The 115,343-nt window shown below is 26.8% G+C and carries 96 protein-coding genes, 3 tRNA genes, 1 rRNA gene, 1 other RNA gene and 5 pseudogenes (1 of these 106 running past the window's edge); 41 read left to right on the top strand and 65 right to left on the bottom strand.

Annotated elements, in window-relative coordinates:
- Positions 1–51, bottom strand: the 5' portion of a protein-coding gene (locus tag MBIO_RS01390) for a gamma-glutamylcyclotransferase family protein (protein WP_013526740.1). It extends 375 nt beyond the left edge of the window; only the first 51 of its 426 coding nucleotides appear in the window; it begins with the start codon at positions 49–51; its stop codon lies off the left edge, out of view.
- Positions 52–291: 240 nt separating this feature from the next.
- On the opposite strand from MBIO_RS01390, the gene MBIO_RS01385 reads away from it, so the two are divergent.
- From MBIO_RS01385 to MBIO_RS01365, 5 genes are all read left to right on the top strand, one after another.
- Positions 292–1,131: a PQ-loop domain-containing transporter gene (locus MBIO_RS01385; protein ID WP_013526739.1), complete on the top strand. Its 840-nt coding sequence runs from the start codon at positions 292–294 to the stop codon at positions 1,129–1,131.
- Positions 1,118–2,098 (top strand): aspartate--ammonia ligase, encoded by a 981-nt coding sequence (locus MBIO_RS01380; protein ID WP_013526738.1) that lies wholly within the window; start codon positions 1,118–1,120, stop codon positions 2,096–2,098. The genes MBIO_RS01385 and MBIO_RS01380 overlap by 14 nt, the downstream gene beginning before the upstream one ends.
- Before the next feature lie 131 nt (positions 2,099–2,229).
- A complete protein-coding gene (locus MBIO_RS01375; RefSeq protein ID WP_013526736.1) occupies positions 2,230–2,574 on the top strand; it encodes an MG284/MPN403 family protein in 345 nt (114 codons plus the stop codon).
- Between the two features lie 25 nt (positions 2,575–2,599).
- Positions 2,600–3,937 (top strand): MHO_1580 family protein, encoded by a 1,338-nt coding sequence (locus MBIO_RS01370; protein ID WP_232048440.1) that lies wholly within the window; start codon positions 2,600–2,602, stop codon positions 3,935–3,937.
- Complete coding sequence (locus tag MBIO_RS01365) at positions 3,930–4,334, top strand: MHO_1590 family protein (RefSeq protein WP_013354444.1); 405 nt, start codon at positions 3,930–3,932, stop codon at positions 4,332–4,334. The genes MBIO_RS01370 and MBIO_RS01365 overlap by 8 nt, the downstream gene beginning before the upstream one ends.
- Before the next feature lie 726 nt (positions 4,335–5,060).
- On the opposite strand, the pseudogene MBIO_RS01360 reads toward MBIO_RS01365, so the two are convergent.
- The 12 genes and pseudogenes from MBIO_RS01360 to ssrA form a co-directional block, all read right to left on the bottom strand.
- Positions 5,061–6,359 (bottom strand): annotated as a pseudogene (locus MBIO_RS01360) (ABC transporter ATP-binding protein); the annotation flags it as partial.
- Positions 6,352–7,851, bottom strand: a complete 1,500-nt coding sequence (locus tag MBIO_RS01355; protein ID WP_015510810.1) for an ABC transporter ATP-binding protein — start codon at positions 7,849–7,851, stop codon at positions 6,352–6,354. The pseudogene MBIO_RS01360 and the gene MBIO_RS01355, both read right to left, overlap by 8 nt.
- A gap of 1 nt (position 7,852) precedes the next feature.
- Complete coding sequence (locus MBIO_RS01350) at positions 7,853–8,851, bottom strand: ABC transporter permease (RefSeq protein ID WP_013354441.1); 999 nt, start codon at positions 8,849–8,851, stop codon at positions 7,853–7,855.
- A 12-nt stretch (positions 8,852–8,863) separates the two neighbouring features.
- Positions 8,864–9,931, bottom strand: a complete 1,068-nt coding sequence (locus MBIO_RS01345) for an ABC transporter permease (protein WP_013526732.1) — start codon at positions 9,929–9,931, stop codon at positions 8,864–8,866.
- Positions 9,932–9,943: 12 nt separating this feature from the next.
- Positions 9,944–12,751: an ABC transporter substrate-binding protein gene (locus MBIO_RS01340; RefSeq protein ID WP_013526731.1), complete on the bottom strand. Its 2,808-nt coding sequence runs from the start codon at positions 12,749–12,751 to the stop codon at positions 9,944–9,946.
- A 32-nt stretch (positions 12,752–12,783) separates the two neighbouring features.
- Entirely contained in the window at positions 12,784–19,785 is a 7,002-nt protein-coding gene (locus MBIO_RS01335) for a rhoptry family protein (protein WP_013526730.1), read from the bottom strand.
- 63 nt (positions 19,786–19,848) lie between these two features.
- On the bottom strand, positions 19,849–21,627 hold the full coding sequence (locus MBIO_RS01330) for a hypothetical protein (RefSeq protein ID WP_041594196.1): 1,779 nt from the start codon (positions 21,625–21,627) through the stop codon (positions 19,849–19,851).
- Between the two features lie 43 nt (positions 21,628–21,670).
- Positions 21,671–22,711: a PDxFFG protein gene (locus MBIO_RS01325; RefSeq protein ID WP_041594195.1), complete on the bottom strand. Its 1,041-nt coding sequence runs from the start codon at positions 22,709–22,711 to the stop codon at positions 21,671–21,673.
- A gap of 343 nt (positions 22,712–23,054) precedes the next feature.
- A complete protein-coding gene (locus tag MBIO_RS01320; protein WP_041594194.1) occupies positions 23,055–26,282 on the bottom strand; it encodes a DEAD/DEAH box helicase in 3,228 nt (1,075 codons plus the stop codon).
- Positions 26,283–26,456: 174 nt separating this feature from the next.
- Entirely contained in the window at positions 26,457–26,645 is a 189-nt protein-coding gene (gene xseB / locus MBIO_RS01315; RefSeq protein WP_013354436.1) for an exodeoxyribonuclease VII small subunit, read from the bottom strand.
- Positions 26,646–26,654: 9 nt separating this feature from the next.
- Positions 26,655–27,755: pseudogene (gene xseA / locus MBIO_RS01310) on the bottom strand (exodeoxyribonuclease VII large subunit).
- 404 nt (positions 27,756–28,159) lie between these two features.
- Positions 28,160–28,537, bottom strand: a transfer-messenger RNA (tmRNA) gene (gene ssrA / locus MBIO_RS04590).
- Positions 28,538–28,603: 66 nt separating this feature from the next.
- On the opposite strand from ssrA, the gene MBIO_RS01305 reads away from it, so the two are divergent.
- The 3 genes from MBIO_RS01305 to MBIO_RS01300 all read left to right on the top strand — a co-directional run bounded on the left by MBIO_RS01305 (position 28,604) and on the right by MBIO_RS01300 (position 32,008).
- On the top strand, positions 28,604–31,081 hold the full coding sequence (locus MBIO_RS01305) for an MAG1360 family OppF-related protein (RefSeq protein ID WP_013526724.1): 2,478 nt from the start codon (positions 28,604–28,606) through the stop codon (positions 31,079–31,081).
- A 126-nt stretch (positions 31,082–31,207) separates the two neighbouring features.
- Positions 31,208–31,369 (top strand): hypothetical protein, encoded by a 162-nt coding sequence (locus tag MBIO_RS04870; RefSeq protein ID WP_013526723.1) that lies wholly within the window; start codon positions 31,208–31,210, stop codon positions 31,367–31,369.
- A complete protein-coding gene (locus tag MBIO_RS01300; protein WP_015510801.1) occupies positions 31,370–32,008 on the top strand; it encodes a TMEM164 family acyltransferase in 639 nt (212 codons plus the stop codon). It abuts the gene before it with no gap.
- A 26-nt stretch (positions 32,009–32,034) separates the two neighbouring features.
- Here MBIO_RS01300 and MBIO_RS01295 read toward each other — a convergent pair whose 3' ends face one another.
- A complete protein-coding gene (locus MBIO_RS01295; RefSeq protein ID WP_013526721.1) occupies positions 32,035–33,015 on the bottom strand; it encodes a hypothetical protein in 981 nt (326 codons plus the stop codon).
- Positions 33,016–33,131: 116 nt separating this feature from the next.
- Here MBIO_RS01295 and MBIO_RS01290 point away from each other — a divergent pair, with 116 nt between their 5' ends.
- The 3 genes from MBIO_RS01290 (at position 33,132) to MBIO_RS01280 (ending at position 37,678) form a co-directional block, all read left to right on the top strand.
- Positions 33,132–34,010, top strand: a complete 879-nt coding sequence (locus MBIO_RS01290; protein WP_049764040.1) for a YwaF family protein — start codon at positions 33,132–33,134, stop codon at positions 34,008–34,010.
- 324 nt (positions 34,011–34,334) lie between these two features.
- Positions 34,335–36,833 (top strand): valine--tRNA ligase, encoded by a 2,499-nt coding sequence (locus MBIO_RS01285; protein WP_013526719.1) that lies wholly within the window; start codon positions 34,335–34,337, stop codon positions 36,831–36,833.
- Entirely contained in the window at positions 36,821–37,678 is an 858-nt protein-coding gene (locus tag MBIO_RS01280; RefSeq protein ID WP_013354429.1) for a bifunctional 5,10-methylenetetrahydrofolate dehydrogenase/5,10-methenyltetrahydrofolate cyclohydrolase, read from the top strand. Before MBIO_RS01285 ends, MBIO_RS01280 begins: the two co-directional genes overlap by 13 nt.
- A gap of 573 nt (positions 37,679–38,251) precedes the next feature.
- Here MBIO_RS01280 and MBIO_RS04980 read toward each other — a convergent pair.
- Together MBIO_RS04980 and MBIO_RS04975 are read right to left on the bottom strand one after the other, a co-directional pair.
- Positions 38,252–38,401, bottom strand: coding sequence for a hypothetical protein (locus tag MBIO_RS04980; protein WP_183140835.1), 150 nt, complete (start codon positions 38,399–38,401; stop codon positions 38,252–38,254).
- Positions 38,402–38,409: 8 nt separating this feature from the next.
- Positions 38,410–38,664, bottom strand: a complete 255-nt coding sequence (locus tag MBIO_RS04975) for a hypothetical protein (protein WP_013526716.1) — start codon at positions 38,662–38,664, stop codon at positions 38,410–38,412.
- A gap of 460 nt (positions 38,665–39,124) precedes the next feature.
- On the opposite strand from MBIO_RS04975, the gene MBIO_RS01265 reads away from it, so the two are divergent.
- The 6 genes from MBIO_RS01265 to pyk all read left to right on the top strand — a co-directional run bounded on the left by MBIO_RS01265 (position 39,125) and on the right by pyk (position 45,457).
- Positions 39,125–40,078: a phosphotransacetylase gene (locus MBIO_RS01265; protein WP_013526713.1), complete on the top strand. Its 954-nt coding sequence runs from the start codon at positions 39,125–39,127 to the stop codon at positions 40,076–40,078.
- 9 nt (positions 40,079–40,087) lie between these two features.
- Entirely contained in the window at positions 40,088–41,281 is a 1,194-nt protein-coding gene (locus MBIO_RS01260; protein ID WP_013526712.1) for an acetate/propionate family kinase, read from the top strand.
- Between the two features lie 2 nt (positions 41,282–41,283).
- On the top strand, positions 41,284–41,712 hold the full coding sequence (gene coaD / locus MBIO_RS01255; protein WP_013526711.1) for a pantetheine-phosphate adenylyltransferase: 429 nt from the start codon (positions 41,284–41,286) through the stop codon (positions 41,710–41,712).
- Entirely contained in the window at positions 41,712–42,296 is a 585-nt protein-coding gene (yihA, locus tag MBIO_RS01250; protein WP_041594193.1) for a ribosome biogenesis GTP-binding protein YihA/YsxC, read from the top strand. Before coaD ends, yihA begins: the two co-directional genes overlap by 1 nt.
- Before the next feature lie 62 nt (positions 42,297–42,358).
- Entirely contained in the window at positions 42,359–43,840 is a 1,482-nt protein-coding gene (locus MBIO_RS01245; protein WP_015510791.1) for an MAG1430 family protein, read from the top strand.
- Positions 43,841–44,023: 183 nt separating this feature from the next.
- Positions 44,024–45,457, top strand: coding sequence for a pyruvate kinase (gene pyk, locus MBIO_RS01240; protein ID WP_013354422.1), 1,434 nt, complete (start codon positions 44,024–44,026; stop codon positions 45,455–45,457).
- A gap of 36 nt (positions 45,458–45,493) precedes the next feature.
- Here pyk and MBIO_RS01235 read toward each other — a convergent pair whose 3' ends face one another.
- From MBIO_RS01235 to MBIO_RS01215, 5 genes and pseudogenes are all read right to left on the bottom strand, one after another.
- The gene (locus MBIO_RS01235) at positions 45,494–46,075 is read right to left on the bottom strand and encodes a thermonuclease family protein (RefSeq protein WP_013354421.1); all 582 of its coding nucleotides are present in this window, start codon (positions 46,073–46,075) and stop codon (positions 45,494–45,496) included.
- 82 nt (positions 46,076–46,157) lie between these two features.
- Positions 46,158–47,021, bottom strand: a complete 864-nt coding sequence (fba, locus tag MBIO_RS01230; RefSeq protein ID WP_013354420.1) for a class II fructose-1,6-bisphosphate aldolase — start codon at positions 47,019–47,021, stop codon at positions 46,158–46,160.
- Positions 47,022–47,044: 23 nt separating this feature from the next.
- Entirely contained in the window at positions 47,045–47,314 is a 270-nt protein-coding gene (gene rpoE / locus MBIO_RS01225; RefSeq protein ID WP_013354419.1) for a DNA-directed RNA polymerase subunit delta, read from the bottom strand.
- A gap of 214 nt (positions 47,315–47,528) precedes the next feature.
- Positions 47,529–48,402 (bottom strand): annotated as a pseudogene (locus tag MBIO_RS05310) (IS3 family transposase); the annotation flags it as partial.
- 71 nt (positions 48,403–48,473) lie between these two features.
- Positions 48,474–49,502: an ECF transporter S component gene (locus tag MBIO_RS01215; protein WP_013354418.1), complete on the bottom strand. Its 1,029-nt coding sequence runs from the start codon at positions 49,500–49,502 to the stop codon at positions 48,474–48,476.
- Positions 49,503–49,655: 153 nt separating this feature from the next.
- On the opposite strand from MBIO_RS01215, the gene rrf reads away from it, so the two are divergent.
- Positions 49,656–49,762, top strand: a 5S ribosomal RNA gene (gene rrf, locus MBIO_RS01210).
- A gap of 73 nt (positions 49,763–49,835) precedes the next feature.
- Positions 49,836–49,919, top strand: a tRNA-Leu gene (locus tag MBIO_RS01205).
- Positions 49,920–49,978: 59 nt separating this feature from the next.
- Here the strand turns inward: MBIO_RS01205 and mf1 (MBIO_RS01200) are convergent.
- The 4 genes from mf1 (MBIO_RS01200) to rplM all read right to left on the bottom strand — a co-directional run bounded on the left by mf1 (MBIO_RS01200) (position 49,979) and on the right by rplM (position 51,949).
- Complete coding sequence (gene mf1, locus MBIO_RS01200; RefSeq protein ID WP_232048439.1) at positions 49,979–50,809, bottom strand: diacylglycerol cholinephosphotransferase Mf1; 831 nt, start codon at positions 50,807–50,809, stop codon at positions 49,979–49,981.
- Positions 50,810–50,960: 151 nt separating this feature from the next.
- Positions 50,961–51,037 (bottom strand) — tRNA-Ile (locus tag MBIO_RS01195).
- Positions 51,038–51,093: 56 nt separating this feature from the next.
- Complete coding sequence (gene rpsI, locus MBIO_RS01190; protein WP_013354416.1) at positions 51,094–51,513, bottom strand: 30S ribosomal protein S9; 420 nt, start codon at positions 51,511–51,513, stop codon at positions 51,094–51,096.
- 1 nt (position 51,514) lies between these two features.
- Positions 51,515–51,949, bottom strand: coding sequence for a 50S ribosomal protein L13 (rplM, locus tag MBIO_RS01185; protein ID WP_013354415.1), 435 nt, complete (start codon positions 51,947–51,949; stop codon positions 51,515–51,517).
- A gap of 193 nt (positions 51,950–52,142) precedes the next feature.
- Between rplM and MBIO_RS01180 the strand changes: the two genes are divergently transcribed.
- From MBIO_RS01180 to MBIO_RS01110, 15 genes are all read left to right on the top strand, one after another.
- Complete coding sequence (locus MBIO_RS01180; protein ID WP_013526706.1) at positions 52,143–53,762, top strand: phosphotransferase; 1,620 nt, start codon at positions 52,143–52,145, stop codon at positions 53,760–53,762.
- Positions 53,752–54,837: a DMT family transporter gene (locus MBIO_RS01175; protein WP_013526705.1), complete on the top strand. Its 1,086-nt coding sequence runs from the start codon at positions 53,752–53,754 to the stop codon at positions 54,835–54,837. The genes MBIO_RS01180 and MBIO_RS01175 overlap by 11 nt, the downstream gene beginning before the upstream one ends.
- Positions 54,838–55,041: 204 nt before the next feature.
- A complete protein-coding gene (locus MBIO_RS01170; RefSeq protein WP_015510782.1) occupies positions 55,042–56,310 on the top strand; it encodes an AEC family transporter in 1,269 nt (422 codons plus the stop codon).
- A gap of 8 nt (positions 56,311–56,318) precedes the next feature.
- Entirely contained in the window at positions 56,319–57,308 is a 990-nt protein-coding gene (locus MBIO_RS01165; protein ID WP_041594192.1) for a 2-hydroxyacid dehydrogenase, read from the top strand.
- Between the two features lie 76 nt (positions 57,309–57,384).
- Positions 57,385–58,149 carry a diacylglycerol cholinephosphotransferase Mf1 gene (mf1, locus tag MBIO_RS01160; RefSeq protein WP_013526702.1) on the top strand — a complete coding sequence of 255 codons (765 nt, stop codon included), beginning with the start codon at positions 57,385–57,387 and terminating at the stop codon, positions 58,147–58,149.
- On the top strand, positions 58,139–59,317 hold the full coding sequence (locus MBIO_RS01155) for a glycosyltransferase (protein ID WP_013354409.1): 1,179 nt from the start codon (positions 58,139–58,141) through the stop codon (positions 59,315–59,317). Before mf1 (MBIO_RS01160) ends, MBIO_RS01155 begins: the two co-directional genes overlap by 11 nt.
- Positions 59,318–59,484: 167 nt before the next feature.
- Positions 59,485–60,645: an aminotransferase class V-fold PLP-dependent enzyme gene (locus MBIO_RS01150; RefSeq protein ID WP_013526701.1), complete on the top strand. Its 1,161-nt coding sequence runs from the start codon at positions 59,485–59,487 to the stop codon at positions 60,643–60,645.
- Entirely contained in the window at positions 60,626–61,063 is a 438-nt protein-coding gene (gene sufU, locus MBIO_RS01145; RefSeq protein WP_015510778.1) for a Fe-S cluster assembly sulfur transfer protein SufU, read from the top strand. Before MBIO_RS01150 ends, sufU begins: the two co-directional genes overlap by 20 nt.
- Complete coding sequence (locus MBIO_RS01140) at positions 61,053–62,303, top strand: Y-family DNA polymerase (protein WP_013526699.1); 1,251 nt, start codon at positions 61,053–61,055, stop codon at positions 62,301–62,303. The genes sufU and MBIO_RS01140 overlap by 11 nt, the downstream gene beginning before the upstream one ends.
- Before the next feature lie 25 nt (positions 62,304–62,328).
- Positions 62,329–63,423, top strand: coding sequence for a nicotinate-nucleotide adenylyltransferase (locus MBIO_RS01135; RefSeq protein WP_041594191.1), 1,095 nt, complete (start codon positions 62,329–62,331; stop codon positions 63,421–63,423).
- Positions 63,411–64,187, top strand: a complete 777-nt coding sequence (locus MBIO_RS01130; protein WP_013354404.1) for a pseudouridine synthase — start codon at positions 63,411–63,413, stop codon at positions 64,185–64,187. The genes MBIO_RS01135 and MBIO_RS01130 overlap by 13 nt, the downstream gene beginning before the upstream one ends.
- Positions 64,166–65,287 (top strand): MAG0770 family lipoprotein, encoded by a 1,122-nt coding sequence (locus tag MBIO_RS01125; RefSeq protein ID WP_013526697.1) that lies wholly within the window; start codon positions 64,166–64,168, stop codon positions 65,285–65,287. Before MBIO_RS01130 ends, MBIO_RS01125 begins: the two co-directional genes overlap by 22 nt.
- 88 nt (positions 65,288–65,375) lie before the next feature.
- The gene (gene cmk, locus MBIO_RS01120) at positions 65,376–66,062 is read left to right on the top strand and encodes a (d)CMP kinase (protein WP_013354402.1); all 687 of its coding nucleotides are present in this window, start codon (positions 65,376–65,378) and stop codon (positions 66,060–66,062) included.
- A gap of 3 nt (positions 66,063–66,065) precedes the next feature.
- The gene (gene der / locus MBIO_RS01115; RefSeq protein WP_013354401.1) at positions 66,066–67,373 is read left to right on the top strand and encodes a ribosome biogenesis GTPase Der; all 1,308 of its coding nucleotides are present in this window, start codon (positions 66,066–66,068) and stop codon (positions 67,371–67,373) included.
- Positions 67,374–67,422: 49 nt separating this feature from the next.
- On the top strand, positions 67,423–68,472 hold the full coding sequence (locus MBIO_RS01110) for a YihY/virulence factor BrkB family protein (RefSeq protein ID WP_013526696.1): 1,050 nt from the start codon (positions 67,423–67,425) through the stop codon (positions 68,470–68,472).
- 45 nt (positions 68,473–68,517) lie between these two features.
- Here MBIO_RS01110 and MBIO_RS01105 read toward each other — a convergent pair whose 3' ends face one another.
- From MBIO_RS01105 to MBIO_RS01095, 3 genes are all read right to left on the bottom strand, one after another.
- A complete protein-coding gene (locus tag MBIO_RS01105; protein WP_013526695.1) occupies positions 68,518–68,868 on the bottom strand; it encodes a hypothetical protein in 351 nt (116 codons plus the stop codon).
- A gap of 345 nt (positions 68,869–69,213) precedes the next feature.
- On the bottom strand, positions 69,214–69,723 hold the full coding sequence (gene tpx, locus MBIO_RS01100) for a thiol peroxidase (protein WP_013354398.1): 510 nt from the start codon (positions 69,721–69,723) through the stop codon (positions 69,214–69,216).
- Positions 69,724–69,733: 10 nt separating this feature from the next.
- Entirely contained in the window at positions 69,734–70,441 is a 708-nt protein-coding gene (locus tag MBIO_RS01095; protein ID WP_013526694.1) for a purine-nucleoside phosphorylase, read from the bottom strand.
- Between the two features lie 249 nt (positions 70,442–70,690).
- On the opposite strand from MBIO_RS01095, the gene MBIO_RS01090 reads away from it, so the two are divergent.
- Positions 70,691–70,957 (top strand): hypothetical protein, encoded by a 267-nt coding sequence (locus tag MBIO_RS01090; RefSeq protein WP_013354396.1) that lies wholly within the window; start codon positions 70,691–70,693, stop codon positions 70,955–70,957.
- 92 nt (positions 70,958–71,049) lie between these two features.
- Here the strand turns inward: MBIO_RS01090 and MBIO_RS01085 are convergent, their stop codons facing one another.
- From MBIO_RS01085 to pepF, 11 genes are all read right to left on the bottom strand, one after another.
- Entirely contained in the window at positions 71,050–72,696 is a 1,647-nt protein-coding gene (locus MBIO_RS01085; RefSeq protein ID WP_013526692.1) for an ABC transporter permease, read from the bottom strand.
- Between the two features lie 8 nt (positions 72,697–72,704).
- Complete coding sequence (locus tag MBIO_RS01080) at positions 72,705–73,310, bottom strand: ATP-binding cassette domain-containing protein (RefSeq protein ID WP_258408943.1); 606 nt, start codon at positions 73,308–73,310, stop codon at positions 72,705–72,707.
- 12 nt (positions 73,311–73,322) lie between these two features.
- Positions 73,323–73,556 (bottom strand): hypothetical protein, encoded by a 234-nt coding sequence (locus MBIO_RS04970; RefSeq protein ID WP_232048437.1) that lies wholly within the window; start codon positions 73,554–73,556, stop codon positions 73,323–73,325.
- Between the two features lie 125 nt (positions 73,557–73,681).
- Complete coding sequence (locus tag MBIO_RS01075; protein ID WP_013526689.1) at positions 73,682–74,113, bottom strand: hypothetical protein; 432 nt, start codon at positions 74,111–74,113, stop codon at positions 73,682–73,684.
- A gap of 9 nt (positions 74,114–74,122) precedes the next feature.
- Positions 74,123–74,977, bottom strand: coding sequence for a ribosome biogenesis GTPase YlqF (ylqF, locus tag MBIO_RS01070; protein ID WP_013354392.1), 855 nt, complete (start codon positions 74,975–74,977; stop codon positions 74,123–74,125).
- Positions 74,970–75,230, bottom strand: a complete 261-nt coding sequence (locus MBIO_RS01065; RefSeq protein WP_013354391.1) for an MAG0865 family DivIVA-related protein — start codon at positions 75,228–75,230, stop codon at positions 74,970–74,972. Before MBIO_RS01065 ends, ylqF begins: the two co-directional genes overlap by 8 nt.
- A gap of 11 nt (positions 75,231–75,241) precedes the next feature.
- The gene (locus tag MBIO_RS01060) at positions 75,242–75,955 is read right to left on the bottom strand and encodes a TrmH family RNA methyltransferase (protein WP_013354390.1); all 714 of its coding nucleotides are present in this window, start codon (positions 75,953–75,955) and stop codon (positions 75,242–75,244) included.
- Positions 75,940–76,473 (bottom strand): tRNA (cytidine(34)-2'-O)-methyltransferase, encoded by a 534-nt coding sequence (locus tag MBIO_RS01055; RefSeq protein ID WP_013354389.1) that lies wholly within the window; start codon positions 76,471–76,473, stop codon positions 75,940–75,942. The genes MBIO_RS01060 and MBIO_RS01055 overlap by 16 nt, the downstream gene beginning before the upstream one ends.
- Positions 76,474–76,599: 126 nt before the next feature.
- Positions 76,600–78,123 carry a trigger factor gene (gene tig / locus MBIO_RS01050; RefSeq protein WP_041594190.1) on the bottom strand — a complete coding sequence of 508 codons (1,524 nt, stop codon included), beginning with the start codon at positions 78,121–78,123 and terminating at the stop codon, positions 76,600–76,602.
- A 153-nt stretch (positions 78,124–78,276) separates the two neighbouring features.
- A complete protein-coding gene (locus MBIO_RS01045) occupies positions 78,277–78,948 on the bottom strand; it encodes a hypothetical protein (protein ID WP_041594189.1) in 672 nt (223 codons plus the stop codon).
- Between the two features lie 306 nt (positions 78,949–79,254).
- Positions 79,255–81,081, bottom strand: a complete 1,827-nt coding sequence (pepF, locus tag MBIO_RS01040) for an oligoendopeptidase F (RefSeq protein WP_013526687.1) — start codon at positions 81,079–81,081, stop codon at positions 79,255–79,257.
- A gap of 148 nt (positions 81,082–81,229) precedes the next feature.
- Here pepF and MBIO_RS01035 point away from each other — a divergent pair, with 148 nt between their 5' ends.
- The 3 genes from MBIO_RS01035 to MBIO_RS01025 all read left to right on the top strand — a co-directional run bounded on the left by MBIO_RS01035 (position 81,230) and on the right by MBIO_RS01025 (position 84,541).
- Positions 81,230–82,561 (top strand): RNA-binding domain-containing protein, encoded by a 1,332-nt coding sequence (locus tag MBIO_RS01035; RefSeq protein WP_232048436.1) that lies wholly within the window; start codon positions 81,230–81,232, stop codon positions 82,559–82,561.
- A 71-nt stretch (positions 82,562–82,632) separates the two neighbouring features.
- Complete coding sequence (locus tag MBIO_RS01030) at positions 82,633–83,682, top strand: Dam family site-specific DNA-(adenine-N6)-methyltransferase (protein WP_041594275.1); 1,050 nt, start codon at positions 82,633–82,635, stop codon at positions 83,680–83,682.
- Between the two features lies 1 nt (position 83,683).
- Positions 83,684–84,541, top strand: coding sequence for a type II restriction endonuclease (locus MBIO_RS01025; RefSeq protein WP_041594188.1), 858 nt, complete (start codon positions 83,684–83,686; stop codon positions 84,539–84,541).
- 114 nt (positions 84,542–84,655) lie between these two features.
- Here the strand turns inward: MBIO_RS01025 and MBIO_RS05265 are convergent.
- The 12 genes and pseudogenes from MBIO_RS05265 to MBIO_RS00960 all read right to left on the bottom strand — a co-directional run bounded on the left by MBIO_RS05265 (position 84,656) and on the right by MBIO_RS00960 (position 94,288).
- A pseudogene (locus MBIO_RS05265) lies at positions 84,656–85,474 on the bottom strand (nucleotidyl transferase AbiEii/AbiGii toxin family protein).
- Between the two features lie 22 nt (positions 85,475–85,496).
- A complete protein-coding gene (locus tag MBIO_RS01010) occupies positions 85,497–86,084 on the bottom strand; it encodes a type IV toxin-antitoxin system AbiEi family antitoxin domain-containing protein (protein WP_013354381.1) in 588 nt (195 codons plus the stop codon).
- A 129-nt stretch (positions 86,085–86,213) separates the two neighbouring features.
- Positions 86,214–87,635 carry an Asp-tRNA(Asn)/Glu-tRNA(Gln) amidotransferase subunit GatB gene (gene gatB / locus MBIO_RS01005; RefSeq protein WP_013526683.1) on the bottom strand — a complete coding sequence of 474 codons (1,422 nt, stop codon included), beginning with the start codon at positions 87,633–87,635 and terminating at the stop codon, positions 86,214–86,216.
- A complete protein-coding gene (locus tag MBIO_RS01000) occupies positions 87,628–88,950 on the bottom strand; it encodes an amidase family protein (protein WP_015510759.1) in 1,323 nt (440 codons plus the stop codon). Before MBIO_RS01000 ends, gatB begins: the two co-directional genes overlap by 8 nt.
- Complete coding sequence (locus MBIO_RS00995) at positions 88,950–89,252, bottom strand: Asp-tRNA(Asn)/Glu-tRNA(Gln) amidotransferase subunit GatC (protein ID WP_013526681.1); 303 nt, start codon at positions 89,250–89,252, stop codon at positions 88,950–88,952. The genes MBIO_RS01000 and MBIO_RS00995 overlap by 1 nt, the downstream gene beginning before the upstream one ends.
- An 8-nt stretch (positions 89,253–89,260) precedes the next feature.
- Entirely contained in the window at positions 89,261–90,103 is an 843-nt protein-coding gene (locus tag MBIO_RS00990) for an RluA family pseudouridine synthase (RefSeq protein ID WP_013526680.1), read from the bottom strand.
- 53 nt (positions 90,104–90,156) lie between these two features.
- Entirely contained in the window at positions 90,157–90,741 is a 585-nt protein-coding gene (gene scpB / locus MBIO_RS00985) for an SMC-Scp complex subunit ScpB (protein ID WP_013526679.1), read from the bottom strand.
- On the bottom strand, positions 90,731–91,489 hold the full coding sequence (locus MBIO_RS00980; RefSeq protein ID WP_013354376.1) for a segregation/condensation protein A: 759 nt from the start codon (positions 91,487–91,489) through the stop codon (positions 90,731–90,733). The genes scpB and MBIO_RS00980 overlap by 11 nt, the downstream gene beginning before the upstream one ends.
- Positions 91,479–92,225 carry a lysophospholipid acyltransferase family protein gene (locus MBIO_RS00975; protein WP_013354375.1) on the bottom strand — a complete coding sequence of 249 codons (747 nt, stop codon included), beginning with the start codon at positions 92,223–92,225 and terminating at the stop codon, positions 91,479–91,481. The genes MBIO_RS00980 and MBIO_RS00975 overlap by 11 nt, the downstream gene beginning before the upstream one ends.
- A gap of 1 nt (position 92,226) precedes the next feature.
- The gene (locus tag MBIO_RS00970; protein ID WP_013354374.1) at positions 92,227–92,535 is read right to left on the bottom strand and encodes a holo-ACP synthase; all 309 of its coding nucleotides are present in this window, start codon (positions 92,533–92,535) and stop codon (positions 92,227–92,229) included.
- A gap of 118 nt (positions 92,536–92,653) precedes the next feature.
- On the bottom strand, positions 92,654–93,130 hold the full coding sequence (locus tag MBIO_RS00965) for a hypothetical protein (RefSeq protein WP_013354373.1): 477 nt from the start codon (positions 93,128–93,130) through the stop codon (positions 92,654–92,656).
- Between the two features lie 36 nt (positions 93,131–93,166).
- Complete coding sequence (locus MBIO_RS00960) at positions 93,167–94,288, bottom strand: DnaJ C-terminal domain-containing protein (protein WP_013526678.1); 1,122 nt, start codon at positions 94,286–94,288, stop codon at positions 93,167–93,169.
- A gap of 249 nt (positions 94,289–94,537) precedes the next feature.
- Between MBIO_RS00960 and MBIO_RS00955 the strand changes: the two genes are divergently transcribed.
- Both MBIO_RS00955 and MBIO_RS00950 read left to right on the top strand, forming a co-directional pair.
- Positions 94,538–94,613, top strand: a tRNA-Thr gene (locus MBIO_RS00955).
- Positions 94,614–94,711: 98 nt separating this feature from the next.
- Positions 94,712–96,502, top strand: coding sequence for an MATE family efflux transporter (locus tag MBIO_RS00950; RefSeq protein ID WP_041594185.1), 1,791 nt, complete (start codon positions 94,712–94,714; stop codon positions 96,500–96,502).
- A gap of 55 nt (positions 96,503–96,557) precedes the next feature.
- Here the strand turns inward: MBIO_RS00950 and glyA are convergent, their stop codons facing one another.
- The 13 genes and pseudogenes from glyA to def all read right to left on the bottom strand — a co-directional run bounded on the left by glyA (position 96,558) and on the right by def (position 114,124).
- Positions 96,558–97,820 (bottom strand): serine hydroxymethyltransferase, encoded by a 1,263-nt coding sequence (gene glyA, locus MBIO_RS00945; RefSeq protein ID WP_013354370.1) that lies wholly within the window; start codon positions 97,818–97,820, stop codon positions 96,558–96,560.
- Positions 97,821–97,828: 8 nt separating this feature from the next.
- Complete coding sequence (locus MBIO_RS00940) at positions 97,829–100,015, bottom strand: phenylalanine--tRNA ligase subunit beta (protein WP_013526676.1); 2,187 nt, start codon at positions 100,013–100,015, stop codon at positions 97,829–97,831.
- A 1-nt stretch (position 100,016) separates the two neighbouring features.
- Positions 100,017–100,688, bottom strand: a complete 672-nt coding sequence (locus tag MBIO_RS00935) for a uracil-DNA glycosylase (protein WP_041594184.1) — start codon at positions 100,686–100,688, stop codon at positions 100,017–100,019.
- Positions 100,678–101,640 carry a phenylalanine--tRNA ligase subunit alpha gene (gene pheS, locus MBIO_RS00930; protein ID WP_013526674.1) on the bottom strand — a complete coding sequence of 321 codons (963 nt, stop codon included), beginning with the start codon at positions 101,638–101,640 and terminating at the stop codon, positions 100,678–100,680. The genes MBIO_RS00935 and pheS overlap by 11 nt, the downstream gene beginning before the upstream one ends.
- A gap of 1 nt (position 101,641) precedes the next feature.
- A pseudogene (locus MBIO_RS05260) lies at positions 101,642–102,856 on the bottom strand (replication-associated recombination protein A).
- A gap of 188 nt (positions 102,857–103,044) precedes the next feature.
- Positions 103,045–104,799: a molecular chaperone DnaK gene (gene dnaK, locus MBIO_RS00920; protein ID WP_041594183.1), complete on the bottom strand. Its 1,755-nt coding sequence runs from the start codon at positions 104,797–104,799 to the stop codon at positions 103,045–103,047.
- Positions 104,800–105,068: 269 nt separating this feature from the next.
- Complete coding sequence (locus tag MBIO_RS00915) at positions 105,069–105,818, bottom strand: ribonuclease HIII (protein WP_013526672.1); 750 nt, start codon at positions 105,816–105,818, stop codon at positions 105,069–105,071.
- A gap of 2 nt (positions 105,819–105,820) precedes the next feature.
- Complete coding sequence (locus MBIO_RS00910) at positions 105,821–106,753, bottom strand: Cof-type HAD-IIB family hydrolase (protein ID WP_013354363.1); 933 nt, start codon at positions 106,751–106,753, stop codon at positions 105,821–105,823.
- A gap of 71 nt (positions 106,754–106,824) precedes the next feature.
- A complete protein-coding gene (locus MBIO_RS00905) occupies positions 106,825–107,349 on the bottom strand; it encodes a metallophosphoesterase family protein (protein WP_013354362.1) in 525 nt (174 codons plus the stop codon).
- Between the two features lie 98 nt (positions 107,350–107,447).
- Positions 107,448–110,018, bottom strand: a complete 2,571-nt coding sequence (locus MBIO_RS00900) for a DNA topoisomerase IV subunit A (RefSeq protein ID WP_041594182.1) — start codon at positions 110,016–110,018, stop codon at positions 107,448–107,450.
- Between the two features lie 12 nt (positions 110,019–110,030).
- On the bottom strand, positions 110,031–111,944 hold the full coding sequence (gene parE, locus MBIO_RS00895; protein ID WP_013526670.1) for a DNA topoisomerase IV subunit B: 1,914 nt from the start codon (positions 111,942–111,944) through the stop codon (positions 110,031–110,033).
- Between the two features lie 150 nt (positions 111,945–112,094).
- A complete protein-coding gene (locus MBIO_RS00890; RefSeq protein WP_041594181.1) occupies positions 112,095–113,540 on the bottom strand; it encodes a hypothetical protein in 1,446 nt (481 codons plus the stop codon).
- Between the two features lie 14 nt (positions 113,541–113,554).
- Positions 113,555–114,124 (bottom strand): peptide deformylase, encoded by a 570-nt coding sequence (gene def / locus MBIO_RS00885; protein WP_013526668.1) that lies wholly within the window; start codon positions 114,122–114,124, stop codon positions 113,555–113,557.
- Between the two features lie 70 nt (positions 114,125–114,194).
- Here def and rsmD point away from each other — a divergent pair, with 70 nt between their 5' ends.
- On the top strand, positions 114,195–114,743 hold the full coding sequence (rsmD, locus tag MBIO_RS00880; protein ID WP_013526667.1) for a 16S rRNA (guanine(966)-N(2))-methyltransferase RsmD: 549 nt from the start codon (positions 114,195–114,197) through the stop codon (positions 114,741–114,743).
- Between the two features lie 190 nt (positions 114,744–114,933).
- On the opposite strand, the gene MBIO_RS00875 is transcribed toward rsmD, so the two are convergent.
- Positions 114,934–115,343: IS30 family transposase (locus MBIO_RS00875; protein ID WP_041594180.1), on the bottom strand; the 410-nt coding region annotated here is incomplete at its 5' end.

The raw sequence follows: 115,343 nt of genomic DNA, 5'->3' as shown, positions 1-115,343 counted from the left end.
CATATGTCCCGAATTTAAATTAGATCCATAGGCAATGTAATATTTTTTCATAGTTTAATTTTAAAATAAAAGTAGATAAAACTGAAAATTATGCGATTTAATTACCAAATAAATTTATGATTATTTTTTAGAAAAATAATAAAAACTTAAAAAATAAAATAAAGTATTATTGTAAAAAATAGTGTTAATTCCAAAATAGAGACCCTTGGTTTTAGAGATCTCACTTTTGGAATTAACATTTTTAATATTTCAATTATTATTTTATAAAGATTATTAATATATAATTAAAACATGGATTTTATACGTAGTTCTTTTGCTATAAATAAAGATGTTAATGATGGCATAGCAGCGTTTGTAGCAATAGTAGGAATGATAGCATGTATTGCAACAATAAGTGTATCAATTCCTCAATTAGTTTATTTATTAAAAAGAAAGAAAACTGGGGAGGTTAAATTCTATTCATTCTGAATATTTTTTGCTGCATTATGTAGCTGAATAATATTTGGATCATTCACAGGGGAAGAAGCTAAAATGGCGGCTGTAGTTTATGCCAATATTTTGTGTGCTTATGTCTATTGTGTACTTTTATTCTTTATGTACAAATATGATGAAAAAGTAAAAAGAAACAAAAGAAAATTTGTAGTTTTAGGAATAACATTAACTTTAACTACAATTTGTGCAATTGTTGGTTTTGTCGGTTTATATCACAAAAACAGTGAAGGCAATGGTCTTAATTTTGATCCTAATACAACTGCTATTTTGTCTCAAATTATTCCAGTTATATCAACTTTTGCATTCTTACCACAAGTATTAAAAACATTTGAAAAGAGAGATATTGAAGGCTTATCAGTTGGTTTAATTTTAATGTTTGTATTAACAAATATTTTTTGAATTGCATACTGAGTATCACTCATTATTGCAGAAGGAAAATTAACTCCAGCCTTAACTTCAACACTATTATGACAAACATTGTCATTGTTAATTTACATATCACAATTATCAATGATGTTACACATCTTGAAAACAACAAAAAAAGCTATGCAAGAAGCTAAAAATAATCAAGAAAATTCAATTCCACAAAATGACCAAAACAACTATAAAACAGAGGCTAACGAAAATGTACAAGAGTAAATTAAACATTAAAGAAACTCAATTAGCAATTCAAGATTTGAAGTTTGCATTTACTAAAAAATTAAACAAGGAATTACATTTAACTAGAGTTTCAGCCCCTTTATTTGTTGCTAGAAATACCAAAATAAATGATGGCTTAAATGGGGAAGAACCTGTATCTTTTGTTCCTAAAAATTTTGATGAAACTGTTGAAATAGTTCACTCTCTTGCTAAGTGAAAAAGATATGCATTAAAGAAATACAACTTCAGTACTTATGAAGGCATTTGAACTGATATGAATGCAATTAGAAAAGAAGAAGACTTAGATTACCTACACTCTTTTTATGTTGATCAATGAGACTGAGAATTAATTATTAAAAAAGAAGACTGTAATCTTGAATTTTTGAAAAAAATAGTCAACACAATTTTTAAATGTATTCGTCATGTTGAATACAAACTTTTAGTTGAATTTCCACAACTAAGTCAAAAATTACCTGAAAATGTAACTTTTATTAGTAGTAGTGAGCTTTACAACTTATATCCAAAATTAAGCCCTGAAGAAAGAGAAACAAAATTTGCTAAAAAACACAAGGCTATATTTATTTATGAAATTGGTTATCCTTTAGCAGATAATAAGCCTCAATCAAAACGTGCTTTTGACTACGATGACTGAAAACTAAATGGTGACTTAATTGTTTATGATGCAGTTAATAAAAGAGCTTTAGAAATCTCATCAATGGGAATTAGAGTTGATAAAGATTCCTTATTAAAACAAGCTGAATTTAGTCATGTTTCTCAAGATGAATTTAAAGACTATCATAAAAATATTATTAATAATACTTTCCCTTTAACTATTGGCGGTGGTATAGGGCAAAGTAGACTTTCAATGTTCTTGTTAGAGAAGAAACACATTGGTGAAGTTCAAGTAGGTATTTGACCTAAAAAATTAATTGATGATTTAGCTAAAGAAGGCGTACAACTTCTTTAAATTGTGTACAAAATTATTAAATAAATTAAAAAATAGGAAAAATTTATGAAAAATCATGCTTTTTTCCTATTTTTTTCCGCTTTTGACTCTTCTTTATTTATATTGAAAAGATATAAATTGAAAGGAGGAAAATGAATCTAACTTTTAATGATTATTTTATGGGCTTAATTTCACATAAAGATCAAAATAGTGTTTTACACAATATCTTTAAAATGGAAAAAGTCAATGAGCAAGCTTACAAAAAGACAATTGGAGGAGGCAACAAATCAAACATACTTAAAAACATCTTTAAACCAAAAAATAAAAGTCAGCATATTTTATCTATTATGAAACCTGAACTTGCGCAAATTATCAAAGAGGATTTCTTAAAAAGTCAATCTAAAAATTGATTCAAAGATTATTATTCCAAAAATACTTATTATAAGTATAAAAAACAAGCAGTAGAGGAGTTTTTGTACCATTATTTTAACGAATAATCCACCTCAACCACCACAACAATTGGTGCATGATATTTCGCAAGAACGTTATGTATACAAATCAGAATATTTAGATGCTCCATCTTATTTAACTAAAGATCACTATGATGTAAATTTTAAAGATGCATGCAATATTGTAAATGGTAATATTGAAATAAAAAGATATTTTACAGAAGATAGATTTGCAATTAAAATATTTTTTATTCAACCCAAAAATTTACATAAAAAATTCTTTGAAGGTTTTGATATTGAAATAAATGGAAAAAGAATTGATGGAAACATAATTAGAAGCTGCACAAAATTGGAAACAATGGATAGCAGTTTACTAAATGAAAGACTTAGTTTTAAAAAATGGTATTCGAAATTTACTGAAGAAACAAGTGCATATGGATTAACAATCCTTTCACCTAAAATTATAAATTTACCTTACGAAAAATTCCGTATTTTAAGAGTTTACTTTAGAAGTAAAGAAAAAACAGAAAAACAATATTGAGAAATCAAGAAAATCAATGATGAAAGAAGAGAATATACTTTCAATGCTAAAGACAATAAGGTATATTTCAAAATACCTCAACTATATGAATTTAATTTCAATGGTTACAATAGTCACATAGAAAAAGATGAACTTAAAATTCATTATTTAAACTCAATAGTTAAACTTAATGAATTTGATAGATATGAAAGAAAAAATGAATTAGCAACTATTGAGACTGAAGAAGCAAAAGAAAGTAGTTTATCAGATCACTGACCTTATGGTTATACTGCACCTTGACATGGAATTACATGAGAAGAATATTATGAACAATTCCCAAGGTTATTAAATCTTTTAAAGATTAGCAAAAGTTTTTATGCTTCTCAAAATTTAACTAATTATGGCTTCAAGAATATTGCAAATGAATTATTTACAAAAGTTAAGAATGAAATCTACACTAAAACCACAACAAGTAGTGACGATTCAACTAAGTGAAAAGACTATAAAACAGGCACATACGAAAATTTCATAGATTATGATTATGACAATGGTTATTTAGTAAATTCAACAAAAAGTCAAAAAGCAGGTCTATTTATTCCATATAATTACAAAGGTAACTTAAAAACAAATTATGTTCTTTATTTCAATGATAAAGCATATTCAAATACTTCTTCACCTATTATTTTAAATATCAACAATCACCAATTATTTAAGAGAAAAATATTAGATCATGTTGAAGGAACAATTCAATTAAAATACGAAGAAAATAATGATATTTTTGATTCAAATTCAACATATGAATTTAAAGGAGAAGATATTGAAGAATATTTAAAATTAAAAGACTTTTCTTCAATTTATTCTTTAGACAGATATAAGGTAAAAAATGGATAAGGCTAAGAAAAAGAAAATTTTAATTCCACTCTTAAGTACTGTTGGTGTTTTAGCTGTTGTTACTCCAATTGTTGTTGTATCTGCAGCTAAAAGTAAACATAAGGAAATTGAAAAACAAGAAACAATAAATTCTTTTGAAGAATTTCCTAAATTAGAATATAACAACTATTACAAGTACATTAGAATAGGTGAAAAAGGCGAAGAATATATTGATGAAAATGTTGTGCCTTTAATAGTGAAAGATGTTTTTCAAAAACTAAACGCAGATTATCAAAGTAAAATTTCTTTTGATTATCAATTTGTAAGCAAAAATCATTTAGAACTTAAATTTAAATATGTTTCAGAAGACAAAACACTTTTCAAAACTTATGTTTTAAAAACTAAAAATATGGTTTAAATTTAGGTTTAAAAAATCGCAGTTGCTTGCGATTTTTTATTCATTTTCTTTAGCAAGTTTTTCTACTATTTTTTTGTTTGCAGATTTTTCTTTTCTTGCTTGTGCTCTTAATTCAGCTTTTGTAACACCTTTGTTAGGTTTGATTTTCTTTGATAAGTCAACAGTAATTGTAGATGTTTTTGTTTGTTTTTTGGTTGTTGATTTTTTAGTAGGTTTTTTCAATGTTGCACTCACCTTTCTAGTTTTTCTAACTTTTTTTGGTTTTTCTTCTACTGTAATTTTATCATTTTCAGGAATTAATTCTACAGTTGAATCTTTGTGAACATTTGAAATAATTGTAATTTTTTCAACTTTTTTAGTTGAAGATTTCTCGGTTTTTTTAATTTCATCATCTTCAATAACTTTAGCCACTTCTATATAAGAAGGAGTTACTTTGACTTCAGGTAAGTCATCTTCTTTAATTAATTTAGTAGTTTCTTTTAGTGAATCATAAGTTGAAACTTCTTCTTGAATAACAGTAGCAGTTTTAACATAAGAAGGAGTAATTTTTACTTCTGACCCTTCATTATAGTTATTTAAGTCAATTTGAGCTTCTTTAATTTTAGTTACAAGATCATATTTTTCTTGTTCATTAATAACATTTTCTTCAATGATAAAGTCATCAAGTGTAATCTTTTCATTTCTTTCTCTTTTAGCTTCAATTTCATTAAGTCTAGTTCTATCTCTTTTGTATTTAGCTAATTCTTCATCGGTAGCTAACACAAAGTGATTATTTCCTAAATCTTGTCAAACTGGTTGATTATTTTCATCATATTTATGCATACTTGGATCATAAATATAACCTAATAATGAGCCTTTTTCACTTTCAATAGAAGGAACGGCATCTAATAAACTTCTTGTGTAAGGATGATGAGCATTATGAATAATTTCATCAGTTGGACCTACTTCAAGTAAGACACCTTTATTAATAACAGCTATTCTATCTGAAATATATTCAACCATCCGAAGGTCATGGGCAATAAAGAGAATTGTTAAGTTATATTTTTCTTTAAGCTCATTAAAAATGTTAATAACTTGAGCTTGAATAGAAACGTCAAGAGCTGAAATAGGCTCATCTGCGATTAATAATTTAGGTTGTAAAACCACTGAACGACAAATTCCTAAACGTTGTTGTTGACCACCTGAGAATTCAAGCGGGAAACGACCAAGTACAGTTTCATCTAAACCTACTTGTTTAAGAATGTCAATGATTAAACGTTTTTTACATTCTTTTTCACTTAAATTATCTAATGAATCTCTTTCAACTTTTTGAGACTCTAAGTATTCTAAAGCATCTTTGTAATTTGCATTAGTTGTATATCTTCTATTAATTTCATCAATTAATTCTTTAAAAACAAAGTTATAAGATTTTTCAATTGAAACTTCTATTTCACGACATTTTTCTAATAAATTAGAAATCAAAGAATTAGTTGAATCAATTTTATTTATCAATCTATTTACTTCTTTTAAAACTATTTGATCAAAGCGTGTTAAGAAAATATATTTTGAGTTCTTTAAGTTTGTTAAACCTTCACCAACAACTGTTTCAACATTTTTGTAAGGGTTAAGTGAATTAGTTGGATCTTGGAAAATCATTTGTACTTTATTAACCATAAAGTTAATTATTTCTTTATATTTTTTACCTCACTTGAAACCTTTATCCAAGTTTTTTGGAATGATTCTATCAAGGATTTTTATATATCCATAAGTGTGTGGTGTTAGACCAATAATTGCTCTACCAGTGGTACTTTTACCACTGCCACTTTCACCAACAAGTCCTAAAACTTCGCCATCATAAATATTCAAATTTAAATCTTTTATAGCACTAAATTTTTTAGCTCCAAAACCATAATCAATATCTAAATTTCTTATTTCTACTAAAGCTTTTTTATTTGGATATGCATTAAGCATTTCATCTGTACCTTGTCTAATTTCTCTAGCAAGTGGTTTGCCAAATTTTCTTTTTTCGTAGTAATATTTAGGCATTATTTGCTCCTGATTTTGTTTGGTTATTTTCTTCTCTCGAAGCTAATTCAGCATCTCTTTTAGTATTTAAAATTTTTACCAATTCATTATTTTCATAGGCTTTTTGGACAAAATTATCATATATTTTTTGATCAACGTATTTGTCAGTACCATAAATAGATTCTAATTTTGAATTGTATTTATTTCAAAGGTTTTGAATAATTTTTGGAGGTTCATATTTTGGGGCTTGTCCATTAAGCAAATTACTTTTAACAAAGTGTGTAGGAGAGATTTGATAGAAAGGTGATTCTTCTTCGAAATCTATTCCTAAAGCATAGTCATTTCTAACTGCAAAAGCATCACCATCAATATTATTTAAGTTTGAAGGAACAGCACCTCTAATAACTTGAAGTTTTGTACCTTTATTAAAGTCAGGCATTGAAACAATTAAGCCTCAAGTATAAGGGTGTTGTGGATTTTGTAATATTTCTTCTTTTGTTCCACTTTCAATAATTTGACCAGCATACATGATGTTGATAAAATCAGAAATTGAAGCAACAACACCTAAGTCGTGAGTAATGAATGCTATAGCAATATGGAATCTTTCTTGAAGTTCCCTAATAATATCTAAAACTAAAGCTTGGACTGTTGGGTCTAAAGCTGTTGTGGGCTCATCCATGACTAAAATTTTAGGTTTCAATGAAACAATAGCTGCAATTGCAATTCTTTGGATCATACCACCCGAAAGTTCATGAGGATATAAATCCATAACTTTTTGTGGGTTATTAATTTTAGTCATTTCCAAATATTTAATAGCTTCTGCTTTGGCTTCTTTTTTAGTTTTAACTATTTTATTAATTAGCATTCCTTCTATAATTTGTTTTCCAACTTTCATAGTTGGGTCCAAAATTGACATAGGGTTTTGGAATACTGCACTAACAACACGGCCTCTAAGTTTAGATTTTTCCCAATTGTACATTGTGTAATCTTGAACTTCTAAGCCATAAAGTTTAATTTTTCCAGATTCAATAATGGCATTTGAACCTGTAAGTCCATATAGAAGTGAAGTAATAACACTTTTACCACTACCACTTTCACCAATGATGGCGTGAACTTTTCCTTCATAAATTTTTAAAGAAGGTCCTCTTAAAACAAGATTCTTTTCTTTAGGATCTGCTGGATTTCTAAATGTTAAGTAAACATCTTCAATTTCAGCAGCCACTTTTGTAGGTGTTCCGAATACATCTTCAACTTGTGCGTTCTCAATGTATTGATTAAAATCTAATTTATTTTTTTCTTGCTTTTTAACAACATGTAATCATTCGCCAATTTTTTTTGTACCTTTAGCTATATTTCTTCCGAAGTTAATTCAAGCATCTTTAAAACTTCTTCAAAATTTGTTTTTAGGATTGCCTTTTACTTCAAACAAGTCAAGCGGCGCTGGTTTGTTTTGATAAACTATAGGCTTTCTAAATATTTTTGAATACCCTCTGTTCTTTTCTTTTGTTTCCATATTATCTTTGTCTTAGTAAGCTGTCTTGAATTGCAGCTGACATTAATTGAATACTTGTTGTTACAATGATTAACATTGTTGAAGGAATTAAAACATAACGAGGGAAAGTAGTAAAGATTTTTGAACCATCATTGATTAAGTTGCCTAATGTTGGAATATCTGTTATTGATAAACCAATGAAGGCTAAAGAAGTTTCTGAAAGAATAACACCTGGAATATGGAACACTATTTCAGTAACAAGAAGTGGTACAACTACTGGTAAGTAGTTAAGTAAAATTTTGTAGGTTGGAGTTCCAAGAATTCTTGAAGCACTAACTCATTCAAAGTTTTTAGCACGCATAACTTGTGAACGCATTTGGTTAGCAATTCCAGTTCAGGAAGTAAATGTTAAAGCAAAGACAATAACTCAAAATGTAGGTTTAAGAATAATAGTAATAACAATAAGAATAATAATAGAAGGCACATTTGAAATAATTTTAATAATGAAAGTCATTATTTTATCAAAGACTCTAAAATGTCCCATCATTATACCAATAGCTAAGCCGACAAACACTTGGATAAATGTTGCTACAAAAGCTAAAGCTAATGAATATCTTAAACCTCATCACAGTCTTGCTCAAATATCGCGGCCTAAAGCATCAGTTCCAAAAATGTGTCCATCTGTAAAGAAGATTAAATATCTTTTTTCAGTATTAACAGTATTAGGATCTTTGGTTGTAAAAGGCAAGAATATTGCGAGAATAATTAATAAAGCAAGAGCCACAAAACCAAATACTCCAGCAGTTGAACGACTGAAACGATAGAAGAATTCTAAAAATGGTTTCTTTTGTTTATGCATTGAAGAGGTTTCATGGAATTCAAGTAGGTTACCGATAATTTCTCATTTTTTATAGTTTAATGGTTGTAAGAAAGGATTTGGAGCTAAGTCCTTACCATGAATATTGTTTGGACTTTCTTGTCGACGTTTTTTCTTTTCAACTCAAGTTTTAAATCAATTCATAGTTTTTCCTTTCTATCTTCTTCTCACACGAGGATCAATGATTTGGTAAAGAGCATCACGACATGCGTATGAAAGAATTGTAATTAATGAGAATAATGTAACCATAAAGAGAATAATGTTGTAGTCTTTTGAAGTAATAGCTTGGATTAATAATCCACCACTACCTGTAATAAAGAAGATTTGCTCAACAAACATTGATCCAATAAAGCTACCAAAGATGACAACAGGGAAGAATGTAGCAATAGGGAATAATGAAGGTTTAAGAGCATGAGTTCAAACAAAACGACGTTTGCTTAAACCTTTTAAGTAGCAGAATTTAGCATGTTGAGAATTTAATTCTCGATTTAATTCTGTACGAATATATTTAATATAAACAATAATTGAACCTAAACTTAAGGCTAATCCTGGTAATACATATGTAGCAATATCAAGCTCATTAAACAAGTAAGGCATATTTAAGCTTCGGCCTATTAATAAGAGCAATAGGGCAAAAACTAATGATGGAATTGATGAGAATACTGAAACAATTAATGTTGCAATATGGTCTGGTAATTTATCAGGATTCATACCAACATAAACACCAACAGGAATTCCTATAATTAATGTTAAGAATACTGAGAAAATACCTATCATGAAACTTTTAAGGAATCTAACTCAGACAAATGAATTAATTTTTTCACCAGGGAAAACTGAGAGTGAAACTCCAAAGTCTCCATGAAGTAAGTTTCCTAAATAAATTCAATATCTTTGATAAAGCGGCAAGTTAAGTCCATATTGAGCTTCAGCTGCTTGCCGAGCTGCATCATCTAGTCCAGCTGAAATAGTAGTTGAACCAGGCACAGAGTTAATTAAGAAGAATGTAATTGTTATAACTACTCAAGCAATTAGTAAGAACTCTAAAATCATTCATGAAATTTTGAATAACACTTTTAGAGCAGGAGATTGAATGTTAAAAATTCTTGATCATCATCTATTATCTTTTTTAGCTTTACCGCTAAAATCAACTTCACGGTTATAAAGATTATATTGATCTTTATTTACTGTGCCAGTGAAATAATTTTGATCATTTCTTTTTTGCATTTTGTCTCATTTCTAAGATTTTATGACTGTAGGCAAGGTTGCTCTTGGAGGTTTTGCCACGTCATAAGCAAATTGTAATGAGTAGGTGAATAAGCTTTCTGTTCCATTAACTCTTGAAATTTCTCAGTAAGTATCAACTTCCATTAATGGTACAACCGGAGCTGCATCACGAATAATTTTTTCTAAAGCAGTAATAATACCAAAAGCACTTTGTTCAGTTCAACCTTCTGCTTTTTCTTGTTCATTGAATTGGTTTGAAAAGAATCTTAAATATCTTTCAGTAAATTTAGTAATTGTTTCATGTTTAGCATCTTTTTGATCAACATAAGTTTTTCTGAATGCTAAATCAAGAATTTTGTTTCATTGTTTTGTTTCCATATTTAGTCTTTTAATTGTTTCATCAACTAAAGCTGCATTATTTGAAATTAATTTTTGAGTTTTATCATCTCAAACATAACCTAAGCTTTCAAAGTAGTTTTGGTAAGTTCAACTACCAGAAGGGTTGTTTCTAAAACCAGTGGTTTTTTGATTCTTTCTATCAATTTCATCTGGTTTGAAGAAGACTTTAACATAACTATAACTATCTGAGCCAAAAGTATCAAAGTTTCTATAAATAAGATCATATTTACCTGTAGTTCTAAAGTCTTCATAAACGTTTTCAGGTAAACCTTGAACATCAATAATTAAGTAGTCACCAAAAGCTTTTTTGATAAAGTCTTTAAGTGCAATACCTGCATTTTGTTGTTCATCAGTTGAGTTAGAAATATATTTAAGAGTTACTTGTTTTACATCTGGATGTTTATCTTTGAATCTTTGCATGTAAGCTCTAGCTATTTCTAAGTTATAACCTAAATCAGTTCTATCAACATGTTCATTATTGTATTGTTTTGCTAAGTGGTCAACGTGATTATAGTTTTGAATTGGAATTTTTTTGTCAGAAACTTTTGTTTTCATAAAGTCATGATCAAAACCAATTTCAACAGCATCACCAAAGCTTGATGATCCTTGACCAAAAGCAGTTCAAGTAATAACTGGGAATGATGAGTTTCAACCAACTATGTTTAGCATTTCGTTCCGATTAATTCCAAAATATAGGGCATTACGTAAATCAACATCATTAATTAAAGAATTTTTATTGGTTTCTTGATCCAAATTAAAGGCAAGGGCTATAGTACCAAAACCTGAAGATTTTTTCATAAATGGACGATAACTTTTGTTGGTTCAATAATTAATTTGTTGAACAGCTGGAATTTTAGTTGCAGCTATATAACCATCATCATACATAGCTGAATTAATATTTGCATCTGAGCTAAAGTAGATTTTAATTGAATCACTAATTGTTTTAGTAGATGAATAATAAGTATTATTTTTAACTAATTCCATATAACCTTGAGGACCTAAAACTATATTTTTAATATAGAAAGGGCCATTAGTTAAAAATTTAGATTTATCTAAACCGAATTCTCTAATGCCACCAATACTTTCAACAAATTTTCTATTAACTGGAATTAATGTTGATTGAATATCGCTGTAGGCATTTGAAAGAGAAGTAGGTTCATTGCTATCATATTCAACTCTTAGTGAAAATTCATCGAGAGCAAGTACCCTATTTTCCATAAATTCTCTTGAGTCAATTGAGTTATTATTTAAAGTATTTTCTTTGCCATAAAGTTTGTTAACTTCTTGGTTGTATTCATTAATATCTTTTTCAAAAGATACATTTTTGTTCATTCTGCTTTTAAGCTTTTTAGCTTTTTTAACTAAAGGCTTAAATTTTGTTTCAGAATAACTTTGACGAGGATCAAAATAAAGATATTTTCTAATTTTTGTTGCAATTCTTTGAGGAATTAATTTTAATTCTTCAGCTGTGTGACGACTTAATGAATATTCTGGATTAGGTAACATCACCGTTGTAATTTCATCATTTTCGTTAAAGTCTGGTGAATAAGGAATGGCTGCTAAGATTGTTTGATTATCATAATTTCAATACATACGTCCCGAATAAAGGCCTAATTTTAGAGCTTCTTCTTTAATTTTTTCAACTTCAGCTTTATCAGCCTCATTTTCTAATTGACAAGCTCATGGTTTGTAATTAGGATTTAAAACATCATAAATTCATTGTCCATTTTCTTTAATTAATTTTGGATAAGCAAATGGATTTGAATAAGCCTTTTTGTGTTTTTTAATGTACTCTTGTTGAGCATCAATAAGGCTACTGCTTGATCTAAATTTTCTTTGCAAAATGTTTGTTTGTTTTTGACTACCAGTATTAATATCAAGAATGTAATGCATTGCATCAATGTAATCATCAGCAGTTACTATATCATTATTACTTCATCTACTTTCGCCTCTATTTAAAGTTATATGAAGTGAAAGGATTTTATTATTTTTAGTCATAACAACACTAACAGGTTGATACTCAGAACGGTCAGTGTTAATTGTTCCTGGCGCAGAACCAAATTGATCTAGAGGATAAAAACGACCAGATGCTTCTTTTGGAGCACGATTATTTGCTATGTAATCATCCATAGAATTACTTTTGTCATCATTACCATAAACTCCCATAGGAATTTCTGGCAAACTTAAAATTCTTTTAAGAGCTTCATTAGGACCTGTTTTTAATGGACTTTCTACAATAGAAGGTAAAACTTTTGAAACTGAGTTAAATTTCAAGTAATTTAATGAGTTAATAGGTTCAGTTACTAGACCAAGATCATAGTTTGTTTTATATGCTTTATTACCACATGAAACAGCTACTATGCTGGCAGTACTAATAGTACTTAAACTAGCTAAAGATAATATTAATTTATTTCTTTTCATTTTCTAAACCTCCTGTTTTATAGTTATTTTGGTTAAATAACCCCATTAAATTGATCTTGCACTCTAAGTCTAAAGTTACCATCAGCATCTCTATAAATTGATATAGGTGCTTGTGAGAAAGTTTTGCCATTTTCTGAGATTGAATCTCAGGTTCCTAAGTCTGCTTCTAAGGCTTTATTTCCTTGTTCATCTGAAGCAAAATATACATAATATTCTTCATTTGTATCAAGTAATCTATTTCTATATCTAGACATAATTGCATAATCTGAAACTCAAGCAACAAATCCAGTACCTTTTTGATGACCATTTTTATCTGTAAAATCAAATGGTTCATCAATTAAGTAGTGACGTACTTTTTCCCCATTTTGGTGACGAATTTCATTATTAACTTGTTGTTCTTTGTAATAGAACATATTGCTTGCATTTTGTTTTGTAATGCGAAGCGTTTTTACTTCGCCTGTTCTAACATTTTTGAATGCTAAATAATTTGCTTTATCAGCTATTGCAGTTGATAAGTAACCAAACATTGCAACTGCATCTTTATCTGAATCTCTTCAAATGCTGGTGATATTTCTTCTTCCAACACCTTGAGATTGAATGTAATATTGTCAGTAAGCTCTGGCTCTTGTTTTAACTACTGTTCCAGTTAAATCTTTAATTCTGATAGTATCATCTTTGATGTCTTTACCTTGATCATCATAAAGTTTAAAGTCTAAGAAATCACGATATCAACGGTCTTTGAATCAACCATTATTAATAGTTTTAAATTGTCCAAAGTAATTATTTTTATAATTTTGGCCATATTGCATATTGTCTTGATTTGCAAATACTCTTTCAATAAATCTAGTATTAAGAATTTGAGATCTTCTTCTTGCTTCTTCATTTAGCATTTTTTCAAAGTTTAAAATTGTATCTCTAACACCAGAACCATTTTTGTCACCTCTAAAATTAATTAATAAGTCTAATCATCTAGAAGTTGCAGCCCCATCAACAACATATTCAAGACCAGTATTTGATTCACTTAAATTACTTAAATATGAAGGCATGTTACCAAAGTTTGAATTTGATGGACTATAAGTAATTTGTAAGTTGTCACGGTTAATAACCTCTGCAAAGTTATATGTATAGTCTGTAAAAAATTCATTAAATTTACGTTCAGTTTTTGAACCGTAGTAATCAAGAACATCTTGAGAAGGTTTTGCTTTTTTGAATATACCTTTACCAAGTGTTAATAAAAGACCATAAACTGAGTTTTTACTTTCTAACATATTTCCAACTGTTTGAGAAGTATAACATGATGTTTTGCCATCAAAAATTAAGGCATCAAATAAGTTAAATTGATTTAATTGAGCACTTCATTCTTGAGCTTTTGCTTCATATGTTTTAATGTATTGTTCAAGTGATATTTCAAATTTATTAATGTCAGGGTTAATTGTGTTGAGTGTTGAAACACTTAAATCTCCATAACCGTTGTTTTGATCAAATATTCAACCATAATCATTATTATCTTTTAGATCTTGAATAGTTATATTTGACATTAACATACCTAAATTAGAATGCGAGAATCTAAACATAATTTCATTTGCAATTTCTTGCTCATTATTATTATGAATAAGTTTTGTATAGGCCTCTTTTTCTTTTGCTTCAAGGGTTTGATCTTCATCTATCGCAAGCCTTAAACCAGCAATAAATTTACTGAAGTCAACTTTGCCTTTTACATAATCAATATTTCAATTTACTACTTTAGTGTTTTTGTCCAATTTGGCTTGTTTTAAGTCTACTGAGACAAATTCAAGGAATTTTTTGTAATCAGTAAATGCAACATCTTTACCAAATAATTTTTGACTACCTTCAATTGAATAAAAGGCATTAAATAAGCTTAAGACAGGATCTTTTTCAATAATTTTTTCATTAATTGACATTTTTGAAACTTCATGAATTTCACCTAAAGCTGGTAATTTTTTTAATGTTTCACCATTTTTGTCTTTTGCAAATCATAAATGTTTGTTTTTATTATTTCCAATAAACTCAGGTGTAAATTTAGAATATCATTTCATTATTTTTTTAAGTTGTAATACGTCCGCCATATCAGCAACATAATTGTATAAAAAGTTATTTTCAAATGTTTGAGCTAAATTAATATTTGGTAAATATTGATGGTCTTTATCTACATAAAGAATGTGACCTTCACCACTATTAACTACATTATTAAATGAATCACCTGCTGTATTCATTGCAAACATTAAACTTGTTAAATCTTCGGGACGCTTAATTCCTAATGCATATTTTTTAATATTCGCATAAATTGAAGCTTGAGGTATTTTTTTATTTGATGGATAAATTAGCTTACCACTATTATCAAAATAAGGTAGTGGTTTTGAATCATCAATCAATTCACCTGTGTTGTTATTTCTATTATTAACAAAAGCTTTATAAGTTAAATTATTGACTAATTCAACTCAGTCATCATTTTTGCCAAGTAAAGTACTTAAATATAAATTAGAAAGTATAAACTTAGGTTCAAGACTTAAATCAGTAGCTGTTGTATCCCAACCATTAATGCTGTATTTTTCAACAATTAAACTTTTAATTGTTTCAATAATAGCTTTAATTTTACTATTTACATATTTAATAGCATTTGCATCATAATAAGGTGAGCTTTTGTCATTAAAGTCAACATGCAATGGAACATTAATAACTGGTGTACCATCTTCATTAAACATTAAAACTTTGTTTATTATTACATAATTACCTTTAGCATCTCTAACGCCTTCAACAACTTTAGGTAATAATTCACCATTAACTTCTTCAAACTCAACAATATTGCCTTTGCCATCTTTTAAAATACCTTTAAGTATTTCTAAACTTCCTGGTTTAAAGACATATCTTTGTTCAGTTTTATCTCAAACCATATATTTAGCTGTGCCGCCTCTTAATGATGGATTAATTGTACCTGAATGATGGTCAAGTGAGTTCATTAACCAAAGATCAAAAGCAGTTAGATATTTTTCATAATCGTCATCTAAACCATTTGCTTGACGACGAGCAATAACCGCTTCAAGAAGTCCTTTGAAGTTTTGCAAGAAACGACGTTTATTGTTTTTAAGTGTTGCAATAATATCGTCTTTATTTAATTTAGTACCTCAAATGTTTTCTTCATTTTCATTTTTATAAATTAAGTTTGGTTTACCATTAACTATTTCAATTTTTGGAATACCGAAAGTAATATATTCACCATAGTCAATTACAACGTTGTTTTCTTTTAACAAACGAGTTGTATTTAATTCTAAGTGTGTTCTAGCTTTAAGATAAAGTTCAAGAGCATCTTTTGAATAGTAGTTGTCAATATGAGGCGTAGCACCTGGAGTTAAAGCTGAAACATAAATAGGATTATTGCCTTTGTTTCCTAAATCATGAGCTCCATTTAAAGTAATATGGTGACCATATTCATGGGCTCCAACAAATTTTAAGAAGTCCGTTGAAATACCTTTGAAGTTAGGGTCAGTCATTTTTAAAATAGCTCATAAACTAACACGACTATCTTTTGTGAAACCTAAATATCTACCATTTTCAACTGTATATTCAATTTCACCTTTTTCATTTAATTTGCTTACTAAATGTTCACCTTCAAGTCATTCTCCAGCATAAGGAACTTCATGTAAGAGTTTTTCAGTCATGTCTTGGTAAGCATCAACAAAGACACTGTAACCTTTAACACTTTTGCCATTTTCATCACGGATGTTTCCTTCTTCTCTAATAAGAGTTGGAGTAACTTGTTTTTTGTAGTTTGCGGCTGTAAATAAGGCGTTTAGGGTACTTAGACGTTTGTCATTTACACTGGCATCAATGTTAAATTTGATGTATTTGTCACTGTAGCCATTTGCAAACATTTCTTTTTCATCTGTTAATATATTTCTTAATGTAACAACAAGTTTTGTACCATCTTTTTTAAGATGACTTAATCTTACAAAGTAAATATCTTTGTTGATTTTTTCAACACTATCATTAGCATTAACAAGTTTTTTCTTGCTTAAAATATCAATTAATTCGCTTCTACTTTTAGCAACAATAATACTGTCAGCATCTTTGTATTCAAATCCATTGTTTTTTGAATCATATAATGGAAATTCGCGACCTGAAATTAAGATTTCTCTAATTCTTGCATTAATTAACTCGCCAATCGCTGTTTTAATTGAAGCAATTTTAGAATTAGCTATTTTTTCAAAAGCAACAATATTTGGATTTAATAAGGTTAAGTATTCTCTATTAAATTCATTGAAGAAATTTGAAATTGGAGCTTGATATTTTAAAATTTTTTCAGTTTGTTTCATATGATCATCAACAGCTTTATTAAACAATTCTCATCTCATTCTTTGAACTTTGTTTAATGCTTTAGTGATATCAAAATGTAAGTCTGCTCCAACAAAAAGTTCAGAAGGTCCAAAAGTTGTTTTAGCTTTATTAAAGGCATCAAATAAATTAGCTTTAAGTCTATTGTTTAAATACGTATTGTGAGCTGATATTTCATTTCTTTTTTTTCTGATTCTATCTCTTTCAAGAGCAAAAGGTCCTCTTTCTTTATTAAGACGTTTTTTCTCATTTAAATCTGTTGTTGCTTTAATTTTTTGATCATATTCTTTAATAATTTTATCTAATTCTATTTCTCTTTTGTTAATAGAATTAATTTCAGCATTATTTTGTGAAATTAAATTATTAATTTGATTTGCATCTTGATTATCTAAATGATCTTTAGTAACTTTTACTGCTGTGAAGTAGCAAAATTTAGCTCAATCATATGTTCTTGTTTCAATAAAATCTTTTGAAATAGCCATACGCTCAAAAGCATTATCAAAAAGATTTATTGTTTTTAGATTTTCATCAATGTTATAAAGTTTATCAATAGTTTTTTGAAAACCTTCATTAATAATTGCTTCATATTTAACAAGTTTTTCATCTTGATTTAATTTAGGCATACTTTTTTCAATTGCTTCAATTCTACTTTTATCAATAATTTCCAAATGAGCTTTAATCACTGGATCATTAATATATTTAGGTGAAATTAAACCTGATGATTTAATAACAAATTGATTGAATAATGAATTGATTTTATCAATGCAATTTACAACATCTTTGTGGCCAAGAATATCTTCTGTTTTTTTAATTAAATCAATTGTTAAGGTTTTAATTTTCTTAAGTTGATTTGCAATTTCTTCTAATTTTGCCTTTTTATCTAATTCTAATTGGTAATGAATTCCTTTTACATTTTTTATTATTCAAGTAACAGCATCTTTTGTATCAGCAAGTCTTGCCTCATTATTTGTATTTTTAACATAAGATTCAATATCGATACTTTCATTTTTAATATAATTAGATAAAATTTTGACTTTAATAGTATCATTTAACAATTTAATAAATGAATCAGTCATCTTTCCATATTTACTTTTTTCAGACTCAATATTATCCAATTGATCTTTCAATCCTGCTGTTTTATAGGCATTTTGGGCTTTTTCTTTAAATTTATTGATTTCACTATTTGGATCATCTAAGTCTTTTAAAACATTGTTTAATTTTTTAATTAAAGGATCATTAGCACAACTTTTTTCCACTTCGATATTTAAACCGAGAATCATATTACCAATTTCTGAATTTTTAGCTAAACCATTAATAATTTTTGAATAATCTGGCATCAAATTAGAGAAAAATTCAATTTGGTTTTTAATGCTATTTTCGCTTGCTTTATATGCAAGTGTTGATTCTATTTCTTTATTAATTGCTTCTTTATATAGTGAAGTTTCAATTTTATTAGCAACATCCAAAACTGCTTTTTTAGTATCAAAACGTTCTTTAATAGGCGCTAATTCATTTTCTGCCTTTTTAATTTTTCCTTTGAGTTCATCTAATTTTTCAGCTTTTTTTGCTATATTTAATTTTTGTTCTATTTCCTTTTTAAATCAATCAGTACGTTCTCTAATAGCTCTTCTCAATTGACCATTGATAAGTGTTTTAACTCATTTATCAATATTTCAAATTGGTTTACTATTAATTTCATTAATTCAACTCAATAAATTAGAATCTAAATCATAAGCATCCAAATATGTGTGCGTACCATTTGTAATGCCTTGTTTAATTTCTAATAAATTGCTAATTGCTAATTTAATTTCTCTTAAAACATCATTTATATGATAAATAGCTGTTTTGGTATTGTCATAAAGTTTAGCTATTTGTTTTAGTAATTCAATTATTTCAACTTTTCTTTCAGCAGTTATTTTAGGATCTTTATATTCAACTTGTAATTGATTTATTTTTGCATTTATATTGTCAAGTACAGTTTGATGAGTGCTAATTCTGTTTGTTAAATGTGTTGCAACTTGATTCAACTCATCTTCTTCTTGTGCATAAGAATCGAACATTCTTTCTTTTGCTTTTTTAGTAACAGAAATTTTTTTGTTGTTATTGTCCTCAATTTCATAAGTCATATCAACTTCAAAAGCATCATTGTAAGGCTTAATTAAAGGTGTGTATTCTGCTTTTAGATCTTCTCAAAACTTTTTGTTAAGATTATATAAATTTTCATCAGAATTAACTTCAACTTGAATTTTAGCAACTAATTCAGCTTGAGATAATAACACTTTATTTTTAAAGTCTTTAAAGTATCGATTTGTTTTTTCAATTTCCGAAATGAAAATTGATACTTGATTATAAGTTGTAGGATTTTTAAGTATTTCTAATACTTGTTTTCCTTTTAAATCTGCTGCTTTGAATTGTTCATCAACAACTTTTGCAATATAAGTCGGCATGTGAGTATTAATATTTTCTTCAAATTTATGAAGAATTCTATTGTATTGTTCAATAACAACAGGATCGGCAAAATTTGCTGTTTGAGTCATATAAAGGATTTTGAAGTTTTCTAACTCAATTTTTCTTTCAATTGTTTCTAATTCAAGTCTTTTTTGTTTGTATTCATTAATTAAACTTTGATGAAGTTCGGCTATTTTTTTCGCAGTTTGAAGATTTAAATCGAGTTTACATAACAAAATAAGTTGATTTGTACTTATATATCAAGATTTGTTTGCTACTTTATTGTAAGTTTCTTCTCATTATTTTTTCAATTGGTCAAATTGATAAGTGATTGATAGCAATTGAGCTTGCAATAAAGTTTTGTCTTCTTTAGGATCATTTTGCTTTTCTATAATCTCAAAACGTTTAACTTGCAATGCTTTAAGTTGTGAATAAAGATTAAAAGCTGTAGCATCTCCAGCTTTAATTTTTTCTTCAATTCTAGTGTAATATTTTTTGTAGCCTTCTTTATGATGAGGATTGGTTGCTGTTGATAATCCATTGTAAACAATATCAATGTATTCAAGTATATTTTTTGAATCATATTGATCAAATTTTTCTATGATGTTAAATTTAGTAAGAGGGTAATCACCATGATTTCCTAAAATTAAATAGTTTTCTGGAAGAGTTTCATTTTTAGTTATAAATGGTGTAAATAAACCTTTAATTCTTTTTGAAATCAATTCAGTAAATTCAGTATTTCAAGCCATTAATTGTTTTTGTTTGTTTTGTAATTCTTTTCTATTTTTAATAGTTTTTGAATATTCTATTTTGTATTTTAAATCTGGGTTATTTTTGTTGAAATCTTCTTCAAGTGATGAAACATTTTTTGTATAAACATAAAAGCCATCATTGTTACTAATTTCATCAATATTTTTGCTGCGAATGTAACCATCTAAGTTATAAAAGTTTCTTCAATTAATTTGTTGAAGACGTGAAATATCAACTAATGAGTCAATAGCTATTAGTTGGTTTGGTAAGTATGCAATATCAGTTGTGTAATATGAGTAAGGAACAAATTTTACTGTTTCATAGGCTTTTCCATCAAAATAAGGAGTTGTAATTTTTTTGATTTTTTCATTATATTCAAAATGAATTAGGTCAAATTTATTTGCTAATTCTTTTTTGTATGTATAAATATTTTTGCCTGCTGGAGCAACTAAATCTTCTGTGCTTTCATCTAATTGTTTATGTAATTTAACATCTTTTTCTTCATAAAAATCATGAATTAATTGTGCTAAACTTCTTAAAGCGTTTAAGGCTTCAGGTGTTTGATTCTTTTCAATTTTTGAATCTTTTTCTATTTCTTCAGTAGTTGATTTAACCTTAGCATCAATAGTTTCTTTTGTTTCTTTAAGTTTGTCTTCTTTAGCTTTTTGAGTTATAAATTTTCAAAGCTTGTTTTTTACATTTTGTAATTGTTTTTTTGTTGCATTAATATTGTTTTTAAAGTTATTAATTTCTTTAAATAATTCATTTCTTTCTTTAACAAGTTTTTCTTGTTGTTCTTTAGTTTTTGCTAGTTTATCTTTTAAGTCTTGATTTGAAGGATCACTTTTTAGTTGTTCTTCTAAATCTTTAATTTCATTATTCTTTTGATTTATTTTTTGTTTAACTTCACTAAGCTTAGTTTCTTTTTGAACTACTTTATTTTGTTTATCAGTAATTTCTTCTTCAAATTTTGCAACTTGAGCTTTAAAGTTTTCTTGTTCTTGAAATTCTTCATCTAATTGAGCTTTAGTTTCATTTAATTTAGTAATTTCTTGAATAGTTGGTTGAATTGCAATAACCGCTTTAACATAATTATTAATTTCTTCTTCGCTAACATTTTTGTTTGCAATTTTTCTAATATTGTTTATAAATTCTTCTTTTAATAAGTTAATTCTTTCAAGTGATTCATTGTAACCACGAGCAATATTTACAACTTTATCATTTTTAACTCATTCATTTTTAGGATTTTTATGAGTAATATCTTCAAAATTATTAAAAACATCAAAACTTGTTCCATCTTCAAAAGTAATATTTAAGTAACTATCCATAATATTTGCATTTTTAGCAATAGGGTTGGAACCTTTATGAATATTAGTAATAGTTTTTGACTAATTTAACATTTTGAGCAATGTTTTTAATAATGTTAAATTCATCTGTATTTTTGTATTTTTCTAAAGCAATTAGTAAATTCTTTCTAGCAGTTTCTTCATCTTTTCCTTGAATTAAAGTTAAATATGGATTAGCTCACATTAATCTGCTTAATTCAATATTATCTAAGGTGTATTGTTTTAATTGTTCTTTTCAATTACCTTCAATAACTCAAACTTTTTGATTAATTAATGTTCTATAATCAAGAAGATTTCTAAAACCATAATTGTCTAAAGTTGTTTTTGAATAATTACTAATTGCATTGTAATTTGAAATGTTAGCCAAAAAATCTTTTAACTGTTCTGATGTTAAAAGTTTTTGGTTTACTTTATAAACTAAAGAATCTTGAGCATTACCAGCTCCACTTAATTCTGAGTAAATTGGTAGTGTTCCAAAGAAAGCATCTGGGTAGAATTTAATAGTAGTTAACTCTTTATTTTTACTTGAGTGAGCACCTAAAGTAATGCTATTTCCATGCATTTCAACACCCTTAACAATTGAGAATGATTTAAGAGTAATAATTTCTGGGCCTCAAGAAACATTGGTCATAAATCAGTTAGTAAATTTTTGAAATTCTAATGGACTAACTGCTTCAATATATTCATTGTAAAAATTAAATGAACCATATTTAATGTTTAAAAATGGTAGATTATGATGTTCACGATAATATTGATCTAAAAATTCGTCAACACTAATAGCTTGACCATTTTCTTTAATAACTTGATTTTTAGCAAAGTCAAATTTTGCAACTTTTTTACTTTTGTCTGTTGTCACAAAATTACTTTCAGCTTTATCAACACTAACAAAATAATTCTTAAAGTCTTTAGGATTACCCGTATGTGCCTTGCCAAGTTTTTCATCTGAATTTTTCGCACATCCATAAAGTGAACCTAATGTAATTGCAGTTGCTGCAGCAAGCACACCTGCAGAAATTACATATTTAGGTCAAACATGAGTACGAAAATTGAATTTTGGTTTTTTCATATTTTCCTTTCGTTGATATTGCATTGTTATTTAGAAAGCAAACAAAAATGTGCCTTTTTTGAGCACATTTAAGCATTAATTACTTTTGATAAATGAACTCGACATATTTGTTACTAAAAGCAGGATTTGATGATAATCCTCCTCAATTGTTTAATACAAAATTAGCAACAAATTTTTTCATTTTCTGTCCCTTATTATTATAACAATAATAAAAGTATATATTAAAAAGGTAATAAGACAAGCAAAAAATATACATAAAGATATTTTTTAAGGCCTAAATTTCACTTTTTAAAATTGCAAATTAAAAAAACTAGAGCACTATAAAACTCTAGTAATTTAATAATTAAGCTTTACTAATTAAAGTGTTTAAAAAGCGATAAATTGAAGGCTGATTTTCTGCAAATCTAAAGTTAGAAACACGATAAATTGGGTATCCTTTAACTGACATAAAATCAGTTTTTATTCTTTTTTCAATGAAATCATCAATTTCAATGTCATCACTTGAACTATCTACATTTAAGCCAACTACAAATTGGCTTTTATTATCCAAAATTGCTAAATCAATGTTATAAGAACCTACACAGTAATCTTGGACAACTTTGATTTCATTTGAAAAGTTTTGTTCTTTAATTCATTTTTCTAACTCATACATAAATTGGCTTTTATCATTAAAAATTAAGCCTGCTACTACATTTGCGTATTCTTTTTGTCTGTTTTCATTTAATTGAATGTAGTTTAATCAACGTTTAAATGTCATCAAGTTTTCACTCTTAGCATCAACTTCACTAGTTTTGATACTTTTAATAATTATCATTTTATCTTTAGCTCTAGTAATAGCAACATTTAAAGCATTTCGACCTTTTTTAGAACCAATGTAAGTTGAATGTAAAGCAGTTTTACCAGTATAACCTACTGAAGCAATAACTAATTCTGCTTCATCGCCTTGGATGTTTTCAATGTTTCTTAAGATAACTTTGTCTTCTAATTCAGCAAAGATTTTTGGACTATTTAAGGCAATTTGTTCACGAATGTAATCTTGTTGTTTTCTATTGAATGCTAGAAGAATAATTGAGTTGTATTTTTTGATATTCTTTTCACAAACTTGGATCATTTTTTCACATTCAACTTCATTTTTATTGTCAACTCATTGACCATCAACATCAATAACTTCAACACTAGTTTTTTCTTTTCTTGGATAGTTATCCAAACCTTTAAGGCCTGATTCATAGAATTCTTTTGAAGAAAATAAAACAAGCTCACTAGCATTTGAACGGTAATTCATTTCAAGTAAATATTTAGGCAAGTGATTATGAATTGCTCAATCTAATAATGAGGTAATTTCTTCTTCACTATATTCATCTTCATTTTCATCACGAGTATTAAATCAGTTACTTGGCTGCATTTGTTGATTATCGCCAGCAACAATAACTTTGTCAGCTATTGAAATAAAAGGAATGGCTTTTTCAATGTAAATCTGACTAGCCTCATCGAAGATTACATAATCATAATGGTCATTTTCAAAATCAATAAAGTTACCTAAAATTTCAGGTGTACCAACATAAATGTTGTATACATTTTTAATGATATCTTTAAACAATGAACTAATAATATAAGGAGGTGTAATTTTACGTTCTAAACGTCCAAAAAATTTGTTTAATTTTTGACGTTGTGCTTCACTTTTTTGACGATAGTCATCTAAACGTTTTTTAGCTTCAAAAGCATTATTTTCATAAATCATTTCTAATAGTTCAGGTGTGGTATTATCTGACTTTTTAGTTTCTAAAAATTTGTTGTAATCCTTTTCATTTTTATCAAATTCAATAAATGAATTAAGTCTAATAAAGTTTGACATTTGTACAAGATCATTGATGTCATATCTACTTAAATTTTTATTGTAGAATTTAATGATTTTTTTCGATACATTTCATAGTCTTTTAAACTCTGCTGGTAATTTAGTAAAAATAGTTGCATATTTTTTCAAATAACCTGTTTTATAGGCTATTTCGCGTTTTGAAAGTGTTTTATAATTGTTGAATATTTTTAAAAATTTATTCTTAGAAAATAGTTCATTATATAACTTATAAAATTGAATAAATTTTGGTATATTTTGTTCAATTTTTCCCTTATTTTTTAGGTTAAAATAACAGTTTAAGTCTTTTGAAAATATTTCACCAATTTCACTTTTTGCATCTAAATATTTGAACTCTCCTTTAGAGAAAAAGCTTGAATTATATTTAGAAATATCATGGTTTTCTTGGACTTCATTAATTTCTTTAAAATACTCAATAATTGGTTTATAAAAGTATTCTTTTTCACTTTGATTTACTTTAGCTGTTTCAGAGAATTGAAACATCATATTTTGATATTTTCCAAGACGTTTTAAAACAACATCTAAAGCTACTTTCTTTTGAGAAATAAATAAAGCTTTTTTGTTTTCTTTCGCAATGTTAACTAAGATATTTGCAATAGTTTGACTCTTTCCTGTACCAGGAGGACCAATAATAATTGCTGAATTATTTAGTGTTCCTATAATTGCTTTTTCTTGACTAAAATCTGATGGTGTTACACGTGCAATATTGCCTTTGCCTAATGCTTTTTCATAAGCTGTTTTAGTATAATCTTTTAAGTCATCTATTTCAATCAAGTTGTCTATTTTGTTATTTAAAATTAAATTAATCATTGCTTCACGCAATTTAGTACCGCCTGGATTTGCTTCAATTAATACAGTTCCGGGAAATAGTTCGACACAACCATTATTTTCTAATTGGACTTTAGAATATTCAGCAAATGGTTCTTGGAATATAGTTTCTTTATAATCTAAATTGTTCAAATATTTACTGTCTATATTTTTAATACTGTTTAATGCTTCAGTCAAAGTAACTTCTTCGCCGTCAACTAAAATAGGTAAATTAAATTGACTGTGTTGTTCAAGTAAATATTTAACTTTTTCATTAATAATGATGTTTTGATCAGCATTTTCTAAGAAAACTGATTGATTGCTAATTGTAATTTTTACAGCCTTTAAAATATAAGGTGCATATAAACAAACCTCATCTTTTCTATATTTAACAAAATAAGTCCCAATAAATAAAGGTCAAATATTTGTTTCTGAATAAATTTCTTCAACTCTTTTGGCATTGCTTTTTCAAGTTTTAATAAAGTTGCCATTAGCATCTAATATTCTATGTTTATAAACATTAAGTCATTTAATAGAATCTTTTGCCAAGTTTTCTGCCATTTTTGGTGTAATTTGAACATCATTTTCTTTAGTTCAGACTTCAAATTGACTAACTGTATTAATGTTTTTTAATTCATTTAGTTTTTTAGAATCAAAAGAATTTTTGAGTGCAATTTTAAATTCAACATTGTTTAAAATTTCTCTTAAGTTTTTAATTCCAATAAGTTTTTTAAGATCTAAAGATAAATTTGAAGTCTTAAAAAATGTCGCATTATCGCCTTTACTTTTAATATCTAAAAGGTTATTAACTAATTTTTTATGTTTTGATGCATACATTTTTTGAACATCAATTCTTTTAATAGAGTTTGTATCGTTTGCAAAAATTTGTTTCATTTTTCCCTCCTGATATTTATTTATTATATATAAACGAATAGTTATAAATAAGTAAATAATTAAAATAATTTTTAATATTAAAAAATAACTATTTTTTAAATAAAAAATGGTTAAAAAATTAGCTCTAAAAAGTTAAAAAAATAAGTCCTAAAAAAGAACTCAATTTGACTAATATTATTGTTTTATAGATTCTTTAGCAACGATTTTTCTAACTTCAACTAGTTTTGTTTCAGCTTCTTCTATTAATTTTTCAGCTTGTTTGTATAAATTAATGGAATCCTCTAAATCAATGTTTGATCCGAGTTTGTTGCTAATTTCATCTATTTGATTCATGATTTGATTAAATTTTAATTTTTCTGACATAATTTCTCCTTATTTTTTATTAACTTTTTGTACAACTACTTCAGCTATACCATCTTTTAATTCAATGTAAAGTTTTTTATCAACTTTAACTTGTTTTATTGTTTTAATTATTTGGTTGTTTTCATTTGTAACTTTTGCAAAACCTTTTTCTAATATTTTTAATGGATTACGTTGAATAACTTTTTCTTTTACTATTGAAAAAGTTGCTAATTGATTATTGAAACAATGCAAGGCTTGATTCTTGAATCTCGTTTTAGCCATTTCAAATTTTGCTTGTATTTTTTGTAAGAATAATTCTTTGCTGCTTTTAACTAATTATTTAAATTCTTTAATTTTAGTTTCTAACTTTTGTAATAAAAGAATTTTATGATTTTTTATAAATTCTTTAAATTTATTAACTTTATTTTCATATTGTTCAATTATTAACTCTGGTTTAAATTCATAAATTTTTTGAGCCAATTTTTTTAATTTATTTTGACTATCCAAAAGCATTTTGTTAATATAATTTTGATTTCTTGCTCGATAGTTTCTTAATAAACTTAGAATTTCTTCCTTATCAGGCACAACTAATTTTGCTGCTCCTGTTGGAGTATTACCATAAGCATCTGCTATTAAATCACTAAAACTAATATCATCTGTATGACCAATAGCTGTAACAATTGGAATTTTACTTTCAACAATAGCATTAACAATTGCTTCTTGGTTAAAGATTTCTAAATCAACTGTACTTCCACCACCACGAGCAATAATAATAACATCAAAGTTTTCTTTATTAGCATTTGCAATTTGCTTCGGTATATCAATTAAGGCTTGTTGGCCTTGAACTGATGAATTAAATAATTTTAAATTTGCAATTGGAAATCTTGATAAAACAGTTGTATAAACATCTCGAACTGCTTGACCACTTTCTGCAGCAATAACCGCAATATATTCACAGTATTTTGGAATTGGTCTCTTTCTATTAGGATCAAAATAACCTTTTGATAAATAAAGTTTCTTTAATTTTTCTTTTTCAATTTTCTCTTTTGAATAAGTATCTAAATCAATAATTTGTTCAATTGAATAAGAAACTGAATTATTTAAAGAATATGGCGATATGCTAACATTCATAAAATAAGCATGACTATAAAGATCTTTATTGTTACTTGTTATATCAATTCCAATATTCGGAATCTTGCTTGCTCATATTGCAGCATTAGATGAATATTCGCCATCAACAATATTTAAGTAAGCATGATTTTTAATACTTAATTTAGAAATAGAAGCTTTTATTCAATAAGTTTGTCAAAAGTTGTTTTTTAAATTGTCTTTAATTATATTGTTCAATTTGCCTAAAGACATAACATTACTTTTGCCTTTTAATAATTCTTCTGATATTCCTTCCATAAGCCTCCTTTAAATAAATTATAAATTTTTTATTAAAAATTTTTAACATATTTTTTATTTATTATTTTGACTAATAAGCCTATAAAACAGCTTAATTTAAAAAAATAAAAGCTGGCTCAGCCAGCATATGGTGGAGATGTCGGGAGTTGAACCCGAGTCCACACACCAAGTCAATACCAATACTTTTTACAGTTTATCATTTCTAATTAATCTATACTACCGAAATGCAAACAATATAGATTTTTGGAACCCTTTCAGACTCCTGTTCTCCTTAAAAGCCGATTTTAAAATATATAGGAAAATGTCAACTTTAAAACCACTTGTCACTTTTAACTAAGCGAAAGCAAGGTTTGATTGTGATTGCATTTTTTGTGCAATCATAAGTGAAGAAATATTAACTTCTTCTGCTTTTTTATCTTCTGCGATTATAAAGCCTAGATGCATTATAGTCTGCCAAACTACTGATATTAGTATCACCCAATGCATGTCGAAGCCATTACACCCCCATGCAAAAAATATTATATAATATTTTGCTATAAAAATGTCATTTTTTTAATATACTTTTTATTAATATGAAGAAAAATAAAATATTTGGAATTGAAAATTGTTTTAAGAATCTAAATTTTGAAGATGATTATGTAGATTTACAAAAAATTGAGATTTACGATCAACTTAAAACTGCAATTTTAGTTACTGATAAAAACAGAAACCTAATTGGTTCCAATTTTTACAATACAATTTTCAATAACAATTTGAACATTTTATCTTTCTTTTCTAAGAATAATAAAAAAGGTTCAGGAACAAATTATTGAAACATTGAATTCAATAAAAATAATAATGCTTTTAGTGAAATTAACTTTTTCAATATGGCTGAAAAAGAAGAACAAAATTTACAATATCCTTTAGTTTACAAATATGAAGAACTTAAAAAAAATTACGGTGAAAACAAGGAACGTATTAACCAATTAAATAAGACAGTTAATAAATACTATTATCCTGTTCGTCATGTTATTTTGAATATTTTAGTAGAACAAGCTAACTCATTAATGGCGATTTTTCGTGATTTTGAAAGAAACTTCAATAGTTTTTTAAATAAAACAACAAAAAATATTGCTGAATATAACTTTGATGAATTACAAACAAGATTTAAAGAAATTGAAAGCTACCAAGACTTATTTTTTGGTGAACAAATTACTTTAATATTAGACTTGTTTTCTCAAGTATTTAATAAATTTGAATTCTTTTATAATGCATCTAAATCAAATATTGACTACTTGGGTGATGAACAAATAAATCACTTAAAAAAGAGACTTTACTACTTAACCAAAATGAGAAAAACTTCTAAAAAAAGAGTGGAAGACAACTTAAAAATTAGAGACTTAAAACATGATATTTGTGCTTTAGATGAAATAGCAAAAGAAATTTGTCACAACTCAGATCAAAAAATTAAATACTTTGCTTTTAGATATAAAAGAAGTGCCGAAATTGATTTGTATAAATCAACTTTTTTTGCTAAAGAAAGCTCACAAAGACAAATTTTAAACAAAAGATATTTTGTTAAAATGTTTGCTCACAAGTTACTTAAAAAATATAAAAAATATTTTAAATATTTAAAAATTGATGAACTTGATGAAATGAGAAGAACACTAGATACCACCATCAAATTATTTATTAGCAATAGTTTAGGAAATTTAACTTACAGCAATAAAAACTTTTCAATTAAAAAAATTAAAAAGATTCTTAAAGAAGAATTCTACTTTAATGTCGAAAGTTATAAAATCAAATCAAAAAGCAATTTTGACTTAATTAAAGATTCAAAAGATCAAATTCAAAGTCAAATAATGTCTATTAAAAATAGATCATATGGAACATACTTCAATACTGTCCCTGAAAGATCTATCAAAGTTGCAAAAGAAATTTTAACTAATGCTCAAAGTGAACATAATTGAAAATTCAACAAAATTCAATCAGAATTCTATAACACACTAAAATCAAATCAAAAATTATTAAACAGTTATGACACTATGACTTTGATTAATTCAAAAATAAAAAGAAAAATCATGAAGTTAAAAACTTCATTGTGATTTAAACGCATTTTTAATCGTTCAATTAATGAAAAAGACAAATTAAACATTAAAAATTTTAGTGCTAATTTAAAGAAAATAATTGAAAAATTTGAAATGTTTGACTTTGTATTTAATAATGTTATTGTTCTTAAAAATAGTTTAGTTTTAGCTAAAAAAGTTTCTAATAAAATTCTTCACAAATTAGACCAATTTGACAGATTAATTGAAATTTTTGAAAAATCATCAATCAATACAAAGAGCTTAATTAGACCTTATGAAAATATTTCAAAAATTAACAAACTAAAAATGAACTTTATTTCTTCTATTATTAAGAAACCAAAACTAATTATTATTGCTGATGATCCTGATATTAAAGATACAAAACTTAAATTTGAATTTTTAAGAGCTGCTTTTGAATTATGTGAACAAAGTAAAATAAATATTATTTTTGTTACTCAAGATAAAGAATTAGTTGAAGACAATGAGTTTGACTATATCTATTTGATTGCTAATAATAAAGAAGTTGAATTTGGAGATTTAAAAGAAGTTTTAAATAACACAATTAACCCTGAAATTAAAAGTAAAATTAATGACCAAGCCATTTCACAAGAAATTATTAGAAGTCAAAAAGAATTTGTTTTTAGTGATATTTATGATGTAGATGAAGAGCACTACATTATTACACCTTCAAAATATTTCAAATTATGAATGCAAGGCCATAAAAATGAAAATAATTCTTTATTAGTAACTGATGAATTGAGTCAAGAAAAAACTATTGAAACACAAATAAATGATTTAGAGAATCCTTTATTAGAAAAGACAATTATGATAGCTGCTTTCCAGCCTAATAAAATTAAAAATAACAAAAATTTGGATAAAACATTTACTCAAGAATTAGAAGCTATTCAAAAAGTAAATAATAGTAATCAAAAAGTTGAAACTGACTTGACAATGACTCAAGTATTATCAGATGACATATATTAATATAATCCTATAAAACTGTTTTATAGGTTTTTTAGTAAAATATTATTAGAACAAAGGTTGTTAAATCATGGCAAATTTTTATAAAGTAATATCGTGATCCTTCTCAAATACTCCACAAGCTTATGGATGATTTTACTTATCGTGATTGGTATTTTTGTCATTTTAACTGGTGTCATTTGTTACAAATTTAAAAACAAAAATGATAAACAAGTTAAGCTATTTATTTTGATTTGTTTAGGTATTTTAGTAACTTTTGAAATAATAAAACAACTAAGTGCTTTAGGTTAAATAGATAAAGATAATGTATGATATTCAAAATATAAATGATCTTATTTTCCTTTATTTTTTTGTTCAATTCCTTACTTTTTATTTCCTATTTATTTGATTAATCAAAACAAAAATCTAAATAAAATTTTGATCGATTTTGTTTCATTTACTAGCCTTTATGGCGGAATTTCAATAATGATATTTATTCCAAATGAAGTCTTAAATAAATCGATATTTTTTGATTGTCACTCAATGATTCATCATGGAATTTTAATGTTAATTGGTATTGTTTTAATTTTTAATAATTATTCAAAATTCGACAAAGGAAATTATATTATTCATAATCTTTTTATGTTCCTAATAATGTTTAGTGTAGTAGTAATATTGAATGAAATTTTTTATCAAACAGCACACAAAGACTTAAATAAATTACAAGAAAATTATCCAAATTTATTAGCAATTAGTCATCATCTTAATAATCATTTGACACTATTATTTGAGAAAATTTTTAGTGTTAAATTAAATGGCAACTACTGAGTAATTACGTTGCTTTATCCAGTAATAAATTTTGTTCTAGCTTTAGCTGTATATAGCTTAATTATAATTATAAAAGTATCAAATAAGATACCAGAAAACAAAAACAAAATGTCCTTTCAATAAGAGCATTTTTATTTTCAAAAAATTAATTAAATTACTCGGGTTGCAACTAAAACTAAGATAGTAAGAGCGGCAATAAGCAATACTGACATTGTGATTATTGTTCATAAAAGTTCTTTTGACATTTTTGACTTTTTGTCATTTTCAACTGATGTATTTTTATTTTCATCACTTTCTACATCAACAACTTCAGCAGGTTCTGTGTCTTCAACAATATTAGATTCTAATTTTTTTTCTTCTTCATCAGAAATAGTCATTATTTCTTCAGTAACTGGATTTTGTTTAAATCCATATAAAGTTTTGATTTGAGAATCTGATTGATTGTTTTCATTTTTAACAACATATTCAACTTCCATTTGTCCATTGCTTGGATAAATGTTTGTTACAAAAACTTCACAACCTCTTGTTGGTGTTGAAGCAACAATGTCATCTTTTTGCACTTCTGAAGCTAACATTAAATCTGAATTAGGAACAAAGAATGTTGCTTCTTTAGCTTCTTGATTAAGATCAATTGGTTTAGGTTCTTCAACAATAATAACTTTTTTAGTTACTTTTTTAGGTTCTGGTTTATCAACAAGATTTTCTTGTTCAAGATATTCAATAATTCTTTGTTTTTCAACTGCTTGTTGAGTAAGGCGATCTAAGATTATTTTTGCTTTTGCTAAATCTACTGATCCACGGTAAGCTCCATTTCTATGGAATCAAACTCTTGTATCATTTTTCGATGTTTCGCTAACAAAAATAAATTCTTTAAGAGCATCGATAAATTCATCATATTTTCTTGATGTCTTTTGTTTTGCTTTTTTAAAGTTGAATTCAATATCACCAGTTTTTTTGATTGGTTTTTCTGAGATATAATATTTATCTAATGTTGGTTTTTTAGCTACTTTTGCTTTTGTTGCAGCTGGTTTTTTAATTGTTTTAGCTGCTGTAACTTTTTTTGTTGTTTTGGTTGCTACTGGTTTTTTAGCTTTATTTGCAGCTGTTGTTTTTTTCTTTGCTTCTGCCATTTTTAACTCCTATATTTATTTTTATATATTACTAATTATATTACATAAAAGTAAATGTTTTAAAACCTAGAAGGTTTGTGGGACACAAATTCAATATTTTTTGTATAATTTTAAGCATGGATACAATGTCAAAATTTTATTTAAAATTTAATACTGAATTTGCAAATGGAAGACCAGAAGCTTTTAGCGCATTCCACTTGACATTTTTAGCAACATTTCTTATTTTAGGCATCATTTTATGTGTTGCTTTAAGAAATAGAAAAGAATGAACAGTTAAATTAACTATTGGACTTTTATTCTTTATTATAGTCTTTATGGAATTATTGAAACAAATGTTATGAGCAGGAAAAGCTGTCAAAAATACAGCAGGAGAATATAAATGGAAATGAGATTATCATCAAAACCTTTATCCAGTTGTTATATGTTCACTTCCTTTATATTTTGTACCTCTTTATTTGTTTTTAAGAAAGAAAACTAAATTTAAAGAAATCATAACTGACTTTTTAGCTTACATAACAATTTATGGTGGAGCATTCATTATGATTTTTTGACCAGGCGATGTATTTCATGAAGTTATACTAATTTCAATCCATACAATGATGTATCATGGCTGCATGTTAGCTATCGGTATGATTTTAGTTGTTAATAATTGAGCAAAATACAAAAAGGGAATGTTTATTGTTAATAGTTTTGTTATCTTTACAATTTTATGGTCACTTGCAGTTATAGGGAATGAAATTGTTTATCAAACAGCTAAAAATAACTTAGAATGATTCCCTAATTATTTACCTGACTTCTTTTTAATGAGTCATCGTCAAGAGATTTCATTTGTTAAAATGTTTGAAAATATTTTACATATTAACGGAAGCAAAAATTATTATGTAGCTACATTGTTATATTTAATATTTAATTTTGTTTTAGGTTATGCAATTCATGGAATTTTCTGATTCATTGGTTGAATCACAAGAGTTTGTGAAAACAAATACAAAAAATAAAAAGCATTTAAGACGGAACTTAATATGCTTATTGAACTTAAGAAATAGACCATTTTTAAAGTTGGTTTATTTTTTAAAACAATTGTTTTATAGTGATTTTGAAAAATTACAGGGATTAAAAATGGATGATAAAAAGATCTAACTTTAGTAGTAATTCTTTACTCAATTATTAAAAATTAGTTTTAAATTTTGCTTAAAAAGAGCCCTCCAAAATTAAGGTTTTGTATTATAATTTATATATATAATTATGCATTTATATGCACAAAAAATTAAGTTTTTAAAGTTTAATTTTTAATTAATTTAGTTAAAAAAGATTGGAGCAGTATGGAGCTTGAAAAAATTTATGACCACTCTTCTATAGAGAGTGATATAGCAAAGAAATGAAAAGAAAAAAAGATATTTAGTAAACATGATTTAAGCAAAAAACCTTTTACAATTCTTTTACCTCCGCCGAATGTTACTGGTAAATTACATATTGGACATGCTTTAGATACATATATTCAGGATACAATAATTCGATACAAAAAATTAAGCGGTTATGATGTTTTTTATGTAGCCGGAATGGATCATGCTGGTATCGCAACTCAAAGCAAAGTTGAAAATACAATTTATCAAAAAGAAGGATTAAACAGACATGATTTAGGAAGAGAGAAATTTCTTAAACGTGTTTGAGAGTGAAAAGAAGAATATGCTGAATTGTTTAGAAAACAATGAGCATCGTTAGGTTTAGCTTTAGATTATGAAAGAGAAAGATTTACTTTAGATGTTAAAAGTAATGAAGCAGTTTTAAAAGCTTTTATTACCTTATACAAAAAGGGATTAATTTATCATGGCACTAAAGCAATAAACTGAGATCCAGTTTTAAAAACTGCTCTAAGTAACATTGAGGTTATTAATAAACCTACTGAACAAAAAATGTACTATATCAAGTATCCAATCTTGAATTCTAATAAATATTTAACAGTTGCCACAGTTAGAACTGAAACTATGCTTAGTGACGTTGCTGTTATTTACAATCCAAAAGACAAAAGATATAAAGATTTTAAAGACATTCAAATTGTTCATCCTTTAACTAAACAAATAATTCCATTTGTGCCTGATGAATATGCAGACATGAAATTTGGTAGTGGCTTAATGAAATTATCAGCTCATGCTGAAGTTGATATTGACATTATCAAAAAACACAAATTACAAATTAATGAAACTATTGATAAAGACGGTTTAATTAACTGTCCAAAAAGTCAATTCCACAAATTAACTCGTCAAGAAGCAAGAGAAAAAATTGGTCAATATTTAGCTGATAATAATTTATTAGTTAAAGTAGAAACCATTACTTCAAATGTTGGTTATTCAGAACGTTCAAATACTCCAGTTGAAACTCTTGTTATGCCACAATGATTTGTTAAAATGGACAAATTAGCTCAAGATATTTTAGACCACTTAAAATCAAAAGATGCAGTTAACTTTTATCCAAAAAGATTTGTTAATGTTATCAAAAAATGAATGGAAAACATTCATGACTGAACAATAAGTAGACAACTTTGATGAGGTCATAGAATTCCTGCTTGATATAAAGATGACAAAGTTAAGGTACAAATTGAATCACCTGGCGAAGGTTGAGTTCAAGATGAAGATGTTCTTGATACTTGATTTAGTAGTGGTATAGCTCCATTCTCATTTTTAGGTTGACCTAAGAAAACAACTCTTTTAAAAAGATATTATCCAACCTCACTTTTAGTAACTGGTTATGACATTATCTTTTTTTGAGTTGCTAGAATGTATTTTTTTGGATTAGAATTCATGAAACAAAAACCTTTTGATAGAGTATTAATTCATGGCCTTGTTAGAGACCAATTTGGTAAAAAAATGTCTAAATCATCAAACAATGGTGTTGATCCAATTCAAGTTATAAATGAAAATGGTTCTGATGCTTTAAGATGATTTATGATTACTAACACAAGCCCTGGTTTAGATATTCGTTACTCAAAAGAAAAAATAACTTCAGCTTGAGGATTATGTAATAAATTATGAAATATTGCTCGTTATATTCAATTATTACCTGAAGATAAAGAAAATAAAAAAACAGCTGCTGACATTTGAATTCATAATAAATTAGTTGCTCTTAAAAAGAGAATTGATAAGGCGATGCAAAATTATGAATTCACAATTGTTGGTACAGAATTGTCTAAATTTATTTACAATGATTTTTCTTCATGATATGTTGAATTGTTAAAAATAATGCCAAATAAAAAAGCTGCTTTAGATAACCTAAAATCATTACTTTTAATAGCTCATCCATTTTTACCTTTTATTACTGATCACTTATATAAAGTACTATTTAACAAAGAATTATTAGCTCAAGAATTTCCAAACTTAAAGAATCAAAAAGTTGAAAATCTTGAACAAATTGAACAAATAATTTCTATTGTAAATATACTTAGAAAATATCGTGAAGACAATAATATTAGTAAAAAAGAAGTGCTTTATTATGACACTAATATTAAACAAAATGAGTTTGTTAAAAATTCACTAAAATCACTATCAAACAGTGAAATTAGTGAAAATAAAGACACTTTATTTGTTGATGGAAATATTAATGTTTATATTAAAGAATCAGCCGAGCAAAAAAACACTTACATTGCTAAATTAAAAGAGAAAATAGCTAATTTAGAAAGCGAAGTTAAACGTTCAAACAATATTTTAAGTAATCAAAACTTTATAGCTAAAGCACCTACATCTAAAGTTGAAGAAGAAAAACAAAAACTAGCTAAATATCAAGAAGAATTAGACAAATACAAGGAGGAGTTAAAATGAAAATCTTAGATGGAAAAACTCTTGCTCAAAAAAGAACTAAAGAACTCATTGCACAATTTAAGGATATAAAGGAAAAGTTAGGCAGAAAACCAATTTTATCAATTATTCAAGTTGGCGATAATCCCGCATCTACTCACTACATCAAAAACAAATTAAAGAAGGCTGAAGAATTAGGAGTAGAAGCAATTCATCATCATTTTCCAGCTGATATTAGACAAAAAGATTTGCTTAAGAAATTAGACATTATTAATGAAAAATCTGATGGTATTGTTATTCAACTTCCTTTACCTAAAGAATTTGCCACACAAGTTATTTTAGATAGCGTTCGCATTGAAAAGGATATTGATGGTTTATGTACCAGAAATGCATTCAATTTCTACAATCAAGCGGATGACTTTACCTTAGTTCCAGCTACTGCTATTGGTATTTTAGATTTATTAAATAGCTACAATATCAAAATGATTGACAAAAAAGCTGCTGTTATTGGTCGTTCAAGTTTAGTTGGAAAACCTACAGCATTTCTATTAAAACAAGAAGGTTGCAATGTTTCTACCTACAATAGAAACACAGGCATTAAAGGTGTTGAAAATGCTGATATCATTGTAGTTGCTGCTGGTGAAGCCAAACTTCTTAAAAAAGAAAACATTAAAGAAGGTGCTGTTGTAGTTGATGTTGGATCAAACTGAATTGAAGTAGATGGCAAAAAAATTCTTCATGGTGATGTTGATATTGAAACAATACCTGAAAACTATTTAAGTGCTTTAGCCCCTGTTCCAGGTGGCGTTGGTCCAATGACAGTTATTTCACTTTTTACTAATTTAGCTAAATCAATAATACATATTCACAGATTATAATTTTATAAATTTAAAAACCATAAAATTTGGGCTTTCAACAAACTTTTTGGGTTTAAAAAACTAAAGTCACTAAACTAGGACAAAAAAATTAGACTCCAATAAATTTATTATTCTTATAAACATCCCACATTTGTTGGGGTGTTTTTAGATCTAATTTTTTCATAAATCTATCATTATTATATCAATCAATAAATTCTTTAATTTCATTTTTCAATTCGTTAAAAGTGAGCAACTTAACTCTTTTGCAAAAATTAGGAAAGATTTCGGTTTTTAATATAGAAAAGAAATATTCAATTTCTCTATTATATAATGAATTCCCAACTCTTGACATTGAGATTTTTTCATTTTTTGATGATATGAATTTTACATAATCATTTGATGAATATTGATAGCCATGATCTGAATGAATAATAAAATTTGAAGAAAAATCAGTTGTTTTTAAATGTTCTAAAACGAGATTATTATCATTGTTTTTTGATAAATTTCAACTAACTATTTTTTTAATTCTATGATGAATAATTGCAGATAAATAAACATGATTTTCTAAAACATCAATTGGAGATGGAATGTATGTTACAACAGTAGCAAATATATCATTATGTTTTCCATCATAATCTCTTTCAGATAGATTTTCATATTTAACATTTGTATTCTTATTTTCTCTTTTTCTTTTTGCTCTTCCATATCTACCTTTACAATCTTTAAAAGCTTGTCTAATTTCATATTCATATTTAATCTTTTTTTCTTTGTTTTAATTGATAATAATATGTCGATTTTTTAATACCTAAAATAGCGATAATTTGTTTAATGGTGACAGAAAATCCATATCTTTTTTTGAATTTTTCAATTGCTTCATCTAAATCTTTACTGTTATTTCTTTCCAATATTTCTTTGTAAGAAATATCAGTTATTAAGATTTCAAGTTGATCTCTTGTCATCTTTCTTAATTCTTCTTCTCTATTCTTTTTTTCAGCTTCAATATCCATTTTTTCTAGGTCTTCCAGACCCTTTACCTTTTTTAGGAGATTTTCCTGTGTTTGATTCTATACTCATGCCCAAATTGTATTTTTTAAATTTGTTTTTGATACTTCTAATTGTTTCTCGATCAAATATTTGTCTTTGACTGATTCTAAAATATTCATTTTTAAATTCCGTCTTTGTAATTTTATAGTCTAAATATTCCTTAAAAAATATAAAAATTTCTATCTATTTTTCAATATTTAAATGTTTTCCCATAAAACCTCATTTAATGCTTTAAACTAGTACAAAAAGACTTAAATATATTTGAGATTTAAGTCTAATTCTTTTGTCCTGGTTTATGGCCTTAATTAAGGTTCTTTTTATTTACCTTTTAAGATAAAAATTGCCATATTGTAATTATTTAATTATTAAATTTAATAATATATATAAAATTAATATAAGAATATTTTTTTATAGGAGGTATTCATGAAATTTACATCTTTAATTGAAAAAAGAATTAAAGCAATGAAAACTAAAAAAAGAATTGCTTTTATAGATGGTGATGATAGTAGAGCACTAGATACCATTAAACAATTAGAACAATTTCCTAATGTTGAATTAACTTTATTAGTTGAAACTGATGTTAAGTCAAAAACCAATGTTAAGTTTATAAACATTAATAAAGATAAACAAAAACAAAATGATTTAGCTCAAAAATATTTTGAATTAAGAAAAGGCAAAGAAACAATTGAACAAGCTCAAAGAAACCTAAAAACAAGACCTTTCTATGCTATGATGCTTTTAGCTACAGGTGAAGTTGATGGGGTAGTTGGCGGACTTAATTATGCAACTGCAGATATCTTAAGAGCAGCTTTTAAAGCTATAGGCGCTAGAGAAGGAGTAAAAACTATTTCTTCAGTTATGGTAGTACATAACGAAAAAAATACTTACTTCTTCAGTGACATTTCAGTAAATGTTAAGCCTGATCAAAAAGCTTTAGTAGAAATTGGACTTAATGCTGCTCAATTTGCTCAAAGCATGGGGATAGAACCTAAAATAGCCTTCTTAAGTTTCTCAACTAACTATTCAGCAAAAACACCTGAAAGTGAATTAGTACACAATGCTGTTGAAGAATTCAATACCATTTATCAAGGTACTAAAGCTATTGGAGAAATTCAATTAGATGCTGCTTTAGATTTAGAAGTTAGAAAAGCTAAATATAAATTAGATTACTATAAAGAACCAGCAAATACTTTAATTTTCCCTGATTTAGATGCTGGAAATATAGGCTATAAATTAGCTCAAAGATTAGGAAATTATGGGGCAATTGGACCTATTGTTGTTGGTACTAAAAAACCAGTCAATGATCTTTCAAGAGGTTCAAGTGTAAAAGATGTAATTAATACAATTTTAATCACTGCATTGCAGGCAGAGAAATAGGAGAATATTATGAGTAAGCAAAAAGTATTAGTTATTAATGCAGGAAGTAGTTCAATAAAGTTATCACTTTTTGATAAAGCTTCTTTAGAAATTATTGCAAGTGGTATTGCAGAGAGGATTACCTTATTAGAAGGTAAAATAACAATCAAATATAACGGTCAAAAATTTAACCGTGATGTAACAATGCCTAACCACACTGTGGCTGTTGAAAACATTTTAGAATTAATGTCACAAATTGGTTTAATTGACAATCCAAAAGAAATCGAATTAATTGGCTTTAGAGTTGTTCATGGTGGACCTTACTTTACAACAACAGTTAAATTGAATACTAAAGAAATTGATTTAATTGAAAAAGCTAAAATTTATGCACCACTTCACAATCCAGGTGCAGTTCAAGCCATGAAAGCATTTAAAAAAGTTATGCCACATGCCAAAATGAGTGTTGACTTTGATACAGCATTCCACACAACAATTCCAGATGTCAATGCAATTTATCCAATTCCATATCAATGAACAGAAGATTTAAAAATTCGTCGTTATGGAGCTCATGGAATTAGTCATGAATTTATTACACTCAAAATCCAAGAATTAGTTAAAAAAGAAAAAGTTAATTTAGTTAACTTACATATTGGAAATGGTGCTTCATTATGTGCTATTAAAGATAGAAAATCATTTGACACTTCAATGGGACTTACACCTTTAGCAGGAATTATGATGGGATCGCGTTCAGGCGATATTGATCCTTCAATTCATGAATTTATTAATGAACAACTTGGTTTAGATATTCACCAAATCACAGAAGCTCTTAACAAGAAAAGTGGGCTTTTAGGAGTTTCAGGTGTTTCAAGCGATATGCGTGATGTATGTAAAGCAGCAGACGAAGGCAATAAACGTGCTATTTTCACACTTGAATTGTATGCACAAAAAATAGCTGATTTTACCGCTAATTATGCAAACAAAATTGGCAACAAATTAGATGCTATTGTTTTCACTGCTGGTGTTGGTGAAAACACTCCTTCAATGCGTCAAATGGTAGTTGATAAACTACATTTTGCAAAGATTAAATTAGATGACAAAAAGAATAATTCTAAAATTGAAGATTATGCTTTAATTTCTACAAAAGATAGCGAAATCAAAGTATATGTAATTAGAACAAATGAAGAATTATTAATTGCAAAACATGCAATAAATTTGTATAAATAATTATGATTAAAAAAGCAATTTTTCCAGGATCTTTTGATCCTATACACAAAGGTCATATATCAGTAATTGAAAAAGCACTAAAGCTTTTTGATGAGCTTATAGTAATAGTTTCAATTAACCCTGATAAAAACAATTTAGGTAATTTAGAAGAAAGATATCAATCAGTCAAAAAAACCTTAAAAGACTATAAAACAGTCACTGTGGTAAAAAATGAAAATGATTTGATAGCTCAAATTGCTAAAGAAAAAAATGTAAAGTTCCTAGTTAGATCAGCCAGAAATAATTTAGATTATGACTATGAGCTAGTACTAGCAGCTGCTAATCATCACTTAAATTCTGAGCTTGAAACTATACTTATAGTACCAGACTATGAAAACATAGACTATTCTTCAACTCTTTTAAGACATAAACAAAAATTAGGTAAAAAATAATGTGAAAATTTATAACTTCAGCAATAGATAAAAAACAATGACTTGATTGCAAAAACAGCTTTCAAGTTTGTTTTTGAGGTCGCTCAAATGTTGGCAAAAGTTCACTTTTAAATGCTATAACAAATCAAAATATTTCATTTGTATCAAAGCACCCTGGCAGAACACAATTAATTAATTATTTTGCAGATAACAATGATAAATATATAGTTGACTTACCTGGTTATGGTTATGCTGAAATATCTAAAGAAAAAGTCATTAAAATGAATCTTGCGGTTAAAGATTTTTTAAAAAATGAACCTTCTCCAAAACATATCTTTTTGCTTATAGATAGTCGAACAAGATTTACTAAAAATGATTTAGAAACCTTGACATTTTTAAATTCATTAAACTGAAATTATGACATAGTTTATACAAAAATTGATAAATTAAATCAAAAAGAAAAATCGGCTTTAATTAAAAAACATAATGAATTAAATTCAAAAATTTTTAAAAAATCAGCTCAAGTGTTCTTGGTATCAAGCCAAAAAAATATTAACCTTGATGATATAGTTCAACACATAGAAAAATTACTTTATAATGAGTAAAAATCATTAATATCAAATATTTGATATATAATTTAAAAATTATATTTGAATAGGAGAAAAAAATGAATCGTAAATTATCATTAACATTAGGAACATTAGCAACAGGTGTTGTTGCAGTTGGAATTGGTACGGCTATTTATGCTTTAGTTAAAACTAATAAAGACAATAAAAGTATTGAAAGACAGCTAAGCTCTTTTACTTTTTCTCTTGCAAAACCTAAAGACAAATTATACCAAACTAATATTGCAAATCACTTAGCAAGTGAATTTACTTACTCAAATTATTACTATTTTGAAACATACAATAGCAACAAAGAACCAACTTTGAAAAACACAAAAGAATATGAAAAAAATTATTGAAGAACTCAACTTGAAGGAAATATTGAAAAAGGTTGATTAAAAAATGATGATCTTTCTCCTCAAGGGGCATTGAGAAATCAATTATTTTCATTAAGAAATAATCGTTTTGATAGAATTGACAAATTTTATAAAGATTACAATATTTTCTACCATTCATATGCAAATGATTTTACAGGTACACTCTATTTGACTGTTTCATTAGAAGATAAAGCTAATGAAAAAGATAAAGATAAAAAAACAAGAAACATTAGTGATAGAATAAAAAACTGAACATCAAAAACTTTTGTTTTAAATGGATTTAAAAAAGTTACTGAAAAAGACGTCGTTGAAACGAACACAAAATTAATTAGTAATCCTAAATCTTGAAAAATGGATATTAGAGATAAAATAAGACAAACTTTTTACAAGAAAGAAAAGAGTAGTCTTGATGAATTACTTGCTGCATTACCACAAAAAGATCTTTCAAGTGATTTAAACAAAAATAAAGAAGAAATTTTAAAAAATAATTCAACAATTGAAAGTTGATTTGACATTGGAAGAACTTTAGATAAAAAAAGCAATAACCCCGAATATAAATTAGACACAAAGCGTGGAATGTGATTTACAAAAGCTTCTGAAAAATCATTAAATTTACACTTTTATGCCTATAAAATAGTGCCGGAAGCGGAAATGCCTAAGGACAAAAATGATAAAACATCTTTAATAAAATCAAGAATGATTGACATAAAAAATCCTATTGTTCAAGAAATAGATATTAATTATTTTGAACTTGAAAAAGTATTGAAAAATCATGTTGAAATATCTATTTTAGGTAACTATGAAATTAAAAATATTGACTTTAAAACACCTTCAACTTCACTTGAATGAATAAATAATTCAACAGATGAATTCGGTGAATACAAAAATGCAAGTAAAGGTTACTACAAAAGAATTCAATTGAAATTTAAAGATGATTTTAAAAATAGTCACCTTTACCAATTATTCTATTGTACAAAACAAACAGAAGATTATGATAAAGACAAAACAAAATATAAAAATGAAGGTTTAGTTTCATTTGATCCAGCAAAAGGCGAAGCTACCTTTGCAATTGGTATTAGAGTTAAAAATTCAAATAATAATTATAAGTCTTCTTCAATTCCTGAATATATTGGACATATAACTTTAGGTGGTTTTAAAAAATCATAAATCGAGAGCAAATTGCTCTTTTTTTATTAATAAAAAAGAATAAGAAAATAATGAAACTACAAATTTACTATTAATCATGGTTCAAATAAAAAAATATGTTATTTATTTTGCAAATTTAATATAAAATAATATTTAGTATTACAAATATATACATACAAGTTTATTTTAATTTAAGGAGAATAAATGAACATTACTGACAAAAGAAGTAAGTTAGTTATTACAGTTGGTCCATCAAGTGATAACTACAAAATGCTTCGTTCATTAATTGAAGCAGGTGCAACCTGTGTTCGTGCTAACTTTAGCCACGGAGACCATGCAGAACAATTAAACAAATTTGTTCTTGCACAAAAAATTTCTAAAGATTTACATCTTCCTATATCTCTTATGTTAGATACTAAGGGTCCGGAAATTCGTTTAGGAAAAATGAAAGATGGAAAACAAGAAATTCCAGCAAACAAAGAAATTAAAGTTTGAACAACTAAAGAAAAATATGAAACCGTAGAAGGAACAGAAAAAGAGTTAACTGTTGCTTATGACATGGCTCAAGACTTAGTTGTTGGAAACCAAGTTCTCTTTGACGATGGTAAATTATCAACAATTGTAACTAAAGTTGATAGAAAAGCTGGTTATGTTGTTGTTAAAACACTTAACAAGCACTTATTAAAAACTAACAAACGTATTAATTTACCAGGTGTTGACTTTTCTCTTCCATTTTTAGCTCAAAAAGACATTGATGATGTTAAATTTGGTATTAAAAACGGAATTAACTATGTAGCAGCATCATTTGTTAACTCATCTAAAAATGTCCAAGAATTACGTAAATTATTAGATGACAATGGTGGAAAACACGTTAAAATCATTTCTAAAATTGAAAGCCACTTAGGAACCAAAAACATTGATGAAATCATTCAAGCATCAGATGGTGTTATGGTTGCTCGTGGGGACTTAGGTCTTGAAATTCCTTACTATGATGTTCCTTATTTTGAAAAAATAATGATCAGAAAATGTCGTGAAGCGGGTAAACCAGTTGTTGTTGCAACTCAAATGTTAGACTCAATGGAAAACTCACCACAACCTACACGTGCTGAAGTTACTGACGTTTACTATGCAACAGAAATGGGTGCTGACTCAACAATGCTTTCAGGTGAAAGTGCATCAGGCAACTATCCTTTAGAAGCAGTTACAGTTATGTCAAAAATTAACAAACGTGCTGAAAGTGAATTTTATGACAAAAATTACTATGATGTTCAATTAGAAGAAATTAGAAAAAATTCTTCAAATTCAAAACGTTCAAGAATTGCTTATGACGTTGCAAACAGAACACGTTATGGTGACTATAGATTTGCTGTTGTTCTTTCAAGAACAGGTCAATTATTAAGTGAAGTTGCTAAATTTAGACCAAATACATTAATCGTTGGTATTTTAAATGATGAAAACCTAATCGGTGGATTTGGTGTTACTTCTAGTGTTTGAGTATCATTAGATTCAATCGAATTATTTGCAAAAATCAAAAAAGATAAAAGCAAAGCTCTTAATGCTCTTAAACCATATGGTGTTAAAAAAGGCGACCGCTTTTTAGTAGTTGAAAACGAAAGTATTACTGAATTTGTTGCTTAATAAGCAAACAAGAAGATACGCATTTTGCGTATTTTTTTAATTCTTATTAAAAACTAAATTAATATTTTTTTCTTTTCAAAATCCTCTTTTATTTTGTTGTGCTTCATTTTGCAACTGGTTTAATTTTCAAAAATATTCTTTTTGTTCTTTATTATTAACTCAATAATATTTAGCATGATAATCAATTGAAATATAAGATACTCTAGCAAATCCTTGTTTAACTAATTCAAAAGCTAAATCATTACCTTCTGCACTATAAACTTTGCAAATTCACCGATTATATTTATCCTTCGTTATGTATTTAATTTTTATATTTTTTTGATATGTTAAATTGTATAAATAATTTTTTGCTTTTTGTCCATAATAGTTTTCAAGCAAAGCTAAATGTTGATTATTTTTGCCTTTAAATATCTCTGGAGTATCTATTCCAAAAAATCTAACACCTTGTTTTATAGTATCATTGGTAAAATACAACGTGTCACCATCTACTACTTGATAATGTCATTTGACATCAAAAACTTGATTTAATTGTGGATTAATAATCTGTTGTCGACAACCAGCAACAGATAAACAAGTAAAAGGCAAAAAATTTAAAAAAAGTTTCAAATATCTCTTCATATTTATACCTAGTCATTTTTATAAATAAATTTAAAAAAATGGAAAAATAAAAAAGAGGCTTTTAACTCCTCTTAAATTTTAACTAAGCTTTGTTATTTGAACCAAATTCTCTAATTTTTGCTCTAACTGTTTCACACATAGCTTTATAACCTGGTGCATAAAGTTTACGTGGGTCAAAGTTTTTGCCTTTAAGATCTTCTCCTGCTTCAATATAAGCTCTTAAAGCTTTGTGATTTGCTTGTTGTAATTCGGTGTTAACATTAATTTTTGTAACACCTAAACTAATTGCTTTAGCAATTTGATCAGCCGGAATACCAGAACCGCCATGTAAAACTATACCAATTTTAGCTGCATCTCTAATTTCAACTAATTTGTCGAAGTTTAATGATTTTCAGCTTATAGGATATGGACCATGAATGTTACCAATACCAGCTGCTAAAACATCAATACCTGTTTCAGCCATTTCTTTAGCTTCAGCTGGATCAGCAAATTCGCCTGCACCGATAATACCATCTTCTTCACCACCGATTGTTCCAACTTCGGCTTCCATTGACATGTTAACTTTTTTAGCTAATTTAACTAATTCTTTTGTTTTAGCTAAGTTTTCTTCATATGGTAAGTGTGAACCATCAAACATTAATGAAGTGTATCCAGCTTTAATAGCTTTTTTAGCTCCTTCATATGTTCCATGGTCTAAGTGAAGTGCAACTGGAACTGTGATATTGTAGTCTTTCATCATACCATTAATCATTCCAACGATGATATTCATACCTCCCATGTATTTAACTGCGCCTTCACTTGTTGCAACAATAACAGGTGAATTTTCTTCTTGAGCTGTTAATAAAACTGCTTTAGCTCATTCTAAATTGTTAATATTAATGTGAGGAACTGCGTACTTTCCTTTTTTAGCTTTTTTAAGCATACTTGATGCATTTACTAATTTCATTTTGTACTCCTATTTTCAAAATATTATTTATTAATTTCAAAACCATTTCTAATTGTTCATTCATTATTTCCTTTATGAACGAAACGTGAATCAACTGTTAATAAACGATATAATTCGCCTTTTTTATTTGTTTCTAGATCTTTGAAATCTAAATTTTTATTTTCAGCTTCTGCTACTCATTTGTCATTTAAATTTGCTTTGATTTCTTTAAAAATATCATTGAATTTGATATTCTTACCATCTTTACTTTTTTCAGAAATATATTCAAGAGCAATACTTAACATTGTTTTCATACAACCTCCAGACTCCTTTAAAACTTATAAAGTAATTATATTTTAAAATATTATAAATTAATATTAATTTATTTATATAAATAATATTTAATGGTAATGTTTTTAGAATTTAATATTTTTTGTGACTTTTTCTAAAAAGCATATAAAAAATCAACATATAAAAAAATAATTGCACAGACAATCATTATAGTTTGAACCTCAATTATTGAACTATTTAATTATGTTTGGACTTATTCATGTATTGAATATGGCTAAGTCCTTTTAATTTATTAGCAATTCTGTCATTATTATAATCTAAAGTAGTTTTAAGTTCTTTAAAACTTTTAAATCTATTTTTTCTCAAAATTAAAATTCTCTTTTTGCAACACTAAATAAACATTCAGCGGGACTATTGTCTAAACGATTCCTTTTCTTAACAAGCTTTGAATTGTTTGTTTCTTTTTCAAATAATTTATATAATCTTCATAAGTATATTGTCATCCTTGATCAAAATGTAATAATACATTGTTTAAGCTATGCTCATTCCCTTCTACGTTTTCCAACATTTTACCCCCCATTCTTAAGTTAGGTGATTTAGAAATCGAATAACCTAAAATCTCACTATTTTCAAAATCAACCACAGAAGAAAATATGCTTTTTTATCATTTTTTTAATTTGAATTCAATAACATCTGTTCCTAGTATTTTCAAATATTTATTACTAAAAAATTTTGTATCTTAAGAAATATTTTGCGATATTTTCTTTATCTAAAAACAAGTTTGGAATGTTTTTTGTGAACATCCTTTTGGATGAAGAATACTTATTTTTTTCTTAATGTTTTGCCAAAAAGATTTAATGATTTTATTAATTTTTAAACCTTTTTATGATTAATCATTGTTCCTTTATTTCTTAATGCAAAAGTAATACGTCTATAACCGTATAGTCCTTTATTATAGTTAAATAAGTCAAATATAATCTTTTTCAAATTTTCATCTTTGTCAGGTTTATTTTGTGATTTTAATATCTCATAAAAAATTTACTTTTTCAATATTAATTTTAAAATTTGTTGCCTTTTGAGCATCAAAATTTATTTTAGATTTTCTTCCTTTTTATTTTTTTAAATTTTAATTGCGTAAAAATGAACCCCTTTCCAAAAAGTTTGAAATTTGAGGTTCACTTATTAACTATCATAAGATATACTTTTATTTTTATAAATAAGAGGAGCAATAATATTGTATGTAAAATAAATAATAAACATGTTAAATCAAATCTTAACAGGGCTAAATAAAATATGGTTGAAAACAAATACAAAGATATTATTATCTTCTCCTTTTTGCAATGATTGTTGGTCAGCAAATGATAAAAGAGGCACATTAATTAATTCAATTAAAGCAGAAAAAATAACAATTGGAACAATAACTAAATAGTTAGATGGTTTCATTTTAAAGCGAGCTATTATAATAAAGAAGAACATTAATGTGTAACCAGATACCATTGTTGCTAAAAGCCCTCATCTATTCGAAATAACACCTTTTTTAATAATGCTTTCAGGAATTACAAAGCCAACTAATCAGACAATAAATAATGATATTAAAGCTAAAAGAATAACAGCAACAAATAAATTAATATTTAGCAAAATATTTTGTGTTCCATTGATCCGAATACTTTTTCTTTTTTCTTGAATTAGAATAATTTTGTTTTCTAGTTTAAGTATTTTTTTATCATTAGTATTTTTTAATTTTAGTTTATCAAGTTTTTTGCTTAATTTTCAAATTCTATTTTCATGAACATTATCTTGAAATTCACCACCAAAATAGTAACCAAATAATTTAATAAATAATAAGCCGACTAAACCAGAAATTATTCCATCGACCATTGCTGCTACAGTATAAATAGGATTATAAAAAGAAGGAACAAAAAGGAAGGATAAAAGATCACTAATTAGTCCAACAATTCCACCAATTAAAGGTCCAAAAATAAAACCACTAATTTTAATAGGCAAACCTATAAAACTTATTTTATAAGTTGGAATTGAAGCAATAGGAACAAGAGAAGAAGCAATAACTAAAAATACAACCGAAATTGCAATTAAGATTCCAACAAAAGAAATTTTTCTAATAGTTCACTTTGGAAAGATTGTTCATTCTTCTCAAAATTTTTTAAATTTGCTTTCTTTTTCTTTATTATTTTGTTTATTATTTTTTCTCATCTCTTCCTTAATAAATACATTACAATTATATAAAAATTAATATTAAACAAAGATATTTTTTACTCAGTTTTTTGACTAAAAAAATTACTTCAAAAAATTGAAAAAAATTTTTTATTTTTTTGCTTGATTTTTTAAATTGCATGTTATAATATATCCAGTGGTTATAGCGAAGGGGACCCACCTGATTCCATTCCGAACTCAGTAGTTAAGCCCTTTAGTGCCGACGATACCAGAGATGGGAAAATAGGGAGCTGCTATTTTTTTATACTTTTTTTGCTTTATTAGAAAAATTATTTACTAAAAATAAAACTTCATTTATAATAATTTATAATTGCCCAAGTGGTGGAATGGTAGACGCTGTGGACTCAAAATCCACTGGAGAGATCCGTGCAGGTTCAAGTCCTGTCTTGGGCACCATATCACTTTAGACCAAAAAAGGACTCATTAATTTGAGTTTTTTTTATTAAAAAAGCAGGTTATTGGCCTGCATTTTCATTTTTGTAATAATCTCGATATTTTTTTGGAACTTTTTTAAATTCATAATAACCATAATAAATAGGATGTTTAGTTTGAATTGGTATTCTTCATGTCTTTCCATATCATCTTTCAAGAACTGATTCATTTTCTTTTAAACTTTTGAAATAATGTCCATTCATTTCTATATCTTGCATGCCATTTTCAATTTGTTCTAGTGTTAAAGTAACTTGATGAAAAATTCTTTTATTAGGCCAATTAGTAATGTAATACATTTCTTTTTCTTTTTCTGAAACCTTAGTTTTTTCAATAGTTGTTTTAATATCTAAAGGTGGTACTAAAAATAAAAACATTCAGCCAAAAATAAACATTAAAATATTTCCAAAAATATTAATAAATCATTTTCTTGGAGCTAAAGCTCTTCTCATTGATCTTAATTTGTATCAAAAGTTATTAATTTTTTTAGCTTTCTTCCATGTTGAAGGAACAATAATGAACATATCGATATAAATATTGTTAGGATCATTTTGATCAATCTTATCAACAAAACGTGGAAAATTAAGAAAGTGATGCGATGTTGTATTATCCAAAATATATTGTGGATAATGTTTTTTTAAGAATTCATATGTTTCTTCTGTAATTAGAACATCAATATCAGTATCTCATGCAATTTGTTTTTTATTTCTTGTAGCTCCTAAAAGAGTACCATAAGCAAGTGAGTATCACAAATTGTTTTCACGGCAAATTTTGTCTAAAACTTTTAATAATTCAAAACTTTTTTGTTGTCTTCTTTTTAAATTTTTTGGCAAATAAGGTAATTGATCTTTTTTCATTTTTTTCCTTTTTAAAACAATTGATTCTCAAAATTTCGACATCATAAATCAATCATCATATTAATTTTATATTATATAGCAATTAAAATTTTGAGAAAAAATAAAAAATAAAAAACCCTATAAAACAAGGGTTTTGGTCAATTTAATGAAATGGTGCGAACGAATGGACTTGAACCATCGACCTCACGATTATCAGTCGTGTGCTCTAACCAGCTGAGCTACGCTCGCATTTTAGTTTCACTCAAAATTTGAGCAAAACTTAATATTATTATAAAAAAGTGAAATTAACGTTTTGAGAATTGTCTTGCACGACGTGCTTTGTTCAAACCTGGTTTTTTACGTTCTGTAACACGCGCATCACGAGTTAACATTCCTGCAGGTTTCAATTTTTCTCTATATGTATCTGAAGCTGCTAATAAAGCACGAGCAATACCTAAACGGATAGCACCAGCTTGTCCACTTAAACCACCACCTGAAACATTAACAGTTATATCGAATTGTCCTTTTGTTTCTGTTAAAACTAAAGGTTGTTCAGCATCTTGAATATATAAATTTGATGTTAAGTATGCAAGAGCTTCACGTTTGTTAATTGTGAATTTACCTTTTCCAGGTCTCAAAATAACACGAGCTGTTGATGATTTACGACGACCAAGTCCTCTGTATTCAACAACTTCTTTTTTTGTAACTTTTTTAGCTGTAGCCATATTATCTTACCTCTAAACTTTCTGGTTTTTGTGCTTGGTGTTTGTGGTCAGGACCTGCAACAACACTTAAGTTTTTACGTTGTTTGTTTCCTAATTTTGTGTGTGGTAACATACCATAGATTGCTTTTTCAACAAGAGCTGTAGGTTTTTTAGCTCTTAATTTCGCAGCTGTAATACTTTTTAGTCCACCAGGATATCCTGAGTGGTGGTAGTAAACTTTATCTTCTTCTTTTTTAGCTGTTAAAATAACTTTTTCGGCATTAACAACAATTACATAATCACCCATATCTGCATTTGGTGTGTATGTAGGTTTTGTTTTACCTCTTAAAACAGAAGCTACAAAAGCGGCTAAACGACCTAAAACTTGTCCTTCAGCATCAACAACATATCACTTCTTGTCAGCTTTTTCTTTGTTTACAATAGTGGTTTGTCTCATGACTTCCTCCTTAAACGTTAATTCAATTTATAAATTGCTTTTTTATTATATATTAAATTTATTTTTTGAGAAACAAATATTTAATAAAATACAAAATTTTTTTCAGCATCTTTGAACATTTGCTTAATTTATAGTTTTTATATATGGTTATAATATCATTGATTATATAATTTATAACAAAATTAGGAGAAAAATGGACAAAAATACTCAAATAATAATTTTAGCTGCTGGCTTTGGTTCAAGACTAACGCCTCTTTCACTTAAGACGCCAAAAGGATTATTAGAAATTAAAAAAGATTTAAAAATTGTTCCTCATCTTTTATCTTATTTAAAAGATTATAAAAATAAGACAATAGTAACTGGCTACAATTATCAATCTTGAAATGACTTAATTAAAAAAGAAAATATCAAAAAGATATTCAACAAAGAATTCACAGATACTAATTCATTATTTAGTTTATATCTAGCAATTAAAGATTTGAAAACAATTAAGGGTGGTTTATTAATTACAACCAATGACACTTTATTTTTAGATGATATCTTTAATAAGGAATTTAATTACTCATGGGTTAATACTTTGAGTAGTACAACAAATAAAGCTGAATGAGAAATTATTGAAAAGAATAAAAACATAGTTGACTTTAGAATTAGAGACTTAAATAAAATCTATGAAAGTGATAATTTTGAATTTATTACAGGTGCTTCATTTATTCATGAAAAAGATTTCTTGAAATTTAAAAATGCAATTATTAAGAGAGTTGAAAATCCAATTTCAAAGCAAAATGATTATTGAGAATTTGCTTTGATGGATATCTTAAAAGATATAGAGCTTAAGAAATACAATTGTGACCAAAAGGTCTATGAAATAGACGATTTCAAAGATTTATTGACATTTAATAGAAAAGCTCCTTGCTTTATAAACGATGTTTATTTAAACAAAATTAAAGAAGTTTTTAATGCCAAATTTGAAGATATTTTAGATATTCAACCAGTTAAAAAAGGAATGACTAATAACTCATTTTCTTTTAAAATAAAAGATAAAAAATATATTGCTAGAATACCAAAAGATGGCTCAAAGAGTTTAATTAATAGATACCAAGAAGAAAAAATTTATCAAAAACTAAAAGGCAATGAATTAGTTGAAAATTTAATTTATTTTGAAACCAAAAATAATATTGATGATCCTTTACATGGTTTTAAAATAACTGAATGAATTAATAACTCAAAAACAATTGATGGACACAATTATAAAGAAATGGAATTAGCTTTAAATAGTTATCGCAAACTACATAATCAAAATTTATCAGTTGATTTTGAATTTGATATTCTAAAAATTTTGGACTATTACATTTCAATAATTGGAGAAAAATACAAAAGATTTCCAAAACATTTATTAGACAATGAAGCTAAAATTAGAAAAATGCTTGCTTATCATAAAAGTAAAAATTATCCAAAAGTTTTATGTCATATTGATTCAACTTCAGGAAATATCTTAATAAATAAGGATAATAAAATTAAATTAATTGATTGAGAATATGCGGCTAATAGTGATCCATTTTTAGATTTAGCTGGTATGTGCATGGATAATGAATATGGTGTCAAAGAAGCTAATTGACTTTTAGAAACATATTTACAAAGAAAACCAACTAAAGAAGAAAAAAATAGATTATACATTTTAATTGCTTCAATAGGTTTCTTATGAACATATTGGTGCGAATATAAAGAAATATTTAATGAATTCTTCAGAGATTATTACAAAATTTACTATTCTGCAACATTAAAATTTGTAAACAAGGTGAAATATGAATGATAAAAATTCAAATGTAGAAGTTAATGAAATTCAAAACGATAAAAAAGTTAAAAATAAAAATTTATTTAATAAATTTGTTGCTTTATTTTCAGGGATTATGTGAGCATTAAATGGAATTTTAATTTCTGTTTTTACAAATTTAATTCCTTCCGGTTCATTTTTTAATCAAGGAGAATGAGGCCCAGCTAAATTAGCTTTAGCTATAACTTTTTTAAATGATACATTTGGCTTTTTAGTTAGCATAATAATTATTTTTTCATTTAAAAAACATAAAGAATTTGTTGCAGCTTTCAAAAATAAAAAAATATGAATATTATTACTCAGCTCTCTTTTTGGGGCACCAATGGGTATGACAATGTATGTCCTTGGTATTGTTTATGTCGGTACTGGAATAAGTAGTGCAATTACAGTTTGTTATCCTATTGTTGGCGCAATGCTTGCTTTTATCTTTTTGAAACAAAAAACTACAAAAAATGGTTTATTTGGATCAATAATTTCGCTTTTATGTATTTTAACTTTAGGAATTTTACAATTTCATAAAGGCGATATTAAAAATGGATGAGGTTTCTTGTTTGCAATATTAGCTGCACTTTGTTGAGCTTTGGAAGCATTTTTATCAACCTTATCAATGAAAAATGCTATTGATCCTTTTGTTTCTATATTCTTTAGATATGTTGTTTCATTGGTTGTTTTAGGTAGCATTGTTTTACCATCAGCAAAAATCTATGAAAAAATGGATGAACTATTTGCTAATACAAACATTTTATTAATTGTTGCTTCTGGAATTGTGGGTTGCATTTCATATATGACATTCTATTATGCACTTGATAAAATAGGTGTTCCAATGGCTACAGGATTAAATATTTCCTATGTTGGTTGAACAATATTGTTTGATTTGATAAGACTTGAATTTTATGATTGATATTGCTATTTATTAGCTTCTTTAATTCTAATAAGCCAAATAATAACTTTAATACCTGATGATAAATTTATCTTTAGGAAATTGAAAAAGAAAGAATTAAAAGCAGAGGAAACAAATGATAATAATAGTCATCAAAACCAAGAACAAAATAATTAATTCAAATACTTTATACTGCTAAATTTATTTAGTAAAGTGTAAAGTATTTTTATTAGCTTTTTTGCCAAAACCATTGTTTTATAGTAATTTTCACAATTATAAAAATTCCAATTTCTAGAAAATTTCCACAAAACCTTTTTATTTATTTCATTTTTTATAATATAAAAAATATAATATTTATGAGCAAATTATTAAAGGAGAAAAATGGATGTTACAAAGAAATTAGTTTCAACTTTAACTAATGTAAATCTTTGAGGCGCAATTATTGCTTCTATTGTAATAATCGGACTAGGTTATTTGTTGGTTAAAGTTAAATGATTTAAATCAACTTGAAAAGCTGCACTTGTTGGCGTAGTTATGAAAATTGCTTTACCAGCTTTAGCACTCAAAGGCTTTATGAGCGATATTAGTCTTGGACTTCTTCAAGAACAAGGTATTATCTTAGGAATTGCATTTGGATTCTATATCTTGCTTTCATTAGTGGCTTGATTATGAACTAAATATATGCCTCATAAAACACCAGAATCAGTGGAAAATGCTCAAGAAAACACTATTATTGGTGAAATGAGTGAAACAAAAACAGTTGATGAATCTCGTCATCGCGCAATGGTTGTTTGAATGTTATTAATCTTCGGATCAACAACATTCTTTGGTATGCCTATTATAAAGGAACTATATTCAAATAATAATGGTGTTCTAGCAGCAAATATTTGAAATGTTCCTTATAGAATTTTCTTATATTCATTCTGCTTCATGCAAATGAAAGGTTTAAAATTCAACAAAGAAAATATTAAAGCTTCAGCAAAATCAATGTTTTTAAACCCAATTATTATTGCAACTTTTGCTGGATTAATTCTTTGATTGAATCAATTAATACCAGGTGCAGGAGCAACATATAAAGATTTTAGTCAAACTATTAAAGTTAATGGAAGTGATGTAGTTATTAAATATTCAGCTACTTTTGGTGAAAACTTTAAAACAGTTTTAACACCAGACAAAAAAGTATTTTATATGTTAAATGCAAATAATGAATATATTAAAACCACTAAACCAGTTGGTTGATTTACATGAAAAACAACATTACCATATATTTATAAATTTATTGATATTTTAGGTAGTTTATGTTCACCACTTATTTGATTAGCTATTGGTATGACACTTGCTGAAAGTAAATTAAAAGAAGCGGCAGGAGATAAATGAGTTTGAATATATTCATTAATTAAATTGATTGTTATTCCACTTGCAATCTTCTTAATCTTCTGAGGTTTAAACAAAGGTGGATTAGTTAAAAAAGAAGTAGGAATTGCAATGGTTATTTTTGCAGCTACACCACCTGCTACAGTTGCTGTTGGTTTTGCAATTAGTGAAAATAAATGTGCTAGATTAGCAAGCTCTGCTTCAGCATTTAGTACATTACTTGCAGTTATCTTTTTACCTATTTGAATTGTAGTTGCAGAATTAGTATTTATGTAGGAAAAATTATGAAAATTATTACTTTTAAAGTTAGAAATGTTGAAAAACCAATATTTGAAGAAATTAACAAAAAATTTGGTTATAAACTTGAAATTCATAGTGAAAGTTTAACTATGGAAAATGTCAATTTAACAAAAGGTTTTGACGCTGTTATTGTTAGAGTTGATGGTTCAATAAATAAAGAAATGTTAGATGCATTAAAAGCAAATGGCATTAAATATCTTTTAACAAGAACTGTCAGAACAGACCATATTGATTTAGAATATGCTCATAAATTAGGCTTTAAAATGGCTAGAGTTCCTTCATATTCACCAACAGCAATTGCTGAATTAGCTTTTGCTCATGCTTTAATGTTATCAAGACAAACACTTCATTTTGGACATAAAGGTTTTAACAAAGACTTTACTATTGATCCTGAAGGTTTTGCTACTGAATTAAAAAATAAAACAGTTGGAATAGTTGGGGTTGGAAAAATAGGACTTGCAGCTGCTAAAATGTTTAAAGTTATGACAAACAATGTTTTAGGCTTCGATTTATATCCTTCAGAAGAAGGCAAAAAAGTTGTTAAATATACAAAAACTCTAGAAGAATTAGTTAAAAAATCAGATATCATTTCTTTCCATTGCCCCTATATTAAAGGTAAAAACGACAAAATGATTAATGATGCATTAATTAAGCAAATGAAAAAAGGTGTAATTATTGTTAACACAGCTAGAGGCCAAATTCAAGATGAAGAAGCATTATTAAAAGGTCTAAAAAGTGGCAAAATTCAAGCTATTGCTACAGATGTTTTGAACAATGAAAAATCAATTTTCTTTAAAAAGCATGCAGAAATAGAAAACAAAACATTTCGCCAATTATTAGAATTCTATCCTCGTTTTGTTTTAACACCTCACATTGGTTCTTATACTGATGAAGCTGTTGAAAACATGGTTGAATACACTTATGACAATCTAAAAGAATATATCGAAACTGATCAATGCAAAAATGCAATTTAAATAATTAATAAGACTATTATCTTCAAGATAATAGTTTTTATTATTGCCAAAAAATTTTTAAAGTATAATAAAAACTATGAATGAAAAACAAACTAAAGTTTATGAACTGTTGAAAGAGTTTATTGAAATTTGTAATAAACACAATTTAGATTATTGTGCTATGTATGGAACAGCATTAGGAGCAATAAGACACAATGGATTTATACCTTGAGATGATGATATTGATTTATTAATTTCAATTGAAACATATAAATTTTTAAAGGAAAATTACAGAAATTTAATTGTAGACTGAGAAACAGGCAACAGCTTTTTAATGTTCCCTAAATTTTCAAAAGATAAAGATTCTCAAAAAGATGTAACTTTTTTAGATCTTTTTATCGATATACCAACAACTAAAAAAAGAATAAAAAAATATTTATCTCTTAAAAATAAATTGGGTTATTTGAACGCTTATTCTCAAAGAAAGTTTTTTGATATTCAATGAGGAATGAAAATTGCTAAAGTTTTATTATTTTGAACAAGAATGTTTAAAAAACCAAATTATCAAAAAGCTCTTGAGACTTTGTATGAACCAAATTCAAATATTCATCATGTAATTAATTGGCCTTTTAAAAAGGCTACAAAAATTAACATATATGAAAATATCAATTTTTTTGATACTATTGATGTTAAATTTGAAGATATAAAAATTCGGGTGCCAAAAAATTATGAAACAATATTTTTACAAAACTATGGTCCAAATTGAAGAATTCCAAAAAAATACAAAATGTCTGAACATTTAGGAATGTATGATATGAAAGTTTTTTGTAAAAAAGAAAGGGCAAAGAAAAATGACAAATAGTGAAATTAGAGTTATTTTAATTAATGATAGTTTTACTCCTGTAATAGATGGAGTTGTCAGGGTAATGCAAAATTATGCTTCTAATTTTATTAAAAAAAATGTTAAAGTTCTGGTTTTGGCTCCAGAATACAAAAAAATGAAATTAGATGAAGATAAAGGTCTTAATTATTCTGTCATTAGAATACCTAGACAATTAGCTAAAATTGGTGGTTATGAAGTAATGAACACTATTTTGAGTAGAAAAATTTGAAAAGAAATTGAAAATTTCAAACCTAATATTGTCCATTCTCATACACCTTTTTATGCCGGAGATATCGCAAATAAAATTGCAAAAAAATTTAAAATTCCCTCTATTTGTAGCTTTCATACTTTGTTTTATGATTCATTTTTGCGTTTTACAAAGTCTAAGCCAATTGCAAAATTTTTAACACATTTAATGATTAAAAAACTTAATAAGTTTGATTACATTTGACCTGTGTCAAAAGTTGCGCAAAAAGCTTTAATTGAATATGGATATAAAAAAGAAAGTGAAATTGTACAATTAGGGACAAATTTCTTTTATCCAGAAAATGCAGATGAATTAAAAAATAAAGTTATAAAAAAATGAAATATAAACACTAATAATAAAAATTTATTATATGTTTCAAGATTGGTTTGGGAAAAAAATATTAAAAAAGTTCTATTAACTTATAAAAAACTTGTTGAAGAAAATTCTAATTACCATTTAACAATGGTTGGTGGTGATATCAATTACAAGGAAATTGTTAAATATGCCTATAAAATAGGTTTAAAAGATAAAATATTGTTTACTGGCCCTATAGAAAATCAAGAAGAATTAAAAGGCATTTATTTATCTCATGATCTTTTTTTCTATCCAAGTTTATATGAAACTTATGGACTTGTTGTTAGAGAATCTGCAGCTTTAAAGTTGCCTCTCTTAGTTGTTGAAAACACAGCATGTGCCGAAAATGTGATAGATGGACAAAATAGTTTTATTTGCCAAGACGATGTTGACAATATGTACGAAAAAATTAAACAAATTTTTAAAGATAAAAATAATCTAATTAATGTGAAAAATAATATGAACAATTTATTTAATTCATGAGAAGAAGCAATTGAAATAGTTATAGAAAAATACAAAAAAATTATTGAACATTATAAAAAATAAGAGCAATTCTTTTTCATTAGTAAGATATTGCTCTATTTTAATTCTTAACTTCTTTCATTTTTCCCTTTTTTAAGTTGTTGTACTAATTATATATTTTTTATAAAAACGTTATTTTTTATATGTAACATTTGTATACAAATATTAAATATAACTTTATAATTTAAAATATGAAAACATTAGACAAATTAATTCAAGAACAATTCCCTTTAGCAAAAAAGATAACTTATTTGGATAGTAGTGCATTAGTTTTAAAACCAAAAATGGCTATTGATGCAGTTAACAATTTTTATTTAAATGAGTCAATTAGTACCCGTACTATTAACACTAAATTAGGAATTGAAAGCGCGCAAAAAATAAACAACTTACGTAAAAAAGTTGCTACTTTGTTGTCTTGTCAAGAACAAGAAGTTATATTTACTTCAGGAGCAACTGATTCACTAAACAAGTTTGCTTTAATGATCAAAAATCAAATTAAAAAAGGGGATATTATCCTTTTAGATGTTTATAATCATTCTTCAAATATGGCGCCTTGAATTAAAATAGCTAATGAAATTGGGGCTAGTGTTAAAATAAGTCAAAATGTTTTAGATGACTTAAATTCAAAAGTTAAAATTGTTGCAGTAAGTCAAGTTTCAAATAGTTTTGAAAACAATATTGATTTAAATGCTATTTACAAAAAGGCTAAAAAATTTAATACTTTAGTAGTTAATGATGCGGCTCAAGCAATAGTTTATGAACGTGTTTCATTAAATAATTGTGATGCAATTGCTTTTAGCTCAAATAAATTTTATGGACCTACCGGTTTTGGAGTTTTAGCAGTTAAAAAAGAAATTCTACAAAAACTTGAAGCACCTTTTGTTGGCGGTGGAATAATTAACAATATTGACAGTGAAAAACAATATACTTTGTCAACAGCAGCTGATCGCTTTGAAGCTGGAACACCTAATTTAGCAGCAATTAATATGTTTAGTGTTTCAATAAACTTTTTTAATCAAATTGGTTATTGTGAAACTCAAAAAATTTTAGACGAATTAAGCTTTTATGCTTATCAAGAATTAAGCAAAATTGAAGGCATAAAACTATATAGCAATCCTAAAAATCACATTATAATATTCAATATAAAAAACTATAATAGTCATGATGTTTCACATTATTTAGGAACAAAAAATATTTATGTAAGAGCAGGTGTATTTTGTGATCATTATCTTAAAAAAATCACCAAAGAAAAGTCTTTTGTAAGAGTTTCTTTGGGTATTTATAACACCAAAAAAGATATTGATAAATTAGTTAAAGCATTAAAAGAAGGAGGTGATTTCCTTGTCTTATAATAAAGATCAAAAACGTCAAATAATAATGGAACATTATTTGAAACCTAGACACAAAAGTTCAAGTTTAAAAAACAAAATTATTAAGCACGGAGAAAGCTGTGCTGATTATTTAGAATGTGAACTAAATATAAAAAATAATCAAATTGAAGACATTAAATTTGATGGTCAAGGTTGTGCATTTTTTATAGCTTCAACTGATTTATTAATCGACTTATTAAAAGGTAAAAAAATTGACGAAAGCATCTGTTTGATAGAACTTTACGAAAAATTCATACTAGATGAAAAATTAAATGAAAATGATATTGAAAAGCTAGAAACTTTAGCTATTTTTGATAATGTTAAAACACAATTTAATCGCGTTAATTGTGCTTTAATGTTAGCTAGAGCAATAAAGGAAAAATTGCAAGATGGAAAATAAAAAAACAATTTTTCACATGGATTTTGATTCATATTTTGTAAGTGCTCATCGCTCAATTAATCCTGAATTAAAAGGAAAATCAGTAGCTATTGGTAGAAGATTAAAAAGATCAATAGTTTCTTCAATTAGTTATGAGTTAAAAAGAAAAGGCGCTAAAGTTGGCTGACCTAAAAATAAAATTTTAGAAATAGATCCTCTCACAGTTTTTATTGAACCTAATTTTGATTTATATTTATCTTTATCAAATAAAATTTTTGAATTTATTAGTGAAAAATATACAAAAAATATCGAAGTGTTTTCAATTGATGAATGTTGGCTTGATGTAACTGATATTATCAAAAATAGAGATCCAAAAGATTTGGCTAAAAGTATCCAAAGTGACATATTAAATACTTTTGACATTCCTGCAACAATTGGAATTTCATACAACAAATTTTTAGCAAAATTATCAACTAATTTAGGTAAACCATTTGGAATTCTAGAAACAAAAGAGGAAGACATAGAAAAAAGGATTTGGCCTTTACCAATTATTGAATTTTTCGGTATTGGTGCTCCAACAGCTGAGAGATTAATTAGAATGCATATTGATACTATTGGCAAATTAGCAAAATGTAATTGAGAAAATTTTAAAATACAAAAAATTTTTGGTGTTAAAACTAAAGGCATAATTCTTGAAGCTCAAGGCAATGGCAATGACCAATTAAATTATGAACATAATGATTTAAAAAATATAGGTAATGAACTTACTTTTTTAACATATGATATTGATGATCGCAAGGAAATATTGCTCATTCTAAGAAGTTTATGTGTTAAAGTTTCAAAAAGAGCAAAAAATAGAAATACCTTACCAGAAGTCATTTCATGTTCAATAAGAGACACAAATAAAACTTGACATTCTAAACAAAAAACAATGTCAGTTGTTTCTAATGATGAAGATATTATTTTTAAAGAAGCAAGTAAACTTTTTGAAATATTGTGAAATGAAGAACCTATTAGAGGTATTGGCGTTAGATTACATAAATTAGTAAATGAATTTGATTATGGCAAACAACTAAGTATTTTTACAACTCCTGAAGATGAAAGCTCTCAAACTATTAAAATTAAAAATATTATTAACGATGTCAATTATCAATTGCGTGACAAAAAATTAAAATTGGCTTCAGAGTATAGTAAAGAAAAGAAAAAACAAAATATACAAATGAGATATTTACAAGAGGATATTACAAAAAAGAATTTATAATTTAATATAAAAATTAAGGAGAATTATGAAAATAGGATTATTTGGTGGATCATTCAATCCAATCCATAGTGGACATATCAAAATTGCTGAATATGCCTATAAAACACTTAAATTAGACAAAATGTTTTTTATACCAACAGCGATAAGCCCATTTAAAAAGAATAATAAAGTAGCCCCTAATAAAGACAGAGTTAATATGATTAATATAGCTATTGAAAATCTAGAAGGCAATTATGCTGTGCATGATTTTGAAATCAAAAAAGGTGGCGTTAGTTATACTTTTGAAACAATTAGATATTTCAAACAACAATATCCAAATGATGAATTATATTTCTTAATAGGCAGCGATTTATTGCCAAAATTAAATAAATGACAATATATCGAAGAAATAACAAAAACAGCTCAATTCGTTGTATTTAAAAGAAGTAAAAATTTTAATAAAATTAATGCTAAAAAATTCAATGTTAAAATTTTAAACAATGATCTTTTTGAAGAAAGTTCGACTGAAGTTAGAAAAGGTCAACTTTGAATGGTACCTGAAAAAGTTAACCAATATATAGGAAGTCACTTTTTATATGCTTTTGAAATAGTTCACGCTTTGCTTAGTGCAAAAAGAGCAAAACATTCAGTTTTTGCAGCAACTTTTGCTGCTGAGTTAGCTAAAACAATAAAATATGATGCAAAAGTGGCTTACTATGCTGGACTATTTCATGATATTTGTAAAGAATTAAGTGAAAATGAAAGTAGAAAATTTATTGCTCAATATGATAAAAAAGCTAACAACAAATCTATTTATCCAAATCATGTTTTACATCAAGTTTGTGGAGCTTTATGAGTTAAAGAAATCTATCAAATAAATAATGAAGATATAGTCAAAGCAATAAAAGTTCATACAACTTTAGATCTAGAATTAGGACCTCTTGATAAAATTTTATATATCTCAGATAAAATCTGTGATGGTCGAGCTTTTAGCGGAGTTCAAAAGCTTAGACAACTAGCATTAAGTAACTTCGATGAAGGATTTAAAGAAGTTGTAAAACGCAATTATGAATATAACCAAGAAAAAGGTATAATATTTACACAAGAACAACAAAAAATTTATGACAAATGAATGAAATAAATTTTTTGGTAGAAAGGTTTGCAATGAAAGAATTGATTAGGGTTCAAAAACTAATCGCACAAACAGGATATTGTTCAAGAAGAAAAGCTGAAGAATATATTGAAAAAAAACTAGTTAAAGTTAATGGAAAAATTGTTCAATTAGGTGACAAAGCAAGTGAAAACGATGAGATAAAAATTAACAATCAACTAATCTCATTACAAAAACCAAATTTTGTATATTTCCTATTAAATAAGCCTAAAAAGACAATTTCAACAGTTAAAGATCCTAAGGGCAGAAAAACAGTTGTTGATTTAATTAATTACTCAGAAAGAATTGCTCCTGTAGGTCGTTTAGACTATGATACAACTGGCGCTTTGTTATTAACAAATGATTGAGAAATGATTAATAAACTAACACATCCTAAATACGAAATTTTACGTACATATCGTGTTAGAATTGATTCTCCTTTAAGCTTAAAAGAATTCAAATTAATTAACGCTGGTTTGATTGTTAATGGTAAGTTTTCAAAACAAATAGTTGACCAAGTTGATACTAAAAGTTATTTAGTAACTCTTCATGTCGGCTCATACCATCACATCAAAGAATTATTCAAAGCATTAAATCATGAAGTTATTAATCTTAAAAGAGTGTCATTTGCTAACTTAACAGTTGAAAAAATGCCTGAAGGCTCATATCGAACTTTAACTCTTAAAGAAATAAAAGATCTTAAAGTTTTAATTTCATTGCAAGAAAAGAAATTATGTCAAAAAGAAGAAAATTAAAATTTTTAATTTCTTTTACAGTTTTAACCACAACCACTCCTTTGACATCAGCTGCATGTCAAAGTAGTTTTTGAGACATGGGTGAATATGAAAAAAATAATTTTGTTAGCAATCTAAAACAAAATGTCTCTATTTATACAAATAACTTTAATAAATTAGTTAAATTTATGGACAAGGATAACCACAAATTGTCATATCAATCATTTTATTATAAGGAATATGAAAAAACTAAAGAAATAACTGATTTCACATTTGAAAACTTTTTATTAAAAAACTCAAAAGCTTTTGAAGAAAAAGCATATAAATTTATGGTTAATAATGTTGATGAAAGTACTAAATTCAAAAAATATTTTGAAGACTTTACATCTACTCCTAGTGATAATACTAATTTTAATTTTTATAAAAATGTAACCTATTTGAAGAAAATAAATGATGAAATAAATTCAATTTTAAATGACTGATCTAAATACATAAAAAATGATTCTACATTATCTCAATTTAAAAATTTATTTGAAAATTCGCACTGAAACGGTTGACCTTTTTTTGAAAATCAAACATCTAGACAAAAATGATATCAAGATCGCTTTTTAAAATGAATAAACCAATACAATGAAGAAATTGAAAGTGAATATAAAAATCGTTATTATGATGAAGACAAAGCGTCAATTGACTATAGCACAATTAAAAATCCTTCTTCAGAGAGTGATGGAAAACATACTCATGCTGCAATAAATTTATTAAGAGAATGAAAATCAACAGTTATTTCTCCTAAAGATAAAAACAACAGAATTAATAAATTAAATGAATGAATTAATGATTTTAAAAAATTTATAACTGATAATTCATGAGAATATAAGGCAAAAAATATTATGATTGTTTTTAACTCAAATTATAAACTTCAAAGTGTTGATTTATATACCTTTGTAGATAGATTAGAAAAATTAATCAAAAATTCCCAATTGCCCTATGAAAAAGACAAAAAAGGAACTGAAAAAGCTGAAGAAAAATATAAAAATTTTAAAAGAAATTTTCTTGAACCTATTGACAATATGAAGCAAATTATAAATGATACAGTGCTATTAATTAATGAATACAAATAATAATTTTTAAATCACTTTACGTGATTTTTTTATTATTTCTTATTTATATATTAAAATATAAATATATTTTATTAGTTAAAGGAGCACTATGACAAAAATTACAAAGATTAATATTGCAATTGATGGACCTTGCGGTGCAGGTAAATCAACTGTTTCACAAGAAGTAGCAAGAAGGCTTGGATACACATTTATTAATAGTGGAAGTGTGTATAGAGCATTAGCTTTAAATGCAAAATTATTAGGTGTTGATTGAAATAATGAAGAAGAAATCAATAAAACTTTAGAAAAAGATATCATCACTTTAGATGAAAGAGAAAACATCTTTTTAAGAGAAAAAAATGTTTCTGTTGAAATAAGAGAAGATTCAATTTCTTATGGATCTTCAACTATTGCAACATATAAAAAAGTACGTCAATATGTTGTTAATTTAATTCAAAATATTACTAAAAAAGGTAAAGGTTACATTATGGATGGAAGAGATACTACATTCAAAATTATGCCTTATGCAGAATTAAAAATCTTTTTAACAGCAACACCAGAAGAAAGAGCAATGAGAAGATTAAACCAAAACATTGCTTTAGGATTTAATATGGACTACAACAAAGTTCTTGAAGAAGTTAAATTAAGAGACTATCAAGACATGAATCGTGAAGTAGACCCTCTTCATAAAGTTAAAGAAGCAAAAGAAATAGACTGTACAAATATGGGTTTTGAAGCAGTTGTTGTTGAAATTATTGAACTAGTTAAAAAAACAATAGAAAAACTTAATAAATAATCAATGAGAAACAACGTTATAGCCATTATTGGAAAACCAAATGTTGGTAAAAGTACCCTATTTAATAGGCTAATTGGTAAAAGAAGTTCAATAATTTATGACCGTCCTGGAGTAACAAGGGACCGTCTTTATGAAACCTTTTCTTGAAATGGAAAAGAAATTAAAGTTATCGATACTGGTGGTATCGAAATCGAAAATAGACCTTTTCAAGAACATATTCAAATTCAAGCAAAAATTGCTATTGAAGAAGCTAATGTAATTATTTTTATGGTTGATGGTGCTTCTGACATCACTAATGACGATTTAATGATTTACAGTATGCTTCAAAAATCTGGCAAACCTATTGTCGTAGTTGCAAACAAATTAGATAATATTTCACAGTTTAATTATTCATGATACTCACTTGGCGTGGATCATATTTTTCCTATTTCAGCTCAACATGGTAATGGTGTTGGTGATGTCTTAGACCAATGTCTTAAACATCTTAGACTTGATGATGAAAAGAGTGACAAACTATTCAAACTTTCAATTATTGGACGTCCTAATTCAGGTAAAAGTTCAATGTTAAATAGATTAGCAAATGAAAACCGTTCAATAGTTTCTGATATTGCGGGAACTACTAGAGATAGTGTTAAAAGTATTGTAAAAATCAAAGATGAAGTTTTTGAAATCATTGATACAGCTGGTATTACTAGAAAAAGTAAAATTGAAGATAGCGTTGACCATTATGCTTTAAAACGCGCTATGAGTTCACTTGACGAATCTAACTTATCTTTAGTTTTAATTGACTCAACTCAAGAATTATCACACTTCGATTCTAGAATTATAGGCTATGCTTTAGACAACAATAAACCAATAATTATTGTGGTTAATAAATGAGACTTAATTAATAAAGAAACTAAAACAATGGTTGAATTCGAAAAGAAAATGCGTAACAAATTTCATTTTGTACCTTGGGTTCCTATTTGTTTTGTTTCAGTTAAAACAAACTCAAGAATGGACAAATTAATTGACACAATAATTAAAGTTAAACAAAATCTTGAACGTGATGTTAAACCTTCAGTTCTTTCTAACTTAATCAGAGAAACACAAATGATTCAGCCAGCTCCTCCTTATAATGGTGGCCGTTTAAATATTTATTTTGCTCGTAAAACTCAAGATCCAGTTCCTACTTTTGTTTTCTTTGTTAACAATAAAAAATATGTCCACTTTAGCTATGAAAGATTTTTAGAAAAGCAAATTAGACAAGTTTTAGACTACACTGGTTGTCCAATTAATTTAGTTTTCAAAAACAAAAGTGGTTTAGAATAATTTAAATTAATCTTTATGCTTAATTTAATTAATATATAATCTTATAAATATGCAAAATAATAATAATCAAAATAAAATTTATACAGGATTAGATCAAAATAGACTTAAAAAAGAATACCGAAACAGTCTAAAAAAATCTTGATTTGCTCGTAATATTGTGCCTGTAGAAAATAAAAAATGACTATTTTTTGAAAAAATAGTTAAGTTTTTTATCATGATTATTTTGTGAATAGCCACCCCTAGATTAAGTTGAAAAAACAAAAGCAAAACAAACGAATTAATTAATAGAACTTACAAAAAATTTACTGATAAATCATTTGTTTTTATTCCACTTTCAACTGCTTTTTATTTCTTAGTTTCCTTTGTTCCTATTATTACAATTATGATTGTTTTACTTTCGTTAATTCCTGGTTATCATACTTTATTTATTAATGAAGTTTTAACTCGAATTATTCCTGGTGTTACTTCTATTATTAAGATCCCTGACACCACAAAAAAAGGCGCTCAATTAACTTCTTTAATTATTCTTTGTTTGGCTTCTTTATGAATGGCTTCAAGTGGTTTTGGCAAATTTATTTACAGTCAAAATTATATTTATGGACATGAAAATTTAGGTAACTGATTTACTAATAGAATTAAAGGATTATTTGTTGTTTTAGGTATCAGTATTTACTTATTTTTAGCAGCTGCTTTATATCTATTCTTCTATCAAACTTTTACTTACAATATGTCAACATATCACAAAAATATATATTTTTATATAACATTTTCTTTCTATTTATTAATAATGCTTTACTTTGGCTTAACTTTACTTTATACCATGAGTCCTAGCTTTAAATTAAGTTGAACTACAGTATTTCCTGGCGTTTTAATTACTAGCTTTCCAGTCATGATCTTTATCACTATTTTTGGATTTTTAACATCATTAATTAACTATGACAAATATGGTATTATAGGCTCATTTATGTATATTGCATTATTTGTTTCATTCTTAACATATTTTATGTTTTTAGGAATTATAGTTAATGAAGCATATTACAAAACTTATGTGTCTTCATACACTGTTTCTAAACGTAGTATATTTGGCAAAAAATTTTAAAAAACTGGTATCATTGTATACCGGTTTTTAAAATTCAATTTTTATTTATTGATATTTATTTAATTCTTCAGTTGTTCATTTTAAAAATCTTTTTAAATTAAAAATAATTACTTTTTTTGTATTCTTGTTTTTATCTCAGTCTTTTGATAAAAATTCTTTAGCTCAGTCTTTAACATCTTTGTGTCTTGATGAGTTTACAACATCATCATACAAGCTTTGAGTAATTTCATTTGCATTAAGTTTAGCTTTGTATAATTTTTCTTTCTTAGTTTTATATTCTTCATATAATTTTTGTGCTTCATTATGAAGTTTCTTGTCTTCGTTACTACACGAAACAACTGTCATTACTGGCAATAAGGCACTAGCGCCAACAAGTCCAAAATATAATTTTTTCATAATTTTCCTCCATTAGTTTTTAACATTATAAACAATAACTTTATTTTTATCAATGAAATTCTAATCTTTGCACAAATTATATTCCTAAAAATTTAGCCAATGGATAAGCAAATTCTACTACTGCAAAAATTATTTGCTAACCAATAATGTTAATTGAGTGAATTATTGCGAATTATTGATTGGTAATATTTTTTTTAAATTAACAAATATTTTGTTATGTAAATGTTAGAAATTTAAGGTTAAAGTTATATTTAAAAAAGCAACTAATATTACTATTAAAATAAACTTTCAAATGCTTATTTCATTTTTAACTAATAAAACTATAAAACAGTGTTATTCGGAAATCTAAATTATATTTTTAACACATTTTAAAGCTTTATCATAATTAGGATGATCTGTGTTTTCTTTAACATATTCTACATATTGAATTATGCCATTTTTATCAATTACAAATATAGCTCTATTTAAGAGCCTTAATTCTTCTATTACACATCCGTATTTAAGACCAAAATCTAAATTTTTATGATCTGATAAAGTAACAACATTATTAGTGTTAAATGAAGTACAAAATCTACTTTGAGCAAAAGGCAAATCACAACTAATTGTAATTACTTTTAGCCCTTTAATTTGTTCAACTTCTTTGTTAAATCTTACAGTTTGCATTTGACAAACTCCAGTGTCTAAAGAAGGAACAGATGAGATTAATATTACTTTATCTTTAAAATCTTTTAATTGAACAGATTTTAATTCATTATTTAAGGCTGTAAAATTTGGTGCTTTTTGACCTACTTCAATTTTATCACCTAATAAAGTAACTTTATTTTTGAAAAAAGTTGTTTCTTGTCTTTTATTCATAATTAACTCCTTATTTAGTTAAAGCATTTAAGGCTACTAAAAACATTGTACTAAATTCTTTGAGTCTTTCGTCTGAACTTAATGACGCTCCAGTTACAATATTTTCAGAAACACTTAATAATGCAGCTGCTTTTTTCTTGCATCTTTGTGCTGTTGCAAAAAGAGCAAAACATTCATTATCAACAGTTTGACATTTAGTTATTTTTATAGTATCCTCTAGTGATCTTAATCCATAAAAAACATCAGTTGAATGGCAAGAAACTTCTTTCAATTCAACATTCATTTCTTTGGTTGTTTGTTTAAGCTTTTCATAAGTTTCCAAATCAGGATAATTTTCCTGTTTTTTATTTCCAACCATTAATTCAACAAAGCCTGTTCCATCAGCATAAGCTCTTTTAACTAACACAGGTTGCTTAACATTTAATTCTTTGATATATGAACCTGTTGAACCAACTCTAACTATTGTTTCAACTTCATAAACAGTAAAAAGCTCATAAGCATAAATTCCTATTGAAGCTGAACCCATACCACTAGCCCCTATTGTTACATCTTTGCCATTATATTTACCTGTATAAAATAAAACATTTCTAACGCTTGAAACTAATTTAGGATTCTTTAAAAATTTTTTAGCCATGTATTCTGCTCTTAAGGGATCTCCTGGCATTAATACAATTTTAGCTATTTCACCTTTTTGCGCACTAATATGTGGTGTTGGCATAACTAACCTCCTTTTTTTATTAGTTTAATTATAAAGTTTTAATGCAACAAATTGATAATTATTCTCACATTTAGCATTGCTCAAGTTTTCTTTTTATAATATTAATATATAAGGAAAAGAATGAATAGTGCATTAAGTACTTTAGCAACCTTACTTTTAACCAGTGCTTCATGCATTAAAGAAGACAGAATGTATGACAAGCCTGCTAAAGAAATTGATAAATATAAGCAGCTTTAAAAAAATCAAGCTTTGTATAATAACAAAAAGGTTTTTCCTTTTATTAAACAAGAATTTAATGAAAATTGAAAACTACTAACAAAAGAAATAGTTCAAAATTTGTTTAAAAAATATAAACTTGAAATTCAAATAGATTTAACTAATGATAAAGAAGATCTTGAAAAAAGAAACCATACAACAGCTAATAAATATATGGATTTAGTCTATAAAGTCAAAATTGCTGAAAAAAAGATTAAAGAAGGTTTTGCTGCATATTTAAAAATGCTATGAAATGTTTAAATCATTAAATGAAGAAATAGTAAAGATAAAATAATTGGTTTAAGCCAATTTTTTATAATAAAAAATTACATGACTGAGCATGTAATAATTTATTATCTTGTATTTCAAGTAAATGATTTTTGAGATAAGCCAACTAAAACAACTATTCAAAGTCATGGAAGAATAAAGTTAACATAGTTTTCAACAACACTGCCAATTTCTAAAATCGAATCTTTATTAATACCACCTTGAGATAATTGAACATAAGCTTTATTTGTATCAATAAAATTTTTATAATTGGTTTTAATATTATTCATTGTTAGATTGTAAATTTCATTTGTTTTTACAGCTAACATTGATTGTTTCATACTTTCATTCATTTCTTTACGATAATCATCAATGAATTTATTTAAATCAAGGTCTTTTACTTTTTCAATAGATTTACCATTTATTACTTTATATGGATAATCTTGAATATTTGGACATAAATCTTGATTTGACATACCATTTAAAAGCTTAATATAATTATCATTTTCATTTTCGTTTACTGCTTTTTTCAAAATTTCATAAATTGAGTTTTTAACAGCTTCATCAAATGTTAAGTTAGTTCCTTCATAAGTTTTTAAAGCATTAATCGATTTGTAAACTTCTGTTGCATTAAAGATATTATATGAATTATAACGAATAGTTAAATTAATTGCATCATCCTTATTTATAGCATGATCCGTCAAATTAAACATTATCATTTTTATTGATTTTGCTATTTCATCAATATATGCTTTTATTTGAGCAGATTCAGGAAAAAGTGCACTGCCTTTAGAATGAATTTGTGTTGCTGTTATTATATTTGTTTCCGTATTTTTAGCTATTGTTTCCAAAAATGTTTGCAAATTGTTTAAAGCATAAATTTTTTCAGCAGCTCCAGCAGTAAAGTTATAACCATCATATAATGAGCTTAAATATGCACTACCACTAAAAGCCATTGTGTTTTGAGTTATTGGCGATTTAAATGGAGTTATGTATGATAAATATCACATTACTTTTTGGCCAATAATTTGAGATATAGGCAACACTTGTCCAGTTAAAAACATTGAAATAATTAATAATGATGAACCTATTGCTTGGATAGTTAAAATACTTTTACTTACTGAAACTATAAATAAACCAACAGCAATACTTACAAGTGTTAAAACAATAGCACTATAAATATAACCAGCTCAATGAATTCTTGTAAATAAGTCTTTCATTGGAGTTGTTCTAACAGCTATAGTTTGTGAACCAAATGTTGTTTCAAATAATACTTTACCTTCATTAAAATATTGAGGTCCAAAAACCATTAAAGCAACCAAGGCTGTTCAAATAGCAGAAAGAACCATAACAAAGAAGTAATAAAAGGCCGTATAACTTAAGAAAGCTAGCGGTTTTATATTAGAAGCCCCAATTCTCTTAAGCAATGTTGATTTTTTAAATTCGAAGATTGCAGTAGGAAGTGAAACACAAGCTACAGCCACAGGTCCTATTGTAATAGAAGAACCTAAAATCATTTCATAATTAAAGACAGCACCTAAGATAATTACAAAAACTATAGGATAACCAAAAGCAAAGAAAGGACCAACAAATGCTTTTCAAAAGTGTGTATTAATAATACTAAAAACACCTAAAAAAGAATTCATTTGTTTAGAATTTTGCATAATTCTTTTTTGTTTTTTGATGTTTTTTCGATTATTGTTTGTTTCATTTAATTTTTCTTTATCTTCCATGATTCTCCTTAAATGTAGTACTCTAAGCAAGCTGCCAGAGTCTTGAATTCTTTTACTGCTTCGTCTTTGGTTTTATCGAAAATAACTTTGCCTTTGTTCATAATTACAATACGATCTGCTAGTGTATTAATTTCATTAATATCATGTGAAACAATCAATAAAGTTGATTTATTATCCTTAACAAAATTGTTAATAAATTCAACAAGTCTGGTCTTAATTTTAATATCCAATCCAGTACTTAATTCATCTAAGATAACTAATTCAGGTTTATGAATTAAAGCTAAAAGAGCATTTAATCTTTGATGTTGACCACCACTTAGTGAAGCTGCTTTATTATCTATATATTCATCAACACCAAAAATTTTAATTAAATAATCTAGCTCTAAACCTTTCATTTTGTTACCATAGATTTTGTTCATTGATTTAATTACATCACGAACAGTTAACCCTTGTGGATATGAGGAATCTTGAAATTGAATTCCAATTTTTGTTGCATCAATTTTTCCTTTATCCATTGAGTCGCCAAAAAAGTATTTAATATTTCCTGCACTTGGTTTAAGAATACCAACAAGCATTTCAACTGTTGTGGTTTTACCAGCTCCATTTGATCCTAATAATGCAATGTTTTAACTTTTGTACAATGTTAAGTTCATATCATCAACGGCTCTAAATTTTTTGCCTTTAATTTTATATTCTTTACATAGGCCTTTTATTTCTATAAGCTTTTCTAGTCCATCATATTCTCTAGGTTCAATTGCAGGGTGATTTAAAATTCTGTTTTCATGTTTTTCAAGATTTTCAACGAATTCTTTAATTGAGTTGCTCATTCTTGTTTCTTGAGTTTCAGTTAGTTTTGGCATAAATCCCCCTTTGTTTTTTATATTTAAATTATACTTTAAAGATAGTTAAAAAAACAATCATATGATTGTTTTGTGGAATTTTTCTTTTTTGCCAATTTTTACCAAAGCACTATAAAACAGGCTTTTTAGAATTTTTCAAGCATTTCCATTTGTTTTTTAGGATATTTTTTAAATCCAAATTTAACAAATTTTCTTATAGATGCTTCTATTTCTTGTTCTGATTTTTTAAGACCTATTTTTTTGATTAAACTATATTCAATGAAAAATAAAATTAATAAATAAAGAGAAAGAATTGTGAGTATTGAAAAGACACAAATTAAAATTCAAAGTAAAGTTGTATATGTGATTGATGGTGCCGCTTTATTTTGTCAAGCATAAGCGATTACAGTTATGATCAATAGAATTATCATAAAAATAAATAGGAGTCCAAAAGCTTTAATATTCATTTGATTTCTAAGATTCAAATGATCTAAATTGCTTTTGTACACTTTTTTATAAGCTTCTACTTTTTCTTCAAAAGAATATTTTTTCTTTTCGTTTTTTATTTCTTGATCCATAACTTTCTCCTAATCAAAAGTAACATTCTTTAAGTTTTTGATTCAATTCAATATATATTTATATGTTCGGTCAAAATCTATTTTTTTATCAACTTTAAAGTTTTTATTATCAGCAATTTGAGCAACTATGTTATAAGCTTCAGTTTCGCTCAAATCATCCTTTGATTCAATATCAATATTGAATTCTTCTTTAATTTTGTTTGGATAATATTTAACAATAACTTTTAAAAAGTTTTCTGCTAAAAATCTTTGAGGAAAAATATTTGTTTCAATTGACCCTATCATTGCTAATTTAATTGCTGCACTTTGATCTTCATGTTTAGGCAATAAAATTCCAGGTGTATCCATAAAGTAAAAATTATCTGATATAACTCATTTTTTAACTCTGGTAACTCCAGGATAATTTGCTACTTTTAAACTTTTCCTTTGACTCATTAAATTAATCAATGTACTTTTCCCAGCATTTGGCACTCCTAATACAAAAACTTTTATGTTGCTAGTTAAAAAACCTTTTTCTTTATCTTTTTTAATCTTAGATTGAGATAAAACTTTTAATTGATTTAAGATTTGATTTCTACTTTTTAGTTGTCTTAAATCAAGTCACAAAAGTTTTTCATTTTGAAATCTTTTTTGGATCTTTTCTTTTTTACTTTTATCCATTAAATCACTTTTTGTGATTACAAAAAGTCTTGGTTTTTGAGGCGCGATATTATCAAAATCTTCATTATAACTGCTAATTGGAATTCTAGCATCTAGAACAATTAAAAAGATATCGGCTAAGGTTGCATTTTCCTTAATTTCACGCATGGCTTTAGCCATGTGACCAGGATATCAATTAATTAAAGTTTGCTCATTATTATTCATTTTTTTTGATTTTCTTTCTTAAGTTTGTATCAAGTAATTCATTAAATTGTTTGTTTTCCAATTCAGTTATTTTGTTATTTAATTTTTGTCGATCAACATTTCTAGCTTCTTCTAATGATTCAATTTCAGTTTCTAATTGCTTAACATAATTTCACAATTGATCAATAAAATTATCTACTTCAGGAACTGAGTAACCATTTAATTCTCTACTAAAATTTTTGTTGAAAAATTTTTCGTTATTTGTTTTCTTCATAAACCCTCTTATTATTTATTATATATTTTATTTAAAATTATTCCACTTGCTACCGCAACATTTAGGCTTTCAAATTCAATAGGGATGTACACTTTTTGGTCACAATATTTATATAAATTTTTATTGATTCCGTTGCCTTCATTTCCTAAAATTAGAACCACTTTTTCTTTATTTATTTTTAATTCATCTAGTTTAATTGAATCTTTATCGAGAGAAGTGGCAACAATAAAATAACCTTCATTATTTAGTACTTTAATTAAATCTTCATTATTGTTTTCTTTGATTAATGAAACTTGGAAAAGTGCACCTTGAGTTGCTCTAACTACTTTGTCATTATAAAAATTTACATTCGAAATAACCGTATCAAAACCAAAGCATGCAGCATTTCTAATAATAGTGCCAACATTACCTGGATCTTGGACATTATCAAGCAAAATGACTTTATTTTTTATTTGACTTTTAGGTTTTAAACACAAGGCTACAACACCATCTGGATGCATTGTACTTGAGATACTTTTTAAAACATTACTTTTTACCAAAGTAGCTGTTTTATAGGTGCTTTTGCTTTCTTCTTCAAAAATTTCAATAACTAAATTTTTAGCTAAAGCTTCTTGTACTAAATGGTAACCAGATACTAAAAAGTAATCACTTTTATTGTCTTTTTGAACCTCTTTTAAATACTTAATTTTAGGATTACTTACACTTGAAATTACTGTTTTTTCCATTTGATTAAGAAGTCCTTTCCTTTTTGAACTTCATATAGACTTAACTCTTTAAAATCTAATTGACGCATAATTTCAAAACCTACTATTGCAACAGTATTGGCTAAATTGATTGATCTCATTTCACTCATCATAGGTATTCTTAAGCAATTTTCTAAATGAGTTTGCAAAATTTCTTTGTCAATTCCAGTTGATTCTTTTCCAAACATTATTCAAACTTCTTTATTCTTTTTGTATTCTTTTTTAAAATCAACATCTGTATAAGTTTTTAAACCATAACGAGTTAAATAAAAGATATTTTTGTTTTTATATTTTTCATAAAAATCTTTATACGAAGCGTGCACTTCATGTTGAATATCACTTAATAATCTGCCTGCTGCAGGACGCGATAAATACTTAGGATCTAAATCAAAACCAATTGGTTTAATAATATGAAGTTTTGCTCCAAGTGCAAAACAGGTTCTAATTATATTTCCTGTGTTAGGTGATATTTCTGGTTCAAATAAAACAATATTAAGCATTTTTTTCTCCTTAAATTAATAAATTAATTTTATTATAAATATTGTTATTAGTAAATAAGTAATTAAAGTTTAATAAAAAAATCAAGCAAATTGCCTGATTAATTATTATGTGCCTATATGTAATTATTAGTTTTTATTTTTTGTTGTTTTTTTGGCAGCAGCTTTTTTTGTTGGTTGCGGTTTAGATTCTTCTTTTTTAGCTTCTTTTTCACCTTTAGCTAATTCTTCTTCTCTTTTTTTAGTATATGCTTTAACTCTTTTATCTAATTCTTTTGAGAAAGCTTCTTTAGATTTTAAGTATGTCGCAAAACCGTTTTTGTCAAATTTTTCTAAAACTTTTTCAATAATAATGAATGTTTTTAATGTGTCCATTGCATTAACACTTGATTTAATTTCACCTTTTTCATCAAAAAATGTGTCTTCAATAAATTTGGTGTCTAAGCCTGTATTATAGGCTAATGATAAAATTCTAAATGCAAATTTATCTTTATGAAATTCAGGTTTAACTTGTTTAACGATTTCAGTTGAAATAGTTTGTTTTTTAACTTTTGATGAGTGGTCTTTAGCTAATAAATCCATTAATTGTTCTTTTGTTTGACCTAATAATTCAAGATATTCATGTAATTTGATTTTTTGTTGTTTTAAATTACTTTCTAATTCTGAAAGTGATTTTTTAACATCTTCTTTAATAAATGCTTTATGAATAATAAAATCATTTTTCCTGTCAAATTCTTCAACTAATTCATTAAAATAGTTTTCAATAGATTCATCTAAAGCACCAATTTCTAAAAGTAATTGAACTTCTTTTTTAACTTCAGCAGCATTTTTAGCTTCTGACATTTTTGCTAGACGAACTGTACCAAAGTTTTTGTCAGTTAATTCAACTTTTTCTCTTCTTTTTGCATCTTTAATTTCTACTTCAAAAGTAGCGGGTTGTCCTTTAAGTTTTTCAACTGCATATTCTTTAGGGAAAGTAACTTTAACTTCACCTTTTCAACCAATTTTTTTGCCAATTAATTGATCTTCAAATGTATCAATAAATGTGTGTGATCCTAATTTAAGATCAAAACCTTGAGCTTCACCACCATCAAATGGTTCATCTTTAATAAAACCTTTGTAATCGATTGTTACAGTGTCACCATCTTTTGTTTTTTCATCTTTTTTAAGTGGTAATAATAAAGCATTCTTTTCTAATTGTTGAGCGATTCAATCTTCAATATCTTTCTTTTCAATTTTGATTAATTCAAATTTTGTTTTAGGTGATTTGATTTGAATTTTTTCAAAATCAGGTAAAAGAGGAAATGTAATTTCTAATGTTGCACCTTTTTTAGGATCTAAATCTTTAAGATCTATTTTAGGAATGAAAGCTATTCTTTTGTTTTCTTTTAATAATTCTTCTTTCAAGCGATCGTGATTATTTCTTCAGTATTGATCAACTACTTCACTTGCTACAGAAAGAGGATTAACTCTTTTTTCAATTTCATGTTGTGGTGCTTTACCTGGTCTAAATCCAGGAATTTTAATGTTTTTAACTTCCTTGGCTTTTGCATCAGCGTAAAGTTTTTCTCATTCTTTGCCATTAATTTCAAGAGTGTAAACTAATTCACTCTTTTTTTCATCAATAGTAAACTTCTTGTTATTTTCAGCCATAATTCTCCTTAAATTTTATTTGTTAACTAATAATGTATTTTAATTTTAATATATTAATTAAATTTAATAAACATTTTTTTACTAGTTTAAAAATTTAGGTATTTAAAAAAATACCGTTTTTCACGATATTTTAGATCTATATTTTAATATTTTTTATCAATAATATCTGAATCTTTGTTCGAATCTTCTTCTTAAAAATACTATTAAGGGAAAAGTGAAATAGGCTAACATTCCACAAATTATAGGTTCGCCAATAATATTAATTGGATGAACAATTATTCATTCTTTAATAGGTAATAAATTTTTTAAATCACCAAATATTTGATTATGTAAATGTTGAAATGACAATGTTAAAACAATATTTAAAATTGCTGCAATAATTGAAATCATAATAAATTTTCAACATTTTATATTGTTCTTAACATTAAAAATTTCATACAGCATATAAACACATATTGCCATTAAAACTCTAGGAATAACGGCGATATCAAAGTTTTGATATTTAATCGCCCCCATTATAAAAGCTAAAATTCATGAGCTAAATCCAAAACATAATCCTGCTGAAAGATTACCAACATAATCTAAGTGAAAAGTTCCAAAAACAACTATAAAAGCTAAAAAGGTTATTTGAGTATGCCCAATAGGAATGTAACCTAAATAAGGCACAGTGGCAGATCCCAAAAATCAAGCTAAATAAAATGCTAAAGTTGAAATAAGAAAAGGTAAAAAAGCAGCTTTTGTCGCTTTTTTATATTTTTTCAATATAAAATCAGCAAAATCTCTTTTATATCTTTTTTGATTTCTAAATGCAAATATTAAATTCATAAAAATAATTATAAGATAAATTGCTTATAATGAGCTTTATTGAGAAAATATGCAACATATTTCAAATAAAAAATCATAAATATTGGGTTAAAACGCCTAAATCTTGATGTTTTTCATTTTTAGGAAGTTTTATATTTTGATCATTTAAAAACATCGACATGTAAATTGGATAATAAGTTATTTTGTCTTTTGCTTCAACATTTTGAGTTGTAAAAATACAAAATTTACACTTTTCGATATAAAAAATGTTAAATTTGATTTTTTCAATAATTTTGAATAAAAAATGAGCATGTTTTGCTCACTAAATTATTTAACTTTAAATATCTTTTTTCCAAGTTTAATTCATTCTTTAACTATTTCTTTAAAATAACTAAAACCAATTTCATAAAATTGAGGATCTTTTAAGTCAGCACCAACTTTTTTAAGTGTTTCAAGAGGATAATCTCTATCTCCAGCACTTAAGAAATCATTGATGTAAACTTGCAAGTATTTTTCGCCTTCATTTTTGACTCTTGTGTAAAAGTAATTTGCAACCAATTGACCTATAGCATACTTGTATACGTAAAATCCGTAGTAATAATGAGGTACATAAACCGACATAATATTTTTTTCTTTTTTGTATTTAATTTTCTTGGTTGCATATTTCATAGAATTCTTATGATAAATCTTACTTAATGAAGTATATGAGGGACTAGCTTGATCTTTTTCGATAGCATTATATAAATCATATTCGTAGTTAGCTCAAAGTATTTGTCTAAATACGGTTCCAACAAACCCGTCAATCATGTTGTCCAAAATTTTAAATTTAAATAAATCATTTTTACTTGTTTTTAATAAATAGTTATAAAGCATAAGTTCATTAAATATTGAAGCTATTTCAGCCAAAATAATTGGATAAGAAGCATTACTTATATCATTATTTTTATCTGAAAAATAAGAATGCATTGAGTGGCCTAATTCATGAGCTAAAGTTTCAACTGAACCTAATTCACCATCAAAATTCATTAAAATATATTTCTTATCCAAACCATAAGTATTGCCGATGCTATAAGCTCCTGAAAGTTTGTTATCAACAGTCATATAGTCAACTCATCTTTCATTAATTGCTTTAGTAATCATTTTGTGGTATTCAGATCCAAAAGGTTTAAGAGCTTCTGAAACAATATTTTGCATTTGTTCAACTGTGTAAGTACTTTTAACTTTGACTAATTCACGATATGAATCATATTTTGCATGATATTTTTCTTTAAATTTTGCTTCATAAAACTTTTTGTAATACTTGTTTCTATTTTTTATTGTATGTTTTAATGTCGACACTTTGTCAAATAAAAATTGCAACATAGAATCATCTACTTTATCACTGTGAGTTAACATATCAATAGTATTTTTGTATTTACGTATTTTTGCAGTTACAGTTAATCCTTTGAAATGTTGATAAAGTAAGTTAGCCATTGAATCTTTATGTTTCATGTGCGCTTTTAAAAATGAATCACGTGTTGATTTTCTAATTTTAAAATCATCTTTTTTCATAAATTTTGCTTTAATTGCTGGTGACAATTTATATTTTTTTCCTTTTGAATCAGTTGCAAAACCATAGTCTAATTCGCTATCTGAAATAATATTAAAAATAGATTCATAGTCAGGATTTGCACTTGAACTTTGATTCAAGTATTCTTCAACTTCATCACTTAATTTGTGTTCATATTCTTCAATAGCATCAATAATTCCACGTCGTTCTTTTTTTAATCTAGGATCATCTTTTCATATTTTTAGTTTTTCAATATTTTTAAAAAATCTAACAGCTTCACTACCCATTTCTTCGCTAATTTTATTTGTTATATTTTCTCATTTTGTGCTTAAATCAGTCCATTTAGAATCTACTAAATTTTGATTACTATGATTAGAAAGATAATTGTGAATTCTATTAGATAAAACTCCCATATCTTTTCCCAATTCAACTGATTTAATGTAGTTTTCGACATTTTCATATTTTGTGTCTTTTGTTTTTAAAGCTATTTTAGAAAGCTCAATAAACTCATTAAATAAATCATAAATTGTTTGCCCTTTTAAGATATCTTCAAGATCAAAAGTGTATTTTTCTTCAACTTCTTTTATGTTTTTGTATTGTTTCATTTTTGTCCCTTTTTATGTTAATTATTTTAATTTTATCACAATAAGAACAAATATTTTTTTATTTTTTTGTCATAAATTTTGTCATAAATTTGTCTTAAATAAATTTTTTATGTATAATGTAATTATAAAAGTTAAAAAAAGGTTAAAAATGAATTTTGGAATCGAAAGCGAAACACTTGAATTTAAGAAAAATACAAATGAAATAAATGAGGCTATGAAATCAATTTGTGCCATGTTAAATAAACACGGAAAAGGCACATTATATTTTGGCATCGGAGATGATGGATTAGTATATGATCAAAAAATCAACATAAATACTTTAAGAGATATTTGCAGAAAAATTTATGAAAATATTGAACCTGTAATTAGTCCTATTATTGAGAAAAAAATTGTTGATAATAAACAAATAATAGAGGTAACTTTTTGTGGGAATGATGCTCCATATTCAGTTGAAGGCATCTATTATATTAGAAATGATGATGAGGATAAAATACTCAGTCCTAATCAATTAAGACAGCTTTTTGAATTCAATAAAAACAAAAGCTGAGATAGTGAATTAAGCGATTATGAAATTGATGATATTGATTTAGAAACATTTCAAAAGTTTTATAAAAAAGCTATAAAAAGTAAAAAATTAAATGAAATAGAATTTAATGCTGAAAACATTTTAAATAAATTAAGTTTGATGAAAAATGAAAAACTAACAAATGCTGCTCATTATCTTTTTTCGCATAGAGAACCTATAGTTTTAAAAATGGCTGTTTTTGCAACAGATCAAAAATTAACATTTTTAGATATCAATAGAATTTCTGGTAACATCTTTCAATTAATTGAGAAAGCTAATGAATATGTTAAATCTAAAATCAATTGAAAAGCAGAATTTGTAGATATAGAAAGAATTGATATTCCAGAAATACCAATTGATTCTTTAAAGGAAATAATTATTAATAGTTTTGCACATGCAAAATATGAATCTGCAATAGAACACGAAATTAATATTCATCCTAGTAATATTAAAATCTATAATCCTGGTCAATTTCCAATTGAATACACTCCAGAAGATTTTGCATATAAAAACATAGAATCAATTATTAGAAATCCATTAATTTTAAAAATGATTAATTTAGTTGATGAAGCTAAAATTTGTAATAATGGTTTCAAGAGAGTATATGAAGAATGTGAAAAAACTAATGCTAAAATTACTTATCAAAAAGGCAATTATGGTTTTGCATTTATATTTTTAAGAGAAAACAAAAGTTTAATTAGTAAAGATGAAGAATTTAAAGAATACTGATTGCCAGATTCTGCTTATTATGTATATATGGCTTTAAAAAATAATCCAAAAGAAACAGCTGGTTCACTAGCTAAAAAAATAAAAAAATCTTCGAGAACTATTCAAAGAATTTTAGATCTTTTAAAAGACAAGGGCTACATAGCTAGAATTGGTAAGACAAGAGGATATTGAAAAATTTTAAAATAAAAAGTGAAATAATTTGTGTACAAAACAACACATTTGATATAATTAAAATATATTTATTTAAGGAGCACAAAATGGAAACACTTTTTAAAACAATTGGCGACAATATTAAAATGGAAAGACTTGCAAAAAATATGACACAACAAGAATTAGCAGAATTAAGTAGCACCGAAAGATCTCAATTAACTAAAATTGAAAAAGGTCAAATTAAGGGCGTTCAGTTTTTTACAATTTGCAAAATATATAATGCTTTGAATTTGAATAATATTTATATTGGAAAATTAAACACAAAACTTTCACCATTTGTAAAATGGGCTGGTGGCAAAACTCAATTATTAGATAAACTTAAAAGTTTAATGCCAAAAACATATAACAATTATTTGGAACCTTTTGTTGGTGGCGGAGCATTATTACTAAATCTAAAGCCGCAAAATTTCATAATAAATGATTTTAATAAAGAATTAATTAATGTTTTTAATTGCTTTAAAAATGATAAAGATTTTAAATTATTAAAAAAAGAATTAATTAATCATGAAAACAATCATAATGATGGGTATTACTATAAAATAAGAGATTTGGACAAATTAGATAAATACGATAAACTGCCAAATTACAAAAAAGCTGCCCGAACAATATACTTAAATAAAGCGTGTTTTAATGGTTTATATCGAGTAAATTCTAAAGGACAATTTAATGTACCTTCTGGCAAGAAAAACTCAGTTAATTGCTTTGATAGAGACAATTTTGAAAATTTAAAAAACTTTTTAAAAACTACAAATAATCAAATTTTCTGTGAAGATTTTGAAGTATTTTGTGAAAAAGCTCAAAAAGGAGATTTTGTTTATTTTGATCCTCCTTATGATGTCATTGAAAACAAAAATACTTTCACTTCATATAATTCAGAAAGTTTTGGAAAAGAAGAACAAAAACGATTATCCGAAGTTTTTAAAAAACTTGACAAAAAAGGTGTCAAAGTAATGTTAAGTAATCACAACACAAAATATATTAATGAATTATATGCAGACTTTAATATTAATGTTGTTAAAGCAAAAAGAATGATAAATTCAAATGGAAGTGGACGAGGAGAAGTTGAAGAAGTAATAATTACAAATTATAGGGAGTAAAATGAAAAGAGATTTTGAAAAGTGATTTAATAATTTAACACCAACAATAGTTGGCTATGACTATTATGTAGATTTTGAAAAAATTAATCAAGATTTACAAGCTTATAGAAAAGAACTAGTTAAATTCAGCAATATTGTAGGTGACAAGAATATTTCTGAAAAATTTAAAAAAATATATGATAATGATAAACAAGTTTTAAAAATATTGCCAAGTCTATTAGCTGTAAGAAATAATTATTTGCAAATTTATGATAATCAGCAAATAAAAGAATTAGACTTTAAGAATTTTACAAATGACTTTAAAGATTACAATGACTTTTTTGAAAAAACAGGTCTAAAAGATTGACTTAAAAATAAAAGTCAAGATTATGTTTTAGGTTATTATGATGGTGTTCAAGCAGGCAGCAACACCAATGCAAGAAAAAACAGAACAGGTTTTAAAATGGAAAAACTAGTTGAAAAATATATTCAACAAGCTGGATATGTTGAAAACAAAACATATTTTAAACAAATATATTCAAGTGAGATCTATGAAAAGTTTGGAATTAATTTAAATAATATTCAAGAAACAACTGCAAATAAAAGATTTGATTTTGGAATCATTAAAAATCATAAATTTTATGCAATTGAAGTAAATTTTTATACGGCTCAAGGTTCTAAACTTAATGAAGTTTCAAGAAGCTATGAAAAAATTTATTTATCTACAAAAACAATTACTAATTTTGAATTCATTTGAATTACCGATGGAATAAATGGTTGAAAAAATGCAAAAAACAATTTGAAAGAAGCTTTCGAAATCATCGAACATCTTTATAGCATCAATGATCTAAAAAATGTAGTCCTTAAAAATCTTAAATAATTCAATAATAAACAAACCCTAAATTCTAGAATTTAAAAAATGGGGGGGCTATAAAAAATTTTGTGTTGAATCAATTCCTTTCTATTAAGAAAGTGAAATACTTTACACAAAATTCTAAACATTCTCAATATCATTCTCAAAATGTTTAATTATTACTTCTACAATTTCACCAAAGCTTTTTGATGTTTGTCAATTTTTAGATAAAACAAGTTTCTCTCATTGTAAATTTTGTAATTCTGAAATTTTAAGTGCATTTAGTAAATCTATAAAAATAGTTTTATCAAATGAAGCATTTCTAACTTTAAAAGCATTGTCAATGGCCTTTTTTAAGATTTCTTTATTAATAAATTTTTTTTGATTTTCAAATAAATAATAAATATCAAAAAAGTCTTTTAATCTTGAATTTCAAAAACGGTTGGTATAAATAGCAAAAACCTTTTCAGCAATTACATTTTCAATGTTATAAATTAGAAAAGTAAAATTTTCACCATAAATAGAATTAAATTCTTTTGAAATATAAGTAGGATCAATTTTTGATTCTTCAACAATGTCTAAAGGAACAATTTCTGTTATGTTTTTTATTTTTACTTTTACATACAATCTAATTCCTTTCTTTTCATTATTAACATTTATTGGTTATGTTTTATATATTTTGTAAATAGTGTCATTTTCATCTTTTTCATTCAAAATTTTATTAACAATGTCTTTTATTTCACCTAAATTTTTGTTTTTAAAAATTGACATAAAATCTAAATCAACTGTTGTTCTTCATTTATAGTTAAAAATTGTTGTTATTAAGTATCCGCCTTTTAATACAAAAAAATTTGAATATTTGCTTTTAGATATTTTTCTTAAAATTAATTCAAGAAAATAATTATGAAATATTTTATTAAATGGTATGTTAGTTTTTTTGCTTATTTCCTTGCTTATCATTTTAATTTTTTCTATTGTCATATTAATAAATTATTCCGATCATAATATTTTTCATTTCATCTAAAATATTCATTTTCTTAGCTATTTCATACAATAAATCCAAATTTTTATTTTTATATTGTGCATATCTTTTAATTGCATTAACATAAGTTTCTAAATTTGCTTTTTTTCTATTTTTTATTAAATCGCACAATACTCTTTCATAACAATAAACATAAACATCATTATTAAACATTGTTTTAACTTTTATTTTTCCTAAATCAGCTAACTCATCAGAAACATAATTAACTCTTATATTTTCTTTATCATTGAATTTGTACCCTTTTGTTACAGAAACATCAAAATTTATAGGTAAAAAGTCTGTTTCGTGAATTAAATATAAGGCTGTTTCATATGAAAAAATTGTCTTTGGGTATCTTAATTGAAACAAATAATGATCATCTTCTAAATACTCGGTCAATAAATAAATACCATGGGAAATTTTTTCAATAATTTTTTTTGACAATAACCTGTGTAATGTTTGATTGTGAATTCTTTGCATTGCGCACTCCTTTGTTGTAATTACACCATTGTGTTTTTTTCCAATTTTAATAACTTTTTCTTCTTGCATTTTCTTCTCCTTTTTGTGTTTTTGTGATTTTTACACATACATTATAACATTTTTATGTGTGAAACACACAAAACAATTAAAAAAACACCTTTTGATTGTTAATAAACATCCAAAAGGTTGTTATATTGATTATTTAAATTTGTTTTTAAGAATTCTAACTGAAATTTCATTTGCTTTAATTGGACTTACTTGTCCGCCTGAAACTTTCATTAAAGCACCTAAAACAAATTTAAGAACTCTTTCTTCACGATTAGGATATTCTGCAATAACACTTTCATTTTGGCTAATAATTTCATTAACTCATTTTGTAATTGTGGCTTCATCGCTAATTTGTTTAAGATTATTATCAACAACTAATTTGTCAAAATCACCATCAAAATTAACTAATAAAGGAACAAGTTTTTTAAATGAACGACCTGAAATAATATCTTGGTCCATTAATTCAATTCCTTTTAATAAGTGTCCATTTTTAATATTTAATTCAGTTGGATGAATGCTTTTGCTATTTGCTAGTGAAACTATTTCAGCAAAAAATAATTTAGATAATTTATCTCTATCAACATAATTAATAGAATCAAAATATTTTGCTAAATCAAGATCATTTAATAAACTGTTGATGTAAATATCTTGAATATTTTCTTTTTTGTATCTAGCTTCTCTTTCTCAAGGAAGTTCATTTAATTTAACTGAATCAATTAATTTTTTGCTTAATTTAATAAATGGAATATTTGGCTCTGGGAAGTATTTATAATCAACTTCACCTGTTTTTGTACGCATTACAACTGTACTTAAAGTAGCTTCATTATAACGCTTAGTTTGCTGTAAAATAGGCTTATTGGTCAAAATTTGTTTTCTTTGAAAATCAATTTCAAATTCAAGAGCATTCTTGATTGCTCTAAATGAGTTCATGTTTTTGATTTCAACTTTTGTACCAAAACCTTTGTAACCATATGGTCTAAGTGACACATTAACATCAGCACGTAAACTACCTTGTTCCATTTTAGCATCACTAATATTTAAGCTTAAAGCTATCTTACGAATCATATCAACATAAGCTACGGCTTCATCTGCACTTCTTAAAACAGGATGAGTAACTATTTCAATTAAAGGCACACCTGCACGGTTGTAATCTAATTTAGTCCCTTCTTCATCATGGTGTTGACGAGCTGTATCTTCTTCAAGGTGAATTCTTTCAATTTGGATTTTTTTAGGTCCTTTATCAGTGTTAATTGTGACATAACCTTCTGATCCTATTGGTCTTAAAAATTGAGTAATTTGGTAGCCTTTAGGTAAGTCAGGATAAAAGTAATTTTTACGATCAAAGTGCAATTCGTCATCTATTTTCATATTTAATGCTTTGGCTAATTTAATTCCACTTAAAACTGCTTCCTTATTAACTAAAGGTAAAGTTCCTGGATAACCTAAATCGATTTGGTTCATTGTTGTATTAGGTTCAGCATTAAAATCTATTCTTGCTGGCGAAAACATTTTAGTTTTTGTATTTAACTCAAGGTGAATTTCAATTCCAATAATTACTTCAAAATTATTCATGTTCACCTCCTAAAAACTCTTCCATTCAAAGAGCATGACTTAGAAGTTTTTCGTCTTGATAAATATCGGCATCAATAGCTAAATTAATTGGTAAGTTATCTTTTTTAATTCATGGGATTGTAATTGATGGATTCCCAGCTAAGTTAGATCCAGTTAAAATGTATTCCATATATTTGTAGTTTTTATTCTTCTTATTAATATAAGGAGCAACATCAGCATAAGCTGGATAAATCACAATGTCATATTGTTTGTGCAATTTATCTCAATATTCTTTAAATAATCTACGGCCTTGTTGAGCTTTTAAAAATAAATCTTTTTGATTTTCTGAATGTAAGAAGAAAGTGCCTAAAGTAAGTCTTCTTTGAACCATTTTTCCAAAACCTTGACTTCTTGTGTTAGTCATAATTTCTTCTCAGCTTTCGCCTTCTTTTCTTGAACCAAAAGCAATACCATTTAAATTTGCTAAATTTGAGCTCGCTTCTGAATAAGAAATTATGTCATAGATTGCTTTAACTGCATTGAGTAAATCTTCTTGAGGCTCAATAACTTCAACTTTAATATTTTTATTTGCTTTTAATTTAACTATTAATTCTTGAAAGTTGTTTGAAACAAAGTTGCTTAAATTCTTGCTTACATTCAAAACTCCAATTTTCTTAGGTTGAAGTTTTTGGACATTATCAATTTTAACTTTTTTAGAAGTAAAATCTTTGTTGTCTACTCCAAATAAAACTTGCGAAATCACTGCAATATCATTAACATTGTGTGCAAAGTAGCTAACTGTATCTAAGCTTGAAGCATAAGCAAACATACCATAACGACTAATTGCTCCATAACTTGGTTTAAATCCAACATTTCCATTATAACTCGCTGGCAGTCTAACACTATCACCAGTATCTGAACCAAGTGCAAAAGAAATATTATCTGTAAATGTAGCTACAGATCCTGAAGATGAACCACCCGCTAATCTTTCTTTATCTAGTGGATTTTTAATTAAACCAAAAGCACTAAAAGTACCAGTGCCACCAAGAGCCAATTCATCACAATAAACTTTTGCAACTCTTAAAGCACCTGCATCAATTAATTTTTGCACACAGGTTGCATTGTAGCCAGGTTTGAAGTTTTCTAAAATTAAGCTCGAAGCTGTTGTTTTTGCATCTTTAGTTGCAAAAACTTCTTTAATTGTAAAGACTGCATTGTTTAATAAACCATCGCCTTCTTTTAAAGCTTTATCATAAACATAAGCAACTGCATTATTTTTGTTTTTCTTTAATTCAGCTTGGGCTAAATCAAAATCACCTAAGACTTGTAGTTTCATTATTTCACCACCTTTGTTGTAATAATGTAATCTTGATCTTTGTCCATAGCATTGTTTAATGCAGTTTGTTTGTTGATACTATAAGAAGTGTCTTCAACATCTTCTCTTAAGAAGTCTACTAAAGCTTCTTCATTGATGTGACTTAATGGTTTAACATTTGTTGTATTTAATTTTTTAAGCATATTTAAGTTCTTGTTCAAAACTTTTCATTCAGTCATAATTTGGTCTAAAACTTCATTAGTTGGTTCAAGCATTAATGAAGCAACTATTTTTTTAAGTTCTTCCTTTGTAACTTTCTTCATAATTCTCCTTATCAATTAATAGGGTCATTAAATTCTTTATTATTTAAATATTTTAAACTATTATCTAAATTTTTAAATGTTATTGAATAACAATGCAAATATAATCTGTCAGCTTTTTTACCGTCATATTTTATGTCTCCATAAATAGGTGTTTTTAAATGAGACATGCTTAATCTAATTTGATGTTTTTTGCCAGTTAAAATAGATGCAAAAATTTCATTATTTTTTGTATAAAAAAGTGTTTTAGCTAAAGGATCTTTAGCATTATTTGTAACAACCATTTTGTGTAATTTTTCATCATGCTGAATATTAATTTCTACAAGTTTTTTAACTTCATTAAAATCACTTTTTAATTTATATATTTTTTCAAAAAAACCTGTTTTATAGTTTAATTCGACAAGAGTAGCATAATTTTTTGCATATATCATTAATCCACTTGTCACTTTGTCTAGACGTCCAACATGACTTGGTTTAAAACTATCTTTTTGATTATATTTTAAGTAACTTAAAACTTGTTTATCTAGACAATTATTTTCTGAATGAACAGCTAAGTTTATTGGCTTAGAAACAATCAAAATATTGTCATCTTCATAAATGATTTTAAAATCTTTTTTTGCACTATTTTCAAACTTCTTATTTTGGTAATCATTAGCCTCAATTCCATAAATTTGTATGATATCTTTTTCATTAATTATGTATTGAGGATCATTGATTCTAACACCATTAATTTTAATATCTTTATTACGCAAAATTTTGTAAATATGTGATGTTGGCGTATTAATTAATATTCGTTTTAAATAGCTAATTAATTTACGGCCATCATCATTTTTGGTTGCAATAAATTCAAGCATTTTGCCTTTCTTAAATATTAATAAAGGTGCTAAAAATAGCACCCTTAATTAAATTAATTATCATAGTTTTCTGGTCTTTGGCTATCAAATAAGTTAAAGTCTTCAGCTTCATTTTCAACACCATCAACAAAGTTAAATTCTGTTAATTTTGGTAATTCAGCTAATGATTTAATTTTAAAGTAATCATAAAACTTGTTTGTAATTCCATAAAGAATTGGGTTACCTGGTGTAGGGCTAATTCCGACTTCTTCAATAACACCTTTTGTTAAAAGTGAGTTTAAAACTTGATCACTTTGAACACCACGAATGTTGTTAATCATTGAACGTGTAACTGGTTGTTTATAAGCTGTAATTCCAGCAACTTCAATAGCAGCATTTGATAAGCGGTGTTTTTTAACTACTTGCACCATTTTGGTAATGTATTCTTTATATGTTTCACGAGTAGCTAATTTATAAACTTCATTGAAGTTAACTATTTTTAATGCACCATCAGCATCATTGTATGATTTAATAAAATCATTCATAACTTTTCTAGCTTCTGCAATTGTGTTAAGTCCAAAGATTTCTTTAACTTGGATTAATGTTAATCCTTCATCTCCTTGAACATATAGTAAAGCTTCTAATATTTTATTTTTCATATTCAGGCCCCTTTTCAAATGTAATTGTGCCAAATTGTTCATTTTGTTTTAATATAATAATTTGTCTTCTAGATAAGTCTAAAACCGCTAAAAGTGTGATAACGAAGTGATTTAATGATGGTTGTTTAAAAATCATTTCGAATGTGACTGTGTCACAGTGGTCAAATAAGTTTAAGATAAAAGGTATTTGATCCTTAGGTGTTAAGTTAAATGTTTCAAGCTTAGTTCTTCTAAGCTGCATTGCGTAAGTACGCTCAAACATTTTTCTAAGTGTTGTTATTAACTTAAGTGGATTTGAAGCTCCATCAAGTGCAGTTGAGTCATCATCAACCATAAATTCTTCAACATCACTTGGACTCTTAATAAAGATTTCATGACGTAAAGCTTCTTGTTGTCTAAGTGTTTGTGAAATTTCTTTGAATTGTTGGTATTCATAAAGACGGCGTAAGATTTCTCGTTTGTCTTCTTCAATTTCTGGTTTTTCTTCTGGAGTAAAGAGAAGCATTTTAGTTTTAAGAGCTAAAAGTGTAGCAGCCATAACTAAATAATCACCAGCAATATCAATTTCATGCTCTTGTAAATTTTGAATAATTTTCAAGTAAGCTGTAGCAAGTTCACTAACGTCAACATCCATGATATCAACATTTTTTTCTTGAACTAGTGCTAATAGAAGATCAAGTGGTCCATCAAAGTTTTCTAACTTAATGTCATATTTATGATCATCTGTTGCATATAAACTAGCTTTCATTTTCTAGCTCCCTTTCCATAAGACTTTTTACTCTATCTGCTAAAGCTCCTGGGTCCATTGACATAAATGTACTTGGTTTAATTGGATTCAAGAACTTAACTTTGAATTCTTGTTTCTTTCATCTGTTTTTGTTAAGTGCTTTTCTTGTGTCACTAATAACTACAGGTACTATTGGTAAATAATGACTGATTGCAACTTTGAAAGCACCTGATTTAAATTCACCTAAGCCATCTTCTTCAACTCTTGTACCTTCAGGAAAGATAACACCATAAGTTCTATTTTCTTTAATAAAAGTTCCAAATTTAGTTAAGCTTTCAAAAGCATCTCTAAAGTTATTTCTATCAATGTAAATTGAGTCAATTAAATTAAGTGCACTTTTAACAACAGCTTTTTTAGATAATTCTTTTTTAGCTAAAAATGTTGCTATTTTGTTCATTTCTTCTTTTGATGCGGTTTTCTTAGATAAAGCTTCCATTAAGATCAAAGCATCAGCATTTGATTTGTGGTTTGGAATCAATAAACAAGGCGCTTTAGGTAAATTGTCATAACCTTCAACAGTAACTTTAATGTTGTATAGCTTTAAATATTTTTTAACTTTTTTAAGTAATCAATCGTATCTTTGTTGTGGTGTATAGTAATCAGGAGTATGACGATATTTACGCGCATAAACACTAATCCGATAAATCCTTCATAATCATATTCACCATGTAAGAAACATTTTTAAATGATAATTCATATTACTCCTTCTTTTTCAAAACCACAGCTACTAAATAGTCATCTTCATGTGAAATTGAAATATCAAAATTTTTATGTTGTCAACTTTCGTTTTCTTTTTGAAGTTTAATGTTTTTAAATTCGAACAAAGAATTGTCAACTTTAAACATTGCTTCTTTTATTGCTCAAATTGCTGCTAAAAATTTACTTTTCAAATAATTGTCTTTTATCAGCAAATATTTTTCCAGTTCGTTTGGATGTAAAAACTTTTTAACAAAATCAATTTTTGCTTTTTCAAATCTGGAAATTTTAACTAAATCAACACCTATCATAGTTCTAATTATATTTTAATATTTAGTATTATACTTAAATTTAATTACAAAAGCAACTTTTTTCCTTAAAAATCAAAAGGCTTTTATATATAAAAGAAAAATAAAAAAACAACTTTTGTTATAGTTTTAAAACTTTGTTAACTACAACTTCTGTTGTTTTTGCAATGACTGAAGTTTCATTATTATTGAATCTTGATTCCTCTCCAAAATCAAATTCGCCAAATTCATCATTTTCATTAATAAATGAATCATAAAGAAATGACAATTCTCCTGATTTTAAAGACATTTTCTTGAAAAAATTGTTTGATAAATCAAAATTTTGAGTGTCATATGAATCAACTTTATTTTTTAAATCGATTCATTTTTTTAAGTCAAATAAATCAATTTCTTCATTTTTATTTCTCTTAAATTCATTGACTGTATGGTTTAAAAATTTTTGTTCAAGAAAATTGTTGTTTTGATAAATTTCACAAAACAATTTAAAATTTTTGAGCAATTCTTCATCGCTATTAATTAAACTTTTAAACATTGAATTTTCATCATATGTGCCATTAATTTGGTTTAATTTTTCTTGAACTAATTTGTCATTTTTCATGATTTAATTATATAAAAAAAGCCGCTAGGGCTTATATTATTTTTCGCTTTTAACTAATTCTGAAAATTCTGCATTAACATTATCTTCATATGGTTCTAAAATTTTTGCCATTTCATTATATTGGTCACTTGTGAAATTAGGCATAACAACTTGAAGAGCTACTTTTAGATTTCCCGTTCCTTTTTTAGTTCTAATCCCTTTTCCTGTTAAATTAAGAACTTTACCAAATTGGTAAGTATTTTTCATTTTAATTCTTTCAAATCCGTATGGTGTTGGAACTAAAACTGAATTTTCTTTAACAATATCTAAGAAAGAAACTGGCAATTCTAAGAATAAATCTAGACCATTTCTCTTGAAGTATTTATGTTCTTTAACAATGATAACAATGTATAAGTCACCTGATTCACCACCATTACGACCTTTTTCGCCATAACCATCGATTTTAATTTTGTCGCCGCTGTCTGAACCTTCCGGAATTTTGAAAGTAACATTTTTTAATTTTTTCGTATATAAAGATCCATTACATTCACGACAAGTTTTGCCAATTAATTTACCTGTTCCATTACATTTATCACATGTTGAAACCATTTTCATGTAACCTAGTACAGAACGTGTTTGTGTTTCTTTTTGTCCCTTTCCTTGACAAACATTACAAGTTCTAACATCACTTGGATTATCAGCTCCTGTTCCTTTACATCTACTACATAATTCAAATTTATTTAATTTTTCTTTAAACTCTTTACCTTTAACAGCTTCAATGAAATCAACTACAATTTCAGTGTAAATATCATCGCCTCTTGCTTTTTCTACTTTTGAAGATTTTTGTTTTGAAGCTCCACCTCCAAAATTGAATACTGTATCAAAAATATTTTGAGTAAACTTGCTAAAGTCTCTCATTTCTCCACCAAAGTTCATTCCAAAACCTTGTCCAGGTCGTGGACCATCTGGTGAACCAAAACGATCATAATTAGATTTTTTGGTTGGATCACTTAAAACTTCATAAGCTTCATTTAGCTCTTGCATCTTTTGATCACTGGTACCATCTTTTAATTTATCAGGGTGATATTTCATTGCTAATTTACGGTAAGCAGTTTTAATTTCTCTTTCACTAGCTGTTTTTGGAACACCTAGCACATCATAATAATTCTTTTTAGGCATATTTCTATTTTAGCACATTTATATCGAGAGTGCTAAATTTTCTTTAAATAACTTTTATATATATAAAATGTTAATTAAAATTTTGATTGATTAATTTTACAAAAAAGCTTATAAAACAGTGATTTTCGTAAAAATATTAATTTTAAAAATATTGAAATACATAGCAAATATTTTTAAAAATTTACCCAATAAATATTTATTATTTTTTTAAAAATACTATGATTTTTGTTATAATAAAAAACATAATTAGCCGTCATAGCTCAGTCGGTAGAGCACATCCATGGTAAGGATGGGGTCGCTGGTTCAAGTCCAGTTGTCGGCACCATTTGTTTTATTAAACACCAATTTTATTTTTAATAGAATGACTATAATGGTATGATTTTTCCATTATGAATTTTTATTTTTCATATAAAGGAGGTTGAAATGTCAAAAATAACTAAACAGGAAAGAGCAGAAAAATTATTTGCAAATACTCCAATAAAGAAAGCTATTTGAATAGTTGCCATTCCCTCTTTATTAAGTAGTTTAATGTTTGGTTTATATACTTTTATTGATCAAGTTTTCTTACAAAAATTTGTTCCTGATAATAGAAATATTTGAAGCGAAATGATTCAATTTTTACCAGATACTTTAAACTCTTTAACTTCAAACGAATTGAAGCAGAAATACTTGGATATCATAAATAACTCCAGTTATAAAGATCTGAATTTAGGAAAAATTGATGCTAATGGGGTTGTTTCAATGACCACAGCTGCAATTCAACCTTTAATTATTTTTTCTAACTCAATAGTATTTTTAGTACCTGTTGGTGCAAGTATTTATTACACAAAATGTATTTCTAAAAAATTAGAAAAAAGTGGAAGAGACTTGTGAGCAACTATGTTTTGAATGACAGTAGCTTTATCATTCTTAGCAACCTTAATGTCATTTATCTTTATATGATCGGGTCTTGTTGATGCTTTTGCAGGTAAAACTAATATTAGAAATTTAACCTTAATGACTAAAGAAGACAATGAAACACTACAAGCATTTTATGATGCTTCAAGACATCTTAGTGTTCATTGAGCAAAACAATATGTTTATATTTATGCCTCAGGAACAATACTTCAAGGTCTTTCAATGCTTTTATCTTACTTTATTAGAGCAGAAGGCTATAACGCTTATGTTATGGGCTGAGTTATTGGAGCAAACATTGTAAATGTTGTTTTAGACTGAGTATTTATTGTGCCATGTAAAATGGGTGTATTAGGTGGTGTTGTTGCTACTATTATTGGTTGGTCAATTAACTTAACTGCCTACTTAGCTTATGTGGTAATTAATAGCAAGCGGAATAAAACCTGACTTTCGCTTGGACACTTATTCAAATTTAAATTTAATAAAAAATTATTGTTGCCTACTTTTGCCTTAGGTTTTAGTGGTTTCATAAGATCATTTGGTGTTGCTATTTCATTTGCTGTTATGAACATTTTCTTAACCAAAACTCCTTTTGCGGAACCACTTTCATTCCAATATTATTGGTCAAAAGGTATGCCGATTGTTTCATTATTCTTAGTTTCTATTTTTGGTATTAATGATGGAGCTAGAAGCTTAATGTCATATAACTATACGCGAAGAAACTTTAAAAGATGCAAAGAAGTTTATCTTTGAACTATGTTATCTGCAGTTATCTATTCAATTTTGGCTTACAGTTTTGTAGCTGCTACAGCTGATAACTTATGATTAATTGCGCTTAATGTTCAACCAGATAGAGCTGCTGGAACTACTTTATTTATTAGAATAGTTACACTAAGAGTTATTGCTTTGAGTTTATCAATTAGCTCACTTCTTGTTTTCCAAGGAACAAATGATATTGGTAAATCAATAATGGCTTCAATTATGGAAAACTTTATAACTTTTGCTGTAATTATGCCAAGTATGTTTGGTATTGCCATTGGTATTTTCAACAAATTTGGAAGCAAATATATTGCTAACTGAATAATGGTTGCAGCATTCATTGCTAATGCTTTAGTCGCTTCAATAATTTTATTAATTTGAAGCTACATTTATGTCTCTAAAGTTATACCTAAAATTGATCAAGCTAAACTTACTTGAAGTAGAAAACTTGAACACAAATTCTTTGCAGAAGCCGCAAAACTTGAAGAAGAATATAAAAAACAACTTGAACAAGAGGATGATAGTAATAAAGATCAGCCTGTTCTTCAAATGCAAAATTAAACTTGCTATTTAGCAAGTTTTTTTATAAAAAGATAAAGATGCATTTTTGACGTCTTTATCTATAAACAGTAATGATTGGGAATTTTTTAGTGAAATCTCTAACCTTCTTTTTAAGGCTATTAAATAACTTTTCACTTTCTGGTTTTAGAATAGTTTCATGATTCTTTAAGATAGTATCAATAATATCAGCTAGCTCTCTTCATTTAGTAAATTTTCTTGAAGTCATAGCTGCTGTGCCTAATCTAATACCGCTCGCAATCATAGGACTTAAAGTGTCAAAAGGCACTGTATTTTTGTTAACTGTTATGTTAAATTTATTTAACAAACTTTCAGCATCTTTACCTGAAATTTTATAGCTTTGATATACATTGATTGTAAATAAATGGTTATCAGTTCCACCAGAAACAATAGCAACGTTTTTATCTAAAAATGCTTGTGCAAATTCTTTAGAATTTTCTACTATTTTTTTACCATATTCTTTAAATGAAGGCAATAACGCTTCTCCAAAAGCCACAGCTTTACCTGCTATTGTATGGAATAGAGGCCCACCTTGATATCCAGGAAATACTCAGCGATCAATTTTCTTAGCTAACTCTTCATTGTTAGTCATTATAATTGCACCTCTAGCACCTCTTAAAGTTTTATGAGTTGTAGTGGTAATAACATCAGCATAGCCTACTGGACTAGGATGTACACCTGCAATAATTAAACCTGAAATATGCGCAATATCAGCCATCAAGTAAGCACCGCATGCATCTGCAATTTCTCTAAATTTTGCTCAATCAATAATTCTTGAATAAGCTGAGTAACCAGCAATAATTACTTTTGGTTTTTCTTTAATAGCTATTTTTTTAATTGCTTCATAATCTAAGAATCCATTTTTATCTACTTCATATGAAACGCTATTATATAAAATTCCACTAAATGAAATCTTGTAACCATGAGTTAAGTGACCACCCGATGCAAGTGAAAGCCCCATAATTTTTTCGCCTGTTTTTGCTAAAGAAGCTAAGGCTGCTGCATTAGCAACACTGCCTGAATAAGGTTGAACATTAGCAAATTTAACATTAAATAATTTTTTGGCTCTTTCGATTGCTAAATTTTCAACAACATCAACATTTTCGCAGCCACCATAATATCTACGGTAAGGATAACCTTCACCATATTTATTTGTTAGAATGCTTCCTGTTGCTTTTAAAACATCTTCTGAAACATAGTTTTCTGATGCAATTAATTCAATATGATTATTTTGGCGATCAGTTTCATTGTTAATTGCTTCTTCAATTTTTTTGTCCAATAATTTAATTTTGTTATACATAATGCCTCCTAATTATTGAATTCATTATTGATTTTTTGAATTTCTTCATTGCTTCCAATAATTCTTAAAGTAACATTTCTTGATTCTGGTTTTGCAAATTCATCAATTTGATAAATTTCAAAAATAAAAGCTACTTTTTTGATTTCAATAATTTTATCATCAATTGATTGATGTGGTTTTAATTCGAAAGTTAAGTCAATTGATTTAAATGGTGTTGAATCATAATTTTCAAATAATTTATAGCCTTTATTTACTTCTTTATGTACTTCACAAACTCAAGCATCTACACTATTATATGAAGGGTTTACTTTTCCTAATCAACCTATAAAACTGTTGTTTTGGTAAATTTTTGCTGATACATTTGGATGTATAAATTGATTATCTTTAAAAGGTTTAAATACTAAATTATTATCATTTAAAAAGTTAACTACATCTTGTTTTACTTGTTCAAAAGTTTTTGTATTTGATAGTAAACCGTAAACATATTTTCCATTATTAATCATTCCACATTCAAATAAATTTAAACGATTCATTTTTCTTTTTAGGTTGTATTCTGCAACTTCTAAAAGTGAAGGAACAATTGAATTTCTAATTGCTTCTCTTTCTTTTGAAACAAAAGTTTGAAGTTTTAAATCTTCTTTAAATTCAAAAGGATTAAATTTAAGAGCATCAATATTTGTTAAAGTAAATGTTCTTACTTCTTGATAACCCATTGATTGTAATAAGCTTTTATCATTATTCCTTTTGTTAATTTTAAATGGAGCTAATGCAGGAGCTTCAGTTTTAAATTTGTCATAACCATAGAATCTAAAGTATTCTTCAATTATGTCTTCATAACAATTTAAATCAGTTCTATAAGTTGGAGCTGAAAGACGATTATAAAATATTTTGAATCCAATTCTTTGCAATTGATCCTCAACTTTTTCAAATTCTTTGTCCAAATCCTTGATTTGCAATCCTGAGTATTTTCCTAATAATTTCTTTTGTTGTAAGAAAATTTTATTCTTAGTCTTTGATGGCAAATTAATTAAAACTGAAGAAGGTTGCTTATCTTCAAAAGCTTTATATTTTAAATATTCCATACCATTTCTTACTAATTCTGTACTTAAAACCTTACCGCCTTGCAATGATGAAGCTGAATCAATTTTAATTTCTTTAGCTGTATGTCTAACATCAGAAGGATTAAAATTACCAATTTCAAAAACAACATATTTACTTTTACGATTTGCTGCAGTTTCTTCTAAGCCCATAACTGAAGCTAATGAAACTACTTTATCTTTTGAATAAATAGCTAAAGCATTTTTTACTTCAATTTCTTTATTACCTAAAATAGTAACTTTGCCACTATATTTTTTGCAAGTTAATTCTTCGCCTATTTCGCTGCGATCATAAACATGAGTTGGAGCACCAGTATAAATTAAGTTTAAATTTGTAACATCTATTGCTCAAACATTTTTAGCTTCTACATTATGTTTTGCTAAAAATAACATATCTTCGATTTTAGTGTCTTTGTGTTTGAATCTGCATTCTAGAAAACTTAAAGCATTCGCTTCACCATTATCAACTTTTTGAATTTGTTTGTGAATTCCAGTTTTGTAGTTTTTCTTGTAATCAAATCATTTAAAAGGAGTTTGATAGTAGGCTGCTATTTCTTGAGCTAAAACATAATAACTATTTGAATCGCCTCTATTTGCTGGAGTGGTAATATCAATAATATAGTCATTTAAGCCAAAATATTCCATAGGATCAGTTTTTAAACTTGTATATCTATTAGGATTTAACAAAATAATATCATCTTTATCAAAAGGCAATTTATTTGGATCATAACCTAACTCACTATAACCTGAAAACATACCTTGAGAAACAACGCCTGCCATTTCTTTATCTTGAAATACAAAGTCGCCTTTTTGACTTCCTTTAACAAAAATAACAGCTATTTTGTTCTTCTGCGCATTTTGTGCTTTGGTTTGAATTGTTAATTTTCCTTTATCAGTTTCAACTTCAACAATTGTTAAACCATTTGATTTTGGATTAGGTTTAACATCAATTATTCTAGCAAACTTAATTCCTTTAACATCACTAAATTTAGTCATGCTTTCAACTTCATAACCTAAATTATTAATGACCTTTTCAATAGTTTCATCTAACTTAATTTTAGGCATAAATTTATTTAATTCTCTTAATGAAATAATCATATTAATCCTTTCTTAAATCTCAATTAATTGGATTTTTTAATAATGAATTTACTCTTATAAAAAACTTTGAATCTTTAAAACTATTAGTTGTTTTTGAATATGCAAGAGGGGAAGGGTGAGAAGTAAAAATAATTTTGTTTTCATCTATTTTATAGTCATTTTGAACAATTTGCAATATTCTTTTTGCATCATTTCCTCAGATGCCAAATATGACATTTTTATTTTTTTTCAAAATGTATTTAATTAAATTAATAACAAATATTTCTCAGCCAAAATTCTTATGGCTTAATGGTTGATTTTCATTAACACTTAAACAAGTATTAATTAATAAAACTCCTTGTTTTGCTCAACTTTTTAAGCTATAAGTTTCAATGTTTGTTTCAGAATAATCTTTCTTTAATTCTTTAAAAATATTGTTTAAACTTTTAGGACAAATATTGCCTTGAGTACTAAAAGCTAAACCATCTGCTTGGTTTTTTAAATAATAAGGATCTTGTCCAATTATTATTAATTTAGTCTCTTCTGCTTCAAAATAATTTAAAGCATCAAAACGTAATTCTTTAGGTGGAAAAACATTGTGTTTTTGTTCTTCTTGAGTAACTTTTTTTATTAATTCTTGATAATAGTTTTTAGATTCTTCTTGTTTTAAAAATGTTTGGAAGCTATTCTTCATAGTTAAATTGATTTAAAGTTCTCAAGTCATTTTTATAGAATTCTCTAACATCCTTGATGTTGTATTTAATCATTGTCAAACGTTCAATTCCAATGCCTGCAGCAAAACCGTTAAATTCTTTTGAATCATAACCTGCAAGTTCCATAACATTTGGATGAAGCATACCAGCACCTAAAACTTCGATTCAACCATTTTTATAATAAACATCAACTTCAACACTTGGTTCAGTAAAAGGGAAATAACTTGGTCTAAGTCTTAGTTCAACTTCTTCTTCAAATACATAAGAAAGAAGTGATTTTAGTGTTCAAATTAAATTGTTGAAGCTTACACTTTTGCCAACACTGACAAAGTCTAATTGTGTAAATTGATGTGAGTGAGTTGCATCATCTTCATCATTACGATAAACTTTTCCAATAGCGAAATTATTCATTTCTTTGTTTGCATTTCTTTCAAGTTCAAGTGCACTAATTCCAGTGTTGTGTGTTCTTAAAAGAGTTGTTGGATTTAAATATAATGAATCGTGCATAGCACGAGCAGGGTGATCTTCAGGAATGTTTAATTTTTGAAAATTATAAACATCGCTAACAATTTCACTTTCATTTGATTCAAAATATCCGTTTTGAATAAATCAATCTCTAAGTCTATTTTCTACTATTGTAATTGGGTGCAATGAACCAGGATTGTCAACTGGTTTAGTTACATCAACATATTGGCTTTCAATTATTTTTTTGATTTTATCGGCTTCAATTTTAAATTCAATTTCTTTGAATTTTTCTTCATAAAAGTTTCTTAAAGTTGCAATTTTTTGACCTATTTCTTTTTTCTCTTCAGGCGAAGCTGTTCTAATTTTTGTTTGTAATTGAACTATTTCAGAGTCCTTTGAATATACTTTGCTTTTAGCTAATTTTAAATCTTCAAATGTTTTGATTTCTTCTCATTTAATATCATTCATGTTATTTATCTCCTTTAATGTTTTTTATAAAATTGTAATATTTTAGTAAGCTTGGTGAATCATTATTATCTGGTTCAAAAAACTTTTTACTTGCTATTCTTTTTGGCAAATACTCCTGTTTTACCCAGTGATTAGGAAAATCATGCGGATATTTATAATCAAGACCATCTCCTAATTTGCTTGCTGATTTATAGTGTGCATCTCTTAAATGTTTTGGTATTTCATAAATGTTACCTTGCTCAATAAAAGGTTCAACTTTTTGAATTGCTTTATAAACTGTGTTACTTTTAGGAGCTATTGCTACTGAAATTATTATGTAATATAAAGGTAAGTAAGCTTCAGGAAAACCTAATCTTTCCACTGCATTAAAAGCAGCTTCTACTCGCATTGGTAATGTTGGATCAGCTAAACCTACATCTTCATATGTGGCTGCTGTTAATCTTCTAAAAAGACCCATGTAGTCGCCTGTTTTTAAGATTAAAGCTCCATAATAAAGTGCTGCATCAACATCACTTCCTCTTAATGATTTATGAAATGCTTATAGGTTGTTGTAGTGAGCATTTGATTCTTTATCACTATAAAAGTTGACATTTGGAATTAAAGTTTTTATGCTTTCTTCAGTGACTTCTTTGTCTTTATTAAGTAAAGTTAAAATTTGCAAATTGTTAATACAAGATCGATAATCGCCAGTTGAATTTTTGATTAATACTTTTAGTATGTCATCTTTGATTTTAAATTTTGGATAATAAGTTTTGATGATTTTTTTAAGTCCAAATAAAATTTCTTCTTCACTAAGTTTATTAAATTGCAAGATTTGCATTCTGCTTCTTAAAGCTGGATTGACTTTAAAATAAGGATTCTCAGTTGTAGTTGCATAAACAATTATTTTGTCATATTCTAAATAAGAAAGTAAGATGTCTTGTTTGTCTTTATTTAATCTGTGAATTTCATCAATAATAATGATGTCATTTGTTTGAATGGTATTGACCAATTCATCTTTATTGTTGATTGTTGCATTAAAATAACCATATTTAAGTTTTAAGTCATTAGCAAGAGCAACTGCTGCTGAGCTTTTTCCAGTTCCACTTTCACCAAAAAATATAAAGCTTGTTGAGGCTTTATTTTTAACTATTTCTTTTAATAAAGAGACAACATGCTTTTGGCCGACAATGTCATCTAAAGTTCTTGGTCTTATTTCATTAGCTAAATTTTTCATATTCTTATTTTATTCTAAAAGAGTAAAATGCTAGCAAAAAAGCATAAAAAAATTAAAAAAATTAATTTTGTTCATTTTTTTGGTTATTTTATATATTAAAAGTATACTTTTATTCAATAAAAGCTTTATTTTAGTTATTGAAAAATAAAAAAGTACCAGCATTTGGCACTTTTTTATTTTTAAATTAACTATTCAGCATCTTCTTCTTTAAATGATGATGAGTCTGCATTGCTCATTGAATCTAATAATTCTTCAAAAGCTTTGATTGTTAAACGAAGTTGGTCATATTCTTTTTCTTTGATAAAACCATTGATTTTGTCAATTTCAGCTTGAGCTTGATTAATTTGATCTTGTGTTAATTTGTCTTTGTTTTCTTCTAAAACACTTTCAAATTTAGCAACCATTGTTTCAGCACGAACAATAATTTCTATATCTGCAGCACGTTTTGCATCAGCTTCACGGTTTTCTTCAGCTTCTTTAATCATTCTTTCAACTTCTTCTTCAGAAAGTTTTGATGAGTTTTTAATAGTAATACTTTGTTCTTTTTGAGTATCTTTATCTTTTGCAGAAACTGTTGTTATACCGTTAGCATCAATTTTGAAACTTACTTCGATTTGTGGAATTCCACGAGGAGCTGGACGAATACCTGTTAAGTTAAATTGACCTAATAATTTGTTTTCTGAAGCAACTGGTCTTTCACCTTGAACAATTTTAATTGTAACATCTGTTTGGTTGTTTTCAAATGTTGTAAATGTTTCACTCTTTGTAATAGGAATACGTGTGTTTCTTGGAATAAGAGGTGTTGAGATACCACCAGCTGTTTCAATACCAAGTGTAAGAGGTGTAACGTCAACTAAAAGAATGTCGTTAATGTCACCTGCAAGAACAGCGCCTTGAATTGCAGCACCCATTGCAACAACTTCATCAGGATTAACTGATTTATTTGGTTTTCTATTTAATATTTTTTCAACAAGAGCTTGAACAGCAGGAATACGTGTTGAACCACCAACAAGTAAGATTTCATCTAAGTCTGAAATCTTGAGTTTAGCTTCACTTAAAGCATCTTGTATTGGTCTACGGCAACGTTCAACAAGTTTTGCAGTCATTTTTTCGAATTCACTACGTTTTAATTCAGCTTCAACGTTAATAGGTTCATGATTGTCTAATAAAACAAGGAATGGTAATGAAATGTGAGCAACTAATGATGAAGATAAGTCAATTTTTGCTTTTTCAGCAGCAGCTTTTAGACGAGCCATTGCCATTTTGTTTTCACGAATGTCAATTTTGTGATCGTTTTTAATTTTAGCAACTAATCAATCTACAATTTCATGGTCTCAGTCATCACCACCAAGTTTGTTGTCACCTGAAGTTGCAAGAACTTCAAATGTACCATCAGCTAATTCAAGAATTGAAACGTCGAATGTACCACCACCAAGGTCAAATACAAGAACTTTCATTTCTTTGTTTGTTTTATCAAGTCCAAATGCTAAAGCAGCAGCAGTAGGTTCGTTAATAATACGAAGAACGTCTAAACCTGCAATTTTACCTGCGATTTTTGTGGCTTCACGTTGTGCATTGTCAAAGTAAGCAGGAACTGTAATAACAGCTTCAATTTTGTGTCCAACTTTTTCTTCTGCATATTTTCTTAAGTGGTCAAGAATAATAGCTGAAATTTCTTCTGGTTTGTATTCTTTTCCATTTGCTTTAAATATTTTTTTTGTACCCATGAATCTTTTTACAGATGCAATAGTATCTGGGTTTGTTTCGATTTGGTTTTTGGCATTTTCACCAACAATAATTTCGCCATCTTTGAAACTTACAACAGATGGAGTTGTTCTTTTACCATTGTAGTTTTCAAGAACGATTGGTGTACCACCATCAACAATAGCTACAGCTGAGTTAGTTGTACCTAAGTCTATACCAATAATAGTTTCTTTTGCCATAATTTTCCTTTCAAATACGTTTTAGTATATGTATAAATAATAACACATTTTTAGCACTCACAACATAAAAGTGCTAAATTTTTCAATTTTTTTTAACAAATTAACTCAATAATTACTCAATAAATATTGCTTACTAAAAAGAAAAATTAAATTTCGATTAATATATAATCAATAAAAAAGAATAAAAAAATAATTAGATCCGCACGTCTCTAATTTGCATAAAAATTATAATATTTTTTTATTTTTTGCTTTAGAAAAGTTGAATTTAATTATTTTTTATTTTCAAAATCTGTTGCAAACAAATTAATAGTTGTTGTGTTTTGATCTTCTAAATCCATTTTAAAATTCTTTTTACAAACATTATTTTTTGTTTCACTGTCAGGATGATTTTTGAAGAATTCACGAGCAAATTCTTTGACTTTTGAGCCTGCTCCAAAGGGAAATTTGCAATTATATTGCTCATTCATTTTTTGCATAAAGTATAAAAAATAATCTCTTGCAATAATAGATGCACAAGCTACTTCAAGGCTAATACTTTCTGCTTTATAAGCAAGTAAAATATCACCTTGAATTTGATTAAAGTCAGCTCAATTATTTAGCTTAACTAAATCTGTGTAATATCTTTCAATACTGCTTTTTGTTGAATATTGATCAATAAAAACATAATCTACAGCGCCTATTTTTTCTTGAAGTGAACTAATTGCACTTAAATGTGTAAACATTTTTAAAAAATTTCCATTGTAAGTTTTATTTAATGTATTGTAACCTTTTGGACTTAAATGATGAATTGCATACTTAACAATTTTTTTAAGTTTATAAGCCATCATTTTAATTTGTTTATCACTTAATTTTTTGCTATCTTTGACACCTAAATCAATAACTTCTTGAATCTTATCTTGAGGAATAAAGACTGCAGCACAACAAAGTGGACCAAAATAATCGCCCACTCCTACTTCGTCAACTCCAATGAGTTTTTTGTCTTTAATATCCAAAGAAAAATTGTATTCAAGAAATTTCATAATTAGTCTTCCAAATCTGCTTCTTCGTCACGACGTTTAATTAATTTAGCCATAACTTTATTACTTTTTTCTATTTCTTTTTCAGGATTATCAAGGAATTTATTGATGTATTCACCAACTGCTCCCTGGCGGTTTGTTTTCTTTAATTTGATTGTTGCATATTTTTTAACTGCATCTGGTGCATTACCAACAGCTACAGAAATATTAGCAACTTTAAACATAGGCACATCGTTGAAACCATCACCAAATGCTACAGTGTGTTCTAAATCAATTCCATAGTATCTAGCTAATAATGAAAGTGCTCTACCTTTATTAACCGAAACATTAGTAATATCAAAAACTGGAGTTAAACCTTCACCTTTTGATCAGTATGAGAATTCACCTAAGTCACCATATTTAGCTCTTAAGTATTTTCTTAATGCTTCAACATCTGTGGTTTCTTTAACATCAAAAATAATTCCAGTTGGTTTAAGAGGAATTTTTTCAAAATTTAAACCAACGATAAATTTAGCACTGCTTGAGAATCCAAAAACTCTTTCTAAATCAGGATCTCTATGTTGAAGTTGAACTCAACCAGGTCCCTCAATAGCAACATTGCTAATTTCATTTTTAACTATAGGGTCTCCTAAAATATAGAGCATTTCGTTTAAGTCTAAATATTTGATGTAAGGAATAAAGTTTTCATCTTCAGGGTGGTGAATTTGTGCACCATTGTAGTTAGCTACAACCGTATCAAGTCCTAAAGCTTTATAAATTGGTTTTGTACTTCTTCATGGTCTACCAGTTAAAGCACAAACAATGTGGCCTTCTTTTTTGGCTCTTGCTATTGCTTCAGCTGTTGTATTATGAACTTCACCTGTTGCACTTGATGCTAAAAGTGTTCCATCAAGGTCAATAGCAAATAAATATTGAGGTTTATTTTTTTTGTTACTCATTTGTTCCTTTCGTTAGTAATAATTGTAAGAAAAGTAAAATATAATAAATATCACCCAAATTTTACCAAAGACTAACTTTTTTCGTTAACTTCTTTGAAAATAACTTCCACATTTTCATATTTTTTTTCATTTTTGATAGTAATTATTGCATAACTTGGTTTTGAATTTCAACGTGGCAATGAAGGTGAGCCAGGGTTTAACAAAATTTTATGAGTTTTAACATCTTTATAATAAATAGGAAAATGAGAGTGACCACAAATTAAAAAGTCACAATCTATATTTTTTGTTTCATCAAATAACACATTTGGTGTTCTTAATGATCAATAATCTCCGATCATATGACCATGTTCAACATGAAATTTATAATCAGCTAAAGTGAAATCTAAAGTAGGCTTGTTTAAGCAATATTTGTCAAAATAAATATCATTATTACCATCAACGCAATAATCAAAATTGCTTATCATATAGTCTTTATCTAGTAAATGATCGCCACAACTTATTGCATAATCATAGTCCTCATTTTTTAAGATTTTGTCAGCTATTGATTTTTTCCCGTGAATATCACTGACTACTAAAATTTTTATTTCTTTTTCCATAATTTTCTCTTTTAAAATTATAAAATAAAATCAAAAAATGATTCATAAAGAACCATTTTAAAATTATTCAATTTTTCTAAAACTACTGTTTTATAGTATTATTTGCCAAATTTTTTCAAGAGTTCTTCAACTCTTTTTGAAAGTACTTCAATTGTTTCTTCTGATTTTTCAAACTTAGCTTCTTCAGTAGGAGCTGGTTGTTCAAATTTGATTTCTACAGGTTTAGAAGATGAAGAAGTTTCATTCTTTTTAAATGATAATGCAGCTGAATTATTGATCTTAATTTTTGAAAATCCTTCATTAATAGAAGTAATAGGATATTCAACAATTCTTTCGAGTAAAACTTGGTTTTCATCATTTGTTACAAAAATGTAATCATCAACTGTCATTGGATAGGCATCTGTAACAATATAAGGTTTTGTTTTAAGTTGAGCAAAAATTGGTTTACCTAAATTCTTTTTGCCTGATTTAGTGATGTTGCTTACATGAATTCTTTTAACATAAGTTTCATTAGCTAACATTGCTAAAGTTTCATGAGCTTCAACCATTGCAAAAGCAACAATTGAATCCATTGGTGGCATATAACAACTCTTAGTTCCATTTGATTTGGTACCATAAATTTGAACATCATTTTCAGTATATAAAGAAGCCATACCACGTTTGGTAATTAATAAAACATCTTTATATCCATTTGAAAGTTTAGCTCCAACTAATTCATCACCTTTTCTAAGTTTCATAGCTGTAAAAGTTTTGTTTGGACGACTAACTTCAAATTCTTTTAAAACAACTCTTTTTCCTTGAGCTTCTTTAGTAAATAAGCAAACATAGTTTTGTATGTTAAAGTCAGTGACATTAATTGCGCCAACTAATTCTTCACCTGAAACTAATTCAACAAAGTCACTTAAGTGAACTCCAAAATCTTTTCATTTGCTTTCTTCTATTTTATAAATAGGTACCATTGCATAATTACCTAAATTTGTGAAAAGCAATAAATTGTTAATTGTGTTGCTTTTTTCAAAACAAATAATTTTGTCGCCTTCTTTAATTCCATAAGTTAAGAAGTCATTTGAGTTCACAACTTTGTTGCTCATTCTTTTTAAGTAGCCATGTTTTGTAACTCCAATATAAGTTTCTTCTTCTTTAACTAAGTCAGCTTCATTGTAACTTACTTTAAATGCTTCTTCAGTAATAGTTGTTCTTCTTGGACGGCCAAATTGTTTTTTAATTTCTTGCAATGTTTCAATTAAGTATTGATCAAAAGCTTCTTTATCATTTAGTAACATTTCGACATGTTTGATTTGTTTTTCTAATTCTTCTTTTTCTAATAAGAAAGCTTCTTTATCAGTTTTGGAAAGTTTGTAAAGTCTTAATTCAGCAATAGCTGTTGCTTGATTCAAGGTAAAACCAAAGTGGTTCATTAAGTTTTGAATAACACCAGCTTTTGAGTTTTCACTTTTTCTAATAACTGCGATTACTTCATCAGTAATTTCTGCAACTTTAAGAAAACCTAAAACAATTTCTAATCTAGCTTTATATTTAACTAAATCAAATTCGAGTGTTTTTCTTTTGACATCACGAACGTGATCAAGATAGCAATTTAATAAATCATTTAAACCTAAAGTTTGTGGTGAATTATTTTTAATAGCCACATTATTATAGGTATAGTAAATTTGCATTTCAGTTTTTTGAAGCAAGTAATTTAAAATAACTTCTTCATTGGCTTTTTTATCTAAAGTGATAAGAATGCTAATTCCATTTCGGTCTGATTGATCCTTAATTTCAAGTAGACCACTAACACTTTCTTTAGCAATAATTAAATCAATATCATGAACTAATTTTGATTTAATAACACCATAAGGAATTTCATTAATTTCGATAAATTTATTTTTTTTGTCTTCAAAAGTTCTATATCTTGAAACAAGAGTAATTCTTCCTCTTCCTCTTTCAAAAGCTTCATAAATTCCTTGTTGTCCATAGACAACACCACCTGTTGGAAAATCGGGTCCCTTTACATATTTAAATAATTTTGAAAGCTGAATATCAGGGTTTTTAATTTTTGCAATTGAGGCATCTAATATTTCATTTAAGTTGTGCGGTGGCATTTCAGTAGCAAAACCTGAAGCTATACCTTTAGCCCCATTTAATAATAAATTTGGAATAAGTGAAGGTAAAACAACTGGCTCTTTTTCACTATCATCAAAGTTAGGAGCAAACTTAACTGTATTTTTCTTTAAGTCACCAATAACTAAGTCAGCTAAAGCAGCTAATCTAACTTCAGTATAACGCATTGCAGCTGCAGGGTCATCATCAATAGATCCAACATTCCCATGCATTTCTAAAAGTGTATGTCCCATTTTTCAATCTTGAGCCATACGAACCATAGCTTCATAAATTGAACTATCACCATGTGGGTGATATTTACCAATAACATCACCAACAACACGAGCAGATTTTTTAAAAGGTTTATTTCATTGCAAACCTAATTCATACATAGAATAAAGAATTCTTCTTTGAACAGGTTTAAGTCCATCTCTAACATCAGGTAAAGCACGTTGTTGAATAATATATTTTGAATAACGACTAAAACGGTCAGCCATTATAGTATCAAGATTTTCTTTAATAATCTTGCTTAATAAATCATTTAATTTGTTTTCTTGATTTTTATTCATAATGGCTCCTTTCTATATTTCAAAATCATCTTCTAAACTAAATTCAACATTCTTGTTAATTCATTCTTTACGTGGTTCAACATTGTCACCCATAAGTGTTGAAACACGACGTTCAGCTAAAGCAGCATCTTCTATTTTTACTTGTACAAGAGTTCTAGTTATAGGATTCATTGTGGTTTCTCACAATTGATCAGCATTCATTTCACCAAGTCCTTTATAACGTTGTACTTCAGCATTTTTAAAGTTAGGTAACTGTAAAAGTTCTCTTAATTCATTTTCATCTCAAGCATATAAAACTTCTTTTTTACCTCTAGTTGAAGTTAATTTAAATAAAGGTGGAAGAGCTATATAAACCATTCCATTTTCAACTAATTGGCGCATGTGTCTAAAGAAGAAAGTAAGTAATAAAATTTGAATATGAGCACCATCAGTATCGGCATCGGTCATAATAACAACTTTTCCGTATTGAGCTTTTTTAAGGTCAAATTCGTCACCAACACCAGCGCCGATTGTATTAATTATTGTTCCAATTTCTTCATTTTTTAAAATCTCAAAAAGACGAGCTTTTTCAGTATTAATAACTTTTCCTCTTAAAGGTAAAATTGCTTGATATTTACGATCACGTCCAAGTTTTGCACTACCTCCAGCAGAGTCACCTTCGACTAAGAATAATTCTTTTTCAGCAGGCACTTTGCTTTGAGCTGGAGTTAATTTACCACTTAAAATTTGTTTTTCTTTTAAAGCATTTTTTGTACTTCTAGCTTCTGCTCTCGCTTTTCTTGCGGCGGCTCTAGATTCTGAAGCTCTCTTAATTTTTTCAAGTATTTTTTTGGCTAATGGTTTATTTTCATTAATTCAAATTTTAAAGTTTTTAGAAACTATTTCTTCAACTACGCCTTTAGCTTCTGGTGTTCCTAACTTTTCTTTTGTTTGACTAACAAATTCAAGTAATTTTTCAGGAATCTTAACTGAAAGAATAATAGTTAGACCCTCTCTAATGTCATCACCATCAAAAGTGTTTTTGCCTTTTAAAGCTTTTTCTTCTAAAGCAAATTCATTAAATGTTTTAGTTAAAGCAGACTTAAGTCCTATTTCATGTGTACCACCATCTTTGGTCTTAACATTATTAACAAAACTTAAAACTGTTTCATTATAACTATCTGTGTATTGGAAGCCGCATTCGACTTCAATATCTCTTTTTGTTTCTTTAAAAGTTTTGATGTCCCCAAGTGCATTTTTTGAATCATTAATGAAATCAACAAAAGCATGGAGACCATCTTCATACATAAATTCTGTTTCACGATCACTTATTTCATCTTTGAAGTGAATTCTTAATCCACCAATTAAAAAACAACTTTCTCTAAGACGTTCAGCAATAGTTTCATAACTAAATTTTGCGCGTTTAAAAATTTCATAGTTTGGTCAAAATTCAACCATGGTACCATGTTTGTTTGTATTTCCAACTTCGAGTGTTCTTTGGACAATATTATCACCATTTTCAAAAATTGTTTCATAGATTTTTTTGTCGCGGTAAACTGTGACAATTAATTTTGTGCTTAAAGCATTAACTACTGAAGACCCAACACCATGAAGTCCACCACTAGTTTTATAAGCTCCTTCATTAAATTTTCCACCAGCATGAAGTTCAGTGAAAACTAATTCAACTGCACTTTTACCTGAAGGAGTTTTACCAACTGGAATTCCACGACCATTATCCATGACTTTGACTGATCCATTTTTAGTTAAAGTTACACTAATTTCATTTGCATAACCAGCTAAAGCCTCATCGATTGAGTTATCGACAATTTCTCAAATTAAGTGATGAAGTCCATTAACATCTGTACTTCCAATGTACATCCCTGGACGTTTTCGAACAGCTTCTAAGCCTTTTAATTGTTGTATACTTGATTCGTCATATTTTTGCATATATTAATAATACTATTTTTAATGTTAATACTAAATATAAATTTAAATTTTTACGTTTGTATAAATTTTTTAAAAATTTAAACAATTAAAGTCATCAATTTTTGTATGAAAAATAAAAAACTTGCAACTTTTTGCAAGTAATTTACCAAATTAGCCCATAATTGTATCAAGTAAGTTGTCAAAATACAATTGGAATCTTTTAATTGTGTTGTCATTAATTTGATTTTTGTTGGCTGAATCAGTTGAGAAACCTAATACTTTTGATTCGTCGATTTTTGTGTTTGATATCTCATTTTCAAGAGAAATCAATTTGTAAAAAATCGATTTAATTTTATTTCTAACAACTTCATTTTCAACATTTAATTTGAATTGAATATCTTTATTTTTTATTTTTTTGATTTTTGTAAAGTCTTCTACTTTGCTGTCACTAACTTCAAATTTAGAATCTAAATCTATTTTCGATAATGTTCTTAAAGTTTGAGATCATTTAAAAATATTTCATGAGAACATTGTTTTAAAATCAAATTTGTTTTCTAGTGATTCTGCATATGTTGTTGTTGCAGGAGACCAACTATCTGGTCCACCAAAATTCATCTTTTTGTAATAATAAACATTGCCATATTTTAATACTTTGGTATTTCATGTTGCTTTTGAAGGATCATTACTATATACACCTTTAAAGTAGTATTTAATAGTTTCGCCTGTTGGATAATTGTAACTATTGTTAAGTAAATCAAAAGAAGCTTCATCGTTGAAACAATAATTTAATCAGTCAATAACTTTAGGCAATCTTTCGATTTCTTCATCACTTCAACTTGCAAGAGGAACAAAATGAATTTGACGTAAATTCGAATTATCTGTCTTTATATTTTGATCATTAATTGACTCATCGGTTGCTTTTAGGCTAGTACCTTTAGAAGTCATTTGAAAAACATAATTGTTTAAATCAAAAATTGATTGGAAGAATTTATTAACATCTTTTTTAAGTTGGTCATCTCTTTTAAGTTTGCTTAAAGCCATTAAACCTGGAGCATATTCACTAACTCCTTTTGCTTGGTCAATTGTAATAAAATTGAGAACTTTGTTATTGATTTTGTTAATTGCAGAGTTTTGATCAACAAAACCTACTAAGTTTGTCATTAGAATTGCACCTGGTAATAAAGCTAAACCTGAGGCGATAGCTCCCATTGAACGGTAGAATATTACGCTTTCGCCCTTATTTTTTCTTTTAATAATTGGTCTTTTGAAAAATGCTTTTAGACAAAGAAATACTATTTCACCAATTAGACCAAAAATTGCTGTGAAACCTAAAATTATGACCCCAACTAACATCGGTTTTAGTGTTTTAAGTTTATTCATTAAATTTAAATTAGACTGTTTGGTACTAATTGATTGCTCAATAATAAGAGGAGCCACAATTATACCTAAGATAAAGCCTAAAAAGTTAAATCCTAAAGACATTAAACCTGCATAAAATCCTCTTTTAGCCCCAATAGCAATTGCGACCAAAAGGACTATCAAAAAGACAGATATGGAAATTAAGACGCATCATCCATTAGTTGCTAATGCCTTTCAATTATCTTCATAAGTTCTCATAAATACCTCATTAATTATTCTAAAATTTCTGAATCATCTTTGATTACAAAAGGATCTTTTTTGTTAATTCTATCGATGAATAATTTTCCTTCCAGGTGATCAAATTCATGTTGCGCAACAATTGCTGCATAATCAACTAAATCATAATGCTTCACTTTCTTTTCAAAATATGAATAAGCTTCTAAAACGATTCTTTTCTTACGATAAACATAGCCTTCTTGATTTTTAATGTTGTCCCCAACACTTAAACAACCTTCGCCAGGTAATGAAACTTCATATTCGCTGGTTGCTAAAACTTTTGGATTAATTAATACATCTCTAAAGTCTTCAATTTTAGCTCCATTTATTGTTTCATTGTTAATGTTTATATAAAACATTCTTTTTGGAATTCCATATTGAATAGCTGCAACTCCAACACCAGGTCTAAAACCTAATTTAGAATCTTCTTTCTGGCTTTCGTCTATGTGATAAATCATTTTTTTAGCTAATTCTTCATCTTCTTTTGAAAGAGGAATTTTGACTTCTTTTGATTTCTTCCTTAAAATTTTTTCAGGTAATTCAACTAGTTTTATTTCATATTTCATAATAATATTATATATTAAGTATTAAATACTAAATATAATGTAAGTAACAATTTTAATTTTGGAGAATAAAATGTTAAGAATTATCAGTGGAAAATATCGTCATTTAAATATAGAACAACCTAAAACTTTGGAAACAAGACCAACTATGGATCGTGTTCGTGAAGCTATTTTTTCATCAATAAGATTTAACTTAGAAGGTGCTTGCATTTTAGATCTTTTTGCAGGTAGTGGTGCTTTTAGTTTTGAAGCATTAAGCAACTATGCGGTAAAAGCAATAGCTGTTGATAATAATAATGAAGCAATTAAAGCAATAAGAAATAATGCTTTAAAACTAAAAGCTGAAAATATCGATATTGTAAAAGATGATGTTTTGAATTATTTACAAAAGAATTCGGGACGTAAATTTGATTTTATTTTTATTGATGCTCCATACAAGGAATATCAATTGATTAATAAATCTCTTGAATTAATAGTTGATAATAAATTTTTAACTAAAAATGGTTTAATTATTTTAGAAACTGACAATTTCTTAATGATTGATATTCCAAAAAAGCTTACAATACAAAAACAAAAACAATATGGAAAAGTAAATATTTTGTTTATCTCAAATAATAATTAAATAAGAAGGCAATACCTTCTTATCCTAGATTGTAATCTGTAAGTTTACACCTAGAAATTTGGAATATCGCATGTCGATATTCCTTTTTAATTATTAATATTGTTATTATTTTTTGTCCAATAGGACAAATAAAAGTGAGGGCATTAGCCCTCCCTAAAATATTTGGCGACTTGTCGCCCTTTCTAAAATATTATTTTAATTTTCCTATTTTTTTGAAAAACAAATTTCTATTCTTGTTACTTTCTCAGTTTCTCTTTTGTTTTCCATATAATAATTTGTCAATACCTGTTGAATTTCAAGGATTTTCTGCATTCAATTTTTCGTACATTTCCAAAGCAGATAAATATCCAAAAATTTCTCTTGGACGATTGTTTATTTCATTTTGTACTTTTAGAATTTCTTCTTCAGTAATATCATCAAAATTAGTTTTTTTCTTAAAAAATCTTCTAACTAAACCATTGAAATTTTCATTTGAACCCCTTTGAAAAGAAGCATATGGATCAGCTTTATATATAAAAATTTTTAGTTTATATCCAATGAAAAATAATGTTGAAAATTCTAATCCATTATCCTGAGTTATAGATTTAACATTTAATTTAT

It is taken from the genome of Mycoplasmopsis fermentans PG18 (assembly GCF_000209735.1).
Lineage (GTDB): Bacteria > Bacillota_I > Bacilli_A > Mycoplasmatales > Metamycoplasmataceae > Mycoplasmopsis > Mycoplasmopsis fermentans.
Note: the sequence above shows the minus strand (reverse complement) of the source record. Positions and strands in the feature narration are given on the sequence as shown.